Here is a 114,912-nt window from a genome sequence, read left to right on the forward strand (position 1 = left end):
GCGCGGCTCGACACGACCGGGGTGCTCGAGCGCGTGACCGACGGCGACTTCGGCGTCCTGTGGCGTGTCGCCGGCGCGCCGTCCTGGGCGACCCTCGTGGCCGGTGAGGCCCGCACCCCCGTCCCCGCCGCGGACCACGCCGTCGCCGTCCCGCTCGGGAGCCTCGACGTCGCGCCCGGCGGCACGCTCGTGCTCGCCGACGCCCCCGACCCGCGCTGGCGCGCGACGCTCGACGGTGAACGTCTCGCGCCGACGGAGGTGGCGGGAGCGCAAGCGTTCGTGGTGCCCGCCGCGACGGGCGACCTCCGGGTGTGGTTCGCGCCGGCGCCGACCTGGTGGCACGTCCTGGTCCTGGCGACGACGGCGGTCTACGCCCTGCTCGTGATCCCGGTACGACGACGTGGAGGTGGGTGGCGGTGATCGCACGCGTGCTCGCAGGGGCCGTCCTGGTCGGTCTCGCCGGGGGGACGGTGTGGGCGGGATCGACGCTCGACCGCGCCGAGCCCACCGACGCGCCGCCGCTGACCGTGACCACGGCGCCCGAGGAGGTCGCGGCCGTCTGCGCCGCACCCGTGCAGCTCGCCGACCCGGACGTCGCGGGCGACCCCGAGTTCGGCTCCTCCCCGGTGGGCACGACGTCGGGCGTCGTCGCCGACGCGGCACCCGGGGCGGCCGCGCTGCGGACCCTGGACGGTGAGCCCGTCACGACCCCGCCCGGAGACCTCGCCGCCGCCGTCCCCGGACCGACGGCACTGTGGTCGACGCCTGCGGATGGCGTCGTGGCCAGCGCCGGCACCGCGTGGTCGGTGACCACCGACGGCGACCTCCGGGGTCTGGCCGCGGCGCCGTGCCAGACGCCGACGACGGAGCAGTGGCTCGTCGGCGGCGGCACGGAGCTCGGGACCAGCACCCGACTGGTGCTCCAGAACCCGCACGGGACGCCCGCCACCGTCGAGATCGAGGTCTGGGGACCCACCGGCCGGCTGGAGCTTGCCGGCCCCGCGACGTTCTCCGTGCCGGCCGGCGGGCAGACCTCGACTCTGCTCGAAGGACTGGCCGCCGAGCAGCGGCGGCTGACCGTCCGAGTCACCAGCACGGGTGCCATGGTGGCGTCGTACCTGCAGGTGAACAGTCTCGACGGGCTCCGGCCGACCGGCGTCGAGCTGATCCCGGCGGCGTCCGCGCCCGCGACGCGGCAGGTCGTGACCGGTCTCGTCGTCGACGGCTCCGAGCCCGGCGCCGGCGGCGCTTCCGTCCGCGTGCACGTCCCCACGGACGGAGACCCCGCCACGGACGGTGACCCCGCCACGGACGGTGACCCCGCCACGGACGGTGACCCCGCCACGGTCGACGTGTTCCTGCTCGGCCCTCAGGGCAGGGTCGCGCTGCCCGGCGCCGAGACGGTCGACGTCGTGCCGGGGGAGGTGACGGACCTCTCGCTCGCCGGGCTGCCCGCGGGCACGTACACCGCGGTCCTCGAGTCGGCGGTCCCGTTCCTCGCCGCGGGCACCTATCCGCGGACCGACCCGGCGTCGGGTGCGGTCGACGTCGCCCACGTCGCGGCCGCGGCACCTGCCGGCTCCGGCCGGCTCGCGGTCCCGGCGAAGGCAGGGGTGAGCATCGCGCTCACCGCGGTGCCCGACGACGTGGCGGCGCTGCCCGCGACGGTCGTTGGCGTGGGCGGAGGTCCGCAGCCGACGCCGGACGGCTCGGCCGAGCCGGAAGACGCGGCCGAGCCGGAAGACGCGGCCGAGCCGGACGGCCTCCCCCCGACGCAGGTGACCCTGACGTTCCTGGGTGCGGGCGGTGCCACGCTCGAGACCCGCGCGGTCACCGCGTCCGCTGGCACGGTCGTGGTCGCGCCCGGACCCGCCGGGACGACCGCCGTACGGCTCGACTCGCAGCCACCCGCGGGGGTCCTGCTGACGTGGACGGGGAACCTGTCGACCGGGCCTGGCCTCGTCTCCGCGCTGCCCGGGACCGAGTCCGCGGACGTCACCGTCTCGGTGACCGTCGCTGCGCGTCCTGACCTGGGTCTGGGCGTCGACCGCTGAGGGCAGGCCGCCGCTCGGCCGCCGCTCAGCCACCGCTCAGCCGCCGTGGTAACCGGGATCGACCTCGTCGGGGTCGCGGCCCATCATGTGCGCGACCTGCTCGACGAGCACGGTGCGCAGGAGGTCCTGCAGGTCCTCGGCGTCGTGCGCCCGGCCCTCGACCGGGCGGCGGTACACGACGATCCGTGCGGGCATGCCGCTCTCCGCGGGGAAGTAACGCCCCATGGGCACGCCGCGCTCCTCCCACGGCGCGGGGTCCGACGGCGGCACGTCCTCCACCGCGAACTCGGTGCCCTTGAGCTGGCGGGCCCACCGACGCTCCAGGCGCTCCACGGTCGACACGACGAGGTCGTCGAACCTCTCGGCCCGGGTCATGGCCGCGGGCAGGTGCGCGGGGATGAGCGGACCGCGCAGCCCGCGGCCGCGGCGGTCACGCCGGCGTACGCCGGATCCCGGCTGGTCGGTCACGGGGCCATTGAACACCACGGCGGCGGCGTGTGCAGCGTCGGGGCTTGCGCGGGCCACGTAGCATCAGGGACTGTGAGAGCCGTCCGTCAGTGTTCCCGAACCGCATGCGTCCGCCCGTCCGTGGCCACGCTGACGTACGTGTACTCGGACTCGACGGCCGTGCTCGGCCCCCTGGCGACCGCCGCAGAGCCGCACAGCTACGACCTGTGCAGCGAGCACGCCGACCGCCTCACCGCGCCGCGCGGCTGGGAGGTCGTGCGGCTCTCGACCGAGTTCCTGCCCACCGGGCCCAGCGAGGACGACCTGCTCGCGCTCGCCGACGCCGTCCGCGAGGCCGGCCGGCCCGCCCAGCCGGGGGTCCGCGGTCGGCACCGGGCGGAGCCCGCGCCGGTGCAGGTGGGCGAGGTGGCGCGCAAGGGTCACCTGCGCGTGCTGCGCGGGGAGGGCTGAGGACCGTGGCCGAGCCGCAGCGTCGTCGTCGCGCGCCGAAGAAGCCCGACGAGCCGCTGGGCTCGTTGAGCCAGCCCGCGCCCGTCCCCGACCATGCCCGGGCGTGCGTGGCCTGCGCCTCGCGCGAGCTCACGCGGGTCTCCATGACGCTGGGCGACGGCACCCCGGTGATGTTCGTGTCCTGCCAGGGCTGCGAGCACCGCACGTGGGTGGCCGAGGACGGCGAGCACCTCGACGCCGCGGGCGTCCTGCGGCGCGCCGGCAAGCAGTGATCGCTCGCGCGGGAAGCACCCGGGCGTGGCTCGCGAGCCACTAGGCTGGCGCCGTGAGCACCGACATCGTTGACCTGTCCGGCATCATCAAGGCGTACGACGTCCGGGGAGTCGTCCCCGACACGTTCGACGCGACCATCGCCCGCGCCATCGGCGCCGCTTTCGCGACCGTCGTGGTGCTGCCCGAGGCCGCTCCGGGCTCGCGCCCGACCGCCGTCGTCGGGCACGACATGCGCGACACGGGCCCCGAGCTGGTCGCCGCGTTCGCCGCCGGCCTGACCGCGGCCGGCGTCGACGTCGTGTCGATCGGCCTGTGCTCGACCGACGGTCTCTACCACGCGTCCGGCGCCCACGACGTGCCCGGCGCCATGTTCACGGCGAGCCACAACCCGGCCGAGTACAACGGCATCAAGCTGTGCCGCAAGGGCGCCCGCCCCGTCGGGCAGGACTCGGGTCTCGCCGAGGTCCGGGACCTCGCCGGGGCCTACCTCGGCGGAGCGCAGCAGCCCGTCACGGCGACCGCGCCGGGGAGCCTGACCGAGCGGTCGACCCTCAGCGACTACGCCTCGTTCCTGCGCTCGTTGGTCGACCTGCGCGGCATCCGCCCGCTCAAGGTCGTCGTCGACGCCGGCAACGGAATGGGCGGCTACACCGTGCCCGCCGTGCTCGGCTCCGCCGCCGGTCTCGATGCCCTGCCGCTCGACGTCGTCCCCCTGTACTTCGAGCTCGACGGGACGTTCCCCAACCACGAGGCCAACCCGCTCGAGCCGGAGAACCTCCGGGACCTGCAGGCCGCCGTCGTCGAGCACGGTGCGGACCTGGGCCTGGCGTTCGACGGCGACGCGGACCGCTGCTTCGTCATCGACGAGCGCGGGGAGCCCGTGAGCCCGTCGGCCATCACGGCGCTCGTCGGGCTGCGCGAGGTCGCTCGTGAGCGCGCCCTCGACGACAGCCGGACGCCCGTCGTGATCCACAACCTCATCACCTCCCGCGTCGTGCCGGACCTGCTGGGGGCAGCCGGCGCGCGCACGGTGCGCACCCGCGTGGGGCACTCGTTCATCAAGGCGCAGATGGCCGAGCAGGACGCCGTGTTCGGCGGCGAGCACAGCGCGCACTACTACTTCCGCGACTTCTTCTTCGCGGACACCGGCATGCTCGCCGCGATGCACGTGCTGGCAGCCCTCGGGGAGCAGCCGCACCCGCTGTCAGCGCTGGCGGAGATGTACGAGCCGTACTTCGCCTCCGGGGAGATCAACTCGCGCACCGCCGACGTGCCGGCGGCGCGCGCTCGGGTCGTCGAGGCCTACGTGACGCAGCAGGGCGCGGGACCCGTCGTCGTGGACGAGCTCGACGGGCTCACCGTGTCGCACTGGGACGAGACCCCGCAGTGGTGGTTCAACCTGCGGGCCTCGAACACCGAGCCGCTGCTGCGCCTGAACGTCGAGGCCGCGGACGAGGACATCATGGTCAAGGTGCGCGACGACGTGCTCGCGCTGGTGCGAGCGGAGGACGAGGACGCATGAGCCTGCACGACCACCCCAGCCACCCCAGCCAGCTCTCTGTCGAGCCGTGGGTGCGCGACATCCTGCGCTGCCCGGTGACCGGCGCGACGCTGGTCGACGGCACGGGCCCGGACGGCACCCCCGAGCTCTGGTCCACGGACCCCGAGCGACCGCTCGCGTATCCGGTCCGGGACGGCATCCCGGTGCTGCTGGAGGCAGACGCCCGCGCGCTGAGCTGAGCGCGGCGCTGAGCTGAGCGCGCCTGCGGCCGGGTCGCGTCCTACACTGGGCGCTGCCCGGCGGCGGACGCCGGGGCGGACACGACGGCAGGAGTCTCATGGCCAGCAGCGGTGGCACCAAGGCGATCGTCGCGGCACTCGTCGCGAATCTCGGCATCGCGGTGACGAAGTTCGTCGCCTACCTCCTGACGCACTCGTCGTCGATGCTCGCGGAGTCGGTGCACTCGCTCGCCGACTCGGGCAACCAGGCGCTGCTGCTCGTCGGCGGCCGGCGTGCACGGCGCGAGGCGACGCCCGAGCACCCGTTCGGCTACGGCCGCTCCCGCTACATCTACGCGTTCATCGTGTCGATCGTGCTGTTCACGCTCGGCGGCCTGTTCGCCCTGTACGAGGCGTACCACAAATGGCAGGACCCGCACGGGATCGAGTCGTGGCACTGGGTGCCGATCGTCGTGCTGGTCGCCGCGATCGGGATGGAGACGTTCTCCTTCCGCACTGCGATCGTCGAGTCCAACCACGTGCGCGGCTCGCGCAGCTGGAAGGAGTTCGTGCGCACGGAGAAGTCGCCCGAGCTCCCGGTCGTGCTGCTCGAGGACCTCGGCGCGCTCGTCGGTCTGATCCTCGCGCTCGTCGGCGTGTCCCTGACGCTGCTCACGGGCAACGGCCTCTGGGACGCGGCAGGCACTGCCGCGATCGGCGTGCTGCTCGTCGTGATCGCGATCATCCTGGCCATCGAGATCCAGTCGCTGCTCATCGGTGAGGCCGCGCTCCCGGAGCACGTCGCGGCTGTCCAGCAGGCGATCGTCGGCGACGGGGTCGCCTCCCTCATCCACCTGCGCACCATGCACCTGGGGCCGGACGAGATCCTCGTCGCGGCGAAGATCGAGCTCGACGCCGCGACCTCGGCCGCGGACGTCGCGGCCGCCGTCAACGGCGCCGAGGAGCGCATCCGGGCGGCCGTGCCGGTCCGGACGACCATCTACCTCGAGCCGGACCTGCGGCAGTCGCCCGGGGTGCCGGCGCGCTAGCGGGGAGCGCGCGCCCGCGCCTCACCAGTCGATGCGGTAGTACTCCAGGACGTAGTGCTTGGAGCGCTCACGCACGAAGACTCCACGGGTGAGGCTGCCGGTACCGGACGTGGTGTTCCCGTCGAGGACCCGGAGCGTCTTCTTCCCCGCCTTGATGACCATCCCGACGTGGGAGGGCTGCCGGCTGCTGGTGAAGCTGAACAGGGCCAGGTCTCCGGGCCGGGGCTTGGAGACGCGACGAGCCTCCGCGCGCAGCGCCGGGACGAAGTCGGAGAAGCGCGTGCGGAAGGGGACTGCGCCCTCATGGCCCGAGGCCGAGGCCATCCAGCTCTGGAAGATCGCGCACCACGCGGTGGACGCACCCGCCCACGCGTTGAACTTGCTGCCGCGCACGCTCGGCTCTCGGTAGTTGCGCTGGGAGAGGCCGGCCGCGAGCGCCTCGGTGTACTCGCCCGTGCCATAGGCGACCGAGTACCCCGCCGACGGGCTGTAGTAGAGGGTGCCGCCGCGGAACCGCTGCACGCAGCCGTCCTCGAGGAGACCGCAGCGCTGGTCGTGCACGGGAACACCGAGGCGCCCGGTCGGGCCGCCGAGCTTGCGGTACTTCTTGAGGATCTTGCCCTCGACCAGCCATGTGCGGGTGCCCGCGCGCTTGTCGACGCGCACCAGCATGCCGCGCGCGTGGTCGCGGTAGACGGCATCGACGCCGCGGACGGAGCGGACGCCGGTCCGGGCGGCGCCGAGCTGGCCCGCCTGCCAGAGCATGCGCGTGCGCTCGTTCAGGTGGCGGTCGGCGACGCGGCGGCGCACCGTGATCCGCTCGGAGTACGACGCGGCGACGGCGTTCTTGGACGAGACCTTCAGGCGGTACGTGATCGACCGGGTCGGGCGGTCTCGTGCGGTGAACATGCCGTTGGCGTTCGTGGTGACCCGCTCGACCACGGACCAGGACGGGTCGTGGATGGTCTTCTTCATGAGGACGACCTCGACGCCGCGACCGGCGGGGGTGCGTGCCTCACCGAGGTAGACGCGGCCGCGGAAGTGCACGGTCTCGTTCGGGCGGACGACGTCGGTGCTGGGCCAGGCGCGCAGCGACGACGCCGTCGGGGTTGCCGCAGGCAGGACGACCGCGTTCCCGGGTGACGCCGCGGTGGGTGGGGCTCCCGACGCCGGGGCCGTCAGCCCCAGGAGCGCCAGGCTCAGTACTGAGACGATGCCGGTGCGCGTGAGCGCCCCGGCGCGGTGGATCCGGGTCATGCAGTTCCCCTCGTCCTCATCGGCCTGGGTGCTGGGACCTATGCCGTCGTGGTCCCGCGAGCCTAGTTCGACATATCGGATATTGCACGAGCGCAGGTCAGGGGGCTGCGCGCCGGTCCGGGGTTGCCCATCCGTGCGTCGGCGCGCATGCTCGCAACCATGGTTCTCCGGTTCGTCCCGATCGTCCAGGTGCTCGTCACCGCCACGAGCGCCCTGGCGCTCGTGCTCCCCGCTGCGCTGCCTGCCCCGGTCGGTGGCCTGGGCGCCGCACAGCACGCGAGCGCGACGGGCGTGCACGCGGGAGGTGCGCCACGCGGGGGTGCCGTCAGCGCGCGCGGGGACCTTGGCGGCGCGAGCCCGACCGCGTCCGCCCGGCCGCGGCTCTCGATCTCCGTGAGCAGGGCCGATGTCCGCAAGGGGGAGCGCATCTGGATCGCGGGCCGCCTGTCCGCGCCGGGCGCGGTCGCCGGTCGCACCGTCCACGTGGATCGGCGCAAGGTCGGGACGCCGACCTGGAAGCGGTACACCTCCGACCGCGCGAACGGCTCCGGCAAGTACGTGGTGACCGTGCGGCCCACCGCCGTCTACGAGTACCGGGCGCGGGTCACGGCGGCGTCGGGGTCTGCCGCGGCCACGAGCGCGTCCCGCACGGTCCGGTTCTCGACGGGCACGCGCACCCTGGCCGCGCGCGCGGCGCTGCTCGGGTCCAAGGTCGGCCGCGCGACCGGCCGCGCCACCTCTCTCAGCCGGGCCCAGGTGCGGCGCGCGGATCGCGCGGGTCTGCGTTCCGTGACGTCGCGCTCGTACGAGCGCGGCCTGCTGGTCAAGGTGCGGACCTCGAGCGCCACGCGCACGTGGCTCGTGAGCGGGGACATCCGACGGGCCTACGAGGCCGCCGGGGGCCCGGCGGGCCGGTACGGGGTGCCGCTGCACGACGCGAAGTGCGGGCTGCTCGAGAAGGGCTGCGTGCAGCGGTTCTCCCGCGGGACGCTGTACGAGAGCGCGGACCGGAGCCGGGCCACGGCGACGACCGTCACGGGCCGCCGAGGCGAGGTGATCGCAGCGGCACGGTCGCAGGTCGGCTATCGCTACCGGTACGCCGACGCCAGTGCGCAGCGCACGAAGTTCAACACGTGGATGGGCAACCGGAACGCGTGGTGCAGCTTCCTGCAGTCCTGGGCGTCGGCTGCCTCGGGCAACGGGGCGCTCATCCCCAAGGAGCCGCGGTTCAGCTCGTTCGTCTCGACCGTGCGGGCGCAGATGCGGACGGGGAGCCGGCCCAAGGTCGGGGCGCTGGTGTTCTTCAACACCTACGCGCCGGCCGGGCGCATCACCCACGTCGGCCTGGTGACGGCGGTCGGGCGCAGCACGATCACCGTGATCGACGGCAACACCACGGGCAACCTCCCGGCCAGCACGCGCGGCGTGCTGGAACGCGAGTGGCCTCGCTCGCGGGCGCTCCTGTACGCATACCCGGAGTACTGACGCGGGCGTCCGGCGCCGCACCGCGGGCCGCGCCGGACCTGGGCGCCGCCGCGGGACGGCTATCCTGCACGGGTGGCCAGCTCCCCTCGCATCGTCGCCGTCCTCGTCGCGTACAACCGCCGTGACCTCCTCCAGGACGCGTTGGACGCGCTCGCAGACCAGGACCTGCCGCTGGACGGCATCTGCGTCGTCGACAACGCCTCGACGGACGACTCCTCCGACGTCGCCCGCGCCCACCGGTCCGAGCCCGAGCTCGTGCGGCTCGAGCGCAACACCGGGGGAGCGGGCGGGTTCGCCGCGGGGATGGCCCACGCGGCCGAGGTCATGGACGCCGACCTGGTCTGGTTGATGGACGACGACACGATCCCGACGCCGTCCGCGCTCTCCGCGCTGGTCGAGGCCTGTGACCGCTACCCCGGCACGGTGGACGTCGCGGGCAGCAGGGTCGTGTGGGTCGACGGCCGCGACCACCCGATGAACACTCCCCGCCGACGCCCGGGAGCGACCGCGGCCGAGCGCGCGGCGGCGGCCACCGTGGGCGCCGTCCCCGTGCGGTCGTCGTCGTTCGTGTCGATGCTGGTGCGCGTCGACGCGGTGCGCGCCCACGGGTTGCCCGTCGCCGACTACTTCATCTGGAACGACGACTTCGAGTACTCGTGCCGCCTGCTCAAGCACGGTGTCGGTCTGCACGTGACCGCGAGCGTCGTCGAGCACCGCACCAAGGTCTTCGGCGCCACGGACGCCGACCCGGGCGAGCGCTTCTACTACGAGGTGCGCAACAAGCTGTGGATGCTGACCCGGTCGTCGGCGCTGACGTCACTCGAGCGCGTGCTGTACGCGGGCGCCTCGGTACGTCGGTGGGCGCGGACGTTCGCGCGCTCAAGCGCGCGCGGCGTGCTGCTGCGCGCCGGCGCCCGCGGCCTGCGCGACGGCGTCGTCTCCGCTCCCCGCCCGACGCGCCTCGTCCTCGACGACCTGCCGGTGAGCGAGGCCGTGCGCGGGCTCGAGCTGGGGTCGCGCACGTGACGACCGGGTTCTCCGTCCTGCTGCCGGTGTATGCGGGGGACAGCGCGCCGTTCCTGCGCCGTGCGTTCGCCTCGGCGACCGTCGAGCAGGAGCTCCGGCCGTCCGAGGTCGTGATCGTCCAGGACGGCCCCGTCCCGGCCGCGCTCAGCCGCGCCCTCGAGGAGCTGGCGGCCAGCGACGTCTGCGACGTGCGGGTCGTGCGGATCGAGCACAACGGTGGCCTGGCCCGTGCCCTCGACGTCGGTCTCGGTCAGTGCCGGCACGAGATCGTGGCCCGGGCCGACGCCGACGACATCTCGCTGCCGCGCCGCTTCGCCGTCCAGGTCCCCCTGGTCGCGGGGGGCCTCGACCTCGTCGGCTCGGCCCTCGTGGAGTTCGGGGACGACGAGGACGTCACCGGGGAGACCCGCGTGCTGCCGACGACGAGCGACGCGATAGCGCGGTACGCCAGGTTCGCCGACCCGTTCAACCACCCCACGGTCGTCTACCGGCGCAGCGCCGTCGAGCGCGCCGGGGGGTACGAGCCGCTGCACCTGATGGAGGACTATCTCTTGTTCGCGCGGATGATCGCCAGCGGTGCCGCCGTCGCCAACGTGGCCGAACCGCTCGTGAAGTATCGGACCGGTGCGGGGTCCTACAGCCGTCGCGGTGGGCTGACGCTGCTGCGCTCGGAGGTCGCCCTGCAGCGTCGGCTGCGGGCCGACGGCTTCACCACCCGCACGCAGCTCGCGCGCAACCTCGTCGTCCGTGGTGGGTATCGGTTGCTGCCCGTCGCCGTGCGCCGCTGGGGGTACCGGGCTCTGCTGCTCGCGCGCCTGCGGCGCCGCGCTGTCGGGAGCCCGGCGTGAGCGGCGACGTGGACCTCCTCGTCGTCGGCGCCGGCTTCTACGGTCTGACCGTGGCCGAGCGGGCAGCGAACGAGCTCGGCCTCCGGGTGCAGGTCATCGACCGGCGCCCGCACATCGGCGGCAACGCCTACTCGGAGCTCGAGCCGAGCACGGGCATCGAGGTGCACCGCTACGGGGCCCACCTGTTCCACACCTCGAACGAGCGGGTCTGGGAGTACGCGAACCGGTTCACCGCGTTCACGGGCTATGTGCACCACGTGTACACGACGTACCGGGGCGAGGTGTTCCCGATGCCCATCAACCTCGGCACGATCAACCAGTTCTTCCGCTCGGCTCACGGGCCCGCGGCGGCGCGTGCGCTCATCGCCGAGCAGGCGTCCGAGCTCGAGGGGCGGGAGCCCACCAACCTCGACGAGAAGGGCGTGTCCCTGATCGGACGGCCGCTCTACGAGGCGTTCATCCGCGGTTATACCGCCAAGCAGTGGCAGACCGACCCGCGCGAGCTGCCGGCGTCGGTGATCGCGCGCCTGCCGGTGCGCTACACGTACGACAACCGGTACTTCGCCGACACCCACGAGGGCCTGCCCGTCGATGGGTACACGGCGTGGCTGACGCGCATGGCCGACCACCCGCGCATCGACGTGCGGCTCGACACGGACTTCTTCGCCGACCACGACCTGGGGCGCGACCGCGTCGTGGGACAGCTGCCCGTCGTGTACACCGGCCCGGTGGACCGCTACTTCGACTACGCCGAGGGCCCGTTGTCGTGGCGCACGCTCGACTTCGAGGAGGAGGTGCTCGGCGTCGGGGACTTCCAGGGCACCAGCGTGATGAACTACGCCGACGACGACGTCCCCTACACGCGGATCCACGAGTTCCGCCACTTCCACCCCGAGCGGGACTACCCGCGCGACCGCACGGTGATCATGCGCGAGTTCTCCCGGTTCGCCGAGCCCGGTGACGAGCCCTACTACCCGATCGGTACCGCGACCGACCGGGCCCGGCTCCTGGCCTATCGCGACCGCGCGGCCCACGAGCCCGGGGTGCACTTCGGTGGTCGCCTCGGCACCTATCAGTACCTGGACATGCACATGGCGATCGGCTCGGCGCTCGCTGCCGTGGACAACCAGCTTCCCGACCTGCTGGCGGCCGGGCGATGAGCGGACGCACGATCCTCGGCTCGGCGCGCGTCCGCCAGCTGCAGCGGTGGGGGATCAACCGGCTGCGGCGCTCGCGGTTCTTCCCCGTGACCGTCCCGGACAAGCTGGGGGACGACGACCGGCTCGCGGGGACGACCCTCCGGCACTCGGTGCTGGTGTACTTCCCGGACACGCAGGAGAGCCTGTACCAGATCGAGCCCTGGCTGGCGGCGTTCGAGGCGCTCGACGCCCGGCTCCCGGTGGTCGTCGTGTGCCAGGACTCGCGGACCGCCGCGCGGCTGCGCGCGGCCTCGACGCTCGAGGTCCTCACCATCGCGCGGTACGGGCGCCTGGACGACCTCCTGGGGCGCAGCGACGTCAAGCTCGCCCTGTACGTGAGCCACAGCGCACGGAACTTCGAGTGCCTGCGCTTCACGTCGATGGTGCACGTGTACCTGGGGCACGGCGACAGCGACAAGGGCGTGTCGGCGTCCAACCAGGTCAAGGCGTACGACTACTGCTTCGTCGCGGGCCGCGCGGCCGTCGACCGGATCGCACGGAACGTCCACTCGTACGACGCCGCCGCGCGGTGCGTGACGATCGGGCAGCCGCAGCTGGACGTCAGCGGTGTGCTCGGCCTGCCGGCCCCGGGAGCCGCCGACCGTCCGACGATCCTGTACGCCCCGACCTGGGAGGGGGCGCAGCCCTCGGTCGCCTACAGCTCGGTGCTGAGCCACGGCGAGACCATGGTCCGTGCGCTCGTCAAGAGCGGACACTGGCGGGTGCTGTACCGCCCGCACCCGCTGACGGGGGTGACCTCGCCGGACTACGCCCGCGCCGACGAGCGGATCCGCGCGCTGGTGGAGGCGGACCCCGGTGGTGGCCACCGGGTCGACACGGGGACCCTCGCGGAGGCCTTCGCGGAGGCCTCGCTCCTGCTCAGCGACGTCTCGGGGGTCGTCCTCAACTGGCTGCCGACGGGGCGTCCGATCGTGCTGACGCAGCCGCACGGGGACCAGGCGCGGGTGGCCCGCACGCCCCTGACGCTTGTGCTGCCGTCGATCCCGGCCCAGGATGCTGCCGACATCGACGCCGTGGCGCGGGCAGCGCTCACGGACGAGGACGGCCGAGCGCAGCGCGCGGAGCTGATCGAGTACTACCTCACGGACGTGACGCCCGGGGCAGCCACCGCGCGGTTCGTGCGCGCCTGCGAGGACGCGGCTCGCGAGCGCGACGCCGCGATCGCGGCGCTCGACCGCGGTGACCGCCTGCCCTGAGGGCGCGATCCCTAGGAGCCGGCCGCTTCGCGCAGCTCTAGCCGGAGCAGCCCGTCCTGGGCCCGCAGCACGAGCGACCGGTCGCGCTCGTCGATCGTGCGGGGCAGGGACTCGAGCACGTCTGCGGGCACGGTTACCTCGGCCCCGGACGGAGTCACGACCCGCCGTCGGACGACCGAACCCGGATTCCACAGCTCAGCGGGAACGGTGAGCGCGACCTGCCCGTCGTCGGCGGCCGTCGCGGTGAGCCCCGCCCCCAGGTCGCCGCCCTTGCTGGCGGCCACGTGCCAGGGGCCGTCTGGCTCGCCGGGCCCGGTCCGCAGGATCAGCCGGAGAGCGCCGTCGAGCGCCTCGCCGGTAACGAGCTCGGCGCCCGTGCGGGCGAGGTCCACCTGCAGCACGCCGTCCGGTGTCGTCCACACCCGCGGGCCCGGGAGCGCCGCCAGGGCGTCCGGTCCCACGACGACCGGGAGGCACGGACCGTCAGGGTCGATCACGAGCTGCCAGGGCTCGCCGGGCCGCGCGGGGGACGGCAGGTCGAACCGTGCGGAGCGGGCCCCGACCGCGGGCGCGAGGCGCTCGGTGCCGCGCGCGAGGGCGAGCCTGCTCGGCGACCCCGCGGCGACCTCCACCTCGAGCCGTGACGCGTCGAGGCTGACCTGGCCGACCGCCACCGGCGCTGGTGCGGCCTCGACGACGATGCCGTCGGGCGTGGGCACGAGCGCCACCGTGGCCTCGGCACCGAGGGTGCGCGCGGTCCGGTGGCCCGCGGAACCTCCTGGGGACGCGAGCAGGGGTCCTTCGCGCACGAGTCCCCGGGCGCGGGCGACGACCGTGATCGCGCCGGAGCGGAGCGTGGTGGCGTCCGGGACCCGGACGCGGAACGCCAGGGGCGGGCGGACGCCGGTGGTCGCCGGAGCCGCCTCGAGCTCGGCGTGCACGGCGGAAACGCCGGGGAGCTGGACGAGCATGGTGGCGTCGGCCGCGGCGACGTCGATCCCGTGGAAGCGCACCACGCCGGCGATGGCGAGGGACCCGTCTGGTCCCCACGAGACGCGCTGGGCGCGGGCGGCCAGCCGGGACTCGTGCGCGCTGAGCTCGCGCAGGTCGGGGGGGACGAGGCCCGGGGCGCCGAGGATCGGGTCGAGCAGCTCGCCCGGCAGGAGCGCCCGACCGTCCTCGACCCGTCCGAGGAGGGTGCCCGGGACCCGTGCGGCCTGCTGCAGAGCGGCGAGCTCGTTCCAGCGACCCGCCACGACCAGGTGCGCGCTCGCCTTCTTGGCGGCGCGCACGTGGCGCAGGCCCGTGGGGCCGATGAGCGACAGGTAGGTCGCGTAGGCACCGCGCAGCGCCTCGCGGTAGGCGTCGTCGGCCCCCGGGGCGAGCTCGGCGAAGGGGGGGAGGTCGACGTCGAGCACGCGCCCGAGCCATGCCTGCTGCGTCTGCTCCGACGCCTCGGCGGCCAGGATCCGCCAGGCCTCGGCCTTTGCGCGGATCCGGTCGAGGAGGTTGCGCTGACGCCACTTCTGCTGGCCCGTGGAGGTCCCGTCCGGACGCTGGCGCCACCGGTACGTCGTCGTCGTCAGCACGTCGAAGCGAGCGCCGCCGAGGAACGAGCGGAGCATCGGGACGTGGTCCTCGTAGGCCATGCCCTCCGGGAAGCGGCCGACGCGCTCGTCCCAGGAGCTGCGGCGGTACATCCGGTTGCACGCGATGATGTCCTTGATCGCGGCCGGGAAGGCGTCGATCGTCGTGCCGCGGACGGGACGTGCGTGGACCTCGCGGGCCCAGGCGGGGACCCAGGACCGCTCCGCGTCGAAGCGCTCGACCGCGCCCAGGCAGAAGTCGGAGCCGGTCTCCTCGAGCGTGGCGACCATGGTCGCGTACGCGTGGCGGGGGAGCACGTCGTCGGCGTCGAGGAACGTGACGTAGCCGCCGCTCGCGCGTTCCAGCGCGAGGTTGCGGGCGGCGCCCTGGCCGGCGTGCTCCTGGGTCAGCACGTGGACCCGGGCGTCGCGCGCCGCGCGCCGCCGCGCGATCGCCAGGGACTCGTCCGTCGACCCGTCGTCCACCAGCCAGACCTCGAGATCGCGGTACGTCTGCGCGAGCAGGGAGTCGAGCGCCTCGTCGAGGTAGGCCGCGACGTCGAGGAACGGCACGATGACGCTGACGGTCGCCGCACCGGGGCTCGGGGCGGCGGGCCGCGGCGAGCGGACGGAGCGGACCAGGCGGGCGAGCCGCGAGGCGACCGTCAACGTCGTCCCGTCGCGCGCAGGACGCGCGCGGCGGCGGTCCGGAGCGTGGGCTCGACCGCCGAGCGCACCCGCCGCACCGCGCGGCTGGCGATGGTCGGCGCGAGCGTGGGCGCCCCCGGAGCGACGTGGTGCGGCACCGCATGGTGCGGTGTGAAGCGCGCGCGCCACGCGTCGGGCCCCGCGACGTCGCGGAGCAGCGCGACGCGCTCGATCGCCTCGAGGCGCGCCACCGGGTCGTTCGTCATGAGCGTCTCGACGGGTCGGGGGAACGGCGTCGCGGCGAGGCGTTCGTCGTACTCCGGGTTCGCCTTTCCGGGCTCGTGGATGTGCTCGATCCCGTTCTTGACCAGGAATGCCGAGAACCGGTCGACGTTGGCCCGCTGCGCGCGGTTGAAGCCGTCGAAGTCCGCCCACTCGTACAGGTCTGCCGCGTCGACGCTGGCGTCGAGCTCCGGCACCATGCGGTGAGGGATGTCGTGGTAGAGGGCGAGCTCGAGCGTGCGCGCGTCGTGCGCGAGCACGACCGCGGGGGTGCGGGCGCTCAGCGCGGCGATGTTGCCGTGGATACGCGTGCCGAACGAGAAGTCCTGCTGCGCGAGGTAGTCCATCCATGTCGTCGTGTCGACGAAGTAGCGCATGCGGTTGCTCTGGTACAGCGGGTGCTCGAGGTGGTTGGGCAGCGTCCCGCTCCGGCGGACGTTCTCCGGCTCCTTGCCCCACATCATCAGCTCGAGGGTGTCGTCGCCCTGCGGGATGTACACCATGTGCGGGTACTTCTCGGCGTGGCGGACGGAGAGCGGGCCCATCATCTTCACGTAGGGCGAGAGGTTCATCGTGAACCGGGACTCCGGGGTGATCGCCGCCGCGCGCTTGGTGATCTGCAGGTCCGCCCCGTCCCGGTACAGGGACGGGCACCCGACGACGTCGACGTGCTCGTCGCCGAACCCCAGGGTGGCCAGGTACTCGCGGGTGAACTCCCCGCGCACCCCGATCGTCGCGGAATGGTCGAGGACCGCGCGCACGAAGCGCTGCACGGTCGCGGTCTCGCGGTCGGTGAGCTGGGGCAGCGGGCGGTCGAGGCTCCCCACGCCCCCCGCGACGCCGACGCCGACCACGGTGACGGGGATCGACAGGCCCTCGATCACCTGCGTCAGACGGCGGAGGTTGCCCATGAAGGAGGTGCGGAACGCGTTCGCCAGGGGGATGACGAAGTGGTCGAACTCCTCGTCGACCCGCGCGACGTACTCGCGCGTGATGCCGGGACGCTCGCTGAGGAAGGAGTTCGAGACGACCTCGGCGCCGGGGACGCTGACGATCTTGTGCATCGCGTCGGTGAACACGAGGTTCCCGACGTTGCGTCCCCACAGGCCGCGCGGGTAGAGCTCGAGGGCGAGCTCGGGGGGGACGACCTCGAACGGGTCCTTGCCGGAGCGCAGAAGGATACGGCTCATGGTCTCTCTCGGTCGCGACGACGGGGTCGGCCCAGCCTATCCCGGTCCGGCTCGGGCGGGTCGGCGGGGACGACGACGGGCGGGCACCGATCTGGTGCCCGCCCGTCGTGGTTCCTCAGCGTGCAGGCAGGACGAGCGTCGCCATGAGGAAGTTGTGGTCGGACGGGATAGGCGTCTGGATCCGGCCGCCCTTGGTGTCGACGAGCACCTTGAAGTAGGTGGCCGCGACGTCGGCGGAGGTGTAGATGTGATCGACCTTGACGCCGTTCTTGAGCGGCGCCGTGCGCCACTTGTTGGTGCTCGCAATGTGGTCGTTGACCTGACGCGCGGCGAAGAGGTCGGCGCTCACGTAGCCGGCGGCCTCGAGCTTCGACATCGGCGTGACCGAGGTGCGGCCGTAGTAGGAGTTCAGGTCTCCGAGGATGACGACGGGGAGGTTGGCGGTGTTCCGGCGCTTGATCTCAGCGACGACCTGGCTCGCCTGGACGGCCCGGTCCTTGTTGCGGGCGCTCGACCCGCCGTTGGACAGGTGGGTGTTCACGACGAACAGTCGCTGGCCGGTGCTGCGCTCCTGCAGGGTCTGCCAGACCATCCAGCGGTCCTTGGGGTCGGTGGGCCCCGATAGCGTCGCGCGCCCGCCCCAGGAGGTCTTGGACGTGAAGCGGGAGGAGTTGTAGATGATGTGCACGGCGCCACGCAGGTTCATGGTCGTCTGGCCGCTGCGCGCGAGAGTGAACTTCTTGCCGCCGGTCGACAGCAGGTTGGCGAAGTCCTGGGGCTGCGTCGACGAACCGTGGGCGAAGGGTGAGGTGCTCGTGGTCGCCTCCTGGACGCCGACGATGTCGACGCCCGCGCGGGAGAGCTGGCTGGCTGCGGGCTTGCGGCGGACGGACCAGGACTCGCCGGCGCTGCTGACGTTGGCGAGGAAGAGGTTGGCGGTGGCCGCCTTGACGACGATGCCCGAGCGCTTCGTCGACGCGCGGGGAGCCTTCGACTTCGCGCTGAAGGACCCGGTGGTCGTGGCGTTCTTGCCGCGGACGCGCACCCAGTAGGTCGCACCGGGCGTCAGGGACGTCGCGGTGAACCGCTGGCCCGCGTCGACGGGCACGTTGTAGGTCTTGACCCCGGACGTGAAGCTGGCGTTCCGGGCGACCTGGACCTGGTACTTCTGCGCGCCCTTGGAGCGCGACCACTTGACTGACAGCCCCTTGGCGGAGGTGCCCGTCACCTTGACGGTCTTGACGGCCGTCGGGCGGATGTTCGCGCGCACGGGCTTGGAGGTCGTGGACTTGATCTTCTTGTTGTCGGCGGTGACGCGGACCCAGTAGTCCGCGGAGCGAGCCTTGACGCCCTTGACGACGACGGCCGTCCTCGTCGTGCGCTTCGACTTCGCGATGGCGGGGCCCCACTTGGAGGAGTGCACGCTGACCCGGTACGCGGTGGCGCGGGCCGCCTTCTTCCACGACACCCGGATCGAGGTGGACGTCTTCCCCTTGGCCTTGATGCCCGTGGGCGTCGCGGGCTTGATCTTCTTGGCGGCGAGCGGTGCGCTGGGCAGGGGCGCGGCGGCGAGGGTCGTCGACGCCGCAGCGGGTGCCGGGGCCGCGCTGGCGGCGGTGGCCGGGACGACGAGGCTCAGCGTGAGCGCGGCAGCGATGGTCAGGGCAGTCCGGCGCTGGGCAGGAGCGGTCGGGCGTGGTGCAGTGCGCACAGGGACGGGTCCTTTGCGTGAGGAGATGTCTGCCCTCTTATCGGCGAAGTGCGCAAGAACCTGAGCCGTTGCGCCAGCCGGGCTCTCGAGCTGCCAGCCTGGGCTGCGCGGTGAAGAGCGGGCGATCTCGACCAGTTTAGGCGCTCGGGGGGGTTCTGTCCGGCTCTGTCCCGGTCTCGGGGTGTGTTCTCAGCCACGCCACGCTCGGTTCCGTGAGGCGCCGCGTGAGCGCGGTCCAGGGGCCGGACCCGAGCAGCGCTGTGAGCAGCAGGCCGCCGAGGACGGCGACCGCGACCTCGGTCTGCCACGGACGCTCGGCAAGGAGGTCCGACTTGGTCAGCGGGTAGAGCAGGACCGCCTGCCATGCGTACACGTAGAGCGTGCGCGTCCCGACTCGTGTCCACGCCTGCGCCGTCGCCGGGACGACCGCGAGGACGGCCGCGGTGCCGAGCAGCCCGGCCACGAGGGCGAGGACGCGGACGACGGCGCCAGCGACGTCCGTCAGCGACTCGGCGCCGTAGGAGCCGTTCAGGTAGAAGACGGCGACGCTGCTGCGGGGGGCCAGCACCAGCGCGGCACCGAGCGCGAGTGCGAGGCAGGCGGCTCCTGCGGCTCGCGCGCCCGGTCGGCGCAGTGCGGTCAGGTGCTCGGGGCGCAGCTGGAGCCCGAGGACGTAGAAGGGGAGGAACCCGAGGATCCTGGCGGCGCTCAGCTGTTGGTCGAGCCCGGGGTCGAACGGGGTCAGCACCGAGATGGCGACGGCGACGGCCAAGGGGTAGCGCAGGGACCGGAGCAGCGGCGTGAGCAGGCGCCAGGCGGCCAGCGCCAGGAGGAACCACAGCGAGAAGGCGGGGGTCGTCAGGTGCGCGTTGAATGGGGCGTCGAACAGGATCGTCTGGAGGGCGGCGAGGAGCACCTGGAAGAAGACGTACGGCACGAGCAGACCGCGCACGATCGACCAGACCTGGTCCCCGGTGCCCGTGTAGCGCCGCGAGAGGTAGCCGCTCACGACGACGAAGGCGGGCATGTGGAACGAGTAGATCCAGGTGCTCAGCACGTCGGCAGCGCGAGAGTCGCCCTGCTGCGCGATGTGCCCCACGACCACGAGCGCGATCAGCACCGCACGCACGTTGTCGAGATGCGGGTCGCGAGTCCTGGGCATGGCGGTGCTCCGGTCGCTCAGAGGAAGGCGCGCGCCTCGTCGAGGAAGCGCTGCGCGTACGTCGCGGCCGGGATGTCCCCGAGGTAGTAGACCTTGCGCTCGCGTCGCGTGGTGGCCAGCGGGTCGCTCCCGAGCATCTGGTCGAGCACGTCACCGAAGCCCTGCAGGCGTCCCTTGTGCCCGTCCACGACGTACGCCGCCTCGGCGATCGGGAACTCCGCGGCGAACGTCGCGGCCGGGCGTGACACCGCGACCATCGCGAAGGGCTTCTCGGAGAACAGGTAGTCGGGCACGACGCTCGAGACGTCCGCGATCATCGCGTCGGAGGCGTTGAAGCAGTCCACCACGCTCATCTCGCGCTCCGCTCGGGTCCCGAAGAGGTGGTCGCGGCCCGTCGTCTCACGGTCGCGTGCGAGCAGCGCGATGATCTCGTCGCACGCCGCCGCGTAGCGGGCGTGCTTGCGCGCGTACGGGTGCGGACGGAACACCACGCGTGCGCCCCGGTCCAGCAACGTCTGCACCATCGCGACACCGGTGCCGAGCGAGCAGTAGTTGGAGTCTGCGTAGAAGCCGGCCCACGTCGGCGCGTACAGCACGGTGGGCGCGCCGACCGTGCTGATCGGTGCGGTCGCGACGGCGACGTGCTCGACCTGGGGGCGCCCGACGATCGCGAACATCTCCTGCGGCATCGACACGCCGTGCGTCGCGAACCGGTCGATCGCCGCCTGCCCGGCGACGAAGTTCTTGTCGTACATCCGGAACACGGGGTTGAAGCTGGGGGCCTTGTCGCTGTCGCCGTGGTTGAGCTGGATGTGCGTCATCTGGGTGTACCGGACGTAGTGGCAGTTCTTCGTCGCGGTGTTGACGTAGAAGGCGACCTTCATGGACGGCGTCACGACGCTGTCGAGGTCGGTCAGGCCCTTGCGAAGCACCACCGGTGCGTCCGTCAGCCGCACGACCTCGTCGAAGTTGGCGCTCGAGCGCACCAGGACGACGAACCGCTCGCCCAGGCGCTCGAGGTACGGCAGCCACATCGCGACCTGGTAGGCCGTGCCCGCGGGAGCGTCCCAGTGCAGCACGAAGCGGGGACCGTGCTCGCTCAGGGCGCGGTGCAGCCCTGCCTCCACCCGCTGACGGTCGCGCACCCGCAGCACGAGGGCGATGCCCGCGACGACCGTGACGGCCAGGGTGAGCGCGCCGGCTGCCAGGAGGACGGAGTCGGCGCGCCGCTCGGCGAGCGCCGCCGCAGCGGCGAGCGCGAGCACGAGCGTGTTCGCGACGAAACTCGTGCCCGGGCTGACCCAGGTCGGCCGGCGGTGCGCGAGTCCGGGCAGCCGGGACACGACCGGGAAGTCCGACGCCGACAGCGCCCGCAGGGGAGACTCGGCCAGGAGGGCGACGGCCAGCAGGATCAGCGCGAGCCGCGCCGTGGTGTCTTCCGGCGCGACCAGCGCGACACCCGCGAGGACGACGGCGCGCGCCAGCACGAACATGCCGGCCGGCTCTGCGGCAGCCCAGAAGCGCGTGACACCGGGATACGTGAACGCGACGAGCAGGAGCAGACCGACCGGCCAGGCGGCCATCGCGACGCCCGGGTGGCCGAACGCGAGGCCCAGCGTGCCGGACAGGGCCAGCACGTTGAGCACGTAGCTGTGCCCGCTGACGCCGCGGAACAACGTGGCGGCTCGTGCGAGTCGCGCACCGCTCATCGCAGGCGCTCCTGGACCGCGCGCACGACGCGCCGCGCGACCGGCTGGAGGCGGCGCGGCACCTTGGTCAGCGTGGTGCGGGCAGCGGCGGGCGCGGTCTGCAGCTTGTGCATCTCCTTGCGCAGCCGGGTGACCTCCTTCTCGAGGACCGCGATCTGCTTGACCAGGCCGGCACCCGTCGGCGAGGGCTTCTCGTCTAGGAACGGCCGCTCGAACGCGTACTCCGGCCGCATGCTGTCGCCCGCGTGACCCTGGCGGAGCCAGCGCAGACGTGACATGACCTGCTCGCGCCCGACCTCGCCGTCAGCCATGAGCGTGTGCACGGGGCCGGGGAACTTGGCCTTCGCCAGCGCGCGGTCGTACTCGGGGTTCTCGTTGCCGGGCTGGAAGACGTGGGGCAGGTCGTTCTCCTCGAGGAAGCTGACGAAGCGCGCGAACGTCTCCGGCTGGCGCTTGCCGAACTCGTCGAAGTCCGCCTCCTCGTAGAGCGTCGCGGCGTCGACGTCGGGCGGCAGGTCGGAGTACAGGCGCCACGGGATGCCGTGGTACTCGGACATCTCTGCGGTGCGCGAGTCGTGCGCGAGGACCACCGACGGGGTCCCGGCCAGGACTCCCGCGACGTTGCCGTGGATGCGGGTGCCGAAGCAGAAGTCCTGCTCGGCCATGAACTCGACCCAGGTGCGCTGGTCGACGAAGAACCGCATGCGGTCCTCGCGGTAGAGCGGGTGGTCCGTGTGGATCGGCATGTTCTTGTCCGGGACCCGCGCAGGGTTCTCGCCCCACAGCATGAGCGCGAGCCGCGAGTGCTGCTGGGGGACGACGACGCTGTTCGCGTACTTCCCGGTGTTGGCCATGACGAGCTTGGACACGCCCTTGACCTTCGGGGTGTAGTTGATCGCGAGGCGCGAGGACGCCTCCAGGCGGTCGACCTTCTTCACCAGCGGGCCGAGCTGGCCGTTGCCGAACATCGACGGGCAGCCGATGACGCGCACGTGCTCGTCGCCGAAGCCCATGTGGCGCAGCATCTTCGCGGTGTACTCCCCGCGCACGCCGATCGACGCCGAGCGGTCGAGCACGGCGCGCGTGAACCGGGTGACGACCCTGACGTACTCGTCGGGCAGGGTGTCGAAGTCCGTGCCGTAGGGCAGCTGGGCGCCGATCCCGATCACCGTGACCGGGATCTTGAGGTTCTCGATCACCCATGCCTGGCGCTCGAGGTGGGCGAGGAAGGTGTCCCGGTAGGAGTTGGCCATCGGCAGCACGAAGCCGTCGAACTCCTCGTTGATCCGTGCCACGTAGTCGCGGTTCACGGCGGGGCGCTCGGTGACGTACGAGTTGGGCACGAGCTCCGTGCCGGGCACGGAGAGCACCCGGTCCACCGCCGAGTAGAAGAGGATGTTGCCCGAGTTGGACCCGAACACGCCCAGCTGCGACGCGGCGAGGGACTGCTCGTGGGACAGGACGGTCAACGGGCTCTTGCCCGAGCGGATCAGAAGACGGGGCATAGCGGGCTCCGGGTTTCTCGCAGGGCGTGCACGGGACAGGAGGTCAGCGGGGCTGCGTCGCAGGGCTGTCGGGGTTGCCGTCGCCGGCGGCGCTCGGCGCGCTGTCGGACTCGCGACGTACGTCCACGACCAGCCCGGTGACGTCCGACGTGATCACGTCGATGGACGTCATCGCGACGGCTTCGGCAGAGAGCAGCGTACCGGGCGGTTCCTCGCCGAACGCCTGCGTGCGCATGGGCGTCGCGGTGCGCTCGGGGTTGACCACGTTGACCTTGATCCCCTGAGCGGCCCACTCCTCCGACAACGCCTGGGTCAGGTTCACCACGGCGGACTTGGTCGAGGAGTACAGCGCGTAGTTCTCCCGCCCTCGGGTGTACGACGACGACGTGAAGAACAGCAGGTGGCCGCCCGACTCCTTGAGGTGAGGGTAGGCAGCCTTCGCGACGTGCACGGGGGCGAGGTAGTTCACGGCGACGGTCTCGGCGATCTCCTCGGCTGAGGTGTCTGCCAGGCGCCCCATCCGCAGGACGCCCGCGGTCAGCACGACGGCGTCGATGTGCCCGTAGGTGTCCGCCGCGTCCTGCAGGGCGGCGGCGATCTGGTCCGGGTCCTGGACGTGCAGCCCGGTCGTGGAGCGACCGTGCGCGACGACGTTCGCGCCGGCGGCTCGGGCGATCTGCGCGATCTCGGCGCCGATCCCGTACGAGCCGCCGAGGACGATGATCGTCTGACCCGCGAGAGCAGCCAGCCGTTCGGCCTGGTTGGCGTGCGTCGGCGCGGTGCGCGAGGCCAGCTGGAACAGCTTGTCGGCGATGAAGAGGTCGACGGGGTGGGTGACCTTCATGTTCTGCTCGGACCCGGCGACGGTCTTGATGGGGACCTCGGGCAGGTACTTGAGCACCACGCCGCAGTCGTCCGTCGCGGCGAAGTACGGGTCGTCCAGCGCCTTGTCGTACGCGGCGCGCAGCACGCTCAGCCGGAACGCCTGCGGCGTCTGCCCGCGGCGGAGCAGCGAGCGGTCGGGGATCGAGGTGATGATCTCGTCCGGGCCGACCGCCACGATCGTGTCGGCCGAGGGGATCACCACGTCGACGGCACCGTAGCTGTCCAGCGCGCGCACGCAGTCCGCGATGATCCGGTGGTCCACGAGTGGGCGGACGGCGTCGTGCAGGACGATCTTGCAGTCGTCGGCGCCGAGCGCGTCCAGCACCTTGCGCGTGGTCTCGTTCCGGGTCGCCCCGCCCTCGAGGATGCGGGTGAGCTTGTCGTACCGGTTGCCGAGCAGGGTCGCGGTCTGCTCCGACCAGCCCGGCGTGATCATGACGATCAGCTCGTCGATGTCCGTGGCGTCGTTCATGGTCGCGACGGTGTGCTCGAGGATCGTCTTTCCGGCGATCTTCACCATCTGCTTGGGGACGCTGAGGCCGAGCCGAGCGCCCACACCCCCCGCGAGCACTACTCCAACGGTTCGCACCTACGACCATCCTCCTCGGGTTCCACGACGCGCGGCGTGAACGCACGATGCCATCGGACTATCCTACCTAGGTGATTGCGACCCAGGCACGGCCCCGCACCGCAGGCTTGTACGCTGGCGGTCCGCCTTCTTCCTCCCGCTGGCGGCGGCCAGGAGCCCACCGCGACAGGAGTCTCACCACGTGTCACTGACCCCAGCGCGGACGGGTGACGCGTTTGCGACCGACGCCGAGGTGCTCGCCGAGTCGGCGCGCGCGGCGCGCGAGCTCGGGCTGCACCAGATGGGCGTGCGGCCCACGCTGCGCACCTACATCGTGGAGACGTGGCGACGGCGGCAGTTCGTGCACTCGCTGGCGATCTCCAAGGCGTACGCCGAGAACCAGAACAACTACCTCGGCCAGCTCTGGGCGGTCCTGAACCCCGCGCTCAACGCGATCGTCTACGTCATCATCTTCGGGTTCATCCTGAAGGCGGACCGCGGCCTCGAGAACACGGTCGCGTTCATCGTCGTCGGGACCTTCATCTACCGATTTTTCTCCGACTCGGTGACGGCCGGGGCGAAGTCGATCACGGGCAACCTGAACCTGGTCCGCTCGCTGCACTTCCCGCGCGCCGTCCTGCCGCTGTCGGCGGTGCTCTCGCTGCTCGCGAGCCTGCTGCCGGCGCTCGCGGTGATGCTCGCCTTCATCGTGGCGAGCGGCTACTTCCCGAACTCCGAGCCCGTGCCCATCACCGCCCGATGGCTCCTCCTGGTGCCGGCGGTCGGAGTCACCTACGTGTTCAGCACGGGGATCGCCTTCATGACCGCGCGGGCCGTCGCGAACGTCCCGGACCTGATGAACACCATCCCGTTCATCACGCGGATGCTGATGTACGCCTCGGGCGTGCTCTTCCCGATCGGCCACTACGTCTCGAACCCCGTGCTCACGGGAATCCTCGACTACCAGCCGGTCGCGGTCGTCCTCAACCTCGCGCGGCAGGCGGTGACGGACGAGCCGAACATCCCGCTGGACCCGGTGATGTGGGCCGTCGGTGCGGGGTGGGCCATCCTGGCGCTCGTGATCGGGTTCGTGGTGTTCTGGCGGGCAGAGGCGAGGTACGGACGTGAGTGACACCGAGTTCAGCGCGGAGGAGATCGACTTCGAGGTCGACGCCGAGGACCTCCCGGACGCACCGGCCTCTCAGACGCCGCTCGGAGCACCGTCCGTCATCGTCGACGACCTGCACGTGTCGTACCGGGTCTTCGGTTCGCGCGGGCGGCCCGCGCGGGGCGCAGCCCAGCCCAGCCGCGTGCAGCGGCTCATCACCAAGGCGCGCGGGATGGACCCGACCGCCGGCGTGACCGAGGTCAAGGCTGTGCGCGGCGTCTCCTTCGTCGCCCGCCACGGCGAGTCGATCGGCATCGTCGGGACCAACGGGTCCGGCAAGTCGACCCTGCTGCGTGCGCTCGCCGGCCTGATCCCGCCCGCGGCGGGCACCGTCTACGTGTCCGGGACGCCGTCGCTGCTCGGGGTCAACGCGGTGCTGATGAAGCAGCTCACGGGCGAGCGCAACATCATGATCGGCGGCCTCGCGCTCGGCCTGTCCGTCAAGGAGGTGACGGAGCGCTTCGACGAGATCGTGGACTTCGCGGGGATCGGTGACTTCGTGTACCTGCCCATGAAGGCGTACTCGGCGGGCATGTCCGCGCGGCTGCGGTTCGCGATCTCGACCGCGGCGACGCCGGACATCCTGATGATCGACGAGGCGCTCGCGACGGGGGACGCCGCGTTCCGCCAGAAGAGCCGCGAGCGGATCGACGAGATCCGTCAGCAGGCGGGCACGATCTTCCTGGTCAGCCACTCGTTGGCGTCCGTGAAGGCGATGTGCAACCGCGTGATCTGGCTCGACAAGGGGCAGATCCGCATGGACGGCGACGTCGAGACCGTGGCGCGGGCCTACCGGCGCTTCACCCGCAGCGGCGGCGCCGACGACTGACCGGTTCGCCCGTCCGGCGGGGCCGGACGGGCGCGAGCCGCTCAGCGCACGGCAGTCACCGACGCGACCCAGGCCGCCGGCAGACCGAGCCGCGAGCGGAGCACGTCGGCCTTGGCGGTGACCGACGCCTTGACGCCGGTCCCCGACGTCGCCGTGAGCGTCTTCATCTGACCGCTCGAGTAGGTCGCGGTCACGGCGATCGAGACGACGGAGTCGAGACCGAAGATTTCCTTGGCCCGTGCCTGGGAGAGGCCGCGGGTCCAGGTCCGCATGGTGTTCCCCGGGGCCCGGAGGCTGTACCCGTCGTCGACGCTCTTGAGGTGCGTCTGGGCGCTCGCCCAGACGTCCTCGCTGTTGGCCGTGCGGCCGCCGCTCGACGAGTAGTAGTAGGTGGTCACAGGCTTGCCGTCGGCACCGACGAGCAGCTGGCCACGAGCGCTGGACGACTCCGTGGCGTCCACGGCGGCGCGCCAGATCTTGCCGTACTGCTCGTTCGTGCCCTCGCCCGCCTTGACCCAGCCGGTGTAGTTCTGGTCGCGGACGTCGTCGACGAGGTCGCAGTTGCAGGCGGCCTTCCGGTCGGCGCCGATCCGGTCGATCGCGTAGCTGCGTCCCGTGATCGCCTGCGCCTGGAGCGCGGCGGCACCGCCGTTGGAGCCCCAGGAGGAGGGCATCTCCGCGAGGCCGTAGAGGTAGTGCGTGAGGCTGAGCTCCTCGACCACGTTGAGCTTGCCGCCGATGTTGGTCGCGACGAGCTCGCCGTAGCGGTAGGAGGCGCCCATGCGGGAGGAGAGCGACGCCGTGCTGCCCTGGAAGGTGAGCCGGAATCCCGTGCCGCGGACGATCGGGTCCTCGTCCTTGCCGTCCCGCCGCACCGTGGCCTGGACCTTCGACCCCGTCTGCTTCAGCTGGACCGTGTCCTTGGCCGTCCCGGTGCGCAGGGCCTTGCCGTCGGCGTCGCGGAGCGTCCACGCGTCTGAGGCCGAGAACCGCGTCGCGCTCGCCGTGTCCGCGTAGCCGCCGAACTTGTAGGGCTCGGGTCCGAAGACCTGGACGGCGACGGTCGACGGAGTCGCGCGCTCCACGACGGACGTGCCGGAGTAGTAGTGCTGCAGGATCTGCGCCGCGCTCTTGCCCTCGCGCGCCATCTGGAACGCGCCGAACTGGCTCATGCCCACTCCGTGCCCGTAGCCGGAGCCGGTCACGGTGAACGAGGCCGGGATGGCGTTCGGGTCAGCCGTGACCCGCACGGTGATCGTCTTGGAGGCGACCTTGCCGTTCGTCGTGACCAGCCGGTACTGCGTCGTCGAGCTCGGCTTGAGGGAGACCTTGGCACGCCCGTCGACGATGCGCACGGTCTTGGCCGTCTTCCAGGTCTTGCCGCGGAGCTTCTGCAGGCGCAGGGCGCCCTTCGAAGGGAGCTTTCCCAGCTTCATGTACTTGACCGAGATGGGCGTGGCCCACCGACCCTTGACGACCGAACGCTCCGTCGAGCTCAGCTTGACGTAGTAGTTGTCGACCTTGACGGTCTTGGTTGCCGTGGCCGAGCCTCGCGCGATCCGGTACTTCGTGGCCGACGACGGCTTCACGCGGATCTTGACGACGCCGTTCACGACCCGCTCGCGGCGGATGGTCTTCCAGGTGCCGCGGACGAGCTTCTCGAACCGCACCGCGCCGGTCATCCGCTTGCCGTTCTGGAACCACTTGCCGGTGAGCGTCCCCCAGTAGCCCTTGAGCACGGTGGACGTGCCGCCGAGGCGGAGGTCGGTGCCACGCTTCGCGGCGACGAGGCCGCTCGCGGCGGGCGAGGCGGTCGGCTGAGCGGCCAGCACGGCGGTGGCGGTCGAGCCGGTCGGGGCGGCGCTCGCAGGCGCGGCGACCAGGCCTCCCAGGACGAGCGTGAGGACGGTGAACAGGCTGAGGAGGCGACGGTGACGCATGAGGACTAGTCTGCCTCCCCGATGCCCTGGGTGTAACCCCCCTCGGCGAAACGTCCCCCAGGTCACATGTGCCCCACCGAGGATGGTGCTGCGAGAGTGCCAGCGCTCAGCCGGTCAGCGGTCTGCGGGCCAGGGGACGGACGCTCCGTTGGCGTGTCAGGCACCCGCGCTAGCCTGGACGGGCCGTCGCTCGCGCCGGCCCCACCCGCACGTCGATGCCGCCGGAACCGGCGGTCACAGGAGCGCAGATGTCTACGTTCGACGAGGTCCCCGGCCGCTACAAGGTCCGTTCGCTCGCGCTGGCCGAGGCCGGCCGGCACCAGATCCGGCTGGCGGAGCACGAGATGCCGGGCCTCATGGCCCTGCGCGCGGAGTACGGTGCGAGCCAGCCCCTCGCTGGCGCGCGCATCGCTGGTTCCCTGCACATGACCGTGCAGACCGCCGTCCTGATCGAGACGCTCGTGGCGCTCGGTGCCGAGGTCCGCTGGGCGTCGTGCAACATCTTCTCCACCCAGGACGAGGCAGCCGCTGCCGTCGCGGTCGGCCCGCACGGCACGCCCGACGCGCCCGCCGGGGTGCCGGTGTTCGCCTGGAAGGGCGAGTCGCTCCCCGAGTACTGGGACTGCACCGAGCAGATCATGCTGTGGCCGGGTCACGACGGCCCCAACATGATCCTCGACGACGGCGGCGACGCCACGATGCTCGTCCACCTGGGCGTGGAGCACGAGGCCACGGGCGAGGTCCCGGCGGACACCGAGCACGGGGACCCGGACCATGCGGAGGAGATGAACGTGGTGCGCGGCGTGCTCCGGCGTGCGCTCGCGTCGGACCCGCAGCGCTGGACCCGGATGGCACCGGGCATCCTCGGCGTCACCGAGGAGACCACGACCGGCGTGCACCGCCTCTACCACCTGGCCGCCGCCGGCGAGCTGCTGTTCCCCGCGATCAACGTCAACGACTCGGTGACGAAGTCGAAGTTCGACAACAAGTACGGCATCCGCCACTCGCTGCCCGACGGCATCAACCGCGCCACCGACGTCCTCATCGGCGGCAAGGTCGCGTTCATCGCCGGGTACGGCGACGTGGGCAAGGGGGCGGCCGAGGCCATGCGCGGCCAGGGTGCCCGCGTCGTCGTCTCCGAGGTCGACCCGATCTGCGCGCTGCAGGCCGCGATGGACGGCTACCAGGTCGCCCGGATCGAGGACGTCCTGTCCGAGGCCGACTTCTTCATCACCACCACCGGCAACCTCGGAGTCATCACGGCCGAGCACATGGCGGGGATGAAGGACAAGGCGATCGTCGGGAACATCGGCCACTTCGACAACGAGATCGACATGGCCGGTCTCGCACGGATCCCCGGCATCACGCGCACGGAGATCAAGCCGCAGGTGCACGAGTGGACCTTCCCCGCGGTCGGCGACCAGCCGGAGCGCTCCATCATCGTGCTCTCCGAGGGTCGACTGCTCAACCTCGGCAACGCCACCGGCCACCCGTCGTTCGTCATGAGCAACTCGTTCGCCAACCAGGTGATCGGCCAGGTCGAGATCTTCACCAAGGTCGGGACCGCCCAGGCGTACGCCACCGACGTGCACCGACTGCCCAAGGTCCTCGACGAGAAGGTCGCGCGCCTGCACCTCGACGCCCTCGGGGTGCGGCTCACCCGCCTCAGCCCGACGCAGGCGGCGTACATCGACGTTCCGGTCGACGGCCCGTACAAGCCGGAGCACTACCGGTACTGAGCCTCGGCTGCCGAGCCTCGGCTGGTGGGCCTTAGCGCGGCGGGTCCTGGATCGCGTAGGGCAGGCGGTGCAGGGTCGCCGCGCGGGCGCGCTCGTCGGTGCGCTCGCGCTGCGTGCGGGCCCACTCCCGGTCCCGCCGGGCCGCCAGGACCGCCATGATGAAGCTCTCCGGCGGCGTGCCCGGGGGCGGCCCCGGGGCGACGTACTGCTCGATCCGGCCGGCGAGGTCGGTCCCGAGGCGGGCGCGCGAGCCCTGCTCGAGCTTCGCCGCCCGGGCCAGGAACTGCCGCGCGGCGAGAGCGAGCCCGTCGGGCAGCCGGCGCATGTCGGCGTGGGCGGCCCACCCGGCGAGCGGAGGCGGCATGACGATCGGCGCGGAGAAGACCGAGGCACCTCGGGTGCGGATCACGTAGGTGCCAGCGAGCATGTCGCCCAGGCGCTTGCCGCGGTCGTTGGCGAGCGAGGCGAACAGTGCCACGGCGCCACCGGTGAGCCACAGCTCGCCGACCCCGACCATGGAGCGGATGAACGCGTGCCGGAAGCGGACGGGACCGCCGTCGTCGCGCACCACCCGGATCCCGGCCGCCCACTTGCCCAGCGACTTGCCCCGCGTGAGCGTCTCGACGAAGGCGGGCCACGCGACCGTGACGGCCACGAGCGCGACGATCGTCACGACCGGCCGCTCGGTGAAGAGGGTGAGCTCCCAGCCCAGCCAGACGGCGGCGAGGCCGACGAGGAACAGCACGACGAGGTCGAGCGCGATCCCGAGCATCCGGGAGGCGAACGACGCCGGACGCAGGTCGAGCACCACGCCTTCACCCGTGACGATGCCGTCGCGCACGCGGGCCTCCTTCGTGGTCGTGCCAGGGTCTACCTGTGGCAGGGTAGCGCTCGTGGACCTCGACGTATTCACCGACACCCACGAGGCCGAGTGGGCACGGCTCGACGCCCTCGTGCGCCGGCGCTCGCTCAGCGGCGCCGAGGCCGACGAGCTGATCCGCCTCTACCAGGCCGTGGCCACGCACCTGTCGACCGTGCGGTCGGCGGCGCCCGACCCCGCGCTCGTCTCGCGGCTGTCCCTGCTCCTGACCCGTGCCCGCGCGCGCGCCACCGGCAGCCACGACCCTTCGTGGCGCGACGTGAAGCGGTTCGCGCTCGTCGTCGTCCCCGCGGCGCTGTACCGGGTGCGGTGGTGGACGCACGCCGTCACCGCCGCCTGCGTGCTCGTCGCCGCCGTGGTGGCCGTGAACTTGGTGCTCGACCCGGACCTCGTCGGCACCTTCTGGTCCCCGCTCGAGCAGGAGCAGTACGTCAACCGGGCGTTCGAGGAGTACTACGAGCCCGGGGTGGGCTTCGGGGTGCAGGTGTGGACCAACAACGCATGGATCGCCGCGCAGTGCGTGGCGTTCGGCATCACCGGCGCGTGGCCGGTCTACGTGCTGGTGCAGAACGCCGTCAACGTGGGGGCGGTGGCGGGCCTGATGGCCGTGCACGACCGACTCGACGTCTTCTTCGCGCTGATCCTGCCGCACGGGCTGCTCGAGCTCACGGCGATCTTCGTCGCCGGCGGCGCCGGTCTCAAGCTCTTCTGGACGGTGATCGACCCGGGCAACCGGCCGCGCATGCGCGCGGTGGCGGAGGAGGGGCGTGCCCTGATGTCGGTCGCGCTCGGCCTCGTCGCGGTGCTGGGCCTGTCGGGCCTGATCGAGGGGTTCATCACCGGGTCGGACCTGGCGTGGTGGCTCAAGATCGCGATCGGCGTCGTGGCGCTCGCGGCGTTCTGGACCTGGGTGACCGTGTTCGGGCGTCGCGCGGTCGCGGACGGCGAGACCGGCGACCTCACCGAGGACGACGCCGGGGCAGCGGTGCCGCTCGCGGTCTGAGGCGCCGCGGCGGGCCGGTCAGGTCAGGACGATCGCGAGCGCGGGGAGCACGAACGTCGCGACGAGGCTCAGAGCCACGATGATCGCCACCCGGCGGGTGTGTCGCTCACGGGCCTGGGGGTCTCCGACGTATCTGCGCATGGTCTCCAGTGTGCCAGCCGCGGAAGGACCACCACGCCAGGGTCGCAAGCGCGTCAGAGCCGTCCGGCGGCCTTGAGGGCGAGGTACGTGTCGGCGAGGCGCGGCGCGATCGCGTCGGGTGCCGCGTGCACGACCTCCATGCCCCGCTGGCGCAGCAGCGCGGCCACGGCCGTGCGCTCGAGCTCGGCGCGCTCGGCGGCGGCCGCGTCGAACAGTGCCCGCGAGTCCCCGCGATCGGTACGCAGCGTCTCGCTCACCGGGTCCGCGACGGACGCCAGCACGACCTGGTGCGTGCGCGTGAGCTGTGCGGCCACGGGCAGGAGGCCGGTCTCGACGACGCCCGGGTCGGACGTCGTGAGCAGCACCACGAGCGCGCGCTGGGAGAGGCGCTCGTGCACGGCGGCGACGACGCCGGGCCAGTCGGTCTCGACGAGCGCCGGGTCGAGGGGGGCCATCGCGTCGGCGAGGGCCGGCATGAGCCGTGGCCCGCCCGCGCCCGCCACGCGGGCCCGCACGGTGCGGTCGAACGCGATCATCTCGACGCGGTCGCCTGCCCGGGACGCGAGGGCGGCGAGCAGCAGGGCGGCGTCGATCGAGGCGTCGAGGCGGGGCTCGTCGCCGATCCGCGCCGCCGAGGTGCGCGAGGTGTCCAGGACGATCATCACGCGCCGGTCGCGCTCGGGGCGCCAGGTGCGGACGACGACGTCGGCCCGGCGCGCGGTGGCGCGCCAGTCGATCGAGCGCACGTCGTCGCCGATCACGTACTCGCGCAGCGAGTCGAACTCCGTGCCCTCGCCACGGATTTGCACGGCGGCCGCGCCGTCGATCTCCCGCAGCCGCGCGAGGCGCGAGGGCAGGTGGCGGCGGGACGCGAAGGCGGGCAGCACCCGCAGCCGTGCGGGGACGTCCAGGGTGGCCTGCCGGCCCGCGAGCCCCAGCGGGCCGAGGGTCCGGACGGTGATGCCCGCAGCGACCCGGTCACCGCGCCGGGCGGGACGCAGCGCGGTCGTCAGGCGCCGGGCCTCGCCGGGCGGGAGCTGGAGCGGGTGCACAGGCTCGACCGCACCGGCCGACGGCGGCCAGGCGTCGCGCAGCACCCCGCGCAGGCGGCGGCGCCCCAGGTTGGTCGCGGTCACGGTGCAGGACGTCGCCTCGCCCAGGCGCACCGAGTGCGGCACGTCGCGGCTGAGCCCGACCTGCCGGGGCGAGGCGGCCCGCAGCGCGTCGATCACGCACACCACGAGGACGAGTCCCAGCCAGGCGACGACCGTCCACGCGGACGGGCGCCAGAGCGCCGGGACCACGCCGAGCGCCGTGAGGCCCACAGCGCGCCCGGTGAGGATCATCGCGGCACCGGCACGCTCGCCAGCACCGTGGCGAGGACGGACTCCGTCGTGACGCCCTCGAGCTCGGCCTCGGCGCGCAGCTGCACGCGGTGGCGCAGGGTGGCGGGTGCGAGCGCCTTGACGTCGTCGGGGGTCACGAAGTCCCGGCCCGACAGCCACGCCCACGCCCGGGCGGTCGCGAGGAGGGCGGTCGCGCCGCGGGGGGAGACGCCGAGGGACAGTGACGGGGAGAACCGCGTGGCCCGGCACACGTCGACCACGTAGCCCAGGACCTCCGGGGCCACCTGGACGCGGGCGACCGCCTCGCGCGCAGCGTCGAGGACCTCCTGTCCGGCGACCGGCCGGACGCCGGCGGCCGCGAGGTCGCGCGGGCTGAAGCCGGTCGCGTGGCGGTGCAGGATCTCGACCTCCTGCGCGCGCTCGGGCAGCGGGAGCACGACCTTGAGCAGGAACCGGTCGAGCTGTGCCTCGGGCAGCGGATAGGTGCCCTCGTACTCGACGGGGTTCTGGGTCGCGATGACCATGAACGGCGTCGGCAGCGGGCGCGGGGTGCCGTCGACGCTGACCTGGCGCTCCTCCATGGCCTCGAGCAAGGAGGCCTGGGTCTTGGGCGGGGTGCGGTTGATCTCGTCGGCGAGCATCAGGTTGGTGAAGACCGGGCCGGGACGGAACGAGAACTCGGCGCTGCGGGCGTCGTAGACGAGCGAGCCGGTCACGTCGCCGGGCATGAGGTCCGGCGTGAACTGCACGCGGGTCGTCTCGAGCTCGAGCGCGGCGGCGAGCGTGCGCACCAGGAGCGTCTTCGCCACGCCGGGCACGCCCTCGAGCAGCACGTGGCCGCGGCACAGCAGGGCTATTAGGAGCGACGTGACGGCGGCGTCCTGCCCGACGACGGCCTTGGCGACCTCGGTCCGGACCGCCTCGAGTGCCTCGCGCACCGGGTCGGGGCCGGCTCCGGCGGCGGGGGCGGCGGGCGCGGGCGGTGCGCTCGGCACGGGGCCGGGCGCGGGCGGCGGGACGGGGGAGTACGGCTGGTCGGTCACGGGCGGTAAACCTCACTCTCGAGCTGGTCCAGCTGTGCGGTCAGGGTGAGCAGCTGCTGGTCGTCCTGGGGCGGTGGGCCGTAGAGCAGCCCGGAGACGTCGGGGGCCGGGCGACCGGTGGCGCGGGCGACCGCCTCCACGAGGGCGCCGGGCTGGGCGGCGCGGGTGACCCCGAGGCGACCGGCCATGCGTTCGGCGGCGCCGGCACGCAGGGCGGCGCCGGCGTGCCCGTGGGCGCGCCCGCGGCGGTACAGGCGCCCGCGTCCCCGCGTGGCCTCGGCGGCGGGCACGACGACCGGCAGGTCCTCGGCGACCACCGGGCCCAGGCGGCGCCCGCGCCACCACGCGGCCATCACCACGGTGAGCAGGGCGGCGAGCCCGACCGCGCCGGAGGCGGGTGGCAGCAGGCTCAGCACGCCGCCGCGTGGGGCGGGCTCGCCCGGGGTGGCGGTGACCTCGGGGACGGGCAGGTACCAGACGGCGTCCGGGTGCTTGCCCAGGGCGCGCAGCGCGAGGGCGGCGTTGCCGCCGGACGTGATGGCGCCGTTGGTGGTGAACGTCGCGTCGTCGACGATCACCACCCGGACCCCGTCGGCGCGCTCGTGCACGGCGTAGGCGCCTGCGGCCTGGTCGCCGGTGAACGGGAAGCAGACGTCCGGCGCGCGCAGGCCCTCGCCGGAGGAGGTCAGCGAGCCGGCGGCGGTGGCGTCCGGGTCGGTGCACACAGCGGCGCGCGCCACGCCCACGGTCGGCTCGAGGCCGGCGGGCTCGACGGCGCCGTCGGTCGCGCGCTCGAGGAGCGCGGCGTCCGGGGCGAGCAGGACGAGGTCCGCGCCGGTGCCGAGCACCGTGTCGACCGCGCCGGGCGTGAGCCCGTCCGAGGACGCGACCACGAGCGTGGTGCCAGGTCCGGCGTGGTCCGCGACCTCCGTGGCCGAGCGCACGTAGCGGATGTCGACTCCCTGGTCGCCGAGCACGTGTGCGAGCGCGCGCGTGCCGGAGGGGCCGGGGTTGTCGGGCGCGAGCGGCGTGGACGACGTGCGCCCCTGCAGCAGCGGGATGCCGACGGCGGTCAGCAGCACGACGAGCGCGATGAGCACGGGCAGGCGCGCCCCGGTCCAGCGTCGCGAGGCGCGGCTGCGCGCCGTGGTGCCGTCGCCGACGACCTGCGCGCTCACGCGAGCACCGCCGGGCGCTCGTCCGCGAGCGTCGCGTCGAGCGCCGCCATGCGCTCGTAGTCGCCGAGGCTGCCGGGGCGGTCGCCGTAGCAGACCTCGTCGAACACCCGTCCGGCGTCGTGCAGGGCCGGGGCGTGCGCGGGGAAGCGCGGCTCGGCCTCGTGCGCGGCCTCGGCTGCGGTGCGCCCCGGGCGCTCGTCGAGCAGCGCGCGCTCCTCGAGCGATCGGACCAGCGCACGGAACGCGTCGAGCACGGCGGTCGCGTGGTCCTGCGAGCGCGCGGCGGCGGCCGCACGCTCGCGCCACTCCTGGGCGGACAGGGTGGTCTCGCCCAGCACGGCCTCGGCCGTGCGGGCCCGCCGAGCGCGCCGGAGCGGCCCGGCGACGACGAGGGCGATCGCCACCACGACGGCGACGACGAGCGCCCCGATCAGCGTGAGCCAGCCGATGCCGAGGTCGACGCTTCCGCTGCCGCTGAAGAGCTCGGAGATCCATCGCAGGATCCGGGGGATCAGGCCCTCGGTCTCCTGGTAGGCGCTGTCGGCGAGCTCGTCGGTGAGCCAGCGCCGGGCGGTCTCGGCGTCGGGGTCGACCGGGATCTCGAGGCCCAGCACCGCGGCTAGCCCGCCGACGGCCGGGCTGCCGCAGCCGCGAGCTCGACGTCGAGCCCTTCGCGCCGCATCCGGACGTCGATGTAGATCAGGGCGAGGACGCTCCCGGAGAACGCCGCGGTGATCGTGTAGGAGATCACGAAGCCCACCATGACCAGGACGCTGGCGAGCACCTGGGTCTCCATCGCGACCCCGACGATGCCGCCGATGAACGCGAACGGGGTCACGAGGATCGACGCGACGATCTGGACGATGATCTGCATGACGACGTAGACGCCGAGGATCCGCCAGAAGGCGCCACGGGTGAGCCGCCACCCGCGGACGATGGCCTTGCCGAGGGTCAGGCGCTCGAGCACGAGGACCGGGGCGATCAGCAAGGTGCGGACGCTGAACCAGACGACCACGACGATGCCCACGCCCGAGGCGACGATGATCGCCCCCAGGACGTCGGCGAGACTGGTGCCCAACGCGATCGCGAGACCGACGGCAGCGGCGACGACGAGCACGATGAGCGCGGTGACGCCCGCCGACACGAGCACGGCGAGAGCGATCAGCCGGAGCAGTTGGTTCTTGACCTGATCCCAGACCTCGCGGACGCTCACCTTCTCGCCGAGCACGGCGCGGCTGACGGCGAAGATGAGCAGACCGCTCACGGCAGGGAGCGCCACCGACAGCAGGAGCGCGCCGACGGTGGGGCCGAGGTCGACCGTCGCCGAGCCGGTGGCCAGCAGGACCTCCTCCGCCTCGGTCCCCAGGAGCCAGTCGGTCATGGGCAGGGCACCCGAGATGACGACGGCGAGCACGGCGGCGATCGAGGTGATGACGGCCGTGAGGCCGAGCATGACGCGTGGATTCGCGCGCAGCGCGCCGAAAGCGCCGTCGAGGAACTCGCCCAGGCGCAGCGGCCGCAGCGGGATGATTCCTGGCTTGGTCGGTAGTCCCGCCCCGGGGCCACCCCACGGCGAGGGCGCGCCCTGCGGCGCGCCGTACTGCGGTTGGCCGTACTGAGCGCCGCCGTACTGCGGCTGGCCGTACTGGGTGCCGCCGTAGCCCTGGCCGTATGTCGGCTGGCCGTACGCGGGCTGGCCGGCCGGTGGCTGCGGAGCGCCGGGTGGCGGAACCGTGCCGTCGGGGGGCGGGACCGGCGCGTAGTGCCCGTAGCGGGGCGCGGGTGTGGTCGGGCCCCAGCCCTCGTTCTCCGGCGTGCTCATCAGTTCCTCCCCCGGGGGCCGGCGCTCGCCGGCGTGACGCGTCAGGCGACATCGTGCCACGGATGGGCTCGCCCTGGCCCGGCCGCTCCGCCCAGGTGGCAGACTTCAGGCATGAAGGAACGTGTGCTCGTCGTCGACGACGACATGGCCCTGGCCGAGATGATCGGGATCGTGCTGCGCGGAGAGGGCTTCGAGCCGTCGTTCTGCGCGGACGGGGACGGGGCGCTCGGTGCGTTCCGCGAGCACAAGCCCGACCTCGTGCTGCTCGACCTCATGCTCCCGGGCAAGGACGGCAACGAGGTGTGCCGCCAGATCCGCGGGGAGTCCGGGGTGCCGATCATCATGCTCACGGCCAAGTCCGACACGGTCGACGTCGTCGTCGGCCTCGAGTCGGGTGCGGACGACTACATCTCCAAGCCGTTCAAGCCCAAGGAGCTCGTGGCGCGCATCCGTGCACGCCTGCGCCGCACGACAGACCCCGCACCGGAGCGGCTCGCGATCGGCGACCTCGAGATCGACGTCACCGGCCACCGCGTCACCCGCGACGGTCAGCCGATCCTCCTCACGCCCCTCGAGTTCGACCTGCTCGTCGCGCTCGCGCGCAAGCCGTGGCAGGTGTTCAGCCGCGAGGTGCTGCTCGAGAAGGTCTGGGGCTACCGGCACGCCGCCGACACGCGCCTGGTGAACGTCCACGTGCAGCGGCTGCGTTCGAAGATCGAGCACGACCCCGAGCGACCGGAGATCGTCGTCACCGTCCGCGGTGTCGGGTACAAGGCTGGCGCCAGCGCCTCGTGAACGCACGCGCTCGACGCACGCTCGACCGCCTGCGCAGGTTCCCGCGCCGCACGCAGGTGCTCGTGGCACGCCTGGCGCGACGGTGGCGGTCGTCGATGCAGGCCCAGGTCATCACGACGACCCTGGTCGTGGGCACGATCACGATGATCGCGCTCGGCGGCTACCTCACCACCTCGATCCGCGACGGGCTGTTCCGCGAGCGTCTCGACCAGATCCTCCTGGAGAGCGCACGGTCGACCTCCGAGGCGCAGGGCAACTTCGACGCCGCGACCGCGAGCACGGCCACCCAGGTCCAGCAGCTGCTCAACGACATGCTGCCCAAGCTCAGCACCGGTGGCGCTGCGCAGCGCGAGGCGTTCCTGTGGCGGCCCGAGGACTCCACGTCGCCCGTCGCGGTGATCGACCTGAACACCGCACCGTCGCTCGCCGAGGTGATCACGCCGGAGATGCGCGCCCGGACCGTCGCCGCCCGGGACCAGCTGTGGCAGTCCGTCAGCGTCGACCAGGCGGACGGCACGGTCGTCCCGGGCATCGTCGTCGGATCGCTCGTCGAGGTGCCTCTGGCCGGTCCGTTCGAGCTCTACTACCTCTACACGCTCGAGCAGGAGCAGCGCACGCTCGCGTTCATCCAGCGGATCCTGCTCGGGGGGGCGTTCACGCTCGTCGGTCTGATCCTCGCGATCACCTGGCTCGTGACCCGGCAGGCCGTGCACCCCGTGCGCCAGGCCGCCGTGGTCGCCGCGCGGCTCGCGGACGGCCACCTCGACGAGCGCATGGTCGTGCGCGGCCAGGACGAGATGGCGACCCTCGCGGCGTCGTTCAACGAGATGGCCGCGAGCCTCCAGGACCAGATCGAGCAGATGGAGAGCCTGTCCACCCTGCAGCGGCGCTTCGTGTCGGACGTCTCGCACGAGCTGCGGACCCCGCTGACCACCATCCGCATGGCGGCGGAGGTGATCCACGCCTCGAGCGACGAGTTCGAGCCAGCGATCCGGCGCTCGGCGGAGCTGCTGGCGCTCCAGCTCGACCGGTTCGAGGACCTGCTGGCGGACCTGCTCGAGATCTCCCGCTTCGACGCCGGAGCCGCGACGCTCGAGGCGGAGCGGCGTGACATGCGGGACGTCGCGGACCGGGCGCTGGACCAGGCGATGGTGCTTGCGCAGACCAAGGGCGTGTGGATCACGGCGTCGTACCCCGAGGAGCCCGCGGTCGCCGACCTCGACCCGCGCCGGGTGGAGCGGATCCTGCGCAACCTGCTGGTCAACGCCGTCGAGCACGCCGAGGACGGACCGGTGGAGATCACCGTCGGGGCGAGCGCGCACTCGGTGGCCGTGACGGTCCGCGACTACGGGGTCGGGATGTCGCGCGAGGCCACGGCCCACGTGTTCGACCGGTTCTGGCGCGCCGACCCGGCGCGCGCGCGGACGTCCGGCGGCACGGGGCTCGGCCTCGCGATCTCGCTCGAGGACGCGCACCTGCACGGGGGTTGGCTCGAGGCCTGGGGGAGCCCCGGCACGGGTGCCTGCTTCCGCCTCACGGTGCCGCGCCGAGCGGGGATCGTGCTCGAGAGCTCGCCCCTCCCGCTCGAGCCGGAGCGCACGTACTCTGGCCCTGCGGTGAGCACCGGATCGATCCCCGTCGTCCGGGTCGCCGATCACGGTCCCGCCGCGGTCCCGACCATGGACGACGAGTCCCACTCGATCCTCGTCGCCCACGACCGTCCGCAGGAGGGAACCCGATGACCGTGCTCCCGCGTCGCGGCGCCTGCACCGCGCTGGCCGCCGTCCTGGTCCTCGGGGGCTGTGCCTCCATCCCCGTGCGCGGGCCGGTGACCGTCGGCGACGTCGAGGTGCAGGAGTCGAGCGAGCTCTTCCTCCAGGTGTACGGCCCCGGGGAGGACGCGACGCCCGAGCAGGTGGTCCGCGGCTTCCTGTCCGCGCAGGCCGCGGGCGTGAGCGAGGGCTTCGAGACGGCGCGCCTGTTCTTGGCCGAGCCGGCGCGTCAGACCTGGGACCCGACCACCCAGACGGTCGTGTACGCCGGGGACCTCCCGCTGACGCCCGGCGCTGACCCGGTGGACCCGGAGGACCCCGCGACCGACCCGTCGGACGTGCCGGCCGACGACGACGCCGGATCGGGCGACGCCACGTCCGGCGAGGATGGCACGGCCGAGTCCTCAGCCACCGCGACACCGCCCCCCGACGAGGGCGCGGACGGCACCGTCACGCTCGTCAGCACCGTGCAGGTGAGCGCGACGATCGACGACGGCGGCCGCTACACGGAGGCGGCGGCGGGCGCGACCCGGGACGTCACGTACTCGCTCGTCACGGACGGTGCGGGGCAGTGGCGCATCTCCGTCGTGCCGGACGGCGTCGTCGTCTCGCAGCCCAACTTCGCCTCCGTCTACCGCCCCACGCCGCTGTACTTCGTGACGCCCGACCGCGCGTACCTCGTCCCGGACCTGCGGTGGTTCCCGCGGCGCAACACCGCGACCTACGCGACCCAGGCGCTGCTCGAGGGGCCGTCGCCGTGGCTGCGGGACGCCGTCGTGACGGGCGTCCCCGTCGGGACGACCCTGACCGTCGGCGCCGTGTCGGTGGACACCAGCGGCTCCGCGGTCGTCGACCTCACGGCCGGGGCGCTCAGCGCGTCCGACGAGCAGCGAGCGCTCCTCGAGGCCCAGGTCGAGGCCACCCTGCTGCGGGTCCCGGGCGTCAGCGCGGTGGAGGTCCGGGTGTCCGGGAACCCGCTGAGCGTTGCGACGCCGGTGAACCCCGTGCGCGACCCCGGTCCCGTGGGACTGCCCCGAGCGGTCCGGGAGGGCTCGGTCGTGACCGTCGACGGCCGCGAGATCACCCCGGTGACGGGCCTCGCCCCGTTGACCGAGGAGCCGACGGCGCTCGCGGTCTCGCCCGTCGACGCGAGCGTGACCGTCCGGCTGGGCACCCAGGCGTTGGCGCTGCTGCCCACGAACGGCACCGGACCGGTCCCGTTCCTGCAGGGGCGCGACGTCCTGGCACCCTCCGTGGACGCGGACGGATGGGTGTGGTCCGGGTCCGCCGACGCCGGGCTGCGGCTCGCGCGCTACGACGGGACGGAGATTGCGCTCGCCGCCGACTGGCTCGCGGAGCAGGAGCTGGCCGCGGTCCGGGTCTCGCGCGACGGCGCCCGCGTCGCGCTCATCTCTCGGAACGCGGAGGGCGTCCAGATCGACGTCGCCGGGGTCGTGCGTGACGAGACCGGTGCCCCGCGGCAGCTGACCGAACCGATCGCCGTGGGCGCGCGCCTGGTCTCGGCGACGGACCTGGCGTGGGTGGACGAGTCGACGCTCGCCGTGCTGGGCAGCGCCGCGCAGGACACCGCCCTCGCGGTGCACACCGTCAGCGTCGGCGGGCAGTCCGAGGGCGTAGCGGCGGTCGAGGGCGTCGCGTCGATCGCCGCGGGCCGAGGGAGCCGCTCGATCTACGTCGTCACCGGTGCCGGAGAGCTCTTCACCCGGAGCGCGACCGGCACGAACTGGTCGTTGATCTCCACCGACGTGGACCTCTTCGCCTTCCCGGGCTGACGGGCCGGGGCGGGCGGGTCGTGCGGGCCGGGCTGGGCCCGTACCGCCCTCCCCAGGGCGGCGACGAGCGCCTCCGCGTCCCCAGCGCGGCCCGGGGCGAGCCCGGTCGGTGGCCGGCGGGAAGGCTGGCGCCGTGATCGGAGCACATGCGACTGCACGTCCGCCCGGACCGCTGCGCGCGGGGTTGGCGGAGCTGGGTCGGCTCGTGGTCCCGGTGCGCTGCGCGGGGTGCGACGAGCCCGACGTCGCCCTGTGCCCCGCGTGCCGCCGGGAGTTCGCCGCGCCGCGCCGCGTCGAGCACGACGCCCCGCGCCTGGACCGGATGGACGGACGGATCCTGCCCGTGTGGGCGTGTGCGGCGTACGACGGGCCGGTGCGCGACGTCGTCGTCGGCTGGAAGGACCGCGGCCGGGCGGATCTCAGCCCGTTCCTCGAGGGCGTCGCGCACCGAGCGGGGCGAGCAGTCGGGTCGGCGCTCGCCCACGCCCTGGGCGTCGGCGGACCCGTGCTCGTCGTGCCGGTCCCGTCGTCGGCCGCGACCGTGCGCGCCCGGGGTAGCGACCTGGTGCGCACGCTCGCGGGTGCGGTGACGGGCGGGCTCGGACGGCGCGGGCTCGAGCCGGTCCTCGCGCCCCTCCTGCGCCAGGGCGGCCGCGTGCGCGACCAGGTCGGGCTCGCCTCGCGGGCGCGCGCGGTCAACCGAGCCGGTGCCGTGCAGGTGCGGCAGGCCGCGGCGGGTCCGGTGCTGCTCGTCGACGACGTCGTGACGACCGGGGCGACGCTCGCCGCGGCTCAGGCTGCGCTCGAGCGCGCCGGAGCGCTGGTGCTCGGTGGGCTCGTGCTCGCCGCGACACCGGCGCCCGGTGCGCCTTGAGCGCCGCGCCAGGGACGTTCGGGCTGCCCTCCGGGACCAGAAGGGGGATAGTGTGACGACGAGCCAAGACATCGGCGTCGAGGGCAGGTCCTGTCGGACCAGCACGAGCAAGCCCTCGACGACCGGTCGTCCGAGAGGGAGGTGGTAGGTCTCCGAGGCCCCGCGCGGGCCCCACCCCCAGACAGCACCGGGCGGCGATCGTCGCCCCGACCCCCTTGTGGAGGCTCAAGATGGAGATTGCCATTGTCGGACGGAACACGGACGTTCCCGAGAGGTTCCGACGCCATGTCGAAGACAAGCTCGCCAAGGTCCCCCAGCTCGCGCCGACGGCGCAGCGGATCGACGTCGAGGTCGCGCACGAGCCGAACCCGCGCATGTCCGACGTGCGGGAGCGCGTCGAGCTGACCGTGCGGGACAAGGGCCCCGTGATCCGTGCCGAGGCCTCGGCCGACGACAGCTTCGCGGCCCTGGACCTGGCGACCACGAAGCTCCTCGAGCGTCTTCGCCGGGCACGCGACCGCCGCAAGGACCACCGCAACAACATCCCGATCCCCCCGGTCGACGTGCGCCCGTACGAGGCGCCCGCCGAGGAGCCTGCGGAGCCCACCGGCCCGCTCGCGCCCGGGGAGGTCTCCGAGACCACGCTGGGCGACTCGCCCGTCGTGATCCGGCAGAAGGTCCACGCGGCCACCCCCATGTCGATCGACGACGCGCTGTACGAGATGGAGATGGTCGGCCACGACTTCTTCCTCTTCATCAACGCCGAGACGTCTCGTCCGTCCGTCGTCTACCGCCGTCGCGGCTGGAGCTATGGCGTGATCGAGCTCGACGCCAACGGCACCTGACCGCGTCCGCACCGTCGACCCGTGGGCGCTCCGACCGGGGCGCCCACGGGCGTGTCAGGGCCAGGTGGTGGGATGGGCGCATGAGCCTGCGCACCGACACGCTGTCACTGGCCGAGGCGCGCCGGGTCGCCCTTGCGGCGCAGGGCCTGCACCGACCGTCCCCGGACGGGTCGGGCACGGCGCCGACCCTGCGCACCTTCGAGCGCGTCGTCGCGACCACGGGGCTGCTGCAGATCGACTCGGTGAACGTGCTGGCGCGTGCCCACCTCATGCCCGTGTACTCGCGGGTCGGGCCGTACGCGACGTCCCTGCTGGACCGGGCAGCCGGGAGCCCGCCGCGCCGGCTGGTCGAGGCCTGGGCGCACGAGGCCTCGTTCGTGCCGCCGTCCACCTACCCGCTGCTCGAGTGGCGCCGGCGGCGCTACCGCACGCAGGCGTGGGGACGGATCGCGAGCGCCGAGGCCACGCACCCGGGGGTCGTCGCCGAGGTCCGTCGCGTGATCACTGAGCGCGGCGAGACGACCGCGAGCCAGATGCACGAGATCCTGGCGCACCCTCGGGGCCCTCGCGACGCGTGGGGATGGAACTGGACGGCGGCGAAGCTCGCGCTCGAGTTCCTGTTCTTCACCGGTGAGATCAGCGCGGCGCGGCGCAACGCGGCCTTCGAGCGCTGCTACGACCTCACCGAGCGGGTGCTGCCGCCCGCGGTACGGGACGCTCCCGCCGTCGACGACGCCTCGGCGGTGCGTGCGCTGCTCGCGATCGGCGCACGGGCACACGGGGTGGGCACCGCGCGGTGCTTCGCGGACTACTTCCGGCTTCGGGGTCCCGCCGTCACCCAGGCGATGCGCGAGCTGGTCGACGCGGGTGAGGTGCGTCCGGTGCAGGTCGCCGGCTGGTCGCGGCCCACCTTCCTGCACCGGGACGCGGTGCTTCCGCGCGCGGCCCGTGCGGTGACGCTCCTGAGCCCGTTCGACCCGCTCGTGTTCGAGCGGCGACGCCTGGCCGAGCTCTTCGGCTTCCACTACCGCATCGAGATCTACACCCCCGCGGCGCGCCGGCTCCACGGCTACTACGTCCTGCCGCTGCTCGTCGGGGATCGGCTGGTGGCTCGCCTCGACCTGAAGGCCGACCGAACGCGGGGAGCGTTGCGCGTGCTGAACGCGTTCTCGGAGCCTTCGTCCGCGGACGCACCGACCACGGCCGCGCTGGGACCCGTCGTCGAGAGCGCCCGCGCGGAGCTGGCGCGCATGGCGGGCTGGCTCGGTCTAGGCGAGGTCGAGGTCGCCGACGACGGGCGAGGGGACCTCCTGAGCCGGCTCGGGGCGCACGCCGTGTCGTCGCCGAGGTGATCTGCCATACGATGACTTCGTATGTCCTCCGGACGGCTGGCGTCCGGTGCCCTTCGGTTCCTCGGAATCACCACGATTCGGGAGTAGTGCGTGCCTGCGATCCTCGATAGAGTCCTCCGCTTCGGCGAGGGACGCATCCTCAAGAAGCTGTCCGGAATTGCGAAGCAGGTCAATGCCCTGGAGGACAGCTTCCAGGAGTTCAGCGACGAGGAGCTGCGCGAGGAGACCGACCGCTTCCGGGCCCGGCTCGCCGCCGGCGAGACGCTCGACGACCTCCTCCCTGAGGCCTTCGCCGCCGTCCGTGAGGCCGCACGCCGCACCCTGGGGCAGCGGCACTTCGACGTCCAGCTCATGGGCGGTGCCGCGCTGCACCTGGGGAACATCGCGGAGATGAAGACCGGTGAGGGCAAGACGCTCGTCGCCACGCTCCCGGCGTACCTCAACGCCCTCGAGGGCAAGGGCGTGCACGTCGTCACGGTCAACGACTACCTGGCCCAGTACCAGAGCGACCTGATGGGTCGTGTGTTCCGCTTCCTCGGTCTGACCACGGGCTGCATCCTGTCGGCGATGACGCCCGCGGAGCGCCGTGAGCAGTACGCCGCGGACATCACCTACGGCACGAACAACGAGTTCGGGTTCGACTACCTGCGCGACAACATGGCGTGGTCGACCGACGACCTGGTGCAGCGCGGGCACAACTTCGCGGTCGTGGACGAGGTCGACTCGATCCTCATCGACGAGGCGCGCACGCCGCTGATCATCTCGGGTCCCTCGTCGGGCGACACCAACAAGTGGTACGGCGAGTTCGCGAAGGTCGTGCGGCGTCTCGACGCCGGCGTCGACTACGAGGTCGACGAGAAGAAGCGCACCATCGGCGTGCTCGAGCCCGGGATCGAGAAGGTCGAGGACTACCTCGGCATCGACAACCTGTACGAGTCGTTGAACACCCCGCTGATCGGTTTCCTGAACAACGCCATCAAGGCGAAGGAGCTCTTCAAGCGGGACAAGGACTACGTGGTCCTCAAGGGCGAGGTGCTGATCGTCGACGAGCACACCGGCCGCATCCTCGCGGGGCGTCGGTACAACGAGGGCATGCACCAGGCGATCGAGGCGAAGGAGGGCGTGGCGATCAAGGCGGAGAACCAGACGCTCGCCACGATCACGCTGCAGAACTACTTCCGGCTGTACTCGAAGCTCTCGGGCATGACCGGCACGGCCGACACCGAGGCCGCGGAGTTCCAGAGCACGTACAAGCTGGGTGTCGTGCCCATCCCGACCAACCGGGAGATGCAGCGCATCGACCAGCCGGACCTCGTCTACAAGAACGAGGACGCGAAGTTCGACGCCGTCGTCAAGGATATCGTCGAGCGGCACGCTGCGGGGCAGCCGGTCCTGGTCGGGACGACGAGCGTGGAGAAGTCCGAGCTCCTGTCCCAGAAGCTGAAGAAGCAGGGCGTGCCGCACGAGGTGCTCAACGCCAAGCAGCACGAGCGCGAGGCGCGCGTGGTCGCGCTCGCCGGGCGCAAGGGTGCCGTGACGGTCGCGACCAACATGGCTGGCCGTGGCACCGACATCATGCTCGGCGGCAACGCCGAGTTCCTCGCGGTCTCCGCCCTCGCGGACCAGGGCCTCGAGCCCGCCGAGTCGCCGGAGGAGTACGAGGCCGCGTGGCCCGCGGCGCTGGAGAACGCCACGGCCGCGGTCGCTGCCGAGCACGAGGAGGTCGTCGAGCTCGGCGGCCTGTACGTCCTGGGCACCGAGCGTCACGAGTCGCGGCGCATCGACAACCAGCTGCGCGGCCGGTCCGGCCGGCAGGGAGACCCGGGCGAGTCGCGGTTCTACCTGTCCATGCAGGACGACCTCATGCGCCTGTTCAACTCGGGGCTCGCCGAGTCCATGATGAACCGCGCGGGCTTCCCCGACGACATGCCGCTCGAGTCCAAGATCGTCTCGCGCGGCATCGCGAGCGCGCAGGGGCAGGTCGAGAGCCGCAACCTCGAGATCCGCAAGAACGTCCTGAAGTACGACGACGTCCTGTCGCGGCAGCGCGAGGTCATCTACGACGAGCGCCGCCGGGTGCTCGAGGGCGAGGACCTTGCGGACCAGATCCAGCACTTCGTGACTGACGTGCTCACCGGTTACGTCACGAGCGCGACGGCCGTCGGCGCGGGCGACGAGTGGGACCTCGAGACGCTGTGGGCTGCGCTCAAGGGCGTCTTCCCGATCTCGATCACGCCGGAGGAGGTCGCCGAGGAGGCAGGGGGCGTGCAGACCCTCACGCGCGCGATGCTGCTCGAGGAGGTCCTCGGTGACGCGCGGGTCGCGTACCAGGCTCGCGAGGAGCAGCTCGGCGCCGAGAACATGCGCCAGCTCGAGCGTCGCGTCGTGCTGTCGGTCCTGGACCGCAAGTGGCGCGAGCACCTGTATGAGATGGACTACCTCAAGGAGGGCATCGGCCTGCGCGCGATGGCTCAGCGCGACCCGCTGATCGAGTACCAGCGCGAGGGCTTCCAGCTCTTCCAGGCGATGACCGAGTCGATCAAGGAGGAGTCCGTCGGCTATCTGTTCAACCTCGAGGTGACCGTCTCGACCTCGGGCACGGACGACGGCGGGGACGAGCTGGACGCCGACGCGCTCGATGCTGTCGACGCTGCGCCCACGCTCCAGGCGAAGGGGCTCGACGGTCCCGACCGCGCGGTGCCGCTGCAGTACAGCGCGCCGAGCGAGACGGGTGACGGTTCGGCCGAGGTCCGCGCGGAGGACGGTGCCGTGACGGCGGCGACGAACCGCGAGGAGCGCCGCAAGGCCGCCAAGAAGAAGCGCAAGTAGCGCCGGGGCGCGCGCTGTCGTTTCAGCGCGCCGGCCAGGCACGACGACGGCGGGTCCTTCGGGGCCCGCCGTCGGTCGTTCCGGAGCCCCGGTGTCACCCGAGCTCGAGTGCGACGACCCGCCAGCTCCCTCGTCGGTGCTCGAGCCGGAGGGCGGCGGCGCGCACGCGGTCGACGTCGGCGACGACGACGGTCGCCTCGACGGCGCGGTCGTGCACGCGGGTGACGCGTGCGCGGCGGATGCGTGCGGGGCGGGTCGACCGGACCGCGTCGGTCCCGAGGGCGATCTCGCACCGCCGGACGAAGGGTTCGAACACGTCGGGCGTCAGCCAGCGGGCCAGCTGGGCGACCGGCCGGACACCGCGCAGCGCCTCGACCGCAGCCTGCACGATCGCGCAGCACAGGGCAGCAGGGTCGGACGGCGGCGTCGCGGCGCCCGGCCGGCGCAGCGGGATGACCTCGGCGTAGCGTACGGACTCGTGCCGGGCGAGCCCGGCGGGCAGGGCGACAGCGGGCAGGGCGACTGCGGGCTCGGACATGCTCATCCTCCGGTGGTGGGCTGGGCGGCGGGCGGTTCGAGCACCAGCCCGGGAGTGATGTGGTCGGGATCGTCGCCGACCGCAGACAGGTTCGCCTCGTACCACCGGGGCCAGGCTGCGGCGACGTCGCTGGCCGTGGCGTCGGGGCCGAGGTGCGTCGCAGCGATGCTCCACAGCGACTCGCCGCGCGTGACGACGTGCGGGCTCGGTGCCGGAGCGACCTCCGGGTCGCGTCCTGAGCTGCCGGAGGCGACCAGGTCGACGGCATGCGCGACTGGGGCTGGCGCCCGCGCCCCCCGAGCTCGTGCCTCGGCTCCCGCGTCACGCCCCGACGGGTCCTCCGTCGTCGCGACGGTGCGGGCGGCTGCGGCATCCCAGCCGAGGTCGGCGGGCCCGCCGTCGTTCGCGGCCATGGCCGGTACCCCGCCGGCCAGCAGGCTGAGCCCGAGAGCGCCCGTGAGGGCACGCCGGACGACTCGCGGCGTGCCGCGCCGCGCCACGAGGCGGTGCACCGGTGCGGCGGTGCCGCGTATCCCGGCCATGAGCAGCGCGCCGGCGGCGACGGCTGCCCACACGGCGAGCCAGACGGCCCCCGCGCCGCCGGCGGCGAGCACCGCGGCGCCGAGCACCTCGTCCACCGTCCGCACGCCGGGGGCGTGCCAGAGGGCGAGCGCGTTGCCCGCCAGGAGCGGGGCTGCCGCGGCGGCGACCGCTGCGCCGGCGGAGCCGAGCAGTCCGGTGCCGAACCAGCGAGCCGGCCCAGGTCCGCGCGGGGTGTGCAGGTCTGCGCGGCTCGCACCGCCTGGTGCGTCGTGATCGCTGCCCTCGGCTGGTGCCTGCGGGCCAGTGCCCGGCGGCAGCGGCCGTTGATGCCGTTTGATGCGATTTGACATGTCTTGATCAAACTAGACCTGGCCCGGCGTGTCTAGTGGCGTGCCAGGCTGTGGACCACGCCCCTAAGGTGTGGTCCATGAGGTGGCAGCGACTGTTCGCGGACCTGGAGGCGCAGGCGGAGGCCGAGGAGCGGCTCGACGGCGCCGCGCGCACCGCCGACCTGCAGCGTGCCGAGATGGCGGCGATCATGCAGGCCGACCGCCTGCGGGGGGCACGCGGCTCGGTGGTGGCGCTCGCGCTCCAGGACGGCACGCGCCTGGCAGGGGTGCTCGCCGAGGTCGCGGACGAGTGGCTGCTGCTCGACGTGGCGGGACGCGAGGTGGTCGTGCCGGGCGCCGCCGTCGACGCGGTCGACGGGCTGCCAGCCCGTGCGCGCCAGGACAGCGGCGTCGCAGCCCGGCTCGGCCTGGGTCATGTGCTGCGCGGTCTCGCGCGGGACCGCGCGGTGGTCGTCGTCCGGACGCGCGGTGGTGCGTTCAGCGGCCGCATCGCGCGCGTCGGACGCGACCACCTGGACGTGGAGGCGGCGGGGGTGGGCGACGCCCGCGCGCCCGCCGGCTCGAGCTCCGTCCGGTTCGCCGCGGTGCTCTCGGTGTCAGCAGCGACGTTCTGAGAGCGGGGGCCGACGCCGGGGCGGCCCGGGTCCGCGCCAGGCCGACGCCCCGGCGCGGGCTACGGCTGGCGCTGGCGCGCGGACTTCTCTTGGCGCGCGGCCGCGGCCTCCGCGTACTTGCGCTCGATGTAGCGCTCGAGCTCGGCCACCTCGACGCGCCACTGGCCGCGGCCACCGACCTGGATGGCGGGAAGCTCGCCCGAGCGGACCAGTGCGTAGGCCTGGTCCGCCTTGATGCTCAGCTCCTCCGCGACGTCGGCGAGGGTGATGAAACGCGGGCTCATAGGACCCAATCCTGCCACGGGCCTCGGGTCGGGCACGGTTGTCCACATGTGGGGCGGTTCTTGGCGACGTGACCTGTTTTGGGAAGGATGATGGCGGTCGGGCGCGCCGCGCCCCGCCGCCCGAGGAGAGGACACCCGATGGATGCCCCGCTGCCCATGACGCCTGCCCCGCGCCTGCGAAGGCCCGGGTGGCGCGATCCTCGGCTCGTGGTCGGCGTGGTGCTGGTCGCGTGCTCCGTGGCGCTCGGCACCTGGGCGGTCCAGGCGGGGCGCAGCACCGTGGGCGTGTACGCGACCACTCGCGCGATCACGCCCGGCGAGGCCCTCGCCGCGAGCGACCTGACCCTGGTCCAGGCGGCGCTCCCCGGGCACGATGGCGCTTACCTGCTCGAGACCGCGCCGCTGCCTCCCGATGCCGTCGTCGTCCGGGCGGTCGGCGCGGGGGAGCTCGTCCCCGTCTCGGCGCTCGGCGAGGGCGGCGAGCTCGGGGCGCGGCCGGTGGCGGTCCCGACCGGTGCGAGCCTCTCGAGCGACGTCGTCCCTGGCGCTCTCGTCGACCTGTGGTTCGTCCCGGCGGTGCAGAGCGGTCTGGGGGACCCACGGCTGCTCGCCGAGGCGCTCGTCGTGAGCGAGGTGTCGGACTCGGCCGGAGGGCTCGCGCCGGGGGCCTCGCGGGCGGTGCACGTCCTCGTCCCGCAGCCGGTGCTGCCCGACGTCCTCGCCGCCCTGGCGGCCGACGGCGTCACGAGCGTGGTGCCCGTCCCCGGGCTCGGCTCGTGAGCGACCCAGACCTGGACCTTCTCCTGGCGGTCCGGGGACCGGACGAGTCGCGCCTCGTCACAGCGCTCTCGGCCCCCGGCACGGGCGCGCGAGTCGTGCGCCGCTGTGCCGACGTCGAGGAGCTGGTCGCGGTCACGGGTGCGGGGCTCGGTGCTGCCGCGGTCGTGTCGGCGGACCATCCGGGCCTGACGCGCGACGCGGTCGCGGTCCTGCACGACGCAGGCATCCGCCTGCTCGCGCTGGTCGAGGTCGGTTCCGAGTGGCAGCGAGACCGGATGCTGGCGCTCGGTGTCGACGCTGTGCGTTCGCACGACGTGGCGGCGGACGAGCTCGTCCGCGCGCTCCGCGAGGGTGGAGCGGCGGTGCCGGACGAGCCGCTGGCCCCCTCGAGCGTCCCCGCCCGCCCCGGGCGTGCGGGGCGGATCGTGGCAGTCTGGGGGCCGCACGGCGCCCCGGGACGCACGACGGTCGCGGTCAACCTCGCGACGGAGCTGGCCGCGCGCAGCCCGCTGCCCGGCGCCCCCGCGCCCCCGGACGTCCTGCTGGTCGACGCGGACACGACCACGTCGAGCCTCGCGCAGCACCTCGCGCTGCTCGACGACTCCTCGGGCATCGCGCTCGCCGCCCGGGCCGCGGGGCTCGGGCGGCTGGACGGCCTGGCGCTGGCCGAGCTCGCACCGCTGCTCGACAACCACCTGCGCGTGCTGAGCGGGATCGGCCGCCCGTCGCGGTGGCCCGAGCTCACGCCCGCGGCGCTCGATGCCGTCTGGGCCGCGGCGCGGGACATCGTCGATCTCGTCGTCGTCGACTGCGCCGCCTCGATCGAGGAGGACGAGGCGCTCACCTACGACACCCGGGCACCGCAGCGCAACGGCGCGACGCTGGCAACCCTGCGCGCGGCGGACGTCGTGGTGGTGGTCGGCGGGGCGGACCCGGTGAGCCTCACGCGGCTCGTCCGTGCGCTGGGGGACCTGGACGCCGTCGGGACGAGGGGCCGGCGCATCGTCGTCGTCAACCGGTTGCGGGGGACGCGCGGCCGGGCGGCCGACGAGGTGCAGCAGGCGTTGGCGCGGCACGCCGGCCTCACCGACCCGGTGCTGCTGCCCGAAGACGCGGTCGTGGACCAGGCGCTGTTCGCCGGGCGCACCCTCGCCGAGGTCGCGCCGCACACGAGTGTGCGTCGGGCGCTCGCGGACCTCGCCGGCCAGGTACGGGTGCTCGCGACCCATGGGACGGGCTCGGACGCGACGTCTCGGGTGGTTCACTAGGACCATGCGCATCTACCTGCCCGCCACGCCGGCGGACCTGCCCCGCATCGAGACGTCGGCGGCGGGCGTCGTGGTCGCCCTGGAGAGCCGGCGCGCGCACGCCGTCACCGCGGCGCTGCGGGCCGCCCTTCCTGACGAGGACGACGAGGGTCTCGAGTACTCGGCGCACCTCGCAGCGGGTGACGACAGCCTGTCGTTGCTCGCCGAGGACGACGCCGTACCGCGTCAGCGCCTGGTCCTCACCCTCGAGGTGCCCGACGACGCCGTCGTGGAGGTCGCTGCGTCCGAGGCCGTCCTCGCGCCGTCAGCGGTGCAGCTCGCCGCCGGACCCGCGTCGGTGCACTGCCTGCACGTGGACGAGCCCGACGCGGTCGCCGACGTCACGGGCGCGCTGGCGGGCGACGACGCGGCGCTCGAGCGCCTGGTCGAGCGGGACCTGCTCTGGTACGACGCGCTCGAGGTCGCGGACGTGCCGATCGCCTGACCGGCGTGCGCCGCGGTCAGCCGAGGCGTCGGAGCACCTCGTCGTGCAGGTGGCCGTTGGACGCCACGGCGTCCCCGCCGTGCGGCCCGTCCACGCCGGCGAGCGACGTGAAGCGCCCGCCGGCCTCCGTGACGATCGGTACGAGGGCAGCCATGTCGTGCAGCGCGAGCTCGGGCTCGGCGGCGATGTCCACGGCGCCCTCGGCGACGAGCATGTACGACCAGAAGTCGCCGTAGGCGCGCGTGCGCCACACGTCGCGCGTGAGGTCGAGGAACGGGTCGAGCCGGTCCCGGTCCTGCCAGCCGCTCAGGCTCGAGTAGGACAGCGACGCGTCGGCGAGGTCCGTGACGCCCGAGACCTGGAGACGGTTCGCCTGCGACAGGGAGCGGCCCGACCATGCGCCGGTGCCCTGGGACGCCCACCAGCGACGCCCGAGCGCGGGCGCGCTCACCAGGCCGACGACCGGCACGCCCTCGTGCAGGAGGGCGATGAGGGTCGCCCAGACGGGCACGCCGCGCACGAAGTTCTTGGTGCCGTCGATCGGGTCCACGACCCACTGCCGGGGGCCGTGGCCGTGGCTGCCGGACTCCTCGCCCAGGAAGGCGTCGCGTCCGCGGGCACGCCCCAGGTGCTGGCGGATGGTGGCCTCGGCCGCGCGGTCCGCGTCGGTCACCGGGGTGTGGTCGGGCTTGGTCTCGACGTGGAGGTCGAGCGCCCGGAACCGGTCCATGGTGACGGAGTCGACCTGGTCGGCGATCGCGTGGGCCAGGCGGAGGTCGTCGTCGAATGCGGTCATGGCCCCAACGTACTGGCCTCGCAGGGACGCGTCGGGGACGCCGCGGCGGAGCGTCGGCCTAGCCGACGGCCGTGCGCGCCGTGATGAGCCGGCGCAGCGACTCCAGGCGTGCCGCGCGAGCGTCCTTGTCGTCCTCGGGCGCGTGGGCCACCCACGCGTCGAGGGCGCAGTCGGGCGCGGCCTCGGTGTGCACGCAGCCGCGCGGGCACTCGAGCGCGACCTCCGCGAGATCGTCGAACGCGGCCACGACATCGGAGACCTCGACGTGCGCGAGCCCGAACGAGCGGACGCCCGGGGTGTCGATCACCCACCCGGCGCGGCCGGGCAGGCGCAGCGCGACGGCCGACGTCGAGGTGTGCCGGCCACGGCCCGTGACATCGTTCACCACGCCGACCGCACGCAGGGCGTCCGGGACCAGGGCGTTGACGAGCGTCGACTTCCCGACGCCGGAGTGCCCCACCAGCACCGACACCCGACCGGACAGCAGCGCGAGCACCTCGTCCGTGCGCAGCCCGCCGTCGGGCTCCTGCTGGGTGACGACGATCTCCACCCCGAGCGGCCGGTAGAGATCGATCAGCTCGTCGGGCGAGGCGAGGTCCGCCTTGGTGAGGCACAGCAGGACGTCGAGCCCGGCGTCGTACGCCGCGACCACGCATCGGTCGATCATCCGGGTGCGGGGCTCGGGGTCGGCCAGGGCGGTGACGATGACGAGCTGGTCGGCGCCGGCGACGATGATGCGCTCGTAGGGGTCGGTGTCGTCGGCGGTGCGGCGCAGGACCGACCGGCGCTCCTGGATACGGACGATCCGCGCCAGGGAGCCGGGCTCGCCCGTCGCGTCCCCGACGATGTCGACGCGGTCACCGCACACGACACGCTGACGGGTGAGCTCGCGGGCCTTCATCGCGATCACCCGGCGCTCGGTGGGCAGGTCCTCGTCGACCAGGAGCGTGTACCGCCCGCGGTCCACGCCGGTGACGAACCCGGTGACGGCGTCGGCGTGCTCGGGCCGCGTCTTGGTCCGCGGCCGGGTGCCCTTCTTGCTCGGGCGCGAGCGGACGTCGAACTCGTCGCGGATGCGGGTCACCTCAGCGCTGCCCGCCGAGCATGGCGTCCCACATGCCGGTGAAGCCCGGCAGCGTCTTCGCAGTGGTGGCGACGTCCACGACCGCGACGCCGGGCACGCGCAGCCCGATCAGGGCGCCTGCGGTGGCCATGCGGTGGTCGTGGTACGTCTCCCACGTGCCTGCGTGCAGGGGCCGCGGGGTGATCACCAGGCCGTCCGACGTCTGCTCGCACCGTCCGCCGAGCCGGGTGATCTCGGTGGCGAGCGCGTGCAGCCGGTCCGTCTCGTGGCCCCGCAGGTGCGCGATGCCGCGCAGGCGGCTGGGGGAGTCGGCCAGGGCCGCGAGCGCGGCGATGGTCGGGGTGAGCTCGCCGGCCGCGTGGAGGTCGACGTCGATGCCGTGGATCTCGCCCGACCCGGTCACGCTCAGGACGTCGCCGGCGACCGACACGCTCGCGCCCATGCGCTCGAGCAGGCCGGGGACGAGCCGGCCAGGCTGCGTGGTCTGCTCGGGCCAGCCCGGCACGCGGACGGTCCCGCCACCGACGAGGGCTGCGCCCAGGAAGGGTGCTGCGTTGGAGAGGTCGGGCTCGACGCGCACGTCCCGGGCCCGGACGGGCCCGTGCTCGACGCGCCAGATGCCGGGGCGGGAGTCGTCGACGACGACGCCGGCCGCGCGGAGCACCTCGACGGTCATCTCGATGTGCGGCAGGCTCGGCAGGCTCGGGCCGACGTGGCGCAGGGTCAGGCCCTGGTCGAACCGTGCTGCTGCCAGCAGCAGGCCGGAGACGAACTGGCTCGACGCGCTCGCGTCGACGTCCACGGTGCCGCCCCGCACGCTCCCGTGGCCGGTCACGGTGAAGGGCAGCGAGGCGCCGTCGGAGACGCGGACGCCCAGGGCGCGCAGCGCCTCCAGGACGGGGGCCATCGGGCGCAACCGCGCGCCCGGGTCGCCGTCGAAGTGCACCGGGCCGTCGGCCAGGGCGGCGACCGCGGGCACGAACCGCATGACGGTGCCGGCCAGGCCGCACTCGACGCGCGCGGGTCCGCGGAACACCCCGGGTACGACCTCCCAGGTGCTCGGGCGGTCGCCCTCGGTAATCGTGGTGCCGAGCGCGCGCAGAGCGTCCGCCATGAGGTCGGTGTCGCGGCCCCGGAGGGCCCCCCGCAGGGTGCCGGGTGCCTCGGCGAGGGCGGCGAGCACCAGGAACCGGTTGGTGAGCGACTTGGAGCCAGGTACCTCGACCGTCGCGGCAAGAGGCGCAGCGGACGTGGGGGCGGGCCAGGGGGCCGAGTCAGTCATGACACCAGGCTAGGTGACGGCCGCGGTGGTCGGCCGTGGCGCCCACCGACCGGGAAAGGTCGGTGGTCAGGAGTGGGCTGCGCTGCGCTGGGACCGGGCGTGCGAGACGCGCCACCCGAGGCTGGGGCGGCCCTGGCGGTCCAGTGCGACGGTGAGCGCCGCGCCGACCGAGCCGACGAGCGACCAGAACCGCTTGTCGTCTCCGCCGTCGCCGGAGAAGGGCTGCTGGGCGAGCGCCGTCGGGAGCGTGAGGGCGGCGAGCACGAGGGCCGCACGACGCGGAGCCTTGCCCAGGATCAGGGCGATCCCGGCCAGGGCCGTCGCTGCGCCGTGCACGCGGACGACGACCGTGAGCTCGGAGTCCGACAGCGGGCGGGGGAGCCCGACGGAGGAGTCGACCAGGTCGACACCGCGGCGAGCAGCGTCCTCGTGGCTCTCGGGCTGGCGGACGGCCTCGATGCCGTCACGCACGAGCGGGGCGGCGATCATGACCCGGGCCAGACGTCGAACGAGCATCGTGTCTCCTCACTCCAGCAGCCTCGACCGCGGCGCGGTCCTCTCGCCACACGGTAGCGCCCGGGCGCGGGGCGGGCACTCGGAAGAGGTGGGAATGCCGTGGGGGGCGACGACGTTGCCACCAGCGTGACCTGTGCCACCGAACCCACCTGCCCCCCCGACGCCAGCGCGCTCACGGCACCCGCCGTCGCCGCTGCCGCCGCGTCGGCCGCGCAGCGCCGCGCTGCGGACCGGAGCGTGGCGGGACTAGGCTCGTTCGTGATGAGCGACGAGACCACGCGAGCACCCTCAGCCGAGTCGGACGCCGAGCGCCGGGACCGGTTCGAGCGTGATGCCCTCGGGTACCTCGACCCGCTGTACGCCGCCGCGCTCCGGATGACGCGCAACCCGACCGACGCCGAGGACCTGGTCCAGGAGACCTTCACCAAGGCGTTCGCGGCGTTCCACCAGTACCGCCCGGACACGAACCTCAAGGCCTGGCTGTACCGCATCCTCACGAACACCTTCATCAACACGTACCGCAAGAAGCAGCGGGAGCCGCAGAAGTCCGCCACCGAGGACATCGAGGACTGGCAGATCGCGCGCGCCGCGTCGCACACCTCGACGGGGCTGCGCTCGGCGGAGGTCGAGGCGCTGGACGCCCTTCCCGACTCCGACGTCAAGGACGCGCTCGCGGCGCTCCCGGAAGACCGCCGCATCGCCGTCTACCTCGCGGACGTCGAGGGGTTCCCGTACAAGGAGATCGCCGAGATCATGGGCACGCCGATCGGCACCGTGATGTCACGCCTGCACCGCGGCCGTGCGCAGCTGCGCACGCTCCTGAGCGAGTACGCCCAGGAGCGGGGCCTGCTCCCCGCCGGTGCCAAGGAGGGGTCATGAGGGACGAGGAGCGCACGACACCGCCGGTCGAGCAGCCCGACCCTGAGTCGGTCCGGCTCGGCAAGGAGGACTGCGAGCAGGTCATCGGCCACATCGAGAGCTTTCTGTCCTCCGAGCAGACGGCGGCGGACGCGGACGACCTGCGCGACAACGTCTCGGAGCACTCGACGGTGCTGGCGGCGATGAGCGTGGACGACATGATCCGGCTGATCATGCGGCGCTCGTGCTCCGAGCGCGCGCCCGAGACGCTCCGGGTGCGGATCACGACGCAGATCAAGGTCTGGCGCACCGAGAGCTGAGCGACGCCCCGACCTCGCCGGGACGGAGACGACGAAGGGCCCCGTCGCGTGCGACGGGGCCCTTGTCTCGTTGGCCTCAGGCGTTGGGGCGCTTGCCGTGGTTGGCGGCGCTTCCCTTACGGCTGCGACGCTTGCGTCCGCGCTTGCTCATGTGCGACTCCTGTCGATCGGGGCTCGGGGTGGCGCGAGCAGGAGGTGCGCACCCGGCCGTCGCGGTGCTGGACCGTCCCGACCTGGCGCGAGCACAGCCCACGCATCTCGTATGGTCCCACACCGGGGGCCTGCTGCGCGAAACCGGCACCGATCCCTCAAGGTCGGGGGTCGGCGAGCCGATCATCAGGCGTGACCAAACCCCAGTCCGTGATCCCGCTCCTGCACGCCGTCGTCAAGGCGAAGGCGTCCGACCTGCACTGCAAGGTCGGCTCTGCGCCCCGCGTGCGCGTGGACGGGCGGCTGCGCAAGCTGCAGGTCCCGGTGCTCGAGCCGCTCGACACGGACCACATCCTCAGCGAGGTGCTCCCGGACGACCTGGCGGCGGAGTTCGAGCGGACGCACGAGGCCGACTTCGCGTTCTCCCTCGCGGGCGTCGGGCGCTTCCGCGTCAACGCCTACCAGGCGCGCGGCGCGGTCGGGCTGGTCTTCCGCCGGGTGGAGCTGGAGACCCAGTCGTTCGACGACCTGGGCCTGCCGCCGGTGCTCGCCGACTTCGCGTCGCAGCAGCGCGGGCTGGTGCTCGTCACGGGACCGACGGGTGCGGGCAAGACGACGACGCTCGCGTCGATGGTCGACCTCGTGAACGACACCCGCGAGGTCAACATCGTCACGATCGAGGACCCCATCGAGGTCCTGCACGAGGACAAGAAGGCGATCGTCTCCCAGCGCGAGGTGCGCCACGACACCGCCGACTTCAGCACGGCGCTGCGCGCCGCGATGCGCCAGGACCCCGACGTGATCCTGGTCGGCGAGATGCGTGACTCCGAGACCGTCCGGGCGGCGCTCCAGGCTGCGGAGACCGGTCACCTGGTGCTCTCGACCCTGCACACGCTCGATGCTGAGGAGACCGTCAACCGCATCGTCGACTTCTTCCCTCCGCACGAGCAGCTGCAGGTTCGCACGGCGCTCTCGCAGGTGCTGCGCGGCATCGTGTCCCAGCGCCTGGTCCGCGCGCTCGACGGCGGCCGCCGAGCCGTGGTCGAGGTCCTGGTGAACACCGGGCGCACCGCCGAGGCGATCGTCGCGCCGCTCGACAACCCGCCGCTGACGGACCTGATCGCCGAGGGCGGTTTCTACAGCATGCGCACGTTCGACCAGCACCTGCTCACGCTCGTCGAGGAAGGCGTGATCGGCTACGAGGAAGCCATGGACGCGGCGAGCAAGCCGCAGGACCTGGCCCTCGCGCTGCGCGGGGTGGGCATCAAGGGCTGACCCGTTCGCGGCCCTCGGGGACCGCGACGCGGCTCAGGCCGGGGCGTCGACGCCCAGCCAGGCGTGCCACTCCGTGTGCAGCACGAGCCACGCCATCAGGCCGTAGCCTGCCTGGCCGGGGAGGTCGTCGCCCGTGGTCGCGAGGTCCGCGTGCCACTGCTCGTGCGTGACCAGAGGGGTGAACGTGTCCACGAAGGGAACCCTGCGACGGTGCGCGACGTCGGCGAACGCGCGGGAGAGCTCACCGATGCGCTCGTTGTCGGCCTCCAAGCCCGGGGGAGGTCCGACGACGAACACCGGCAGGTGCCGCGCCTGGGCGGTGTCCAGCATGTTGGCGAGGTTCAGGCGGCTGCGCGCCACCGAGAGACCCGCGCGCACGTCGTGGCGACCGAGGCCGATCACGAGGCGGGCGCTGCCCTCAGGGGCACCATGGAACCGACGCGTGGTCTCGCTCTCCCAGCGGTTGCTCAGCTCGGTCGTCGTCTCGCCGGGGACGGCCAGGACGTACGTGTGCGGGCGGTCGGGGGTGCGGGCCGCCACCCGGCCCGCCCAGCCGAGCGCCTTGGAGTCGCCGGCGCCTGCGGTCAGCTCGTCGCCCACCACGCAGATGCGAAGGTCCATGCTCACGTCGTCGTCCCGTCCGCCGGGCCACGGTGGACCGGCGGCCCCATTGTCCGTCGCCGGGCGGGCTGGCCTGGACCGCAACACGCCGGACGCTCGCCTAGGCTGGGGGGATGCAGACGACGACGTGGCGTGACGGACGACAGATCTCTCGGGTGGGCCTGGGGACGTGGCAGCTGGGAGCCGACTGGGGCGAGGTCAGCGAGGACGACGCCCGCGCCGTGCTCGACGCGGCCGTCGAGGCGGGCACCACCCTCCTCGACACCGCTGACGTGTACGGGGACGGGCGCTCGGAGCAGATCATCGGCGCCTACCTGGCCGACCGCCCGGGCCACGAGATCGTCGTGGCGACCAAGATGGGCCGCCGCGTCCCGCAGGAGCACGGGGCCTACACGCTGGACGCGTTCCGGGCGTGGACCGACCGCTCGCGCAAGAACCTGGGTGTCGACCGCCTGGACCTCGTCCAGCTGCACTGCCCGCCGTCGAGCGTGTTCGCGGACCAGCAGGTGTTCGACGCTCTCGAGACGCTCGTGGCCGAGGAGCGGATCGCCGCCTACGGCGTCAGCGTCGAGAAGCGGTCGGAGGCCCTCGCGGCGCTCGAGCAGCCCGGGCTGGCGAGCATCCAGATCATCCTCAACGCCTTCCGGCAGGCACCCTTCGACGACGTCGTCCCGGCCGCTGCGGACCGCGGCGTGGCGATCATCGCGCGCGTCCCGCTCGCGTCCGGGCTGCTGAGCGGTCGGTACCGCGAGGACACGACCTTCGCGCCGGATGACCACCGGACCTACAACCGTCACGGCGAGGCGTTCGACGTCGGCGAGACCTTCGCGGGTGTGGACTTCGCGCAGGGCGTGCGTGCGGCGCAGGAGTTCTCCGCGCTGGTGCCCGCGAACCTGACGCCGGCGCAGGCCGCGATCGCCTGGCTCGCCCAGCACGAGGGTGTCACCACGGTGATCCCGGGTGCGCGCTCGCCCGAGCAGGCGCGGGCCAACGCTGCCGCGGGGGACGCGGCACCGCTCGGCGCGGAGCTGGACGCTGCGGTGCGCGAGCTCTACGACCGCTACTTCCGCGCCGCGGTGCACGAGCGCTGGTGACCGCGCCGCTGGCGGCGCAATAGTCCGAGCACGGCGAAGGGCCGGCACCGGGAGTGCCGGCCCTTCGCCGTACGCTCAGCGGCTGAATGCCTCCGTCAGGAGCTTCTCCTGCTGCGCCGCGTGCTTCTTCGCCGTTCCGGCGGACGGGGACGCCGACGCCTTGCGCGACACCACCCGAACCTGGCGGCCGAGCACGTTCGGGATCTGCGCGGACATGAACGGCCACGGCCCCTGGTTCTCGGGCTCGTCCTGCACCCACACCAGCTCGGCGTCGCCGAACGGTGCGAGGGCCGACTCGAGCTGGTCCGCAGCGAAGGGGTACAGCTGCTCCATGCGGACGATCGCGGTGCGGTCGTCACCGTTCTTGGTCCGCCGGGCGAGCAGGTCGTAGTAGACGCGACCGGAGCACAGGAGCACCCGGTCGACCTGCTTGCCCGCGTGCTCGGCGTCGCCGATCACCGGCTCGAACTTCCCGTGCGTGAAGTCCTCGACGGGCGACGCCGCCGCCTTGAGCCGCAGGAGCTGCTTGGGTGTGAACACCACGAGCGGACGACGGGGACGTGCGTACGCCTGCTGGCGCAGCAGGTGGAAGTGCGACGCCGGCGTGCTCGGCTGCGCGATCGTCATGTTGTCCTCGGCGCCCATCTGCAGGAACCGCTCGATGCGCGCCGACGAGTGGTCCGGCCCCTGGCCCTCGTAGCCGTGGGGGAGCAGCATGACGAGCGACGAGCGCTGGCCCCACTTCTGCTCGGAGGAGGAGATGAACTCGTCGATGACCGTCTGCGCGCCGTTGACGAAGTCGCCGAACTGCGCCTCCCACAGCACGAGGGCGTCGGGACGCTCGACCGAGTAGCCGTACTCGAACGCGAGGGCGGCGTACTCGCTGAGCGACGAGTCGTACACCCAGAACTTCGCCTGGTCGCCCGACAGGTACAGCAGCGGGGTCCACTCTGCGCCGGTCTCGCGGTCGTGCAGCACCGCGTGGCGCTGCACGAAGGTCCCGCGCCGGGAGTCCTGACCAGCCAGGCGGACGGGAGTGCCCTCGATGAGCAGGGAGCCGAACGCGAGGATCTCGCCGAAGCCCCAGTCGATCCCGCCGTCGCGGGACATCTGCTCGCGCTTGGCGAGCATCTGGGCGAGCTTGGGGTGCACGGTGAAGCCGGCCGGGGCGCTCGTGTGCGCCTTGCCGATCCGCTCGAGCACGGAGGCGGGCACGGCGGTCTGCCAGCCGACCATCGTGCCGGCGTCCTCCCGCTGCGACTCGGGCCGCTCGAGGCCGCGCACGGCCTCCGCGTCGGCGGGCGGCAGGAAACCACCCTCCTTGGTCTCGGTGAAGACGCGCTCGAGCTGGTTCTGGTAGTCCTGCAGGACCTGCTCGGCCTCCTCGAGCGTGATGTCCCCGCGGGCCACCAGGTTCTCGGTGTAGAGCTTGCGGGTCGAGCGCTTGGCCTCGATCAGGTTGTACATCAGCGGCTGCGTCATCGAGGGGTCGTCGCCCTCGTTGTGCCCGCGCCGGCGGTAGCAGACCAGGTCGATGACGACGTCGCGGTCGAACTCCTCGCGGAACGCGAAGGCGAGCTCGGCCACCCGGACCACGGCCTCGGGGTCGTCGCCGTTGACGTGGAAGATCGGGACCTGCAGGCCCTTGGCGACGTCGGTCGCGTACAGGGTCGAGCGGGACGACGACGGGCCGGTCGTGAAGCCCACCTGGTTGTTGATGATCACGTGGATGGTGCCACCGGTGCGGTAGCCGCGCAGCTGGGCGAGGTTGAGCGTCTCGGTCACGACGCCCTGGCCCGCGAAGGCGGCGTCGCCGTGGATGAGGATCGGCAGCACGGAGAAGCCGTCGCCGCCCAGGTCGATCCGGTCCTGCTTGGCGCGCACGACGCCCTCGAGCACGCCGTCGACGGCCTCGAGGTGGGACGGGTTGGCGGCGAGGTAGACCTTGGTCTGCTCGCCCGTCTCGGCCGTGAACATGCCCTCGGTGCCGAGGTGGTACTTCACGTCGCCCGAGCCCTGCACGGACTTGGGGTCCATGTTGCCCTCGAACTCCGCGAAGATCTGCGCGTAGCTCTTCCCGGCGATGTTCGCGAGCACGTTGAGGCGCCCCCGGTGGGCCATGCCGATGCAGACCTCGTCGAGGCCGGCACGGGCGGACTGCGTGAGCACGGCGTCGAGCAGCGGGATGACGGACTCGCCACCCTCGAGGGAGAAGCGCTTCTGGCCCACGAACTTGGTCTGGAGGAACGTCTCGAAGGCCTCGGCAGCGTTGAGGCGGCGCAGGATCCGCAGCTGCTCCTCGCGCGGGGTGCGCTCGTAGCCGGCCTCGAGGCGCGCCTGGAGCCACTTGCGCTGGGTGCGGTCGGCCAGGTGCATGTACTCGGCACCGATCGTGCGGCAGTACGAGTCTCGGAGCAGTCCCAGCACGTTGCGCAGGGTGTCCTTCTGCTTCCCGCCGAAGCCTCCGGTCGGGAAGGTCCGGTCCAGGTCCCAGAGCGTGAGCTCGTGCGTCTGCACGTCGAGGTCGGGGTGACGCCGGACGCGGAACGCGAGCGGGTCCGTGTCGGCCATGAGGTGGCCGCGCGAGCGGAAGGAGTGGATGAGCTCGGCGATGCGCGCCGGCTTGTTGGCCTCGACGTCCTCGTTGACCGTGTTGTCCCGCACCCAGCGGACGGGCTCGTAGGGCACGCGCAGGGCCGCGAACACGCGGTCGTAGAAGCCGTCGAGACCGAGCAGCTTGTTGCCCATGATCCGCAGGAAGTCGCCGGAGTGGGCGCCCTGGATGATCCGGTGGTCGTAGGTCGAGGTGATCGTGAGCGTCTTGGAGATGCCCATCTTCGCCAGGCGCTCCTCGGAGGCGCCCTGGAACTCGGCCGGGTAGTCCATCGCGCCGACGCCGATGATCGCGCCCTGGCCCTGCATGAGGCGCGGGACCGAGTGCACGGTGCCGAGGGTGCCGGGGTTCGTCAGCGAGATCGTCGTGCCGGCGAAGTCCTCGACGGTGAGCTTCGCGCCCCGGGCGCGGCGCACGACGTCCTCGTAGGCGGCCCAGAACTGGGCGAAGTCGAGGGTCTGCGCCTTCTTGATGCTCGGCACCAGCAGCTGGCGGGTGCCGTCCGGCTTGGGCAGGTCGATCGCGAGGCCGAGGTTGACGTCGGCGGGGTGGTGGATGGCGGGCTTGCCGTCGAGCTGCGTGTAGCCGGCGTTCATCGCCGGCATCTCCGCGAGGGACTCGACGAGGGCGAAGCCGATCAGGTGGGTGAAGGAGATCTTTCCACCGCGACCGCGGGCGAGGTGGTTGTTGACCACGATCCGGTTGTCGACCATGAGCTTCGCGGGGACGGCGCGGACCGAGGTCGCGGTCGGGACCTGGAGGCTCGCCTCCATGTTCGTGACCACGCGTGCCGCGGGGCCGCGGAGCTTCTCGACGTTGTCCGCGACCTTCTCCGCGGCGGCCGCGGTGCGGGTCGCCGGGCGCTGGGCGTAGGGGGCCGTGGCGGGCTGCGCCGTGGCGACGGGCGGGGGCGCCGGGGCGTCCTGCGCGGCGGACGGCTCCTTGGTCGCCAGAGCCGGCTTGGCCGCCTTGCGCTCGGCGGCCGTCTGCTCCGCGGTGGCCTGCGTGGAGGTGCTCGACGTCGTCGTCGCCGCACGCTCCTGACCGGTGTCGGACGCCTGACCGGTGTCGGACGCGGGAGCGGGCGCGGCGGGCGCGGCGGGCGCGCCGGCGCGCTCCTCCTCCTGGGGCTGGGGCGAGGGCGCGCTGCTCGGGTCGGTCTCGCCGGGCTTGTAGTCCGCGAAGAAGTCCCACCAGGCCGGGTCGACGGCGTTCTTGTCCTTCAGGTACTGCTCGTACAGCTCGTCGACGAGCCATTCGTTGGCGCCAAAGGCGGCGCTGACGGCGCTGATCGGCTTTGATTCAGCATGTGCGGACACTCGGAGATCGCCTCTTCCACGATTCGCTGGGCCGCCTCCCGGGCGGCGTACTTGGGTACAACCCTACGGCCCGAGCGCACGTGTCGGGCTCCAGAACAGGCCTTTTGGCCCCTTGACTTCGCGGGATGCGACACCCGTCTCCAGGGTTGGCAAAATCTGGGCAAGGGTGGCATGAACAGGCCCCAAAGCGAGCGTGCGTTAGGCCATCGTTCGGTAGCGTCCGCGCGCCGACACAGCTCCGCACGAGGGGGGCGGCCCGGTCCGGACGACGGTCCGGGCAGACCGGTCAGGTCAGGTCGCGGCGCAGGGTCCTGAGCCGACCGACGAGGGCCAGGACGATCGCGTAGCCGGCGAGGACGAGCGCGCCCTGCCACCACGTGAGCAGCTCGGCCATGCCGAAGGCGGCGTACACGCTCGCGCCCGTCATGGCCTCCCCGGCGGCGCCGGGCAGGTATGACGCGACGCCGGCGAGCCGTCCGTCGAGGACGAGGCTGAGCGCGCCGCGGAGGATCGGCTCGACGAACTGGGTGAACGCCAGGATGACGACGAGCGCGGCGACCTGGTTGGTGAGCACGGTGCCGAGGCCTACTCCGACCATGGTCCACAGCGTCAGGGCGACCACGGACAGCCCGACGGCGCGCCAGACGGCGGGGGAGCCGAGCAGCGGGTCGACGTCGAGGACCGCGAAGGTCGCTGCGCCCGCACCCAGGCAGGCGAGGCTCCCGACGACGCCGAGCGCCAGCCCCACCGGCACCGCGCCGATCATCTTCGCCGCGACCAGCCTGCCGCGGCTCGGGTCCGCGAGCAGCGTCTGGGCGAGCGTGCGGTGCCGCACCTCGGACGTCACCGACAGCGTCCCGACGATGGCGGGGAACACGTAGCCCAGCGCGGTGGCCAGGGTGTAGACGCCGAGGGCCGTGCTCTCCGCATCCCCGATCGGTGCCTGGGCGCACCGCACCGAGGTGAACGCCATCAGGACGGCGAGGAAGACCATGTACCCGGCCATCACGAGCAGCAGCACCCACCACAGGCGCGTGGACGCGAGCTTGCGCGTCTCCATCGCGATCGCGGCCCTCATGCGGCACCTCCGAGCGGCTGAGCGGTGGCAGGGGTGGGGGTGACCAGTCGCAGGAAGACCTCTTCGAGGCCCGAGCGTTCCTCCGTCAGGCCGTGCAGCTCGACGCCGGCCGCGAACGCGGTGCCCCGACCTCCGCGGCGGCCACCTCGTGCACCACGAGGCTCGTGCCCTCGGTGCTGGCCTGCCAGCCGCGTGCGCGCGCGAGCGCGGCCAGCGCAGCGAGGTCGGGACCGGTCACGCGCGTGCGGCTGGACGTCAGACGGGCGAGGTCGGCGAGCGACGACGCGTGCGCGAGCCGACCCTGGGAGATGACGACGACGTCGTCCACGGACTGCTGGACCTCGGACAGCACGTGGCTCGAGACCATGACGGTCCGGCCCTCGCCGGCAAGGTGCCGCAGGAAGCCGCGCAGCCAGACGATCCCCTCGGGGTCCAGCCCGTTCGCGGGCTCGTCGAGCACGAGGACGCTTGGGTCCCCGAGCAGCGTCGTCGCGAGCGCGAGCCGCTGCCGCATCCCCAGCGAGAAGCCTCCCGCCCGCCGCCCGGCCACGTCCGCGAGGCCGACGACGTCGAGCAGCATCCGGCAGCGCGCCTCGGACGCGCCGGCGGCCGGGGCGTACACGCGCAGGTGGTCGAGCGCGGTGCGGCCCGGGTGGAAGCTCGCGTCGAGCGCGGCACCCACCGCCCGCAGCGGGTCGGGGATGTCCCGGTACGCGCGGCCGCCGATCGTCGCCGTGCCGGCGGTGGGACGCACCAGGCCCAGGAGCATGCGCATCGTCGTCGTCTTGCCGGCTCCGTTGGGACCGAGGAAGCCGGTCAGGCCCCGGGTCGCACCTCGAAGCTCAGGTCGTCGACGGCGTGCACGGCACCGAACCGCTTGGTCAGGCGAGCGACGCGGATGGTGGCGTCATCGGTCAGCATGGTCCTCCTCAGGGTTGGCCTCGTCCGGGGGCCCGGGCGCCCGCTCGAGGACGGGAGCGGGCAGCCGTAGGCGCATGGTCGCGCCGTGGTCGGAGTCAGCGACCTCGATCGTCCCACCGTGCAGCGAGACCGCCCAGCGGACGATCGCGAGCCCGATCCCCGTGCCGCCCGAGGCCCCCGCCGTCGGACTGCCCACGCTCGCGCCGCGGGCGAAGCGCTCGAACACGCGCTCGCGGTCGCTCGGCGCGATCCCCGGCCCGTCGTCCGCCACGTCGATCACGACGTGGTTGTCCGCACGCCGGGCCGTCAGGCGGATCGTCGACCCGAACGGGGAGTGCCGGATCGCGTTCTGCAGCAGGTTGGTGAGGATCTGGCGCAGGCGGTCGCGGTCCGCGGGGACCGTGAGGTCCGCCGGCTGGACGTCGACCTCGAACTCGAGCTGCTTGCCCGCCTCGACCATGGCCACCGATCCCGCAGCGTCAGCCAGGAAGCGCTCGAGCGGGACGTCCGAGACGCTCAGCGCCGAGGCGCCCGCCTCGAGTCGCGACAGGTCGAGGAGGTACGACACGAGCCGGGTCAGGCGCTCGGTCTGCGCGAGCGAGACCTGGAGGGTCGCAGGCGTGGGCTCGGTGACGCCGTCGACCAGGTTCTCGAGCTGGGCGTGCAGCGCGGCGACCGGGGTGCGCAGCTCGTGCGACACGTTCGCGATCAGGTCGCGACGCAGCTGCTCGCCCTGCTCCAGGTCGGTGCTCATCTGGTTGAACGCGTGCGCGAGCTGGCCGACCTCGTCGCGGCTCGTGGCCCGCACCCGGCGGGAGTAGTCGCCGTCGGCCATCGCCCTGGCCGCGGCGGTCATCTCCCGCAGGGGGGAAGTCATGCCGCGTGCCAGCAGGAGGGTCACCACGAGGGCGACGGCGATCGCGAGCGGCAGGGTCCGCGAGGGGCCGAGGTGGTTGCGCAGCCCGAGCCACGTGATCAGCACCGCCAGGGTGTTGGTCGCGATCGTGAGCACGCCGAGCTTCGTCTTGAGCGAGCGTGCGACGTCGAGCGGGCGCAGGTCGGGCAGGTGGGCGTGCCCCCGGACGTGCCGGGGCGTGCCGCGCATCCTCTCCGCCCTCAGCGCTCGTCGGACGTCGGCGGCTCGAACGCATAGCCCACGCCGTGCACCGTGCGGATCAGCTCGGCACCGAGCTTGCGCCGGACCGCCTTGATGTGGGAGTCGACCGTGCGGGTGCCGCTCGCGTCGGCCCAGTCCCAGACCTCCGCGAGCAGGCGCTCGCGGGTGAGCACGGTGCGCGGGCTCGAGGCCAGCATCACGAGGAGGTCGAACTCGGTCGGGGTCAGGTGCACCTCGGCGTCGCCGCGCGTGACCCGACGCTGGGCGCGGTCGATGACGACGTCGCCCGCGGTGATCGGGGGCTCGGCGACCTGGGAGGCGGCGACCTGCGCGGCCCGCTCCACCCGCCGGACCAGCGCCTTGAGCCGCGCGACGAGCTCACGCATGGAGAAGGGCTTGGTCATGTAGTCGTCGGCGCCGACCCCGAGCCCGACCAGCATGTCGGTCTCGTCGTCACGTGCCGTGAGCATGAGCACCGGGACGGGCTGCTCCGCCTGGAGACGACGGCAGACCTCGAGCCCGTCGATGCCCGGGAGCATGACGTCGAGCACCACGACGTCCGGGCGCAGGCGTGCGGCGGCGGTCAGCGCGCTGAGCCCGTCGCGGGCCACCTCGACGTTCCAGCCCTCGGCTGTGAGGCGTTGAGCGACCGCCGTGGCGATCGCCGGCTCGTCCTCGACGACGAGCACCGACACCGGAGCGGGGATCTCGACCATGTCGACAGCGTTCCACACGTACGTGCCCGAGGTCACGCAGCGGGGCCGCCCGAGGCCCAGCACGCACAGCTCGCCCGGTCAAGACCTTCAGGTCGGATGTGATCTTGCCGATGGGATGTTGGTCGGAGAGGCATCGTGTCGTTATGCTTCCGTAACCGAACCCGTCCGGTGGACCGCACCGCGCTCCTGTGCTGTGCGTGCGCCGCGTGTCAGGACGTCGGGTCGGTCCGACCAGAACTGCCCCGGGGTGGCCTCGTGCCGCCCCACGAACTCATCATCGGAGGTGCCGTGGAGACCAGCAACCTGTCGAGCGCACCCGCGCCCCAGGGGTCCCCGGCCTCCACCCTGCCGTCCCGCCGCGCCCTGCGCGAGGCCCAGGAGGGCCCGTCGCGCCAGACGCGCCGCAGCCGCCGCCCGGCTGCGAAGGCCTCGGAGAGCCACCGCTGGCTGGCGCGCTCCGGCGTGCTGGCCTCGCTGGCTGCGGCCACGATCGTCATCCCGATCACCGCGGGCAGCAGCAGCCCGGGGCTCGCGCCCCAGCCCGCCTCCGCCTACGCGCCCGCCGGGCTCAGCACGCTGGACGTGCTGACCTCGGAGCGCAGCGTGCAGACGGAAGCCGTGATCGTGGCCGACGCCGATCTCCTCGCCGCGCGCGACAGCGCCGCGGTCAGCCGCGCCGCCGCCCGCGAGGAGGCGCCCGCGTGCGACATCACGACGCCGGTGACCAGCTCCAACGGTCAGTTGCGCGACGCCGAGCTCTGCGCGTTGTGGCAGGACGGGCACCGGCTGCAGCCGGAGGCGGCGCTCTCGCTCACCGCCCTCAACGACGCGTTCCGCGCGAAGTTCGGCCGAGACATCTGCCTCACCGACTCCTACCGCACCTACGGCTCTCAGCAGCGCGTCGCGTGGACCAAGCCCGGTCTCGCCGCGGTGCCCGGCCGGTCCATGCACGGCTGGGGCCTCGCGATCGACCTGTGCGGCGGCAGCTACGGCTCGAGCGCCGTGTGGAACTGGCTCAAGGCGAACGGTCCGGTCTACGGCTGGGACAACCCCGCGTGGGCGCGGCCCGGCGGCTCCGGTGCCCTGGAGCCCTGGCACTGGGAGTACACGAGCGGCGTCGAGGACTTCTCCTGAGCCTGCGCGCCTGACAGCGCGGCTCGGTGTCGGCCCCGTGCGCGCCTGACGGCGCTCGGGGTCTGCGCACGCGCCACCGGCACAGCACGAGGCCCCGGTCGTCCGTCGACGACCGGGGCCTCGTCGTGCGCCCTCGGTGAGGCGCGGGCGCCCCACCGAGGGGGAGCGCTACTTGGCGGCCCGCTTGCGAGCCTTGGGAGCCGGGGCCTCAGCCTCGGCGCCGGTGGCGACCGCAGCCTGGCCGACCGCCGCGCGCCCGGCACGCACCTGGGCGAACGACGTGCCGTAGTACGCGGCTTCCATGAGCGTCTTCATGTCCTCGAGCATCGGCATGCGCGGGTTCGCGGGCGCGCACTGGTCCTCGTAGGCGCCCATCGCGAGCTCGTCGAGGCGGGCGATGAAGGCCTCCTCGGGGACGCCCTGCGCCTGGAACGACGCCGGGATGCCGACCTGCTCGCGCAGCTCCTCGACGGCGCGGGCGTAGGACTCCACGCCCTCGGCCGGCGTGCTGGCCGGCAGGCCCAGGTGCTTGGCGATCTCCTGGAAGCGCTCGGGGGCGACGTAGTGCTCGTACTTCGGCCAGCTCGTGAGCTTGGTCGGGACGGTGCCGTTGTAGCGGATCACGTGCGGCAGGTACGTCGCGTTCGTGCGCCCGTGCACCAGGTGGAACTTGGAGCCGGTCACGTGGGCCATCGCGTGCACGATCCCCAGGAACGCGTTGCCGAACGCCATGCCGGCGATCGTGGCGGCGTTGTGCATCTTCTCGCGCGCCTTGACCGCGTCGGCCTCCTGCGTGCTCGGCTTGGCCTTCACGGAGGTGGCGATGTTCTCGAAGATGAGCTTGATCGCGTGCAGGCAGAGCCCGTCGGTGAAGTCGTTCGCGTACACCGATACGAACGCCTCGGTCGCGTGCGTCAGGGCGTCGAACCCGGAGTCGGCGGCGAGGAACGACGGCATCTCGGAGGTGAGCACCGGGTCCACGATCGCGACCGTCGGGGTCAGGGCGTAGTCCGCGAGCGGGTACTTCTTGCCCGTCTCCGGGTCGGTGATGACCGCGAACGGCGTCATCTCGGAGCCGGTGCCCGACGTCGTCGGGATGCACACGAGGCTGGCCTTCTCGCCGAGGTCCGGGAACTTGAAGGCGCGCTTGCGGACGTCGAAGAACTTCTCCTTCATGTCCGCGAACTCGATCTCCGGGTGCTCGTAGAGGAGCCACATCACCTTCGCCGCGTCCATGGGCGAGCCGCCGCCGAGCGCGATGATCGTGTCGGGGTTGAAGCTGCGCATCATCTCGGCGCCGGTCTGCACGGACTCGACCGTGGGCTCGGGCTTGATGTCGTCGATGATCTGCAGGGCGACGCGCTCGCCACGGCGGTTGAGGACGTCGAGGATCTTGTCGACGAAGCCCAGGCGGGTCATGGTCGAGTCGGTGACGATCGTGACGCGCGAGACGCCGCGCATGTCCGCGAGGTACCGGATCGCGTTCGGCTCGAAGTACGTCTTGGCGGGAACCTTGAACCACTGCAAGTTGTTGTTCCTCCGACCGATGCGCTTGATGTTGACGAGGTTCACCGCGGACACGTTGTTCGACACGGAGTTGTGACCGTAGGAACCGCAGCCGAGCGTGAGCGAGGGGATGAACGCGTTGTAGATGTCGCCGATCCCGCCGAGCGAGCTGGGGGCGTTGGTGATGATGCGGACGGCCTTCACGCGGGAGCCGAACTCCTCGATGATCGCGGCGTCCTCGGAGTGGATCGAGCCCGAGTGGCCCAGGCCGTCGAACTCGACCATCTGCTCGGACAGGCTGATGCCCTCCTCGGCGCCGTCGGCGCGCAGCACGGCGAGCACGGGGCACAGCTTCTCGCGGGTGAGGGGCTCGTGCGGCCCGACTCCGGAGACCTCCGCGAGGAGGATCGACGTCTCCTCCGGGACGGTGAAGCCGGCCTGCGCGGCGATCCACACGGGGGACTGGCCGACGACGGACGCGTTGAGCTTGGCCTCGCCGCAGTTCTCGGAGCCGGCGTGCACCCCGAAGATGAAGTCCTCGAGCATGACCTTCTCGGCCGGGGTCACGCGGTAGGCGTGCAGGATGTCGAACTCGGCCATGGCCTCGTCGTAGATCGGCGCGTCGAGGATGACGGCCTGCTCGGAGGCGCAGATCATCCCGTTGTCGAAGGCCTTGGAGAGCACGACGTCGTTCACGGCGCGCTTGAGCTTGGCGGAGCGCTCGATGAAGGCGGGCACGTTGCCGGCGCCGACGCCGAGGGCGGGCTTGCCGCACGAGTACGCGGCGCGGACCATCGCGTTACCGCCGGTCGCGAGGATCAGCGCGACACCCGGGTGGTTCATCAGCGTGCTGGTGGCCTCGAGCGAGGGGTGCTCGACCCACTGGATGCAGTCGGCCGGGGCGCCGGCCGCGACGGCGGCGTCCTTGACGGCCTTCGCGGCGGCGACCGAGCAGCCCTGGGCGCTCGGGTGGAAGCCGAACACGATCGGGTTGCGGGTCTTGAGGGCGATGAGGGCCTTGAAGATCGCGGTCGACGTCGGGTTCGTCACGGGGGTGACCCCGCAGATGACGCCGACTGGCTCGGCGATCTCGGTGATGCCCGTGAGCTCGTCGCGGTTGATGATGCCGACGGTGCGCAGGTTCAGCATCGAGTTGGTCACGTGCTCGCACGCGAAGATGTTCTTCACGGCCTTGTCCTCGAACACGCCGCGGCCCGTCTCGCGGACGGCGTGCACGGCGAGCTCGCCGTGCTGGCTGAGGGCGGCGACGGACGCCTTCTTGACGATGTGGTCGACCTGCTCCTGGTCGAGCTCGAGGAACTGACGCAGCGCCCCCTGGGCGCGGGTGACGAGGGCATCGATCTGCTCGGTCACGCTCGTCGGCTCGGGGGCCGTGGTGGCCTGGGTGACGCTCATGAGTGGAACCCCTTCGTGTGCTGTCTGTGATCTCACACACAACGCTAGGAGTCCGAACATGCGGATGTTCGTGTCAAAGGTCCCATCTTTGGATGGGACCTTCGGCGGCAGAGCGGGCGGCCAGCGGCGGTGCTGGAGGCGGCTGGCGGGGGGGCGGACGGGTGCCGGCGGAAGCTGCCAGCGAGCCACGGGTGGTGCCCTCGATAGGATTCGAACCTACGACCTTCTGCTCCGGAGGCAGACGCTCTATCCCCTGAGCTACGAGGGCGGGGGTGCCATCTCGGCACGGTGCACGAGACTACCACTGCGCTCGACGGGAGCGAACTGGTGTCCCGATCAGGTGGGCAGCGTGGCGAGGTACTCCTCGAGGTAGCGCGAGATCTCGAGCGCGGCCCGGTCCTCGTCGCGGTCGGCGATCGCCTCGACCAGGTCGTCGTGCGTGTGGTCGGGGTGGTCCGTCTGCACGTTCGCGCGGATGGAGTCGCCGATCGCATCGACCAGGTTCTCGTAGAGGTCCAGCAGCAGCGGGTTGCGCGCTGCCGCGACGATCGCCCGGTGCAGCGCGAGGTCGGAGACGACCATCGCGTCGACCTTCCCGGCCGCGAACGAGGCCATGCGCCTGTCGTTCAGCGTGCGGAGCATCGTGACGTCCCGGTCCGTGCGGCGACGCGCGGCGAGCCGGGCCGCCTCGACCTCGAGGGAGCGGCGCACCTCGAGGATGTACTGCTGGTGCACGTCGGCCATCTGCCGGCCGAGCGCCACCGTGAGCTCCGACGACGACAGCACGTACGTGCCCGAGCCCTGCCGGCGCGCCAGGAGGCCGGAGTGCACCAGCGACTGCACGGCCTCGCGCACGGTGTTGCGTCCGACGCCGAGGAGCTGGGCGAGGTCGGCCTCGGTGGGGATGCGGCTGCCCACGGGCCACTCGCCGCTCACGATCGAGCCGCGCAGCGCGGTGACGGCCTGGTCGATCAGCCCGGTGCGTGAGGCCATGAGCGCTCCTGATGTCCTGAGGTGGGCCGGACCGCCGGGACGCAGCGCCGGGCGCTCGCGTGCACGGCATCGGCGCCGTGAGGGCAGGTCTCAAGTCCTAGGTCTTGGGGCCGATGGTAGTGGTGAACCCCACACCGGGCCGAACACGCGGCCCAGCATGGACCGGAGGACGCACGTGGCGACGGCGCAGCGGGAGCACGACGACACCCTCGCGGTGGCCGGCGTGCTCGCGGCGGTGCTGTGGCTCGGTCCGGTCGCGGTCGCGTGCGCGCTCCTGGCCTTGCGGGGCGCCGCGCGCGCCGGGCGGTCACGTCCGCGCTATGCCGCGCTCGCCCTCGTGCTGGGGCTCGTGGGCACGGTGGCCTGGGTCGGCTATCTGGTGGCACCGACGGCGCCGCTCGCCGTGCGCTCGGCCTCGGCCTCGGCGGACGTGGTCGCCTACGCCGCGCTCCCCGGCGTCGCGGAGCTGGCCCCCGCCGCCGCGCGCGACGCGGGCACCGCTCGCGGCGACGCCGAGCCCGAGGGGGCGCCGCTCGCGGACCAGTCGTCCGCGCTGCTCGGTGCCCTGCCGACGCAGGCCGGCGGCTATCTGAGCGTGGGGTTCGAGCCTACGCAGATCCCGGGTGCGCTCGAGGCCTACCGCGCGCGCTTCGTCGCGCCGAACGGGGACATCGTCGTCGTGACGGTCGCGCGCTGGGGGACGACGGACGAGGCAGGGGCGCACGTGGCGGTGGCCGGCCGCGAGGCCGCGGACCGCGCAGGCGCGCCGCTCCGTGGCACCCGGGTGGTGGCCGGCGCGAGCCGGGTCGTCGCCGACGGCGCGGCGACCTACCTGTGGGCCGACTTCACGACGACGGTCGAGGTCGTCGGGGACCGCCGAGGCGCGCGGGCGGTCGCGGCGGGCATCGCCCCCGAGCGGTCCTGAGCGCTCCCTCGGTCGCGGCGGCGGAGTCGCTAGGATGAGCCGGTGAATCCCACCCAGCTCTCCCTCGCCCTCAGCGCTGCGCTCGCGGCCGCCGTCACGGACGGCGAGCTCGCCCTCGACGCGGACCAGCTTCCCGACGCCGTCCACGTCGAGCGACCGCGCCAGCGCGAGCACGGGGACTGGGCCACGAACATCGCACTGCAGCTCGCCAAGAAGGCCGGGGTGCCGCCGCGGCAGCTGGCCGAGCTCCTGGCGGCGCGCCTGCGCTCGACCGAGGGCGTCGCGTCCGTCGACATCGCCGGCCCGGGCTTCCTCAACATCCGCCTCGAGGCCGGTGCCGCGGGCGAGCTCGCGCGCACGATCGTGGACGCGGGCGAGGCCTACGGCCGCGGCGACGCGGAGGCCGGCAAGAAGGTCAACCTCGAGTTCGTCTCGGCAAACCCCACCGGACCGATCCACATCGGTGGCGTGCGCTGGGCAGCGGTGGGGGACTCGCTCGCCCGCGTGCTCGAGGCCGCGGGGGCCGAGGTCACCCGCGAGTACTACTTCAACGACCACGGCGCGCAGATCGACCGCTTCGCGCGCTCGCTGCTCGCGCGTGCCAAGGGCGAGCCCGCCCCCGAGGACGGCTACGGCGGCCAGTACATCCAGGAGATCGCCGACGCCGTGCTCGCGGACGTCGCCGCGGCAGGCGACCCGGACCCGCGCACCCTGCCCGACGCCGAGGCCCAGGAGGTCTTTCGGGCGATCGGCGTCGACCGCATGTTCGGCGAGATCAAGGCCGCGCTGCACGGCTTCGGCGTGGACTTCGACGTCTTCTTCCACGAGGACGCCCTGCACGAGTCGGGTGCGGTCGACCGCGCCGTGGCGCGGCTGCGCGAGGCCGGCCACGTGTTCGAGTCCGACGGCGCGACGTGGCTGCGCACCACGGACTTCGGTGACGACAAGGACCGCGTGATCATCAAGTCCGACGGCGATGCCGCGTACATCGCCGGCGACATCGCGTACTACCTCGACAAGCGTGAGCGTGGCTTCGACGAGGTCATCATCATGCTCGGCGCGGACCACCACGGGTACGTGGGTCGCATGATGGCCGTGTGCGCCGCCTTCGGCGACGAGCCGGGCCGGAACCTGCAGATCCTCATCGGCCAGCTGGTCAACCTGCTGCGCGACGGCGAGCCGCTGCGCATGTCCAAGCGGGCCGGCACGGTCGTCACGCTCGAGGACCTCGTCGACGCCGTGGGCGTGGACGCGGCCCGCTACTCGCTCGCGCGCTCGTCCGCCGACTCGTCGATCGACATCGACCTCGACCTGCTCGCCCGGGCGACCAACGAGAACCCCGTGTTCTACGTCCAGTACGCGCACGCCCGGACGGTCAACGTCGGGGTGAACGCGGCCGCGCACGGCGTGGTCCGCGACGCGGCGACGTTCGACCCGTCGACCCTGGCGCACCCGACGGAGTCCGCCTTGCTGGGCGCGCTCACCGAGTTTCCCCGCGTGGTCGCCCAGGCGGCCGCGCTGCGCGAGCCGCACCGCGTCGCGCGCTACCTCGAGGCGCTCGCGGGCAGCTATCACAAGTGGTACGGCGAGTGCCGGGTGACCCCGCTGGGCGACGAGGACGTGGCGCCGGTCCACAGCGCGCGGCTGTGGCTCAACGACGCCACCCGCCAGGTGCTCGCCAACGGCCTGCGTCTGCTGGGTGTGAGCGCCCCGGAGCGGATGTGACGGGCCTCGACGTCGCCGTCTGGCCGTCGGGCGCGGGGCTCGACGACGACGGCGCGCTGCGCCTCGCGGGACATGGGGCCACCGACCTGGCCGCCGAGCACGACACCCCCGTCTTCGTGCTGGACGAAGCGATGTTCCACGAGCGCGCGCGGCTGTTCCGCGACGCGTTCACCGCCGCCTTCGAGGCGATCGGCTCGGGCGTCGACGTCTACTACGCGGGCAAGTCGTTCCTCAGCGTCGCCGTCGCACGCTGGGCCTACGCCGACGGCCTGCGGGTCGACACGTGCACCGGCGGCGAGCTCGCGGTCGCGCTGCGCGCGCAGGTGCCCGGCGAGGCCATCGGTCTGCACGGCAACAACAAGTCCGACTCCGAGATCGCCCGGGCGATCGACGCGCGCGTCGGGCGGATCGTGCTCGACTCGGTCGCGGAGGTCGGTCGCGTCGCCGCCGCGGCGCGTGCAGCCGGCCGTGGCCCGCACGACCGCGTGGGAGTCATGGTCCGCGTGACGACCGGCATCCACGCCGGGGGGCACGAGTTCATCGCGACGGCGCACGAGGACCAGAAGTTCGGCATCTCGGTCACCGGCGGCCAGGCGCTCGCCGCGCTGCGCGAGGTCCTCACGCACCCCGAGCTCGAGCTCCTCGGTGCCCACAGCCACATCGGCAGCCAGATCCAGGACGTCGCGGCCTTCGAGGCCAACGCCCGCGTGATGCTCGCCCTGCGCGCCGACCTCGAGCGCGCGACCGGTGTGCTCATGCCGGAGCTCGACCTCGGCGGCGGCTACGGCATCGCGTACGTCCCGGGCGAGGAGGCCATGGACGTGCCGGCGTTCGCCCGGTCGCTCGCGGCGACGGTCCAGCGCGTGTGCGCCGAGCTCGACACGACCGTGCCGCGCGTCTCGATCGAGCCGGGCCGCGCCGTCGTCGGTCCGACGACGGTCACGCTGTACCGCGTCGGCGTCGTCAAGCCCGTCACGCTCGACGACGGGAGCGTGCGCACGTACGTCGCGGTCGACGGCGGCATGAGCGACAACATCCGCCCGGCGCTGTACGGCGCGCGCTACACGGCGCGCCTCGCCAACCGTGCCGGCAGCCCCGAGACGGTGCGGGCGCGCGTGGTGGGCAAGCACTGCGAGAGCGGCGACATCGTCATCGACGAGGTGGCGCTCCCCGCAGACGTCGCCCCCGGCGACCTCCTGGCCGTCCCCGCGACGGGCGCCTACGGGCGCTCGATGGCGAGCACCTACAACCACGTGCCGCGGCCGCCGGTCGTCGCGGTGGCCGAGGGCACCTCTCGGGTGCTGGTGCGGCGCGAGACCGAGGACGACCTGCTCGCGCTCGACCTGGGCTGAGCGCGGACGCCCGTGGCGCGTGCGCGCGCCACCCGTATCCTGAGACGGCGATCCAGGGCGGTACCGTCGGCGCGAGGATCGGGTATCGCCGCGCACCCGGGTGCGGCGCGAGGAAGGTGGGATGTCGTGGGACCGGTCGCGCTGCGCGTGGCACTGCTGGGCTGTGGAGTCGTGGGCACCCAGGTGGTCCGGCTCCTGACGGACCAGGCCGACGACCTCGCGGCCCGCGTCGGCGCACCCCTCGAGCTCGTCGGGATCGCGGTGCGCGACACCGCCCGCGAGCGGCCGGGCATCGACCCCGCGCTGCTCACCGACGACGCCGCGGGTCTCGTGGCCCGCGCGGACATCGTCGTGGAGGTCATGGGCGGCCTGGAGCCGGCGCGCGAGCTCATCCTCGCGGCGATCGAGGCCGGCGCCAGCGTGGTCACGGCCAACAAGGCGCTGCTCGCCCAGCACGGCCCCACGCTCTACGAGGCGGCCGACCGCGCGGGCGTCGACGTCTACTTCGAGGCCGCCGTCGCGGGCGCCGTGCCGATCATCCGGCCCCTGCGCGAGTCGCTCGCGGGAGACAAGGTGCGCCGCGTCCTCGGGATCGTCAACGGCACCACCAACTACATCCTCGACGAGATGGCGTCCCGCGGGCTGTCGTTCGACGCCGCGCTCGCGCAGGCCCAGGAGCTCGGCTACGCGGAGGCGGACCCGACGGCGGACGTCGAGGGGCACGACGCCGCGGCGAAGGCCGCGATCCTCGCCTCCCTCGCGTTCCACACCCGGGTGGGCCTCGACGACGTCGCGTGCGAGGGCATCACGGGCGTCTCGGCCGACGACATGCGCTGGGCCGCCGAGACCGGCCACGTCATCAAGCTCCTCGCGATCGCGGAGGCGAGCGCCGACGGCGTGCTCGCCCGCGTGCACCCGGCGCTCGTGCCGCTCGACCACCCCCTCGCCGGGGTGCGCGGCGCGTTCAACGCCGTCTTCGTCGAGTCCGAGGCCGCCGGCGCGCTCATGTTCTACGGGCAGGGCGCCGGGGGAGCGCCGACGGCCTCCGCCGTGCTCGGCGACGTCGTCTCGGCCGCCCGGCACCGCGTGCTCGGGGGCAAGGGCCCGGTCGAGTCCTGGTACGCCGACCTCCCGCTCGCGCCCGCGGACTCGGCGGTCACCCGCTACCAGGTGCGCGTCGCGGTCGCGGACCGTCCGGGCGTGCTCGCCCAGGTCGCGCAGGCCGTCGCCGCGCACGGGGTGTCGATCGAGGCGGTGCGCCAGCCGGCGGCCGCCGACGGCGCGACCGAGCTGCTGATCACGACGCACCGAGCGGCCGAGTCCGCGCTCGCGGCCACGGTGCGGGCGATCGCCGACCTCGAGCCGGTCGAGCAAGTCATCTCCGTCCTGAGAGCTGAGGGAGCCTGATGGCCCACGTGTGGCAGGGAATCATCCGCGAGTACGCCGACCACCTCCCGGACCACGTGCGCACGCACGTCGTCACGCTGGGGGAGGGTGGGACGCCGCTCGTCCCCGCCCCCGCCCTGTCGCGGCTCACGGGCGCCGACGTCCTGGTCAAGGTCGAGGGGATGAACCCCACGGGGTCCTTCAAGGACCGGGGCATGACGACGGCGATCTCCGCCGCTGCGGCGCGCGGGGCCGAGGCCGTCGTCTGCGCCTCGACCGGCAACACCTCGGCGTCGGCCGCGGCGTACGCCACGGCCGCCGGGATGGTGTGCGCGGTGCTGGTGCCCGACGGCAAGATCGCGATGGGCAAGCTGAGCCAGGCGATCGCCCACGGCGCACGCCTGCTGCAGGTCGACGGCAACTTCGACGACTGCCTGATCGCGGCCCGCAAGCTCGCCGAGGTCTATCCGGTCGAGCTCGTGAACTCCGTGAACCCCGACCGCATCGAGGGACAGAAGACCGCCTCGTTCGAGGTCGTCGACGTCCTCGGGGACGCCCCGGACATCCATGCGCTGCCCGTCGGCAACGCCGGGAACATCACGGCGTACTGGAAGGGCTACCGGGAGTACGCGGCCGCGGGCCGGGCCACGCACCTGCCGCAGATGTGGGGCTTCCAGGCCGCGGGCGCCGCCCCGATCGTGCTCGGTCACCCGGTGACCGAGCCGGAGACCATCGCGACGGCCATCCGGATCGGCAACCCCGCCTCGTGGGAGCAGGCCGTCGAGGCCCGCGACTCCTCGGGGGGCGTCATCCAGTCCGTCACCGACGAGCAGATCCTCGCCGCGCACCGCCTGCTCTCCGCCGAGGTCGGCGTCTTCGTCGAGCCCGCGTCCGCGGCGGGCGTCGCGGGGCTGCTGCAGCGTGCCGAGCGCGGCGAGGTGCCCGCGGGAGCGCGCATCGTCGTCACCGTCACCGGTCACGGTCTCAAGGACCCGGGTTGGGCTCTGCGCACGGCGGACGGCGACGACGTCGTCCCGCAGCGGGTGAGCGCCGACGTCATGTCGATCGCCGCCGCCCTCGGGCTGGACTGAGCCGTGCGCCTCGGCACCGACCACGTGCGGGTCGCGGTCCCCGCGACGAGCGCGAACCTCGGTCCGGGGTTCGACGCGCTCGGCCTCGCGCTCGGGCGGTACGACACGATCGAGGTGCGCGCGCTGGGGTCTCCCGGGGCTCGCGTCGAGGTCGAGGGCGAGGGCGCCGGGGAGGTTCCCGACGGCGAGGAGCACCTCGTGGTGCGCGCGCTGCGCGCGGCGATCGACGTCGTCGGCGCACCGCAGACCGGGCTGCACCTGCTGTGCGACAACCGGATCCCGCACGGCCGTGGGCTGGGCTCGTCCGCCGGCGCGGTCGTGGCGGGCATCGCGGCCGCGCGCGCGCTGATCGCCGACCCCGAGGCCCTCGACGACGACCTCGTCCTCGCGCTGGCCACCGAGTTCGAGGGGCACCCGGACAACGCCGCACCCGCGGTGCTGGGCGGTGCGACCGTCTCCTGGCTCACGCCCGACGGCGTACGGGCCCGCCGCTTCGCGGTGCACGACGACGTCGAGCCGTGGGTGCTGGTCCCGCACGAGCGGCTCGCCACGTCGCGTGCGCGCGGCGTGCTGCCCAGCCAGGTGCCGCACGCCGACGCCGCCTTCAACGCCGGCCGCGCGGCGCTGCTCGTCGAGGCGCTCTCGCGCGCTCCGGAGCTGCTGTTCGACGCGACCGACGACCGGCTGCACCAGGGGTACCGGTCCGGCGTGATGGCGGCGACGGCCGAGCTCGTCGGCGAGCTGCGCGGTGCGGGCCTGCCGGCCGTGGTCTCGGGCGCCGGGCCCACCGTCCTGGTCCTGGCGCGTGCGAGCGACGGGGACGCCTCGCGGGTCGCGCTGGACGACGCGCTGCGGTCCCGGGGAGACGCCTGGCGCCTGTGGCGACCGGGGATCGACACCTCCGGGGTGCGCACCGAGCGGCTGGGTGTGCGGTGGTAGAGTGTGCGCTGACCTCCCCGCACCATCACGCGTGCAGGCGCTGACGCTTCCGTCGGCGGCCCGGGGAGCGCACCCAGGTCGATCTGGTCCACCCCACACCCCAGCCGTGCGTCGAGCGCGCGCGGCGTGGCGCGGCGACCGGCCTGGTCACGATCCGCTCCATCAGAGCGCGGACGTCAACGACCCGCGTGCGGCGTCACCATCGAGGCCGGGCGCGCACAGAAGAGGAAAGGTCCTCACGTGACTGACACCATCGACGCGTCGGCTGCCCACGGCGGCGCGATCTCCGCGATGCGGCTGCCCGAGCTCCAGCAGCTCGCCGGCTCGCTCGGGGTCAAGGGCACGTCCAAGATGCGCAAGGGGGACCTCGTCGAAGCCATCGCGGCCGCGCGGTCCGCCCAGCGCCCGCAGGGCAACGACGCCCCGGCGCAGGACAGCAGCCCGACCACCAAGCGTGCCCGCACCCGCCAGCGCGCCAGCGCCCAGCCGGAGACAGCGTCCGCCACGTCTGCTCCGGCCGAGCAGGCAGCGCCCGCCGCGCAGACGAACCAGCCCGCCGACGGGCAGGTGAGCAGCGGCGCCGAGGCGCCGGCTGCTCCCCAGGCGGCGCGCTCGGACGAGTCCGATGCGGAGCCCGCACGACGCTCGCAGCGTCGCGCCCAGGCGCCGGCCGGTCGGCCCGCACAGACTGCCGAGGCTGCCGAGCAGGCCGCGCGGGAGCGCGAGGAGGCCGCGCGCCAGCGCGCCGAGGCGCGGCTCGCCGCGCGGGGCGCCCGGACCGAGCGGAGCCAGCGGGACGCGGGCCAGGCGGAACCGGACGCCAGCGACGCCCGGGGCGGCGCCGACCGTCGCGCCGCCGTCGCCGCCGACCTCGCGTCGATCGAGCGCGGGCTCGACCGCAGCGAGCGCACCGACCGTGCCGAGCGCACCGACCGAGCCGAGCGCACCGAACGCACGGACCGCGCGGGTCGTCGGCGCCCGGTCAGCCAGGACGAGTCCCGCGCGCAGCGCGAGGACGGGGACGACGACCGCAGCGACAGCCGCCGCCAGCGCGACGAGCCCCGCCGCGGTGAGTCCAGCCGTGGCGATGAGCGGGACGACGCCGGTCGCGACGACGGCCCCGACACGGGTGACGACGACGAGCGCGGCGGTCGGCGACGTCGCGGCCGCGACCGCTACCGCGACCGCGGCACCAAGCGCGGGCGCGGCCGTTCCGCCGACGCCTACGACGACCTCGAGGTCACCGAGGACGACGTCCTGGTCCCCGTGGCGGGCATCCTCGACCTGCACGACAGCTACGCGTTCGTGCGGACCACGGGCTACCTGCCGGGCCCGAGCGACGTGTACGTCTCGATGAACCAGGTCAAGAAGTACCACCTGCGCCGCGGCGACGCCGTCGCCGGCGCAGTCAAGGCGCCGCGCGACGGGGAGCCGCAGGGTGGCCGGCCGCGCGACAAGTACAACGCGCTGGTGCGCCTCGACTCGATCAACGGCATGGAGCCGTCGGAGGCCGCGAGCCGGCCGGAGTTCTCGAAGCTGACGCCGCTGTACCCGCAGGACCGGCTGCGCCTGGAGAACCCCGCGGCCACCAAGCTCACGCCCCGCGTGATCGACATCGTCGCGCCCATCGGCAAGGGCCAGCGCGGCCTGATCGTCGCGCCCCCCAAGGCCGGCAAGACGATCATCATGCAGCAGATCGCCAACTCGATCGCCGTGAACAACCCCGAGGTGCACCTGATGGTCGTCCTCGTGGACGAGCGTCCCGAGGAGGTCACCGACATGGAGCGGACGGTGCAGGGCGAGGTCATCGCCTCGACCTTCGACCGCCCCGCGTCCGACCACACGATCGTCGCCGAGCTCGCGATCGAGCGCGCCAAGCGCCTGGTCGAGATGGGCCAGGACGTCGTCGTGCTCCTGGACTCCCTCACGCGGCTGTCGCGCGCCTACAACCTGGCCGCTCCGGCGTCGGGCCGCATCCTGTCCGGGGGCGTGGACGCCTCGGCGCTGTACCCGCCCAAGAAGTTCTTCGGAGCCGCGCGCAACATAGAGGACGGCGGTTCGCTGACGATCCTGGCCTCCGCGCTCGTGGAGACCGGGTCCAAGATGGACGAGGTCATCTTCGAGGAGTTCAAGGGCACGGGGAACATGGAGCTGCGGCTGTCGCGCTCCCTCGCGGACAAGCGGATCTTCCCGGCGGTGGACGTCAACGCCTCGGGCACCCGCCGCGAGGAGATCCTCATGGGCGGCGACGAGCTCAAGATCGTGTGGAAGCTGCGCCGCGTCCTGAGCGGGCTCGACCAGCACCAGGCGATCGAGCTGCTGCTCGGCAAGATCAAGGCGACCAAGTCGAACGTCGAGTTCCTGCTCCAGGTGCAGAAGACCACCCCGACGAACTCCCCCGAGGACGAGAGCGTCGGCAAGACGGTCTGAGCGTCGGCCGAGTCGCTCACGTCACAGCCGCAGCACGTGCCCGCGTGTTAAAGTTTCGGGCTGGCATGCGGTTCACGGGCGCCCGACCGCGCTCGACCCGGATGCAGAACCCCAAGGAGATCCCATGAAGAAGGACATCCACCCGGAGTACGTGACCACCACGGTCGTGTGCACCTGTGGCAACACGTTCGAGACCCGCTCCACCCAGACGTCCGGCGAGATCCGGGCCGACGTGTGCAGCGCGTGCCACCCGTTCTACACGGGCAAGCAGAAGATCCTCGACACCGGTGGCCGTGTGGCCCGCTTCGAGGCCCGCTACGGCAAGAAGGCCGCCAACTAGCGACCCCGCAGCGCCGGTGGTCCCACGACCGACAACCTCTCCAGGGGCAGTCGGCACCGGGGACCACCGGCGCTGTTGCTTTGTCCCGAGCACCTCTCCCGCGGGCCGTGCGCCCGCACCACCGACCGGAGACCCGATGAGCGACGCCTTCGCAGCCGTCGAGCCGATGCTCGCCGAGCACGCCGAGATCGAGGCCCAGCTGGCCGACCCCGGCATCCATGCCGACGCGGGCCGTGCCCGCACGCTGGGACGGCGGTATGCAGAGCTCGGGCAGGTCGTCGCGGCCTACCGTGCCTGGCGCACGGCGGCGGACGACGCGCAGGCCGCGGCCGAGATGGCTGCCGAGGACGCCGCCTTCGCCGCCGAGCTGCCGTCGCTGCAAGCGGCGGCGGACGCGGCTCACGAGAAGCTGCGCCGCGTCCTCGTGCCGCGTGACCCTGACGACGGCCGCGACGCGATCCTCGAGATCAAGGCCGGTGAGGGCGGTGCGGAGTCAGCCCTGTTCGCGGGCGACCTGCTGCGCATGTACCTGCGCTACGCCGAGCGTCAGGGCTGGCGGACCGAGATCATCGAGGCGACCGAGTCCGACCTCGGCGGCTACAAGGACGTGCAGGTGGCGGTCAAGGCCCGGGGCACCGTGGCACCCGAGGACGGTGTGTGGGCGCACCTCAAGTACGAGGGGGGCGTGCATCGCGTGCAGCGTGTGCCCGTCACCGAGTCCCAGGGCCGGATCCACACCTCCGCAGCCGGGGTGCTGGTGTTCCCCGAGGTCGAGGACCCGGGGGAGGTCGCGATCGAGGCCAACGACCTGCGCATCGACGTGTACCGGTCGTCGGGGCCGGGCGGGCAGTCCGTCAACACCACGGACTCAGCCGTGCGCATCACGCACCTGCCCACCGGCATCGTCGTGTCGATGCAGAACGAGAAGTCCCAGCTGCAGAACCGCGAGCAGGCCATGCGCGTGCTGCGGGCGCGGATACTCGCCCAGCAGGCCGAGCAGCAGGCGGCTGCGGCCAACGACCTGCGTCGTTCCCAGGTGCGCACCGTCGACCGTTCCGAGCGCATCCGCACCTACAACTTCCCCGAGAACCGGATCGCCGACCACCGCACCGGGTACAAGGCCTACAACCTCGACACCGTGCTGGACGGCGACCTCGGGCCGGTCGTCGCTTCGGCGATCGAGGCGGACGAGGCCGCCCGGCTCCTGGCCGCCGGCTCGTGAGCTCGGCCGCCACGCCCCGCACGTTCCGCACGCCCCAGCCGGGCGAGGACGTCCGCTCGGTCCTTCACGACGTCGCTGGGCACCTGCGCGCCGCCGGGGTGCCCAGCCCGCAGGTCGACGCGGAGCTCCTCGTCTGCCACGCCTACGGCGTCACCCGGGCCGAGCTCCTGCAGGCGTCGATCCTGCGCCGGCCGCTCGGCGCGCTGGGCGACGACGCGGGCCTCGCCTCGCTCGTGACCCGGCGTGCGGCCCGGGAGCCGCTGCAGCACCTGACCGGGCGCGCCCCCTTCCGCACGGTCGAGCTCGCCGTCGGCCCCGGGGTCTTCGTGCCTCGGCCCGAGACCGAGCAGGTCGCTCAGGTCGCGATCGACGAGGTGCTGGCGCGCGTGCGTGCGGCCGGGACCGCCCGCGTGGTGGACCTCTGCACGGGATCGGGAGCGATCGCGCTCGCCGTGGCGACGGAGGTCCCCGGCGCCGAGGTCTGGGCGGTCGAGCTCGACGGCGCGGCCCACGCGTGGGCGGAGCGCAACCTTGACGGCACCGGCGTCCACCTCGTGCGCGGGGACGCGCGGACCGCCCTGAGTGAGCTCGACGGCACCTGTGACGTCGTCGTCTCCAACCCGCCCTACGTCCCGCCGGGTGCGGTGCCCCGCGAGCCGGAGGTCGCGGACCACGATCCCGCGGTCGCCCTGTACGGCCTGGGCGCGGACGGTCTCGAGGTGCCGCGTGGCATCAGCGACGCCGCCGCACGCCTGCTCCGGCCCGGCGGGCTGCTCGTCCTCGAGCACGCCGAGGTCCAGTCGGCGGCGGCGCGCGCGATGGTGCTCGACACCGGGGTGCTCGTCGGGCCCCGGACCCTCCCGGACCTCGCGGGCCGCGACCGGATGGTCGTGGCGCGCCGGGACGCCCCGGTCGACGTGGCAGACTCGCCGTCGTGACCCAGATCCTCCACGACGTCACCGACCCGCTCACCTGGGGGCCCGCCCTCGACGAGGCCGTCTCGGCCGTCGGGCGCGGCGCCCTGGTCGTGCTGCCGACCGACACCGTGTACGGGATCGGTGCGGACGCCTTCGCGCCGGCCGCCGTGGCCGCGCTCCTCGCAGCGAAGGGGCGGGGGCGACAGATGCCTCCGCCGGTGCTCGTGCCGGACCTGCGCACGCTGGACGGCCTGGCCACGGACGTGCCGGACGGCGCGCGCCGGCTCGCCGAGGCCTTCTGGCCTGGTGGGCTGACCCTGATCTGCCGCGCGCAGCCGTCGCTGATGTGGGACCTCGGCGAGACGCGCGGCACCGTCGCGCTGCGGATGCCCGACCACCCCGCGGCGCTCGCGCTGCTGCGGCGCACCGGGCCCATGGCGGTCTCGAGCGCCAACAAGACCGGCAGGCCCGCCGCGACGACCGCGGCCGAGGCGAGCGACCAGCTCGGGGTCGCGGTGCAGGTGTACCTCGACGGCGGTGCGGCGCCCGGCGGCGTCGCCTCGACGATCGTCGACGCGACGGGGGACACGCTGCGCGTCGTCCGGGACGGTGCCGCGACGCTCGCGATGCTCCGCGAGGTCACCGACGTGCTCGGGCGGGAGGCCGACCCGACGTGAGGGTGTACCTCCTGGTCATGCTCGTCGCCGCCGTCGTCACCTACCTGACGACACCGCTGGCGCGCTGGGTCGCGATCCGCACCGGGGCCGTCACCGCCCTGCGGGCCAGGGACGTGCACGCGGTGCCCACGCCCCGCCTCGGCGGGCTCGCGATGCTTGCCGGCATCGCCGTGGCGCTGCTGTTCGCCTCCCGGATCCCGTTCCTGGCCGGGGTGTTCACGGCGTCGAACGAGGCGTGGGCGATCCTCACGGGGGCGACCCTGGTGTGCCTCCTCGGGATCGCGGACGACATCTGGGACCTGGACTGGATGACGAAGCTGGTGGGGCAGGTCCTCGCCGCCGGGCTCATGGCCTGGCAGGGCGTCCAGCTGATCACCGTCCCGATCGCCGGCGTCACCATCGGCTCGAGCCGGCTGTCGCTCGTGGCGACCGTCCTCGTCGTCGTCGTCGCGATGAACGCGGTCAACTTCGTCGACGGGCTCGACGGCCTGGCCGCCGGGCTCATCGCGATCGGTGGGGCCGCGTTCTTCGGCTACACCTACCTCCTGACGCAGGACGCGAGCCCGTCCGACTACTCCGACCTCGCGAGCCTCGTCACCGTGGTCCTGGTCGGGGCGTGCCTGGGCTTCCTGCCGCACAACTTCCACCCGTCGCGGATCTTCATGGGGGACTCGGGATCGATGCTGATCGGGCTCACCATCGCCGCGGCAGCGATCGTCGTCACGGGCAGGATCGACCCCGAGCGCGTGTCCGAGGGCCAGTCGATCCCCGCCTTCCTGCCGATCCTCATCCCGCTGGCCGTCCTCGTGCTCCCGCTGCTCGACATGATCCTGGCGGTCGTCCGCCGGCTGCTGGCCGGCAAGTCGCCGTTCCACCCCGACCGCATGCACCTGCACCACCGGCTGCTCGCGCTCGGCCACACCCATCGCCGCGCCGTGCTGATCATGTACCTGTGGACCGCGGTGTTCGCGTTCGGGTGCGCCGCGCTCATCCTCTTCACCCCGGCGCAGGTCGTGGCGGGCCTCGTCGTCGCCTTCCTGGCCGCCCTGGCGCTGACGCTGGGACCCCTGCGCGGCTCGGGTAAGGTCCCAGAGCATGAGCGCACCCACTGACCCGTCCGACGCCCGCCGCACCTACGGGGGAGTGCTCCGCGACGTCACCGTGTTCGTCGTCGTCCTCACCGTGCTCGGCGTAGCCGGAGGCGCCCTGGTGGGCGGCACGGCCGGAGTCTGGGGCGCCCTCGTCGGTGCCGGGATCGCTGCGGTCTTCTCGCTCTCGACCGCGTACATCATGTGGGCGACCGCGGCGAAGCCGATGCACGTGATGAACGCGTGGCTCGTCGGAGCCTGGCTGGGCAAGATGGCGCTGCTCCTCGTCGCCCTCGTCCTGCTGCGCGGCGCCGAGTTCTACCACCCGGGAGTCCTGTTCGTGGTGCTCACGCTCGCGATCCTCGGCTCGCTGGCCGTCGAGTACCGCGCGTTGGCGTCCGCGCGCATCCCGCATGTCGATCCGGAGTCTCGCGATACGTTAGGCTGACCTCCAGATCCGACAATGCCGTCCGACGACCCGCGCCCAGCGCCACGTTGGCCTACGACACGTTTGGGAGTCCGCCCTGTTCGCAGTATCTCTTGCTGGTGCCCTCGCGGCGGCCAGCGAATCTGAAGGCTTCCACGGGCCGTCGTTGACCGACTTCTACCCCCCGGCGATCTTCTTCGAGGGGACGATCTTCGAGTTCAACCGGATCACGCTGGTCCGGCTGATCGCCGCCGCCGTGCTGGTGACGCTCTTCGTCCTCGCGGCGCGGCGGGCCAAGCTCGTCCCGGGCCGTGGTCAGGGCGTCGCCGAGATGGCCCTGGACTTCGTCCGGGTGCAGATCGCGGAGGACATCCTCGGCAAGGAGAACGCGCGCCGGCACCTCACGCTGCTGACGATCATGTTCTTCACGATCTTCGCGATGAACATCACCGGCATCGTCCCGTTCCTGAACATCGCGGGGTCGTCGCTGATCGGCTTCCCCCTGGTGATGGCGATCGTCGCGTACGTGGCGTTCATCGCGGCCGGTGTGCGCAAGCACGGCGGGCTCGGCTACCTCAAGACGTCGCTCTTCCCGTCGGGCGTGCCGTGGCCGATCTACATCATCCTCACGCCGATCGAGCTGATCTCGACCTTCGTGCTGCGGCCCGCGACGCTGACGGTGCGTCTGCTCGTCAACATGGTCGCGGGGCACCTGCTCCTCGTGCTCTGCTTCGGTGCGACGCACTACCTCTTCCTCGAGGCCGCGCCGGCCTTCAAGGCCTTCGGCGCCATCACGTTCGCCGGCGGGTTCGCCTTTACGCTCTTCGAGATCTTCGTCGCGGCGCTTCAGGCGTACATCTTCACGCTGCTCACCGCTGTCTACATCAACCTGTCTGAGGAAGCCCACTAAGGGACTGCTCAGCTCGACCGGATCCCGGTCGACAGCCCCCCACGCGGCCGGGTACTCCTCGGTCCACCATGGAAGGAACATCTGCTGTGGAAATCACGAACCTCGCCGAGGTCACTGGCAACATCGCGACCGTCGGCTACGGCATCGCCGCGCTCGGCCCGGGCCTCGGCCTCGGCATCATGGTCGCCAAGACCCAGGAGGCCACCGCGCGCCAGCCTGAGGTCGCCGGCGCCCTGCGCACCAACATGTTCATCGGTCTTGCGGCCATCGAGGCGCTCGGCCTGATCGGCTTCGCGGCCGGGTTCGTCTTCGGGGCCTGAGTCCGTGAAGACGTCCATGATCCTGGCGGCGGAGGGGGAGCAGAACCTCCTCCTGCCCGCGGCGTACGACATCATCTGGTCGCTCGTCGTCCTCGCCATCATCGCGGTCGCGTTCCTCAAGGTTCTGCCGGTCTTCACCCGAATCCTCGACGAGCGCACCGCGCGGATCGAGGAGGGCCTCGCGGCCAGCGAGCGCGCCAAGGAGCTCGCGGCCACGTCGGCCGCCGAGCAGGAGCAGATCCTGCTCGAGGCACGCTCCGAGGCCGCCAAGCTCCGTGAGGACGCCCGCGGCGAGGCTGCGGCGATCGTCGCGGAGGCTCGCACCAAGGCCACGGCCGAGGCGGCGCGCATCGCGGAGACCGCCCAGCGACAGATCGAGTCCGAGCGCCAGGCGGCCGCCGTGTCGCTGCGTGCGGACGTCGGCTCTCTGGCCACGCAGCTCGCGTCGAAGATCGTCGGTGAGTCCCTCGAGGACGCCGCACGGCAGTCGCGCGTGGTCGACCGCTTCCTCGACGAGCTCGAGGCGCAGACGCTCGCCGGTTCGGGTTCGCCCGCCAAGGAGAAGTGATGCGCGGTACCAGTCAGCGTTCGCTCGACGCAGTCCTCGACCAGGTGCGCCCGGTCCTGGACGCGGCCGGGGCGGAGACGGTCGCGCTCGGCGAGCAGCTGTTCGCCGTGCTCGACGCCGTCGACGCGTCGTCGTCGCTGCGTCGTGGCCTCGCGGACCCGTCCCGGGACGCGGCCGACAAGGCCGGTCTCGTGCGGGGCCTGCTGGGCGAGCGGTTCGATGCCCGCGTGGTGGACGCCGTCGTGGCGCTCGTCACGCAGCGCTGGACGGCCGACGCCGACCTCGCGACCGCGGTCGAGGCGCTGGCGGTCGAGGCGACCCTGACCGACGCCGAGCGGCGCGAGCAGCTCGCGACGGTCGAGGACGAGCTGTTCACGATCACCCGGTCGTTGATCGGCTCGCGGGAGGCCCGGGCCGCGCTGACGGAGCCGGGCATCACCCCGGAGCGTCGCGTGGGGCTGCTGCGCGCGGTGCTCGACGGCCGCGGCGACGCGGTCACCCAGGCGCTCGCCGAGCGGGCGACGCTGCGACCGCGAGGTCGCCGCTTCGTCGCGACGCTCGACTGGTACGGCCAGATCGCCGCCACGATGCGCAGCCGCCTCATCGCGACCGTGCACTCGGGCACCTCGCTCGACGCGGCCCAGGTCGCACGGCTCGAGTCGCTGCTCGCCCAGGCGTACGGCCGCTCCATCCAGCTCAACCTGGTGCACGACCCCTCGCTGCTCGCAGGCCTGCGCATCCAGGTCGGCGACGAGGTCGTCGACGCGACCGTCCTGACCCGGCTCGCGGACGCGCGCCGACGTCTTGCCGGCTGACCGGCGCCCACCAGCACACCCCGCGGAGCCCCAGGCCCGCACCGGAAGACTTACGACCGCATCCCATGCAGTCATGACAGGAGAAGAGCAATGGCTGAGCTGACGATCCGCCCGGAGGAGATCAGGGCCGCGCTGGACAGCTTCGTGAAGTCCTACGAGCCCAAGCAGGCCGTGTCCGAGGAAGTCGGTCGCGTCACCCTCGCGGGCGACGGCATCGCCCAGGTCGAGGGCCTGCCCGGCGCGATGGCGAACGAGCTGCTGCGCTTCGAGGACGGCACCCTCGGTCTCGCCCTCAACCTGGACGTGCGGGAGATCGGCGTCGTCGTGCTCGGTGAGTTCACCGGCATCGAAGAGGGCCAGATCGTCCACCGCACGGGCGAGGTCCTGTCGGTCGCCGTCGGCGACGGCTACCTCGGTCGCGTGGTCGACCCCCTCGGGAACCCGATCGACGGCCTGGGCGACGTGGAGACCGACGCGCGCCGCGCCCTCGAGCTCCAGGCCCCCGGCGTCATGGCCCGCAAGTCGGTGCACGAGCCGCTGCAGACCGGGCTCAAGGCGATCGACGCGATGATCCCGATCGGCCGCGGCCAGCGTCAGCTGATCATCGGTGACCGCCAGACCGGCAAGACGGCGATCGCGATCGACACGATCATCAACCAGAAGGCGAACTGGGAGACCGGCGACCCGAGCAAGCAGGTCCGCTGCATCTACGTCGCGATCGGCCAGAAGGGCTCCACGATCGCCGCCGTGCGCGGCGCCCTCGAGGAGGCCGGTGCGCTCGAGTACACGACGATCGTCGCGGCTCCCGCCTCCGACCCCGCGGGCTTCAAGTACCTCGCGCCGTACACCGGCTCGGCCATCGGCCAGCACTGGATGTACCAGGGCAAGCACGTCCTGATCGTGTTCGACGACCTCTCGAAGCAGGCCGAGGCGTACCGCGCCGTGTCGCTGCTGCTGCGTCGTCCGCCGGGCCGCGAGGCCTACCCGGGTGACGTCTTCTACCTGCACTCCCGTCTGCTCGAGCGTTGTGCCAAGCTCTCGGACGAGCTCGGTGCCGGCTCGATGACCGGCCTACCGCTCATCGAGACCAAGGCGAACGACGTGTCGGCGTACATCCCGACCAACGTCATCTCGATCACCGACGGTCAGATCTTCCTGCAGTCGGACCTCTTCAACGCTGACCAGCGCCCCGCAGTCGACGTCGGCATCTCGGTGTCCCGCGTCGGTGGCTCGGCCCAGGTCAAGGCGATGAAGAAGGTCTCGGGCACGCTGAAGCTCGACCTCGCGCAGTTCCGGTCTCTCGAGGCCTTCGCGATGTTCGCCTCGGACCTCGACGCCGCGTCGAAGGCCCAGCTCACCCGCGGCGCGCGTCTGATGGAGCTGCTCAAGCAGCCCCAGTACACGCCGTACCCGGTCGAGGACCAGGTCGCGTCCATCTGGGCGGGCACCAAGGGCAAGCTCGACGACGTCCCGCTCGAGGACGTCCGCCGCTTCGAGACCGAGCTGCTCGACCACCTGCGCCGCAACACCGAGGTGCTCAGCACCATCGGTTCCACGGGCAAGCTCGAGAGCGACACCGAGCAGGCGCTCGAGTCGGCCATCGAGACGTTCCGTCAGGGCTTCCTCAAGGCTGACGGCACCCCCCTCGTGGGCGGCGCCGACGACGAGGCGGACGGCGTTCCTGTCGAGCAGGAGCAGATCGTCCGGCAGAAGAAGGCCTGACGCGTGGCGGGTCAGCAGCGCGTCTACCGGCAGCGGATCCGGTCGACCCAGTCGCTCAAGAAGATCTTCCGTGCGATGGAGCTCATCGCTGCGTCGCGCATCGGCAAGGCGCGCGCGAAGGTGACGGCGGCGACGCCGTACTCCCACGCGCTCACCCGGGCGGTCTCGGCGGCGGCGACGCACGGCCGGACCGACCACCCGCTCACCTCCGAGCGCAAGGACACCAACCGCGTCGCGGTGCTGCTCGTGACCTCGGACCGCGGTATGGCGGGTGCCTACTCGGCGAGCGTCATCCGTGAGGCCGAGCGGCTCATCGAGCGGCTGACGGACGAGGGCCACGAGATCGACCTCTACGTGACGGGGCGACGCGGGCTGTCGTACTTCGCGTTCCGGGGGCGCGAGGTCGTGCAGGAGTGGACGGGCGACTCGGACGCTCCGACCGTGGAGCTCGCCAACGAGATCGCGGACCGGCTGCTCGCGTCGTTCCTGGCTCCGGCCGACGACGGCGGGGTCAAGGCGCTGCACGTCGTCTACACGCAGTTCGTGAACATGGTGACCCAGCGTCCGCGCGTGATCCGGCTGCTGCCGCTCGAGGTCGTCGACGGCGTGAGCGAGCCGGGCGAGCACGACGCCCTGCCGCTCTACGAGTTCGAGCCCTCGGCCGAGGCCGTGCTCGACGCGCTGCTGCCGCGCTACGTGCGCAGCCGCGTGTACGCGTGCCTCCTGCAGTCCGCTGCCTCGGAGCTCGCGGCTCGCCAGAGCGCCATGCACACCGCGACGGACAACGCTCAGGACCTCATCCGCATGTACACGCGGCTCGCGAACTCCGCCCGTCAGGCGGAGATCACCCAGGAGATCAGCGAGATCGTCTCGGGTGCCGACGCACTGGCGGCGTCATGACGCCGCCCACCACACACGTAGCAAGCACCGTCCCCGCCGGATCACTCTCCGGCCCTGCGAAGCGAGGCCAGTCATGACCGCCACCACCACCGAGACCTCTACCAACGCGCACGCGCCGGCCGTCGGCCGCGTCGCGCGCGTCATCGGTCCCGTCGTCGACATCGAGTTCCCGGCGGACCAGCTGCCCGAGATGTACAACGCGCTGCAGGTCGACATCGACCTCTCGGCGCAGGGCGAGGGCGAGACGAGCTTCACGCTGAACCTCGAGGTCGCCCAGCACCTCGGTGACTCGATGGTGCGTGCGATCGCGCTCAAGCCGACCGACGGCCTGGTCCGCGGCGCGCAGGTGCGCGACACGGGCGCACCGATCTCGGTGCCCGTCGGTGACGTCACCAAGGGCCACGTCTTCGACGTGACCGGTGAGGTCCTCAACGCGAAGCCGGGCGAGCAGATCGAGGTCACCGAGCGGTGGCCCATCCACCGCAAGCCGCCGGCATTCGACCAGCTCGAGTCCAAGACGACGATGTTCGAGACGGGCATCAAGTCGATCGACCTGCTCACCCCGTACGTCCAGGGCGGGAAGATCGGGCTCTTCGGTGGTGCCGGCGTCGGCAAGACGGTCCTGATCCAGGAGATGATCTACCGCGTCGCGAACAACCACAACGGCGTGTCCGTGTTCGCCGGGGTGGGTGAGCGCACCCGTGAAGGCAACGACCTCATCGAGGAGATGACCGAGTCGGGCGTCATCAAGCAGACGGCGCTCGTGTTCGGCCAGATGGACGAGCCGCCGGGCACGCGTCTGCGCGTCGCGCTGTCCGCTCTGACGATGGCGGAGTACTTCCGTGACGTGCAGAAGCAGGACGTGCTGCTGTTCATCGACAACATCTTCCGCTTCACGCAGGCCGGCTCCGAGGTCTCCACGCTGCTCGGTCGCATGCCGTCCGCGGTCGGCTACCAGCCGAACCTCGCCGACGAGATGGGCCAGCTGCAGGAGCGCATCACCTCGACGCGCGGACACTCGATCACCTCGCTGCAGGCGATCTACGTCCCGGCCGACGACTACACCGACCCGGCGCCGGCGACCACGTTCGCGCACCTCGACGCGACCACGGAGCTCAGCCGCGAGATCGCCTCGCGCGGTCTGTACCCCGCGATCGACCCGCTCGCCTCGACCTCGCGCATCCTCGACCCGCGCTACGTGGGTCAGGAGCACTACGACGTCGCGACGCGCGTGAAGTCGATCCTGCAGCGCAACAAGGAGCTCCAGGACATCATCGCGATCCTCGGCGTCGACGAGCTCTCGGAGGAGGACAAGACGGTCGTCTCGCGCGCCCGCCGCATCCAGCAGTTCCTCTCGCAGAACACCTACATGGCGGAGCAGTTCACCGGTGTCGCCGGATCGACGGTCCCCATGACGGAGACCATCGAGGCGTTCAAGAAGATCGCCGACGGAGAGTTCGACCACATCTCCGAGCAGGCGTTCTTCAACATCGGTGGCCTCGAGGACCTCGAGCGCAACTGGGCCCGCATCCAGAAGGAGTACGGCGTCTGACCGACGTCGTCTCCCTTCATCGCGTCGATAGACAGGAGTCACCCGTGGCAGAGCTTGACGTCGAACTGGTCGCCGCCGACCGCAGCGTGTGGTCGGGCGCGGCCCGCGCGGTCAACGCGCCGGCGTCCGAGGGACAGGTGGGTATCCTCCCCGGGCACACGCCGCTCCTCGCGCTGCTCAAGGGCGGGGTCGTGCACGTGACCCCGACGTCGGGCGCGGCGCTCGACTTCACTGTCACGGGTGGCTTCCTGTCCGTCGACGCCGACCGCGTCACGATCGTCGCGGACTCGGTCGAGACCGGGCGCACGCCCGCCTGACGCCATGGACACGGTCGGGTGGGTGCTGCTGGGCGTGGTGCTCCTCGGGGTGCTGCTCGCAGCGCTCGCCACGTCCCGCACCCGAACGCTGACCGGCCGCGTGGGATCCTTCGACTGTGCTGTCAGGCACCCAGGTCGCACCAGCGGTGCGCTCACTCCGGGCGTCGCGCACTACGGTGTCGGGCGCCTGGACTGGTGGCGGGTGCGCTCGCTCAGCCCGCGCCCCGCGAGCACCTGGCAGCGCTCGGAGCTCCGGGTCGTGGACCGTGAGCCGGTCGGCCCGCACAGCGAGCACCTGCTCGTGCACTGCTGGTACTCGGGCGAGCCGCTCGAGCTGGAGATGTCCTCTGCCGCGTACGCCGGCCTGACGTCGTGGCTCGAGGCGGCACCGCCCCGCGAGCACGGCATCGTCGCGTGACGGACGAGGAGGACTTCGGATGAGACTCGTGGTCGCGCGCTGCTCTGCGCACTACACGGGCCGGCTCTCGGCCCACCTGCCGCTGGCGACGCGGCTGATCGTCGTCAAGGCCGACGGCAGCGTGCTGCTGCACTCCGACGGCGGCTCGTACAAGCCGCTGAACTGGATGAGCCCTCCGTGCGCCATGGCCGTCCGTGAGCCCGATGCGCAAGCCGCCGAGCGTGGCGTGAGCGCGGTCTGGACCGTGCAGCACGCCAAGTCCGACGACCGCCTCGAGATCGAGCTGCACGACGTGCTGCACGACTCGGCGCACGACCTCGGCGTCGACCCGGGTCTCATCAAGGACGGCGTCGAGGCGCACCTGCAGACCATGCTCGCCGCGCAGATCGAGCTCCTGGGTGCGGGCCACAGCCTGGTCCGCCGGGAGTTCCCGACGGCGATCGGGCCGGTCGACATCCTCGCGCGCGACGCCGCCGGCGGGACCGTCGCCGTCGAGATCAAGCGGCGCGGCGAGATCGACGGCGTCGAGCAGCTGACCCGCTACCTCGAGCTGCTCAACCGCGACCCGCACCTGGCGCCCGTACGCGGAGTCTTCGCGGCTCAGGAGATCAAGCCGCAGGCTCGGATCCTCGCAAAGGACCGCGGGATCGACTGCCTCGTGCTCGACTACGACGCGATGCGCGGCGTCGACGACGTGGACTCGCGGCTCTTCTAGGCGCGGTGCGGTCGCCCGCGTCGGTCTCCCGCGCGGGTGACCACGTGCGGGTAACGTCGTCGTCAACGGCTGAGACGAGAGCAGGGACGAGAGACGATGACGACGACGCGACGCACCTTCCCGCGTGACTTCACCTGGGGCTCGGCCACGGCCGCGTACCAGATCGAGGGCGGTGCGCGGGAGGGCGGCCGCGGTCCGTCCATCTGGGACACGTTCTCCCGGACGCCGGGCAAGGTGGACGGCGGCGACACCGGCGACGTGGCGTGCGACCACTACCACCGCTGGCAGGAGGACGTCGACCACATCAGCGAGCTCGGGCTCGGCGCCTACCGGCTGTCGATCTCCTGGCCGCGGGTGCAGCCGGGTGGCTCGGGCGAGCTCAACGCCGACGGCGTGGCGTTCTACCGCGAGCTCCTCGCCGAGCTGCACCGGGCCGGGGTGTCGCCCGTGGTCACGCTCTACCACTGGGACCTGCCGCAGGAGCTCGAGGACGCCGGTGGTTGGGCGAACCGCGAGACGGCGTTCCGGTTCGCGGAGTACGCCCGCCTCATGGCGCGCGAGCTCGGCGAGGCCGTGACGGTGTGGACCACGCTCAACGAGCCGTGGTGCTCGGCGTACCTCGGGTACGCCTCGGGCGTGCACGCGCCGGGACGAACCGAGCCTGCGGCCGCGCTCGCCGCCGTCCACCACCTGAACCTCGCGCACGGGCTCGCCGTCCAGGCGATCCGCGAGGAGCTGCCCGGCGCGAAGGTCTCGATCACGCTCAACCTGCACGTCGTGCGGCCCGAGGACCCGTCGTCGGAGGCCGACCTCGACGCGGTGCGCCAGGTGGACGCCGTCGGCAACCGCGTCTTCCTCGGCCCCCTCCTGGAGGGCCGGTACCCAGAAGACCTGCTGGCGGACACGGCCGCGATCACCGACTGGGCGTTCGTGCACGACGGCGACCTCGGCCACATCCAGCAGCCGCTCGACGTGCTGGGCGTGAACTACTACTCGACCACGCTCGTGCGGCGGTACGCGGGCACGGGCGAGCGGGTGCTCGCGGACAGCCACAAGAGCACGACGCACAGCCCCTGGGTGGGCTGCGAGGACGTCGAGTTCCTGCCGCTGCCCGGGCCGTACACGGCCATGGGGTGGAACATCGACCCCGACGGGCTGGTCGAGCTGCTGACCTCGCTCGGGACCACCTACCCCGACGTGCCGATGATGGTCACGGAGAACGGCGCGGCGTTCGACGACGTGGTCTCGGGCGACGGCCGCGTCCACGACGTGGAGCGGGTCGAGTACCTGCACGACCACGTCCACGCCGTGGCGCGGGCGCGCGAGCTCGGCGCCGACGTGCGCGGCTACTTCGCGTGGTCGCTGATGGACAACTTCGAGTGGTCCTACGGATACAGCAAGCGGTTCGGCATCATCCGGGTCAACTACGACACCCTGGAGCGGTGCTGGAAGGACTCGGCGTTCTGGTACCGCGCGGTGGTGCAGACCGGGCAGATCCCGGACGTCGACGACATCGAGTACGCGTTTGAGGCGTGAGCGTGTCGTGAGCCTCGGTCAGGGACGGTCGAGCAGACCGTCCCTGACCGCGACAGCCATCGCCGGAGCGAGCGGGAGCCGCGGCACGAGCACCGCGCCCATCGCGTGGTAGAGGTCGGGCTTGCCCGGCCACACGCCGGCGTCCGGGCGGCCGTGGTCGTCCACCTCGTGGTGCCACGAGCCGTGCGCGTGGTCGATCAGCACCGTCGCGGCGTGGTCCCACCAGCGGGCGTAGTCCTGGGCGTATGCGGGGTCACCGGTGGCGCGCAGGAGGGCGGCGGCGGCGCCGATCGCCTCCGCCGCGACCCAGTGCATGCGCGCACGGACGACCGGAGCGCCCTCCCAGTCGGTGGTGTAGACGAACCCGGGGGTCGGGGCGCCGGCGTCCCAGCCGTCGGCGACGGCCCGCGCGTACAGGTGGCGCGCCGCGTCCACCAGGTCGGCGCGCGCGCCGAGCGCGGCCGCGAGGTGGAGGGCGAGGCGAGCCCACTCGAGGCCGTGGCCCACCGTCGCCCCGAACGGCTTGAACGGGTCCTCGGGCGCGTCGACGTTGAGCATGAGCTGCGGTCGCCAGCCGGCGTCGAAGTGCTCGGGGATGCGCCAGTCGTGCGCGCTCGCCCAGGCCAGGACGCGCTCCGTGATGCCCAGGGCGCGTTCCCGCCAGCGCGCCTCGCCCGTGACGTCCGCGGCGGCGAGGAGCGCCTCGACGGCATGCATGTTGGCGTTGACGCCGCGGTACGGGTCGCAGCGTGTCCAGGCGACGTCCCACTCGTCGGTATGCATCCCGTGCTCGGGCTCGAAGAAGCGTGCGTCGAGGGTCGCGAGGGCCTCGTCCAGCAGCGCCCGAGCGCCGTCCAGCCCGGCGGCGCAGGCGCTGCTCGCGGCGAGGACGACGAACGCGTGCGCGTACGCGCTCTTGGTGCCGTCGACCTCGCCGTCGCCGGGGCCGACGCTCGTGTACCAGCCGCCGTGCTCGTCGTCGTGCAGGGCCCCCGCGAGCGCGTCGAGCGACGCCTGGGCGACCGGGCGTGCTCCTGGGACGCCGAGCATGGCGCCGAGGGCGTAGACGTGGGCGGTGCGGCACGTGATCCACGTCAGGACGGGACGTGCGGGGTCGGGCGCGCCGGTCTCGTCGAGCCACTGGGCTCCGCGCGGGCCCGGCGTGCGCCGGCCGAACTCCAGCAGACCCAGGGTGTGCTCGGTGAGCCAGGCCCGGTGGACGGGGGAGTCGATGGTCATCGGATCGCCTCCGCGACGGGCGCGGCAGCCGCCATGTTCTGGTGCAGCCACGGGAGCTGGCGGGCCAGCTGGTGGCCTCCGCCGCCCTCGTGGTTGTTGAACTCGTACACCTCGAGGGTCTTGTCCGGCGTCGTGCCGGCGCGGGTGCCGTAGTGCTTGAACGCCGCGTAGACGGTCGAGGGCGGGCAGATCGTGTCCATCAGCGCGACGGACGAGAGCAGCGGCGCGGTGGCGCGACGCCCGAGGTTCACGCCGTCGACGTAGGACAGGGTCCGGAACGTCTGCTCGGCGCGGTCGCGGTGCACCGCCAGGTACTTGGTGACCTCGGCGTAGGGCGTGGTGTCCGTGATCTCGACCGCGCGGGCGAAGTGGCACCCGAACGGGACGTCGGCCATGACGCCGACGAGGTCGGGGACGAGCCCGGCGACGGCGAGGGCGATGAGCCCGCCCTGGGAGGCTCCCGCGACCGCGACCCGCGCCGGGTCGACGAGATCGAGCGCGCGCACGGCCTCGACGGCGCGGACGGCGTCGGTGAAAACCCGGCGGTAGTAGTGGTCCTCGGGGCGCTCGAGGCCACGGGTGAGGAAGCCGGGGTGCGCCGGGCCCGAGCCGGCGAGGTCCGGCGTCCCGCCGCCGTCGCCCCACTGGCTGCCCTGCCCACGCGTGTCCATGAAGAGCGACGCGTAGCCAGCGGCGGCGAACGCCAGGTGGCCCTGGGGCAGGCCGCGTCCGCCCCCGTACCCGTTGTACTCGACGACGGCGGGCAGCGGCCCCGAACGGTGGGCGGGCACCGTGAGCCAGGCCTTGATGGGCTGGCCGCCGAACCCGGCGAAGCTGACGTCGAACACCTCCACCAGCCGCAGGCCGGTGTCGACCGGTTCGACGCGGAGCGCGAGGTCGTGGGTGCGCGCCTCCTGCAACGTCCGGGCCCAGAAGGCGTCGAGGTCGGCGGGCTCCGCCACGTCGGGCAGGTAGCGCTCAAGCTCGGCGCGGGGGAGGTCGAACAGGGCCATGCGGTGCTCCTCGGGGGATGGTGGCCGTCGCGGGACGGCGGACTGGCGGCGGCGGCGGCGCGAGCCTCCGCCCACCCTACTGAGCGGGCGCGGGCGGTCGCCCGGTGGCACGGCGGTGGGGCGAGGCGCGCCACGGCACGTGCCCGAGACGGCGCGCGACACGCGCGGACGCTGCGACGCGCGCACCTTCTCGCAGACATCCGTCCACCGGGTGTGGACAAGCGCAGGGGCCGTCCTCCACAGGAGGTTCGCGCCCCACCGGGCGGGGAGGCAGGGGCAGGAACGAGCCGTGTCAGAGGCTCGTGGCAGCCTGGATCGTGCAGGCCAGCAGCACGCCGGGGCGGTCGTCCACAGGCGGTCCGCAGCCGGGCGGCCGTTGTGCACAGGCGTGACCAGGTGACGCTGGTCGCACTACATCTAGGGCACGGAGGATCGCCGGGCACTAGGTGTAGTGTTGGAGGCCGTCGAGGGGGTACTCTCGTCACCAACGCTTCCGCGAAGCACACGGGTGTAGTTATCCCGGTGTCCTTCGCCATCACCACCACAGAACAAGGGGACTGGCCCGATGAGCATCACGGTCTACAGCAAGCCGGCGTGCGTGCAGTGCGACGCCACCTACCGCGCGCTCGACAAGCGCGGAATCGAGTACACCGTCGTGGACATCAGCCAGGACGCCGAGGCCCTCGAGATGGTCCGCGGCCTCGGCTACCTGCAGGCACCCGTCGTCGTCGCTGGCGACACCCACTGGTCGGGCTTCCGCCCGGACCAGATCGCGAGCCTCGCGCAGCAGGTCGCCACCGCCGTCGCCTGAGCGGCACCGCACGGTCGAGGAGGAGGACGGTCGATGACCTCGCTGGTCTACTTCTCGAGCACGTCCGAGAACACCCGTCGCTTCGTCGACAAGCTCGGAATCGCTGCGGCGCGCATCCCGCTGCGCCGCAGCGAGGACATGCTCCGGGTCACGGAGCCCTATGTCCTGATGGTCCCCACGTACGGCGGTGGCAACGAGGGCGGCGCCGTACCCCGCCAGGTCGTCAGGTTCCTGAACGATCCGGACAACCGGTCGTTGCTGCGCGGCGTCATCGCGGCCGGCAACACCAACTTCGGCACGGCGTACTGCATCGCCGGGCCCATCATCGCCGCCAAGTGCGACGTTCCCTACCTGTACGGGTTCGAGCTCCTTGGCACCACAGAGGACGTCACGCGCGTCCGTGAAGGATTGAGGCAGTTTTGGCAACGACAGTCACCGATCTCGGCATGACGGCGGCCCCCGCCGCTACGGAGCCGGAGCTCGACTACCACTCGCTGAACGCGATGCTCAACCTCTACGGCCCCAACGGCGAGATCCAGTTCGATAAGGATCGTGAGGCGGCGCGGCAGTTCTTCCTGCAGCACGTCAACCAGAACACCGTGTTCTTCCACGACCTGCGCGAGCGGCTCGACTACCTCGTGGAGCACGAGTACTACGAGAAGGCCGTCCTCGACCGCTACTCGTTCGAGTTCATCTCCGAGCTCAACACCTTCGCGTACTCCAAGAAGTTCCGCTTCGAGACGTTCCTCGGCGCCTTCAAGTACTACACGTCGTACACGCTCAAGACGTTCGACGGGAAGCGTTACCTCGAGCGCTTCGAGGACCGCGTCGTGATGACGGCCCTCGCGCTCGCCGACGGTGACGAGGCCACGGCGACGAACCTCGTCGACGAGATCCTCGCGGGCCGGTTCCAGCCGGCGACCCCGACGTTCCTCAACGCCGGCAAGGCCCAGCGTGGCGAGCTCGTCAGCTGCTTCCTGCTGCGCATCGAGGACAACATGGAGTCCATCGCGCGCGGCATCAACTCCGCCCTCCAGCTGTCCAAGCGCGGCGGGGGTGTCGCGCTGCTGCTCAGCAACATCCGCGAGTCGGGCGCCCCGATCAAGCAGATCCAGAACCAGTCGTCCGGCATCATCCCCGTGATGAAGCTGCTCGAGGACTCGTTCAGCTACGCGAACCAGCTCGGCGCCCGCCAGGGTGCCGGTGCGGTGTACCTGCACGCGCACCACCCGGACATCATGCGGTTCCTCGACACCAAGCGCGAGAACGCGGACGAGAAGATCCGCATCAAGACCCTCTCGCTCGGCGTCGTCATCCCGAACGTCACGTTCGAGCTGGCCCGCAAGAACGAGGACATGTACCTCTTCTCCCCGTACGACGTCGAGCGCGTCTACGGCGTGCCCTTCGGGGACATCTCGGTGTCCGAGAAGTACCACGAGATGGTCGAGGACAGCCGGATCCACAAGACCAAGATCAACGCCCGGGAGTTCTTCCAGACCCTCGCGGAGATCCAGTTCGAGTCCGGCTACCCGTACATCGTCTTCGAGGACACGGTCAACGACGCGAACCCGATCAAGGGCCGCATCAACATGTCCAACCTGTGCTCGGAGATCCTCCAGGTCAACACGCCGACGACGTACCACGAGGACCTCTCGTACGACCAGATCGGCAAGGACATCTCCTGCAACCTCGGGTCGCTGAACATCGCGCTCGCGATGGACTCGCCGGACTTCGCCCGCACGGTGGAGACCTCGATCCGTGCCCTGACCGCGGTCTCGGACCAGAGCCACATCGCCTCCGTGCGCTCGATCGAGGACGGGAACGACCAGTCGCACGCGATCGGCCTCGGCCAGATGAACCTGCACGGCTACCTCGCCCGCGAGCGCATCTTCTACGGTTCCGACGAGGGCATCGACTTCACCAACATGTACTTCTACGCGGTGGCGTTCTACGCGATCAAGGCGTCGAACCAGCTCGCGATCGAGCGCGGCACGAGCTTCGGCGGCTTCGCGGACTCCAAGTACGCGTCGGGGGAGTTCTTCGACAAGTACACCGACCAGGCCTGGGTCCCGGCCACCGACCGCGTGCGGGAGATCTTCGCGTCCTCGAGCGTCCACCTGCCGACGCAGGAGGACTGGCGCGCCCTCAAGGCGTCGGTGCAGGCGCACGGCATGTACAACCAGAACCTGCAGGCGGTGCCGCCCACCGGGTCGATCTCCTACATCAACAACTCGACGTCGTCGATCCACCCGGTGGCCTCGAAGATCGAGATCCGCAAGGAGGGCAAGATCGGGCGCGTGTACTACCCGGCGCCGTTCCTGACGAACGACAACCTAGAGTACTACCAGGACGCGTACGAGATCGGCTACGAGAAGATCATCGACACGTACGCGGCGGCCACCCAGCACGTGGACCAGGGCCTGTCGCTGACGCTCTTCTTCAAGGACACCGCCACCACGCGTGACCTGAACCGCGCGCAGATCTACGCGTGGCGCAAGGGCATCAAGACGATCTACTACATCCGCCTGCGCCAGCTGGCGCTCGAGGGCACCGAGGTCGAGGGCTGCGTCTCCTGCATGCTCTGACCGCCCCCGCCCTGCTCCACGCGGCTCCGCCGCACCCCGCGTTCCTCGTCAAGGAGATCGAATGTCCACCGGCAAGCTGAAGCTCATCGATCGCGTCAGCGCGATCAACTGGAACCGCATCCAGGACGACAAGGACCTCGAGGTCTGGGACCGCCTGGTCGGGAACTTCTGGCTGCCCGAGAAGGTCCCGCTGTCCAACGACATCCAGTCGTGGAACACGCTCACGGCAGACGAGAAGCAGCTCACCACGCGGGTCTTCACCGGCCTGACGCTGCTGGACACCATCCAGGGCACCGTGGGCGCCGTCAGCCTGATCCCCGACGCGCTCACCCCGCACGAGGAAGCCGTCTACACGAACATCGCGTTCATGGAGTCGGTGCACGCCAAGAGCTACTCGTCGATCTTCTCGACGCTCATCTCCACGCAGGAGATCGACGACGCCTTCCGCTGGTCGGAGGAGAACGTCAACCTGCAGCGCAAGGCCGAGATCGTGCTGTCGTACTACCACGGCGACTCGCCGCTCAAGCGCAAGGTCGCGTCGACCCTGCTCGAGTCGTTCCTGTTCTACTCCGGCTTCTACCTGCCGATGTACTGGTCGAGCCGCGCCAAGCTCACCAACACAGCCGACCTCATCCGCCTGATCATCCGCGACGAGGCCGTGCACGGGTACTACATCGGGTACAAGTTCCAGAAGGGCCTGGAGAAGCTCACCGCCGCCGAGCGCGACGAGATGAAGGCCTACACCTTCGAGCTCCTCTTCGAGCTGTACGAGAACGAGGTCCAGTACACCCAGGACCTCTACGACGGCGTCGGCCTGACCGAGGACGTCAAGAAGTTCCTGCGCTACAACGCGAACAAGGCGCTGATGAACCTCGGCTACGAGGGGCTCTTCCCCAAGGACGAGACGAACGTCAACCCGGCGATCCTCTCGGCCCTGAGCCCCAACGCGGACGAGAACCACGACTTCTTCTCCGGCTCGGGCTCCTCGTACGTGATCGGCAAGGCCGTGAACACCGAGGACGACGACTGGGAGTTCTAGGAAGCGCTGGATCGCAGCGACCCTGATGTGACGAAGCCCCCGCACCGACGAACGGTGCGGGGGCTTCGCCGTGCGGCGCGCCGGGGCGCGTGGCTCAGTACGCGTCGAGGATGTCGACCACGAAGACGAGCGTCGAGTTCGCAGGGATCGACTCCGAGGCCTGGTCGCCGTAGCCCTTGTCCGCGGGGATGACGAGCAGCACCTGGCTGCCGACCTTCTGACCGGCCAGACCCTCGGTCCAGCCGGGGATCACGCCGGAGAGCGGGAAGTCGGCGGGGGTGCCGCGGTCCCAGGACGAGTCGAAGACCGTGCCGTCGAGCAGCATCCCGGTGTAGTGCGCGGTGACGGACTGGTCCGCGGTCACCTCGGGGCCGTCGCCCTCGATGAGCGGCTGGACGACGAGCTCCGTCGGGGCCTCGTAACCCTCGGGGATGTCCACGGACGGCTTGCCCGTGTCGTCGAGCGTCACGGTGGGCAGGCCGGCCTCGGGCTCGACCGCGGTGCCCTCGGCGCGCGTGGGGACGGTGCGAGCGCCGGTGATCTCGAGGGCCATGACCTCGGTGGTCGTCGCGCCCTCGGCGCCCTCGACGGGGCTGAGGAAGACGATCCGGCTGCCGATCGTGGCACCCGTCAGCGCCTGGGTCAGCGCGGGGAACACGGTCGTGTCACCCAGGACGATCTCCTCCGGAGTGGCGCCGTACGTCGTCGACAGGACGCTCGCGTCCGCGCCGCTCGTGCGGACCAGCTGGATGGAGAGCTTCTGGCCGTCCTCGACGACCTCGCCGTCTCCCTCGCTGTACACCTTCGCCACGGGAGCCGTCACGCTGACCTCGGGCTCGAAGGTGACGGTGGGCTCGGCGCCCGCGGCCAGCTCGGCACCGTCGGGACCCTCGAGCGTGATAGACGCGAGGGCGGCGAGGTCCTCGGCCGTGGGCTCGGCGGGAGCCTCGGTGGTCGGGGAGGCTGTGGGCGTCCCGGTCGTCGTCGACGCGCTCGGCGTGGCCTCGTCGTCGGACGAGCACCCGGTCAGGGCGAGGGCCGCAGCCAGGCCGAGGACGACGGCGCGGCGCTTCATGGTCGTGTTCACTCAGGTTCCTTCGGGGTGCGTATGGGGCAGATACCTCGCGCCACGATACGGGGTCGGTCTGGGTATTCGCTGGGCGGCTGGCCCCGCAGGCACAATGGGGACGTGCCATCCTCCCGTCGATCACGCCGTCACCAGCCCTACCGGGAGCTGGACCTCGAGCGTGCGACCGGGGGCCGCACCACCCAGCGCCGCGGAAGCGAGGAGTGGACCGTGCAGCGCGTCCGGGGCGCCGAGAAGTCTTACGTGTGCCCCGGCTGTCACCAGGCGGTGGCGCCCGGGACCGGGCACGTGGTCGCCTGGGCGAACGACTCGATCTTCGGGCCCGAGGCAGCGCTGGCCGAGCGTCGTCACTGGCACACGGCCTGCTGGGAGCGCGCCCGGTGAGCACCGGTGGTCCCGCGTCGCGCGCCTGGCTAGGCTCGTGGCGATGAGCGACCACACGAGCGTCCCGACCCCCCGCACACCGCCGACCAGCGAGCACGAGATCCGCGCGACCAGCGTCCTGCCCGCGCGTCGCGAGGACATCGAGCTGCACACGGCGGACGGACTCACGCTCGTCGGCGAGCTTGCCCTGCCGCAGGACCGCCCGCCCGTGGCGACGCTCGTGACGCTGCACCCGCTGCCCACCCACGGCGGCTACATGGACTCGCACGTCCTGCGCAAGGCTTCGTGGCGGCTCCCGGCACTGGCCGACCTCGCGGTGCTGCGCTTCAACACGCGCGGGACCCGGTCGCCCCGGGGGACGAGCGAGGGTGCGTTCGACGGCGGCGCGGACGAGCGGCACGACGTCGCCGCAGCGATCGAGTACGCCGAGTTCCACGACCTGCCGCGCCGTTGGCTCGTCGGCTGGTCGTTCGGGACCGAGCTGGCGCTGATGCACGGCGCGGACCCGGCAGTCGAGGGCGCGATCCTGCTGTCGCCGCCGCTGCACCGCGCCACCGACGCGGACCTCGACACCTGGGCGGCGTCGGGCAAGCCGCTCGTCGTGCTCGTCCCCGAGCTCGACGACTACCTGCGTCCCGACGAGGCGCGCCAGCGCTTCGCGCGCGTGCCGCAGGCGACGGTGATCGGCGTTGACGGCGCCAAGCACCTGTGGGTGGGGGAGCCGTCGGTGCGCCGGGTGCTCGACGAGATCGTCGCGCACGTGCTGCCGGAGCACGGGCCGCTCCCCACGACCTGGTCCGGTGACGAGACCACCGGTGACGACGACGAGGACGCCGGCCCCGAGGGCCGGACCCTAGAAGGAGAGTACTGATGCTGCGCGACGGTCTGCTCGCTGTCCGAGAGCTGCGCCAGGGGCACGGGACGCCCCTCGTGCTCCTGCACGGCTTCCCCCTCGACTCCCGGATGTGGGCCGACGTCGTCGACCTCATGCCGGGTGAGCCCCACGTGCTCGGGATCGACTTCCCGGGCGCGGGCCGGTCCCCGGTCGGCGCCGACGTCGCCGAGCGGCTCGGCACGTCGGGCGACCCCTCGATCGAGCTGGCCGCCGACGCGGTCGCTGCGACCCTGCGGGCCCGGGGCATCGACCGTGCCGTCGTCGCGGGGCTGTCGATGGGCGGGTACGTCGCGCTCGCCCTCGTGGAGCGGCACCCCGAGCTGGTCGCCGGGCTCGGTCTGCTCGACACGAAGACGACCGCGGACCCGGACGACGCGCGCGCGAACCGCCTGCGGATCGCCGACCAGCTGGAGGCCGAGCACCGGGTGGACGCGGTCCTCGGGATGCGCACGAGCCTCCTCGGCGCCACGAGCCGCGGCGCGCGCCCGGACCTCGCCGCGCGGCTCGAGACGTGGATCCGCGACCAGGGGCCGCTCGGCGTGGCCTGGGCCCAGCGCGCGATGGCCGCCCGGCCGGACCGCAGCGCCGTGCTGCGCGGCTTCGCCGGTCCCGTCGTCGTCGTCGTCGGCGACGAGGACGAGCTATCGCCCCCTGCGGGGGCGCGAGAGATGGCCCAGCTGGCCGCCGACACCCAGCTGGTCGAGGTGCCCCGTGCCGGGCACATGACGGCGATCGAGAGCCCCGAGCCGGTGGCGAGCGCGCTCGCGACCCTGCTGCGCCGGGCCTAGCGCGGTTCCTCGGGCGCGACGCGGGCGAGCGCGTCGCGCAGGTCGATCGACTCGCCGTCGCGGCCGCCCGCCCCGAGCACGAGCGGCGGCTCCGACGGGCGCAGCCGTGCGCCTCTGAGCCGGGCGCGCAGGCCGCCGTCGACGACGAGCACGTAGAACTCGCCGTCCTCGCCCACCGCCGCCGACTGGTTGGTCCGGACGTACCAGCCGCGCCGGTCCGTCCGGAACGGCCCGCGCCCGCCGTAGTCGCGGGCCGTGAGCGGCTCGGGCTCGATCCCTTGGCTCTGGGCGCGCGCGACGAATGCCGCGATCAGCGCGCGCGCCTGGCGCGTCTGCTGCTCACGCTGGGCACGCAGCCGTTCCTCGTGCGCGAACGCAGCCTCGCGCCGCTCGGCAGCCCACTCGCTCACGCAGGCGCCTCAGCGCTTGCCGGGCTTGCGGTCGTCGGGCTCCACGTCCGGCACGTCGAACGCCTCGGCGTCGGTCGCGACGTCGGTCTCCTCGGCTGCGGTCTGCGCGTCGTCTGCCCCCTCCGCGCTGAGGACGTCCGGTGTCCCGGGCTCGGCCGGAAGATCGGCCTCCTCGAGCACCTCAGCGTCGACCGTACCTGCGTCGACGACCTCGGCAGGCGCCACGACGTCGTCGTCCAGGAGCGGCACCTGCATGGCCTGGAACGACTCCTCGGCCTGCGACGCCCGCTCGAGCGTCGCGCGGCTCGGGATCGGGTCCCCGCCGAGCAGGGCGCGCAGCTCGTCGAGGTAGGTCGTGATCGCCTCGCGCTGCTTGTTGAGGTCCTCGACCTGGCGCTGCGCGGTGGTGCGCTCGCGGTCGGCCTCGATCACGGCGTCGGACAGGGTCTTCTCGGCGTGCTCGCGGGCCTCGGCCAGCACGCGGTCGGCGTTGCGGCGCGCGCCGGCGAGCAGCTCCTTCGCGTGCTCGTCCGAGTCGCGGCGGATCTTCTCGGCCTGCTCGACCGCGCGGGCCACCCGGTTCTCGGCGTCGGCGGCGTGCGCCTCGGCGTCGCGGACCATCCGCTCGGTCTCCGCACGAGCGGCGTCGTGCCGCTCGCTGTCGGCGCGCTCGGCCGCCTCATGGCGCGAGGCGATCTCGAGGTCCGCGTCCGCGAGGGCCTGTCGTGCCTGCTCGAGCAGCGCCGCGGCCTCGGCACGGGCGGCACCCAGGACGTCGTCGGCCTCACGCTGGTTCTCGGTGCGGGTGCGCTCGACCTCGAGCCGCGTGGCCTCGCGCAGCTGCGCGGCCTCGCGCTCGCTCCTCTCACGCAGGTCCGCTGCGGCGCGCTCGGTGGCCTCGCGGAGCTCGGTGGTCTCCCGGGCGGCCCGCTCCCGCAGCGTGGCGGCCTCGAGCTCGGTGGTCGTCCGCAGCTCGGTGGTCTCCCGCTCGGCCGTCGCGCGAAGGTCGGCGGCGTAGCGCTCGGCGTCCGCGCGCTGCTCCTCGACCTCGCTCTGGGCGTCGGCGCGCAGCTGCGCGACCTCGTCGGCGACCCGGTCGCGCAGCTCCGTGGTCTCCCGCTCGGCGGTCGTCCGGGTGAGCGCTGCGTACTGGTCCGCCTCCTTCTTCAGGGCGCTGGTCTCGGCCGCGGTGCGCCGGCGCAGCTCGGTGGTCTCCTTCTCGGCCGTCGTGCGCAGCGTGTCCGCGTACTCCTGGGCGCTCGCGCGGACCTGGGCCGCGGCGCTCTCGGCCTCCTCGCGCAGCGTGGCGGCGTCCCTGGCGGTGCTCGTGCGCAGCGTCGTGGTCTCGGTCTCGACCTCGGCGCGCAGGGCCGCCACGTCCTGCTCGGTCTGGCGACGCAGCTGGCTGGTCTCGACGTCCGCCGTCTGGCGCAGGTCCTGCGCGTAGCGCTCGGCCTCCTCGCGCAGCGCGCTCGTCTCAGCCTCGGTGCGCGACCGGAGCTCGACGGCGTCGCGCTCCGTCGTGACGCGGAGCTCGGTGGTCTCGCGCTCAGCCGTGGCGCGCGCGGTGGCGATCTCGCGCTCGAGCGTGGCACGGCGCTCGCTCACCTCGGTCTGGGAGACGCCCTGGATCCGTGCGGCCTCGCGCTCGGCGGAGCTCACCATCTCCTCGGCGCGACGCTGCGCGGACGTCACCGTGCTCTCGGCCTCCGTGGCCGCCGCGGCGCGGGTCTCCTCGGCCTCCCGCCGGGCCGTGGCGACGATCTCCGCGACCTCGTTCTCGGCGCGCGCGCGGACCTGGCCGGCGGCGAGCTTCGCGCGAGCCAGGGTGTCGGACGCCTGGGCGTTGGCCTGCGCGACGACGTCGGAGGACTGCTCCTCGGCGGAGCGCATCAGCTGCTCGATGCGCGAGCCGAGCCCGGAGTAGGTAGGACGCTCGGCTTCGCGGAGCTGGCGCTGGGCCTCCGAGAGCTCACCACCGATCTGCATCGCGCGCTCGTCCAGCGCGGAGACCTGGGAGCGCGCGGTCTCGAGCTGTGCGGTGAGGCGGGCGAGCTCACCGTCGACCTGAGCGCGGTCGTAGCCGCGCATGACGACGGGGAAGAGAGGACGATCTTCAGACACTGCTCTGGCCTCTTCAATCGGTGGTCAGGGGTCACGGTCGACGCGATGGCTCTGCTGGTACACACTATCGGGCTGGACTCGTGCGCACGCGCGCGGCGACGGCGCAGGGGCGAGCGCCGTAGGCTGGTCGGACCGACAGGAAGGTTGTGACGGTGCTCAGACGCGTCGTAGGCGTGCTGCTCGTAGTGCTCGGACTGGCCGCGATCGCGGTGGCGACTGCCTCCGCGACCATCTGGCGACCCTCGGACGTCGTCACGGCCCGCGCCGCGGCGAGCGACGTGGCCATGATGACGACCGCACCCGGGGTCCTCGACCTCGTGGGCGACGAGGTCACGCTGACGGCACGCGCTCGGGACGGCGCCCCGGTCGCGCTCGTGCTGGGCGACGAGCGCGACGTCGCGGGCTGGGTCGGTGCCGACCCCGTCGTGGAGATCACCGGCCTCGAGTCGTGGACGACGCTCGCCACGCAGGCGGGTGACGCAGGCGACGGTGATCCGACGCCGGCAGAGGAAGGCCTCCCGGACCCGACGGCGTCGGACATGTGGATCGCCAGCGCCCGCGGCGAGGGCACCGCCTCCCTCACGTGGGACGCCCCGGCCGGTCGAGTGCAGGCGCTCGTCGTGGTGCCGGGCGCGGACGGTGTGAGCCCGGAGCTCGAGCTCTCCTGGCCTCGCGAGGTCTCGACCCCGCTGCTGGTTCCCGGTGTCGTGGCGGGAGCGATCCTGCTCCTCGTCGGCGCGGCGGTCCTGGTGCGAGAGTTGCTGCGCGCACGCCGGCGGCGGACCGCGGTCGAGCCGGATTCGGCCGCCGCAACGACACCGCCCGCGGGTGTACCGAGCCGGGACACCGCGCCCGCCGGGAGCCCGGCGCCGGGCATCGCGGTCCCGGGCGACGACAGCGCACTCGCGGCCGGGCCCGCAGCCGCCGGCACGGTCTCGGCTGCCGCCCGCAGCGCCATGACGCGCCGCGAGCTGCGCGAGCTCGCCGAGCGGGAGGCCGCCGAGCGCGAGGCCGCGGAGAAGGCCGCCCGCGCCGCGGAACGGCGCGCGCGGCCACGCACCGGCATGCTTCCCGCCGTACGGCGCGCCACGTCCACGGGTCCCACGCCTCAGGTGCCCGAGCCGCAGGAGACCCCGACGGCGCCGGAGACTGCTGCCCAGCCGAGCTCACCGGAAGCCACGCGGGCCGACGCGTGGCGTCAGGCTTGGGGCTTCGGAGAGACGAGCTGGGCGCCCTACCAGCCGGACCGCGACACCGAGTCCGCCGGCACCAGCAAGCCTGCTGCGGACGAAGCGCCCGCCGCGGACGAGACCGGCGGCACGACCGCCCCGCCGACGAGCACCGGAGGTGCCCGATGACCCGCTCCGCCCAGCGCACCCGGACGAGGACCGGCGCCGCCGCGCTGGTCCTGGCGCTCGGCCTCACGGCGTGCGCGCCGGAGATCCCGACCCCCGACCCCGAGGCGCCGCCCGTCGCCGCGCGTCCCGTCCTCGCCCCCGAGCAGGTGAAGGCGGTGCTGGCCGACGTCGGGACCGCGCTCGAGCAGGCCTCCACCGAGCTCGACCGCGACGCCGTCGACGCGCGCCTGACGGGACCCGCGCGCAAGATCCGTCGCACCGAGCTGTTGGTCGCCGAGGTGCTCGAGACCACGGAGTACGTGACTCAGCTCCCCACCGCGACCAAGAGCGTCATGGTCTCGACCGCCGAGACGTGGCCGCGGGTGGTCCTGGCCGTCTCGGAGCAGCCCGAGCTGCAGACCGAGCGCCTGCTCGTGCTCGAGCAGCCGTCCGCCCGAGCGCAGTACCAGCTCTGGGCGTGGGTGCGGCTCTTCCCGAACGTCGAGCTGCCGGCGTTCGCCGCCGCGGCCACCGGGTCCGCCCAGGCGGCGGCCGACGCCGAGGGCTACGTGATGACCCCGGACGCCGCCGTCGCCGCCTACGCCGACGTGCTGAGCAAGGGAAGCAAGTCCGAGCACGCGGAGCTCTTCGCGGACGACCCGTTCCGACAGCAGATCGCGCAGATCAAGAAGCTCCAGAACGAGGCGCTCGAGGCAGCGGACGGCAAGCAGACCCTGACCTTCTCGGCCGTGCCCGGCTCGGTTCGGGCCCTCGAGACGGTCGACGGCGGCGTCGTCGTGGTGGGGGAGATGACCGCGCTCGAGGACCGCGTCGCCGAGAAGGGCGCGACGATCGCTCCGGGGTCGCAGATCGAGAAGGCGCTCGCGCGCAAGCTCGACGTGGAGAACGAGATGTCGATCTCCTACACCTCGACCGTCGCCCTCTACCTGCCGGCGGAGGGAACCGACGAGGCGCCCGTGGTGCTGGGCGTCGAGCACGTCGCGACCGCCGCCGACATCCCGTCCTGACCGCACCCGACCCTGCCCGCCGAGGCCGCGCCTCGACGCGGCTCAGACCCAGGAGTGACTCATGACCCAGCCGATCCCCGACCCGCGCCTGGACGTCCGCGGCGCCGTCGACCTCGCGTCCTTCGGGCGTCCGTCCGCTCCGCCGCCCGGCGCCCCCGGAGGCGCGCCGGCCGCCGGCGGCGTCGTCGAGGACGTCACGACCCAGACCTTCCCAGCGCTCGTCGACCGGTCCCGCGAGGTCCCGGTCGTCGCCCTGCTGTGGATCGCGACAGACGAGGCCATCGCGCGCTTCGGCGCCCTGCTCGGGACGGTCGTCGAGTCCTACGGCGGGCGGCTGCTGCTCGCCAGGATCGACGTGCAGGAGCACCCGACCATCGGCCAGGCCTTCCAGGTCCAGGGTGTCCCGACGGTCGTCGCGATCCTCGGCGGCCAGCCGGTGCCGCTCTTCCAGGGCGCGGCCGACGAGGCCCAGGTCCGTGAGGTCCTCGACCAGGTCCTCACCGCGGCCGAGTCGAACGGCATCACGGGTCGGGTGGACGGGACGAGCGACCCCGAGCAGGCTGACGCCCCGGCCGCCGACCCGGAGCCCGAGCTCCCCCCGCTGCACGCGGCCGCCTACGAGGCCATCGAGGAGGGGGACCTGGACAGCGCGATCGCGGCGTACACCCAGGCCCTGAAGGAGGACCCGCGAGACGCGCAGGCGGCCGCGGGCCTGGCGAACGTGCAGCTGCTGGCGCGGACGGCGACGGCGAACCTGGCTGCGGTGCGCGAGGCCGCCGCACAGCAGCCCGACGACGTGGCTGCCCAGCTGGCCGCGGCCGACCTCGACCTGGTCGGTGGGCACGTCGAGGATGCGCTCGGGCGCCTGCTGGAGCTCGTCGCGCGCGTCGGCGGCGACGAGCGCGAGCCGCTGCGCGTGCGGCTCCTCGACTACTTCGCGATCCTCGGTCCGCAGGACCCCCGGGTGGCTCCGGCAAGGCGTCGGCTGGCGACCGCGCTGTACTGAGGCGCCGGCGCGGGCCGGCGCACTGCTGTTGAGCACGGAGGCGGCCGGGGTGACCCGGCCGCCTCCGCTGCGTCAGCCCTCGTGCACGAGGTACAAGGCGGCGAGCGGCGGCACCCGGACGCCTGCGGAGAAGGGCTGGCCCATGCGGGGGACCTCCTCGGCCTGGACGGCTCCCAGGTTGCCGACGCCGGAGCCTCCGTAGACCTCGGCGTCGGTGTTGAGCGCCTCGCGCCACACGCCGCCGGCGGGCAGCGGCAGGCGCCAGCCCTCGTGGGTGGTGTCCGCGAAGTTGATGACGACCGCCACCATCCGTCCGCCGACGCTCCGGCGGACGAAGGCGAGGATGTTCTCGTCGGCCGCCTGGGCGTCGAGCCACGCGAAGCCGTCGGGCGTGTGGTCGAGCTCCCACAGGGCGGGCTCGTCCCGGTAGAACCGGTTGAGGTCCCGGACGGTGCGCTGCACGCCGCGGTGCGGCTCGTGGTCCAGCAGGTACCAGTCCAGGCCGGCGTTCTCGTTCCACTCGGTGCCCTGCGCGAGCTCGATGCCCATGAACGTCAGCTGCTTGCCCGGGTGCGCCCACTGGTAGGCGAGGAGCGCGCGCGTGCCAGCGAGCTGCTGCCAGTCGCCGCCGGGCATCTTGCGGGGGATCGAGCCCTTGCCGTGCACGACCTCGTCGTGGCTGAGCGGGAGCACGAACTGCTCGGAGTAGGCATACACGAGCGAGAAGGTGATCTCGCTGTGGTGGTACCGCCGGTTGATGGGCTCCTCCGCCAGGTAGCGCAGGGTGTCGTTCATCCAGCCCATGTTCCACTTGAGGCCGAACCCGAGCCCGCCCGCGTCGGTCGGAGCCGTGACGCCCGGCCAGGCGGTGGACTCCTCGGCGATCATCATGATGCCGGGGCTGCGACGGTACGCGGTCGCGTTGGTTTCCTGGAGGAACGCGATCGCCTCGAGGTTCTCGCGGCCGCCGTGCGCGTTCGGACGCCACTGGCCCGCCGTGCGCGAGTAGTCGAGGTAGAGCATCGAGGCGACGGCGTCCACGCGCAGCGCGTCGATGTGGAACTCCTCGAGCCAGTAGGTCGCGTTCGCGACGAGGAAGTTGCGGACCTCGTTGCGGCCGAAGTCGAACACGTAGGTGCCCCAGTCGGGCTGCTCGCCGCGCAGGGGGTCGGCGTGCTCGTACAGCGCGGTGCCGTCGAAGCGCGCGAGCGCCCACTCGTCCTTGGGGAAGTGCGCCGGCACCCAGTCGAGGATCACGCCGATGCCGGCACGGTGCAGCGAGTCGACCAGGTGGCGGAAGTCGTCCGGACTGCCGAACCGCGACGTCGGGGCGTAGTAGGAGGTGACCTGGTATCCCCAGGAGCCACCGAACGGGTGTTCCGCGACGGGCATCAGCTCGACGTGGGTGAAGCCCATCTCGACGACGTAGTCGGTCAGCTGCTCGGCGAGCTCCCGGTAGCTCAGGCCCGGTCGCCACGAGCCCAGGTGCACCTCGTAGATGGACAGGGGAGCGCTGTGCGGGTCGGTCGCCGCGCGCTGGGCGAGCCAGGCCTCGTCCGACCA

105 protein-coding genes and 1 tRNA gene (2 of these 106 only partly in view) are annotated in these 114,912 nt (G+C 72.6%); 66 read left to right on the forward strand and 40 right to left on the reverse strand.

The window, feature by feature from the left end; genetic code table 11:
* Positions 1-420: the 3' portion of a glycosyltransferase gene (locus BMZ30_RS11515; protein ID WP_093378911.1), read on the forward strand. Its footprint begins 2,682 nt before the window's first position; 420 of the gene's 3,102 nt are visible here — the last part of the coding sequence; its start codon lies beyond the left edge, outside the window; it ends in the stop codon at positions 418-420.
* Complete coding sequence (locus BMZ30_RS11520) at positions 417-2,054, forward strand: DUF5719 family protein (protein ID WP_143073195.1); 1,638 nt, start codon at positions 417-419, stop codon at positions 2,052-2,054. Before BMZ30_RS11515 ends, BMZ30_RS11520 begins: the two co-directional genes overlap by 4 nt.
* 36 nt (positions 2,055-2,090) lie before the next feature.
* On the opposite strand, the gene BMZ30_RS11525 is transcribed toward BMZ30_RS11520, so the two are convergent.
* A complete protein-coding gene (locus BMZ30_RS11525; protein ID WP_308430775.1) occupies positions 2,091-2,522 on the reverse strand; it encodes a metallopeptidase family protein in 432 nt (143 codons plus the stop codon).
* Positions 2,523-2,594: 72 nt separating this feature from the next.
* Here BMZ30_RS11525 and BMZ30_RS11530 point away from each other — a divergent pair, with 72 nt between their 5' ends.
* From BMZ30_RS11530 to BMZ30_RS11550, 5 genes are all read left to right on the forward strand, one after another.
* A complete protein-coding gene (locus tag BMZ30_RS11530; protein ID WP_093378916.1) occupies positions 2,595-2,972 on the forward strand; it encodes a DUF3499 domain-containing protein in 378 nt (125 codons plus the stop codon).
* A 5-nt stretch (positions 2,973-2,977) separates the two neighbouring features.
* On the forward strand, positions 2,978-3,244 hold the full coding sequence (locus BMZ30_RS11535) for a hypothetical protein (RefSeq protein ID WP_093378919.1): 267 nt from the start codon (positions 2,978-2,980) through the stop codon (positions 3,242-3,244).
* 53 nt (positions 3,245-3,297) lie between these two features.
* Positions 3,298-4,767: a phosphomannomutase/phosphoglucomutase gene (locus tag BMZ30_RS11540; protein ID WP_093378921.1), complete on the forward strand. Its 1,470-nt coding sequence runs from the start codon at positions 3,298-3,300 to the stop codon at positions 4,765-4,767.
* The gene (locus BMZ30_RS11545) at positions 4,764-4,985 is read left to right on the forward strand and encodes a Trm112 family protein (protein ID WP_093378924.1); all 222 of its coding nucleotides are present in this window, start codon (positions 4,764-4,766) and stop codon (positions 4,983-4,985) included. Before BMZ30_RS11540 ends, BMZ30_RS11545 begins: the two co-directional genes overlap by 4 nt.
* A 98-nt stretch (positions 4,986-5,083) precedes the next feature.
* Entirely contained in the window at positions 5,084-6,013 is a 930-nt protein-coding gene (locus tag BMZ30_RS11550) for a cation diffusion facilitator family transporter (RefSeq protein ID WP_093378926.1), read from the forward strand.
* A 21-nt stretch (positions 6,014-6,034) separates the two neighbouring features.
* Here BMZ30_RS11550 and BMZ30_RS11555 read toward each other — a convergent pair whose 3' ends face one another.
* Positions 6,035-7,270 carry a hypothetical protein gene (locus BMZ30_RS11555; protein ID WP_093378929.1) on the reverse strand — a complete coding sequence of 412 codons (1,236 nt, stop codon included), beginning with the start codon at positions 7,268-7,270 and terminating at the stop codon, positions 6,035-6,037.
* A 159-nt stretch (positions 7,271-7,429) separates the two neighbouring features.
* Here BMZ30_RS11555 and BMZ30_RS11560 point away from each other — a divergent pair, with 159 nt between their 5' ends.
* From BMZ30_RS11560 to BMZ30_RS11580, 5 genes are all read left to right on the forward strand, one after another.
* Positions 7,430-8,755 (forward strand): CHAP domain-containing protein, encoded by a 1,326-nt coding sequence (locus tag BMZ30_RS11560; protein WP_177191362.1) that lies wholly within the window; start codon positions 7,430-7,432, stop codon positions 8,753-8,755.
* Positions 8,756-8,827: 72 nt separating this feature from the next.
* On the forward strand, positions 8,828-9,781 hold the full coding sequence (locus BMZ30_RS11565; protein WP_219810223.1) for a glycosyltransferase: 954 nt from the start codon (positions 8,828-8,830) through the stop codon (positions 9,779-9,781).
* A complete protein-coding gene (locus BMZ30_RS11570) occupies positions 9,778-10,629 on the forward strand; it encodes a glycosyltransferase (RefSeq protein ID WP_093378934.1) in 852 nt (283 codons plus the stop codon). Before BMZ30_RS11565 ends, BMZ30_RS11570 begins: the two co-directional genes overlap by 4 nt.
* Positions 10,626-11,789, forward strand: a complete 1,164-nt coding sequence (gene glf / locus BMZ30_RS11575) for a UDP-galactopyranose mutase (RefSeq protein ID WP_093378937.1) — start codon at positions 10,626-10,628, stop codon at positions 11,787-11,789. Before BMZ30_RS11570 ends, glf begins: the two co-directional genes overlap by 4 nt.
* Complete coding sequence (locus BMZ30_RS11580) at positions 11,786-13,045, forward strand: CDP-glycerol glycerophosphotransferase family protein (RefSeq protein WP_093378939.1); 1,260 nt, start codon at positions 11,786-11,788, stop codon at positions 13,043-13,045. The genes glf and BMZ30_RS11580 overlap by 4 nt, the downstream gene beginning before the upstream one ends.
* Before the next feature lie 11 nt (positions 13,046-13,056).
* Here BMZ30_RS11580 and BMZ30_RS11585 read toward each other — a convergent pair whose 3' ends face one another.
* The 7 genes from BMZ30_RS11585 to BMZ30_RS11615 form a co-directional block, all read right to left on the reverse strand.
* Positions 13,057-15,300 (reverse strand): glycosyltransferase family 2 protein, encoded by a 2,244-nt coding sequence (locus tag BMZ30_RS11585; RefSeq protein ID WP_177191363.1) that lies wholly within the window; start codon positions 15,298-15,300, stop codon positions 13,057-13,059.
* Positions 15,297-16,751: a polysaccharide pyruvyl transferase family protein gene (locus BMZ30_RS11590; RefSeq protein ID WP_093378945.1), complete on the reverse strand. Its 1,455-nt coding sequence runs from the start codon at positions 16,749-16,751 to the stop codon at positions 15,297-15,299. Before BMZ30_RS11590 ends, BMZ30_RS11585 begins: the two co-directional genes overlap by 4 nt.
* Before the next feature lie 115 nt (positions 16,752-16,866).
* Entirely contained in the window at positions 16,867-18,462 is a 1,596-nt protein-coding gene (locus tag BMZ30_RS11595; protein ID WP_093378948.1) for a fibronectin type III domain-containing protein, read from the reverse strand.
* Between the two features lie 136 nt (positions 18,463-18,598).
* Positions 18,599-19,624 (reverse strand): acyltransferase family protein, encoded by a 1,026-nt coding sequence (locus BMZ30_RS11600; protein WP_143073197.1) that lies wholly within the window; start codon positions 19,622-19,624, stop codon positions 18,599-18,601.
* A 17-nt stretch (positions 19,625-19,641) separates the two neighbouring features.
* Positions 19,642-21,333 (reverse strand): CDP-glycerol glycerophosphotransferase family protein, encoded by a 1,692-nt coding sequence (locus BMZ30_RS11605; protein ID WP_093378954.1) that lies wholly within the window; start codon positions 21,331-21,333, stop codon positions 19,642-19,644.
* Complete coding sequence (locus tag BMZ30_RS11610; protein WP_093378957.1) at positions 21,330-22,838, reverse strand: polysaccharide pyruvyl transferase family protein; 1,509 nt, start codon at positions 22,836-22,838, stop codon at positions 21,330-21,332. The genes BMZ30_RS11605 and BMZ30_RS11610 overlap by 4 nt, the downstream gene beginning before the upstream one ends.
* A 43-nt stretch (positions 22,839-22,881) precedes the next feature.
* Positions 22,882-24,312: a bifunctional cytidylyltransferase/SDR family oxidoreductase gene (locus BMZ30_RS11615; protein WP_093378960.1), complete on the reverse strand. Its 1,431-nt coding sequence runs from the start codon at positions 24,310-24,312 to the stop codon at positions 22,882-22,884.
* 181 nt (positions 24,313-24,493) lie between these two features.
* On the opposite strand from BMZ30_RS11615, the gene BMZ30_RS11620 reads away from it, so the two are divergent.
* Both BMZ30_RS11620 and BMZ30_RS11625 read left to right on the forward strand, forming a co-directional pair.
* On the forward strand, positions 24,494-25,423 hold the full coding sequence (locus BMZ30_RS11620; RefSeq protein WP_229828841.1) for an ABC transporter permease: 930 nt from the start codon (positions 24,494-24,496) through the stop codon (positions 25,421-25,423).
* Complete coding sequence (locus BMZ30_RS11625; protein ID WP_093378963.1) at positions 25,416-26,288, forward strand: ABC transporter ATP-binding protein; 873 nt, start codon at positions 25,416-25,418, stop codon at positions 26,286-26,288. Before BMZ30_RS11620 ends, BMZ30_RS11625 begins: the two co-directional genes overlap by 8 nt.
* 41 nt (positions 26,289-26,329) lie before the next feature.
* Here the strand turns inward: BMZ30_RS11625 and BMZ30_RS11630 are convergent, their stop codons facing one another.
* On the reverse strand, positions 26,330-28,228 hold the full coding sequence (locus tag BMZ30_RS11630) for a SpoIID/LytB domain-containing protein (protein WP_093378966.1): 1,899 nt from the start codon (positions 28,226-28,228) through the stop codon (positions 26,330-26,332).
* Positions 28,229-28,476: 248 nt separating this feature from the next.
* Between BMZ30_RS11630 and ahcY the strand changes: the two genes are divergently transcribed.
* A complete protein-coding gene (gene ahcY / locus BMZ30_RS11635; protein ID WP_093378969.1) occupies positions 28,477-29,967 on the forward strand; it encodes an adenosylhomocysteinase in 1,491 nt (496 codons plus the stop codon).
* A gap of 31 nt (positions 29,968-29,998) precedes the next feature.
* Here the strand turns inward: ahcY and BMZ30_RS11640 are convergent, their stop codons facing one another.
* The gene (locus BMZ30_RS11640; protein ID WP_093378972.1) at positions 29,999-30,808 is read right to left on the reverse strand and encodes an RDD family protein; all 810 of its coding nucleotides are present in this window, start codon (positions 30,806-30,808) and stop codon (positions 29,999-30,001) included.
* Between the two features lie 52 nt (positions 30,809-30,860).
* Here BMZ30_RS11640 and BMZ30_RS11645 point away from each other — a divergent pair, with 52 nt between their 5' ends.
* Positions 30,861-31,850, forward strand: coding sequence for a stage II sporulation protein M (locus BMZ30_RS11645; protein WP_093378975.1), 990 nt, complete (start codon positions 30,861-30,863; stop codon positions 31,848-31,850).
* A gap of 18 nt (positions 31,851-31,868) precedes the next feature.
* Here BMZ30_RS11645 and BMZ30_RS13950 read toward each other — a convergent pair whose 3' ends face one another.
* From BMZ30_RS13950 to BMZ30_RS11665, 6 genes are read right to left on the reverse strand one after another with little or no spacing between them, the layout of a single operon-like run.
* Positions 31,869-31,991: a hypothetical protein gene (locus BMZ30_RS13950; RefSeq protein ID WP_268248177.1), complete on the reverse strand. Its 123-nt coding sequence runs from the start codon at positions 31,989-31,991 to the stop codon at positions 31,869-31,871.
* A 53-nt stretch (positions 31,992-32,044) separates the two neighbouring features.
* Entirely contained in the window at positions 32,045-33,337 is a 1,293-nt protein-coding gene (locus tag BMZ30_RS11650; RefSeq protein WP_093378978.1) for a DUF58 domain-containing protein, read from the reverse strand.
* Positions 33,334-34,380 (reverse strand): AAA family ATPase, encoded by a 1,047-nt coding sequence (locus BMZ30_RS11655; protein WP_093378981.1) that lies wholly within the window; start codon positions 34,378-34,380, stop codon positions 33,334-33,336. Before BMZ30_RS11655 ends, BMZ30_RS11650 begins: the two co-directional genes overlap by 4 nt.
* Positions 34,377-35,558, reverse strand: coding sequence for a DUF4350 domain-containing protein (locus tag BMZ30_RS11660; RefSeq protein ID WP_143073198.1), 1,182 nt, complete (start codon positions 35,556-35,558; stop codon positions 34,377-34,379). The genes BMZ30_RS11655 and BMZ30_RS11660 overlap by 4 nt, the downstream gene beginning before the upstream one ends.
* The gene (locus tag BMZ30_RS13610) at positions 35,555-36,172 is read right to left on the reverse strand and encodes a DUF4129 domain-containing protein (RefSeq protein ID WP_143073199.1); all 618 of its coding nucleotides are present in this window, start codon (positions 36,170-36,172) and stop codon (positions 35,555-35,557) included. Before BMZ30_RS13610 ends, BMZ30_RS11660 begins: the two co-directional genes overlap by 4 nt.
* 5 nt (positions 36,173-36,177) lie before the next feature.
* Positions 36,178-37,380, reverse strand: a complete 1,203-nt coding sequence (locus BMZ30_RS11665) for a DUF7847 domain-containing protein (protein WP_093378987.1) — start codon at positions 37,378-37,380, stop codon at positions 36,178-36,180.
* Between the two features lie 111 nt (positions 37,381-37,491).
* Between BMZ30_RS11665 and mtrA the strand changes: the two genes are divergently transcribed.
* The 7 genes from mtrA to secA all read left to right on the forward strand — a co-directional run bounded on the left by mtrA (position 37,492) and on the right by secA (position 47,640).
* On the forward strand, positions 37,492-38,175 hold the full coding sequence (mtrA, locus tag BMZ30_RS11670) for an MtrAB system response regulator MtrA (RefSeq protein WP_093378990.1): 684 nt from the start codon (positions 37,492-37,494) through the stop codon (positions 38,173-38,175).
* Entirely contained in the window at positions 38,172-39,917 is a 1,746-nt protein-coding gene (gene mtrB, locus BMZ30_RS11675) for an MtrAB system histidine kinase MtrB (protein ID WP_229828840.1), read from the forward strand. The genes mtrA and mtrB overlap by 4 nt, the downstream gene beginning before the upstream one ends.
* On the forward strand, positions 39,914-41,740 hold the full coding sequence (locus BMZ30_RS11680) for an LpqB family beta-propeller domain-containing protein (protein ID WP_093378992.1): 1,827 nt from the start codon (positions 39,914-39,916) through the stop codon (positions 41,738-41,740). Before mtrB ends, BMZ30_RS11680 begins: the two co-directional genes overlap by 4 nt.
* Before the next feature lie 133 nt (positions 41,741-41,873).
* Positions 41,874-42,614 carry a ComF family protein gene (locus BMZ30_RS11685; RefSeq protein ID WP_143073200.1) on the forward strand — a complete coding sequence of 247 codons (741 nt, stop codon included), beginning with the start codon at positions 41,874-41,876 and terminating at the stop codon, positions 42,612-42,614.
* Positions 42,615-42,844: 230 nt separating this feature from the next.
* Complete coding sequence (gene hpf / locus BMZ30_RS11690; protein ID WP_093378998.1) at positions 42,845-43,459, forward strand: ribosome hibernation-promoting factor, HPF/YfiA family; 615 nt, start codon at positions 42,845-42,847, stop codon at positions 43,457-43,459.
* Between the two features lie 80 nt (positions 43,460-43,539).
* Positions 43,540-44,811 (forward strand): winged helix-turn-helix domain-containing protein, encoded by a 1,272-nt coding sequence (locus BMZ30_RS11695; RefSeq protein WP_093379001.1) that lies wholly within the window; start codon positions 43,540-43,542, stop codon positions 44,809-44,811.
* Between the two features lie 90 nt (positions 44,812-44,901).
* Positions 44,902-47,640, forward strand: coding sequence for a preprotein translocase subunit SecA (gene secA, locus BMZ30_RS11700; RefSeq protein ID WP_093379004.1), 2,739 nt, complete (start codon positions 44,902-44,904; stop codon positions 47,638-47,640).
* 94 nt (positions 47,641-47,734) lie between these two features.
* Here the strand turns inward: secA and BMZ30_RS13790 are convergent, their stop codons facing one another.
* Positions 47,735-48,178: an Rv3235 family protein gene (locus tag BMZ30_RS13790; RefSeq protein WP_093379007.1), complete on the reverse strand. Its 444-nt coding sequence runs from the start codon at positions 48,176-48,178 to the stop codon at positions 47,735-47,737.
* Between the two features lie 2 nt (positions 48,179-48,180).
* Positions 48,181-49,071, reverse strand: coding sequence for a LysM peptidoglycan-binding domain-containing protein (locus tag BMZ30_RS11710; protein WP_093379010.1), 891 nt, complete (start codon positions 49,069-49,071; stop codon positions 48,181-48,183).
* Between the two features lie 77 nt (positions 49,072-49,148).
* On the opposite strand from BMZ30_RS11710, the gene BMZ30_RS11715 reads away from it, so the two are divergent.
* Positions 49,149-49,685 carry a hypothetical protein gene (locus BMZ30_RS11715; RefSeq protein WP_093379013.1) on the forward strand — a complete coding sequence of 179 codons (537 nt, stop codon included), beginning with the start codon at positions 49,149-49,151 and terminating at the stop codon, positions 49,683-49,685.
* Positions 49,686-49,744: 59 nt separating this feature from the next.
* Here BMZ30_RS11715 and BMZ30_RS11720 read toward each other — a convergent pair whose 3' ends face one another.
* On the reverse strand, positions 49,745-49,969 hold the full coding sequence (locus BMZ30_RS11720) for a helix-turn-helix domain-containing protein (protein ID WP_093379016.1): 225 nt from the start codon (positions 49,967-49,969) through the stop codon (positions 49,745-49,747).
* A gap of 138 nt (positions 49,970-50,107) precedes the next feature.
* Here BMZ30_RS11720 and BMZ30_RS11725 point away from each other — a divergent pair, with 138 nt between their 5' ends.
* The 3 genes from BMZ30_RS11725 to BMZ30_RS11735 are packed head-to-tail and all read left to right on the forward strand — an operon-like array spanning position 50,108 to position 52,501.
* A complete protein-coding gene (locus tag BMZ30_RS11725; RefSeq protein WP_093379019.1) occupies positions 50,108-50,749 on the forward strand; it encodes a hypothetical protein in 642 nt (213 codons plus the stop codon).
* Complete coding sequence (locus BMZ30_RS11730) at positions 50,746-52,017, forward strand: CpaE/TadZ family protein (RefSeq protein ID WP_229828837.1); 1,272 nt, start codon at positions 50,746-50,748, stop codon at positions 52,015-52,017. Before BMZ30_RS11725 ends, BMZ30_RS11730 begins: the two co-directional genes overlap by 4 nt.
* A gap of 4 nt (positions 52,018-52,021) precedes the next feature.
* Complete coding sequence (locus BMZ30_RS11735; RefSeq protein ID WP_093379022.1) at positions 52,022-52,501, forward strand: DUF6912 family protein; 480 nt, start codon at positions 52,022-52,024, stop codon at positions 52,499-52,501.
* Between the two features lie 16 nt (positions 52,502-52,517).
* Here BMZ30_RS11735 and hisN read toward each other — a convergent pair whose 3' ends face one another.
* The 4 genes from hisN to BMZ30_RS11755 form a co-directional block, all read right to left on the reverse strand.
* Entirely contained in the window at positions 52,518-53,297 is a 780-nt protein-coding gene (gene hisN / locus BMZ30_RS11740; RefSeq protein WP_093379025.1) for a histidinol-phosphatase, read from the reverse strand.
* A gap of 58 nt (positions 53,298-53,355) precedes the next feature.
* Positions 53,356-54,381 carry a ribosome small subunit-dependent GTPase A gene (rsgA, locus tag BMZ30_RS11745; protein ID WP_093379028.1) on the reverse strand — a complete coding sequence of 342 codons (1,026 nt, stop codon included), beginning with the start codon at positions 54,379-54,381 and terminating at the stop codon, positions 53,356-53,358.
* Position 54,382: 1 nt separating this feature from the next.
* A complete protein-coding gene (gene aroA / locus BMZ30_RS11750; RefSeq protein WP_093379031.1) occupies positions 54,383-55,663 on the reverse strand; it encodes a 3-phosphoshikimate 1-carboxyvinyltransferase in 1,281 nt (426 codons plus the stop codon).
* A gap of 66 nt (positions 55,664-55,729) precedes the next feature.
* Positions 55,730-56,179 (reverse strand): DoxX family membrane protein, encoded by a 450-nt coding sequence (locus BMZ30_RS11755; RefSeq protein WP_093379034.1) that lies wholly within the window; start codon positions 56,177-56,179, stop codon positions 55,730-55,732.
* A gap of 126 nt (positions 56,180-56,305) precedes the next feature.
* Here BMZ30_RS11755 and BMZ30_RS11760 point away from each other — a divergent pair, with 126 nt between their 5' ends.
* Both BMZ30_RS11760 and BMZ30_RS11765 read left to right on the forward strand, forming a co-directional pair.
* Complete coding sequence (locus BMZ30_RS11760) at positions 56,306-57,058, forward strand: sigma-70 family RNA polymerase sigma factor (protein WP_280513586.1); 753 nt, start codon at positions 56,306-56,308, stop codon at positions 57,056-57,058.
* On the forward strand, positions 57,055-57,357 hold the full coding sequence (locus BMZ30_RS11765) for a hypothetical protein (protein ID WP_093379037.1): 303 nt from the start codon (positions 57,055-57,057) through the stop codon (positions 57,355-57,357). Before BMZ30_RS11760 ends, BMZ30_RS11765 begins: the two co-directional genes overlap by 4 nt.
* A 76-nt stretch (positions 57,358-57,433) precedes the next feature.
* Here the strand turns inward: BMZ30_RS11765 and BMZ30_RS14050 are convergent, their stop codons facing one another.
* A complete protein-coding gene (locus BMZ30_RS14050; protein WP_156968370.1) occupies positions 57,434-57,508 on the reverse strand; it encodes a 50S ribosomal protein bL37 in 75 nt (24 codons plus the stop codon).
* 191 nt (positions 57,509-57,699) lie between these two features.
* Here BMZ30_RS14050 and BMZ30_RS11770 point away from each other — a divergent pair, with 191 nt between their 5' ends.
* Positions 57,700-58,782, forward strand: coding sequence for a type IV pilus twitching motility protein PilT (locus tag BMZ30_RS11770; protein ID WP_093379040.1), 1,083 nt, complete (start codon positions 57,700-57,702; stop codon positions 58,780-58,782).
* Positions 58,783-58,815: 33 nt separating this feature from the next.
* On the opposite strand, the gene BMZ30_RS11775 is transcribed toward BMZ30_RS11770, so the two are convergent.
* Positions 58,816-59,403, reverse strand: a complete 588-nt coding sequence (locus tag BMZ30_RS11775) for a GDSL-type esterase/lipase family protein (protein ID WP_093379043.1) — start codon at positions 59,401-59,403, stop codon at positions 58,816-58,818.
* A 113-nt stretch (positions 59,404-59,516) separates the two neighbouring features.
* On the opposite strand from BMZ30_RS11775, the gene BMZ30_RS11780 reads away from it, so the two are divergent.
* Positions 59,517-60,497 (forward strand): aldo/keto reductase, encoded by a 981-nt coding sequence (locus tag BMZ30_RS11780; protein WP_093379046.1) that lies wholly within the window; start codon positions 59,517-59,519, stop codon positions 60,495-60,497.
* 75 nt (positions 60,498-60,572) lie between these two features.
* Here the strand turns inward: BMZ30_RS11780 and BMZ30_RS11785 are convergent, their stop codons facing one another.
* From BMZ30_RS11785 to BMZ30_RS11805, 5 genes are all read right to left on the reverse strand, one after another.
* Positions 60,573-64,430 carry a multifunctional oxoglutarate decarboxylase/oxoglutarate dehydrogenase thiamine pyrophosphate-binding subunit/dihydrolipoyllysine-residue succinyltransferase subunit gene (locus tag BMZ30_RS11785; RefSeq protein ID WP_093379048.1) on the reverse strand — a complete coding sequence of 1,286 codons (3,858 nt, stop codon included), beginning with the start codon at positions 64,428-64,430 and terminating at the stop codon, positions 60,573-60,575.
* Positions 64,431-64,716: 286 nt separating this feature from the next.
* Positions 64,717-65,508, reverse strand: coding sequence for an ABC transporter permease (locus tag BMZ30_RS11790; RefSeq protein ID WP_093379051.1), 792 nt, complete (start codon positions 65,506-65,508; stop codon positions 64,717-64,719).
* 85 nt (positions 65,509-65,593) lie between these two features.
* Positions 65,594-66,283: an ATP-binding cassette domain-containing protein gene (locus tag BMZ30_RS11795; RefSeq protein ID WP_229828834.1), complete on the reverse strand. Its 690-nt coding sequence runs from the start codon at positions 66,281-66,283 to the stop codon at positions 65,594-65,596.
* Between the two features lie 132 nt (positions 66,284-66,415).
* On the reverse strand, positions 66,416-67,534 hold the full coding sequence (locus BMZ30_RS11800; RefSeq protein WP_093379054.1) for a sensor histidine kinase: 1,119 nt from the start codon (positions 67,532-67,534) through the stop codon (positions 66,416-66,418).
* Between the two features lie 11 nt (positions 67,535-67,545).
* Entirely contained in the window at positions 67,546-68,262 is a 717-nt protein-coding gene (locus BMZ30_RS11805; RefSeq protein ID WP_093379235.1) for a response regulator transcription factor, read from the reverse strand.
* A 255-nt stretch (positions 68,263-68,517) separates the two neighbouring features.
* On the opposite strand from BMZ30_RS11805, the gene BMZ30_RS11810 reads away from it, so the two are divergent.
* A complete protein-coding gene (locus BMZ30_RS11810) occupies positions 68,518-69,396 on the forward strand; it encodes a M15 family metallopeptidase (RefSeq protein ID WP_244887042.1) in 879 nt (292 codons plus the stop codon).
* A gap of 168 nt (positions 69,397-69,564) precedes the next feature.
* Here the strand turns inward: BMZ30_RS11810 and adhE are convergent, their stop codons facing one another.
* The 3 genes from adhE to BMZ30_RS11825 form a co-directional block, all read right to left on the reverse strand.
* Positions 69,565-72,318 (reverse strand): bifunctional acetaldehyde-CoA/alcohol dehydrogenase, encoded by a 2,754-nt coding sequence (adhE, locus tag BMZ30_RS11815; RefSeq protein WP_093379057.1) that lies wholly within the window; start codon positions 72,316-72,318, stop codon positions 69,565-69,567.
* A 192-nt stretch (positions 72,319-72,510) separates the two neighbouring features.
* Positions 72,511-72,586, reverse strand: a tRNA-Arg gene (locus tag BMZ30_RS11820).
* Between the two features lie 68 nt (positions 72,587-72,654).
* Positions 72,655-73,311, reverse strand: a complete 657-nt coding sequence (locus tag BMZ30_RS11825; protein ID WP_093379060.1) for a FadR/GntR family transcriptional regulator — start codon at positions 73,309-73,311, stop codon at positions 72,655-72,657.
* A gap of 175 nt (positions 73,312-73,486) precedes the next feature.
* Here BMZ30_RS11825 and BMZ30_RS11830 point away from each other — a divergent pair, with 175 nt between their 5' ends.
* From BMZ30_RS11830 to BMZ30_RS11945, 24 genes are all read left to right on the forward strand, one after another.
* Positions 73,487-74,236: a hypothetical protein gene (locus tag BMZ30_RS11830; protein WP_093379063.1), complete on the forward strand. Its 750-nt coding sequence runs from the start codon at positions 73,487-73,489 to the stop codon at positions 74,234-74,236.
* 42 nt (positions 74,237-74,278) lie between these two features.
* Positions 74,279-75,961, forward strand: coding sequence for an arginine--tRNA ligase (argS, locus tag BMZ30_RS11835; RefSeq protein ID WP_093379066.1), 1,683 nt, complete (start codon positions 74,279-74,281; stop codon positions 75,959-75,961).
* Positions 75,958-77,313, forward strand: coding sequence for a diaminopimelate decarboxylase (gene lysA / locus BMZ30_RS11840; RefSeq protein WP_093379069.1), 1,356 nt, complete (start codon positions 75,958-75,960; stop codon positions 77,311-77,313). Before argS ends, lysA begins: the two co-directional genes overlap by 4 nt.
* Before the next feature lie 126 nt (positions 77,314-77,439).
* Entirely contained in the window at positions 77,440-78,720 is a 1,281-nt protein-coding gene (locus BMZ30_RS11845; protein ID WP_093379072.1) for a homoserine dehydrogenase, read from the forward strand.
* Positions 78,720-79,790 carry a threonine synthase gene (gene thrC / locus BMZ30_RS11850; RefSeq protein WP_093379075.1) on the forward strand — a complete coding sequence of 357 codons (1,071 nt, stop codon included), beginning with the start codon at positions 78,720-78,722 and terminating at the stop codon, positions 79,788-79,790. The genes BMZ30_RS11845 and thrC overlap by 1 nt, the downstream gene beginning before the upstream one ends.
* A gap of 3 nt (positions 79,791-79,793) precedes the next feature.
* Complete coding sequence (gene thrB, locus BMZ30_RS11855; protein WP_093379078.1) at positions 79,794-80,729, forward strand: homoserine kinase; 936 nt, start codon at positions 79,794-79,796, stop codon at positions 80,727-80,729.
* Positions 80,730-80,969: 240 nt separating this feature from the next.
* Entirely contained in the window at positions 80,970-83,159 is a 2,190-nt protein-coding gene (gene rho, locus BMZ30_RS11860; protein ID WP_093379081.1) for a transcription termination factor Rho, read from the forward strand.
* Between the two features lie 124 nt (positions 83,160-83,283).
* On the forward strand, positions 83,284-83,499 hold the full coding sequence (gene rpmE, locus BMZ30_RS11865; RefSeq protein ID WP_093379084.1) for a 50S ribosomal protein L31: 216 nt from the start codon (positions 83,284-83,286) through the stop codon (positions 83,497-83,499).
* Between the two features lie 136 nt (positions 83,500-83,635).
* Positions 83,636-84,721 (forward strand): peptide chain release factor 1, encoded by a 1,086-nt coding sequence (prfA, locus tag BMZ30_RS11870; RefSeq protein ID WP_093379087.1) that lies wholly within the window; start codon positions 83,636-83,638, stop codon positions 84,719-84,721.
* Positions 84,718-85,659, forward strand: a complete 942-nt coding sequence (prmC, locus tag BMZ30_RS11875) for a peptide chain release factor N(5)-glutamine methyltransferase (RefSeq protein ID WP_177191365.1) — start codon at positions 84,718-84,720, stop codon at positions 85,657-85,659. Before prfA ends, prmC begins: the two co-directional genes overlap by 4 nt.
* Positions 85,656-86,315: an L-threonylcarbamoyladenylate synthase gene (locus tag BMZ30_RS11880; RefSeq protein WP_093379090.1), complete on the forward strand. Its 660-nt coding sequence runs from the start codon at positions 85,656-85,658 to the stop codon at positions 86,313-86,315. Before prmC ends, BMZ30_RS11880 begins: the two co-directional genes overlap by 4 nt.
* On the forward strand, positions 86,312-87,427 hold the full coding sequence (locus BMZ30_RS11885; RefSeq protein ID WP_093379093.1) for an MraY family glycosyltransferase: 1,116 nt from the start codon (positions 86,312-86,314) through the stop codon (positions 87,425-87,427). The genes BMZ30_RS11880 and BMZ30_RS11885 overlap by 4 nt, the downstream gene beginning before the upstream one ends.
* A complete protein-coding gene (locus BMZ30_RS11890) occupies positions 87,411-87,851 on the forward strand; it encodes a Cg1360 family ATP-synthase-associated protein (RefSeq protein ID WP_093379096.1) in 441 nt (146 codons plus the stop codon). Before BMZ30_RS11885 ends, BMZ30_RS11890 begins: the two co-directional genes overlap by 17 nt.
* A gap of 145 nt (positions 87,852-87,996) precedes the next feature.
* Positions 87,997-88,740 carry a F0F1 ATP synthase subunit A gene (atpB, locus tag BMZ30_RS11895; protein WP_308430774.1) on the forward strand — a complete coding sequence of 248 codons (744 nt, stop codon included), beginning with the start codon at positions 87,997-87,999 and terminating at the stop codon, positions 88,738-88,740.
* Positions 88,741-88,808: 68 nt separating this feature from the next.
* A complete protein-coding gene (atpE, locus tag BMZ30_RS11900; RefSeq protein WP_093379101.1) occupies positions 88,809-89,060 on the forward strand; it encodes an ATP synthase F0 subunit C in 252 nt (83 codons plus the stop codon).
* A gap of 16 nt (positions 89,061-89,076) precedes the next feature.
* Entirely contained in the window at positions 89,077-89,628 is a 552-nt protein-coding gene (locus BMZ30_RS11905) for a F0F1 ATP synthase subunit B (protein WP_093379104.1), read from the forward strand.
* A complete protein-coding gene (locus tag BMZ30_RS11910) occupies positions 89,628-90,443 on the forward strand; it encodes a F0F1 ATP synthase subunit delta (protein ID WP_093379106.1) in 816 nt (271 codons plus the stop codon). Before BMZ30_RS11905 ends, BMZ30_RS11910 begins: the two co-directional genes overlap by 1 nt.
* Before the next feature lie 90 nt (positions 90,444-90,533).
* Positions 90,534-92,165 (forward strand): F0F1 ATP synthase subunit alpha, encoded by a 1,632-nt coding sequence (gene atpA / locus BMZ30_RS11915; RefSeq protein WP_093379109.1) that lies wholly within the window; start codon positions 90,534-90,536, stop codon positions 92,163-92,165.
* A 3-nt stretch (positions 92,166-92,168) separates the two neighbouring features.
* Entirely contained in the window at positions 92,169-93,065 is an 897-nt protein-coding gene (locus tag BMZ30_RS11920; protein WP_093379111.1) for a F0F1 ATP synthase subunit gamma, read from the forward strand.
* A 73-nt stretch (positions 93,066-93,138) separates the two neighbouring features.
* Positions 93,139-94,617, forward strand: a complete 1,479-nt coding sequence (gene atpD, locus BMZ30_RS11925) for a F0F1 ATP synthase subunit beta (RefSeq protein WP_093379114.1) — start codon at positions 93,139-93,141, stop codon at positions 94,615-94,617.
* Between the two features lie 44 nt (positions 94,618-94,661).
* Entirely contained in the window at positions 94,662-94,934 is a 273-nt protein-coding gene (locus BMZ30_RS11930; RefSeq protein ID WP_093379116.1) for a F0F1 ATP synthase subunit epsilon, read from the forward strand.
* A 4-nt stretch (positions 94,935-94,938) separates the two neighbouring features.
* Positions 94,939-95,352, forward strand: a complete 414-nt coding sequence (locus tag BMZ30_RS11935; RefSeq protein WP_093379119.1) for a DUF2550 domain-containing protein — start codon at positions 94,939-94,941, stop codon at positions 95,350-95,352.
* Positions 95,353-95,371: 19 nt separating this feature from the next.
* Positions 95,372-96,067: an endonuclease NucS gene (gene nucS / locus BMZ30_RS11940; RefSeq protein ID WP_093379121.1), complete on the forward strand. Its 696-nt coding sequence runs from the start codon at positions 95,372-95,374 to the stop codon at positions 96,065-96,067.
* Between the two features lie 96 nt (positions 96,068-96,163).
* The gene (locus BMZ30_RS11945; RefSeq protein ID WP_093379124.1) at positions 96,164-97,603 is read left to right on the forward strand and encodes a GH1 family beta-glucosidase; all 1,440 of its coding nucleotides are present in this window, start codon (positions 96,164-96,166) and stop codon (positions 97,601-97,603) included.
* A gap of 18 nt (positions 97,604-97,621) precedes the next feature.
* Here BMZ30_RS11945 and BMZ30_RS11950 read toward each other — a convergent pair whose 3' ends face one another.
* Both BMZ30_RS11950 and BMZ30_RS11955 read right to left on the reverse strand, forming a co-directional pair.
* On the reverse strand, positions 97,622-98,842 hold the full coding sequence (locus BMZ30_RS11950) for an AGE family epimerase/isomerase (protein ID WP_093379125.1): 1,221 nt from the start codon (positions 98,840-98,842) through the stop codon (positions 97,622-97,624).
* Positions 98,839-99,855: an acetylxylan esterase gene (locus BMZ30_RS11955; RefSeq protein ID WP_093379127.1), complete on the reverse strand. Its 1,017-nt coding sequence runs from the start codon at positions 99,853-99,855 to the stop codon at positions 98,839-98,841. Before BMZ30_RS11955 ends, BMZ30_RS11950 begins: the two co-directional genes overlap by 4 nt.
* A 565-nt stretch (positions 99,856-100,420) precedes the next feature.
* Here BMZ30_RS11955 and nrdH point away from each other — a divergent pair.
* The 4 genes from nrdH to nrdF all read left to right on the forward strand — a co-directional run bounded on the left by nrdH (position 100,421) and on the right by nrdF (position 104,290).
* Positions 100,421-100,666, forward strand: a complete 246-nt coding sequence (gene nrdH / locus BMZ30_RS11960) for a glutaredoxin-like protein NrdH (RefSeq protein ID WP_093379128.1) — start codon at positions 100,421-100,423, stop codon at positions 100,664-100,666.
* Between the two features lie 33 nt (positions 100,667-100,699).
* Positions 100,700-101,116, forward strand: coding sequence for a class Ib ribonucleoside-diphosphate reductase assembly flavoprotein NrdI (gene nrdI, locus BMZ30_RS11965; RefSeq protein ID WP_093379130.1), 417 nt, complete (start codon positions 100,700-100,702; stop codon positions 101,114-101,116).
* Positions 101,113-103,251 carry a class 1b ribonucleoside-diphosphate reductase subunit alpha gene (gene nrdE, locus BMZ30_RS11970; RefSeq protein ID WP_093379131.1) on the forward strand — a complete coding sequence of 713 codons (2,139 nt, stop codon included), beginning with the start codon at positions 101,113-101,115 and terminating at the stop codon, positions 103,249-103,251. The genes nrdI and nrdE overlap by 4 nt, the downstream gene beginning before the upstream one ends.
* Before the next feature lie 61 nt (positions 103,252-103,312).
* A complete protein-coding gene (gene nrdF, locus BMZ30_RS11975) occupies positions 103,313-104,290 on the forward strand; it encodes a class 1b ribonucleoside-diphosphate reductase subunit beta (RefSeq protein WP_093379133.1) in 978 nt (325 codons plus the stop codon).
* Positions 104,291-104,384: 94 nt separating this feature from the next.
* Here the strand turns inward: nrdF and BMZ30_RS11980 are convergent, their stop codons facing one another.
* Positions 104,385-105,377, reverse strand: coding sequence for an FKBP-type peptidyl-prolyl cis-trans isomerase (locus BMZ30_RS11980; protein ID WP_229828826.1), 993 nt, complete (start codon positions 105,375-105,377; stop codon positions 104,385-104,387).
* A gap of 102 nt (positions 105,378-105,479) precedes the next feature.
* Here BMZ30_RS11980 and BMZ30_RS11985 point away from each other — a divergent pair, with 102 nt between their 5' ends.
* Genes BMZ30_RS11985 through BMZ30_RS11995 form a run of 3 tightly spaced genes read left to right on the forward strand, consistent with a single transcriptional unit; the run spans position 105,480 to position 107,444 of the window.
* Positions 105,480-105,761, forward strand: coding sequence for a hypothetical protein (locus BMZ30_RS11985; protein WP_093379134.1), 282 nt, complete (start codon positions 105,480-105,482; stop codon positions 105,759-105,761).
* Positions 105,762-105,804: 43 nt separating this feature from the next.
* Positions 105,805-106,632, forward strand: a complete 828-nt coding sequence (locus BMZ30_RS11990; RefSeq protein WP_093379248.1) for an alpha/beta hydrolase — start codon at positions 105,805-105,807, stop codon at positions 106,630-106,632.
* A complete protein-coding gene (locus BMZ30_RS11995; RefSeq protein WP_093379136.1) occupies positions 106,632-107,444 on the forward strand; it encodes an alpha/beta fold hydrolase in 813 nt (270 codons plus the stop codon). Before BMZ30_RS11990 ends, BMZ30_RS11995 begins: the two co-directional genes overlap by 1 nt.
* Here the strand turns inward: BMZ30_RS11995 and BMZ30_RS12000 are convergent.
* Together BMZ30_RS12000 and BMZ30_RS12005 are read right to left on the reverse strand one after the other, a co-directional pair.
* Positions 107,441-107,854, reverse strand: coding sequence for a hypothetical protein (locus tag BMZ30_RS12000; protein WP_093379138.1), 414 nt, complete (start codon positions 107,852-107,854; stop codon positions 107,441-107,443). The two genes, BMZ30_RS11995 and BMZ30_RS12000, sit on opposite strands and share 4 nt — an antisense overlap.
* Before the next feature lie 9 nt (positions 107,855-107,863).
* On the reverse strand, positions 107,864-109,945 hold the full coding sequence (locus BMZ30_RS12005) for a coiled-coil domain-containing protein (RefSeq protein WP_093379140.1): 2,082 nt from the start codon (positions 109,943-109,945) through the stop codon (positions 107,864-107,866).
* 185 nt (positions 109,946-110,130) lie between these two features.
* Here BMZ30_RS12005 and BMZ30_RS12010 point away from each other — a divergent pair, with 185 nt between their 5' ends.
* The 3 genes from BMZ30_RS12010 to BMZ30_RS12020 all read left to right on the forward strand — a co-directional run bounded on the left by BMZ30_RS12010 (position 110,131) and on the right by BMZ30_RS12020 (position 113,349).
* A complete protein-coding gene (locus BMZ30_RS12010; RefSeq protein ID WP_143073202.1) occupies positions 110,131-111,336 on the forward strand; it encodes a hypothetical protein in 1,206 nt (401 codons plus the stop codon).
* Positions 111,333-112,343 carry a DUF8094 domain-containing protein gene (locus BMZ30_RS12015; RefSeq protein WP_093379144.1) on the forward strand — a complete coding sequence of 337 codons (1,011 nt, stop codon included), beginning with the start codon at positions 111,333-111,335 and terminating at the stop codon, positions 112,341-112,343. Before BMZ30_RS12010 ends, BMZ30_RS12015 begins: the two co-directional genes overlap by 4 nt.
* Before the next feature lie 61 nt (positions 112,344-112,404).
* On the forward strand, positions 112,405-113,349 hold the full coding sequence (locus tag BMZ30_RS12020) for a tetratricopeptide repeat protein (protein WP_093379145.1): 945 nt from the start codon (positions 112,405-112,407) through the stop codon (positions 113,347-113,349).
* 72 nt (positions 113,350-113,421) lie between these two features.
* Here the strand turns inward: BMZ30_RS12020 and glgB are convergent, their stop codons facing one another.
* A protein-coding gene (gene glgB, locus BMZ30_RS12025; RefSeq protein WP_093379148.1) for a 1,4-alpha-glucan branching protein GlgB crosses the window boundary here: on the reverse strand, positions 113,422-114,912 show its 3' portion. It continues 693 nt past the right edge of the window; the window shows 1,491 of its 2,184 coding nt (coding positions 694-2,184); its start codon lies beyond the right edge, outside the window — the gene reads right to left on this strand; its stop codon occupies positions 113,422-113,424.

It is taken from the genome of Flavimobilis marinus (assembly GCF_900113055.1).
In the GTDB taxonomy this organism is placed as follows: Bacteria; Actinomycetota; Actinomycetes; order Actinomycetales; family Cellulomonadaceae; genus Flavimobilis; species Flavimobilis marinus.

Coding starts and splice junctions, on each gene's coding strand:
- BMZ30_RS11545 (WP_093378924.1), top strand. CDS start 4,764: ATGAGCCTGCACGACCACCCCAGCCACCCCAGCCAGCTCTCTGTCGAG.
- BMZ30_RS11550 (WP_093378926.1), top strand. CDS start 5,084: ATGGCCAGCAGCGGTGGCACCAAGGCGATCGTCGCGGCACTCGTCGCG.
- BMZ30_RS11555 (WP_093378929.1), bottom strand. CDS start 7,270: ATGACCCGGATCCACCGCGCCGGGGCGCTCACGCGCACCGGCATCGTC.
- BMZ30_RS11560 (WP_177191362.1), top strand. CDS start 7,430: ATGGTTCTCCGGTTCGTCCCGATCGTCCAGGTGCTCGTCACCGCCACG.
- BMZ30_RS11580 (WP_093378939.1), top strand. CDS start 11,786: ATGAGCGGACGCACGATCCTCGGCTCGGCGCGCGTCCGCCAGCTGCAG.
- BMZ30_RS11590 (WP_093378945.1), bottom strand. CDS start 16,751: ATGAGCCGTATCCTTCTGCGCTCCGGCAAGGACCCGTTCGAGGTCGTC.
- BMZ30_RS11600 (WP_143073197.1), bottom strand. CDS start 19,624: ATGCCCAGGACTCGCGACCCGCATCTCGACAACGTGCGTGCGGTGCTG.
- BMZ30_RS11605 (WP_093378954.1), bottom strand. CDS start 21,333: ATGAGCGGTGCGCGACTCGCACGAGCCGCCACGTTGTTCCGCGGCGTC.
- BMZ30_RS11610 (WP_093378957.1), bottom strand. CDS start 22,838: ATGCCCCGTCTTCTGATCCGCTCGGGCAAGAGCCCGTTGACCGTCCTG.
- BMZ30_RS11630 (WP_093378966.1), bottom strand. CDS start 28,228: ATGCGTCACCGTCGCCTCCTCAGCCTGTTCACCGTCCTCACGCTCGTC.
- ahcY (WP_093378969.1), top strand. CDS start 28,477: ATGTCTACGTTCGACGAGGTCCCCGGCCGCTACAAGGTCCGTTCGCTC.
- BMZ30_RS13950 (WP_268248177.1), bottom strand. CDS start 31,991: ATGCGCAGATACGTCGGAGACCCCCAGGCCCGTGAGCGACACACCCGC.
- BMZ30_RS11650 (WP_093378978.1), bottom strand. CDS start 33,337: ATGATCCTCACCGGGCGCGCTGTGGGCCTCACGGCGCTCGGCGTGGTC.
- BMZ30_RS11665 (WP_093378987.1), bottom strand. CDS start 37,380: ATGAGCACGCCGGAGAACGAGGGCTGGGGCCCGACCACACCCGCGCCC.
- mtrA (WP_093378990.1), top strand. CDS start 37,492: ATGAAGGAACGTGTGCTCGTCGTCGACGACGACATGGCCCTGGCCGAG.
- BMZ30_RS11680 (WP_093378992.1), top strand. CDS start 39,914: ATGACCGTGCTCCCGCGTCGCGGCGCCTGCACCGCGCTGGCCGCCGTC.
- hpf (WP_093378998.1), top strand. CDS start 42,845: ATGGAGATTGCCATTGTCGGACGGAACACGGACGTTCCCGAGAGGTTC.
- BMZ30_RS11695 (WP_093379001.1), top strand. CDS start 43,540: ATGAGCCTGCGCACCGACACGCTGTCACTGGCCGAGGCGCGCCGGGTC.
- BMZ30_RS13790 (WP_093379007.1), bottom strand. CDS start 48,178: ATGTCCGAGCCCGCAGTCGCCCTGCCCGCTGTCGCCCTGCCCGCCGGG.
- BMZ30_RS11710 (WP_093379010.1), bottom strand. CDS start 49,071: ATGTCAAATCGCATCAAACGGCATCAACGGCCGCTGCCGCCGGGCACT.
- BMZ30_RS11715 (WP_093379013.1), top strand. CDS start 49,149: ATGAGGTGGCAGCGACTGTTCGCGGACCTGGAGGCGCAGGCGGAGGCC.
- BMZ30_RS11720 (WP_093379016.1), bottom strand. CDS start 49,969: ATGAGCCCGCGTTTCATCACCCTCGCCGACGTCGCGGAGGAGCTGAGC.
- BMZ30_RS11725 (WP_093379019.1), top strand. CDS start 50,108: ATGGATGCCCCGCTGCCCATGACGCCTGCCCCGCGCCTGCGAAGGCCC.
- BMZ30_RS11735 (WP_093379022.1), top strand. CDS start 52,022: ATGCGCATCTACCTGCCCGCCACGCCGGCGGACCTGCCCCGCATCGAG.
- hisN (WP_093379025.1), bottom strand. CDS start 53,297: ATGACCGCATTCGACGACGACCTCCGCCTGGCCCACGCGATCGCCGAC.
- aroA (WP_093379031.1), bottom strand. CDS start 55,663: ATGACTGACTCGGCCCCCTGGCCCGCCCCCACGTCCGCTGCGCCTCTT.
- BMZ30_RS11755 (WP_093379034.1), bottom strand. CDS start 56,179: ATGCTCGTTCGACGTCTGGCCCGGGTCATGATCGCCGCCCCGCTCGTG.
- BMZ30_RS11765 (WP_093379037.1), top strand. CDS start 57,055: ATGAGGGACGAGGAGCGCACGACACCGCCGGTCGAGCAGCCCGACCCT.
- BMZ30_RS11775 (WP_093379043.1), bottom strand. CDS start 59,403: ATGGACCTTCGCATCTGCGTGGTGGGCGACGAGCTGACCGCAGGCGCC.
- BMZ30_RS11780 (WP_093379046.1), top strand. CDS start 59,517: ATGCAGACGACGACGTGGCGTGACGGACGACAGATCTCTCGGGTGGGC.
- BMZ30_RS11790 (WP_093379051.1), bottom strand. CDS start 65,508: ATGAGGGCCGCGATCGCGATGGAGACGCGCAAGCTCGCGTCCACGCGC.
- BMZ30_RS11795 (WP_229828834.1), bottom strand. CDS start 66,283: ATGCGCATGCTCCTGGGCCTGGTGCGTCCCACCGCCGGCACGGCGACG.
- BMZ30_RS11800 (WP_093379054.1), bottom strand. CDS start 67,534: ATGCGCGGCACGCCCCGGCACGTCCGGGGGCACGCCCACCTGCCCGAC.
- BMZ30_RS11805 (WP_093379235.1), bottom strand. CDS start 68,262: ATGGTCGAGATCCCCGCTCCGGTGTCGGTGCTCGTCGTCGAGGACGAG.
- adhE (WP_093379057.1), bottom strand. CDS start 72,318: ATGAGCGTCACCCAGGCCACCACGGCCCCCGAGCCGACGAGCGTGACC.
- BMZ30_RS11825 (WP_093379060.1), bottom strand. CDS start 73,311: ATGGCCTCACGCACCGGGCTGATCGACCAGGCCGTCACCGCGCTGCGC.
- thrC (WP_093379075.1), top strand. CDS start 78,720: ATGGCCCACGTGTGGCAGGGAATCATCCGCGAGTACGCCGACCACCTC.
- rpmE (WP_093379084.1), top strand. CDS start 83,284: ATGAAGAAGGACATCCACCCGGAGTACGTGACCACCACGGTCGTGTGC.
- prfA (WP_093379087.1), top strand. CDS start 83,636: ATGAGCGACGCCTTCGCAGCCGTCGAGCCGATGCTCGCCGAGCACGCC.
- BMZ30_RS11890 (WP_093379096.1), top strand. CDS start 87,411: ATGAGCGCACCCACTGACCCGTCCGACGCCCGCCGCACCTACGGGGGA.
- atpE (WP_093379101.1), top strand. CDS start 88,809: ATGGAAGGAACATCTGCTGTGGAAATCACGAACCTCGCCGAGGTCACT.
- BMZ30_RS11905 (WP_093379104.1), top strand. CDS start 89,077: ATGATCCTGGCGGCGGAGGGGGAGCAGAACCTCCTCCTGCCCGCGGCG.
- BMZ30_RS11910 (WP_093379106.1), top strand. CDS start 89,628: ATGCGCGGTACCAGTCAGCGTTCGCTCGACGCAGTCCTCGACCAGGTG.
- atpA (WP_093379109.1), top strand. CDS start 90,534: ATGGCTGAGCTGACGATCCGCCCGGAGGAGATCAGGGCCGCGCTGGAC.
- atpD (WP_093379114.1), top strand. CDS start 93,139: ATGACCGCCACCACCACCGAGACCTCTACCAACGCGCACGCGCCGGCC.
- BMZ30_RS11935 (WP_093379119.1), top strand. CDS start 94,939: ATGGACACGGTCGGGTGGGTGCTGCTGGGCGTGGTGCTCCTCGGGGTG.
- nucS (WP_093379121.1), top strand. CDS start 95,372: ATGAGACTCGTGGTCGCGCGCTGCTCTGCGCACTACACGGGCCGGCTC.
- BMZ30_RS11945 (WP_093379124.1), top strand. CDS start 96,164: ATGACGACGACGCGACGCACCTTCCCGCGTGACTTCACCTGGGGCTCG.
- BMZ30_RS11950 (WP_093379125.1), bottom strand. CDS start 98,842: ATGACCATCGACTCCCCCGTCCACCGGGCCTGGCTCACCGAGCACACC.
- BMZ30_RS11955 (WP_093379127.1), bottom strand. CDS start 99,855: ATGGCCCTGTTCGACCTCCCCCGCGCCGAGCTTGAGCGCTACCTGCCC.
- nrdH (WP_093379128.1), top strand. CDS start 100,421: ATGAGCATCACGGTCTACAGCAAGCCGGCGTGCGTGCAGTGCGACGCC.
- nrdI (WP_093379130.1), top strand. CDS start 100,700: ATGACCTCGCTGGTCTACTTCTCGAGCACGTCCGAGAACACCCGTCGC.
- nrdE (WP_093379131.1), top strand. CDS start 101,113: ATGACGGCGGCCCCCGCCGCTACGGAGCCGGAGCTCGACTACCACTCG.
- nrdF (WP_093379133.1), top strand. CDS start 103,313: ATGTCCACCGGCAAGCTGAAGCTCATCGATCGCGTCAGCGCGATCAAC.
- BMZ30_RS11990 (WP_093379248.1), top strand. CDS start 105,805: ATGAGCGACCACACGAGCGTCCCGACCCCCCGCACACCGCCGACCAGC.
- BMZ30_RS11995 (WP_093379136.1), top strand. CDS start 106,632: ATGCTGCGCGACGGTCTGCTCGCTGTCCGAGAGCTGCGCCAGGGGCAC.
- BMZ30_RS12005 (WP_093379140.1), bottom strand. CDS start 109,945: ATGCGCGGCTACGACCGCGCTCAGGTCGACGGTGAGCTCGCCCGCCTC.
- BMZ30_RS12015 (WP_093379144.1), top strand. CDS start 111,333: ATGACCCGCTCCGCCCAGCGCACCCGGACGAGGACCGGCGCCGCCGCG.
- BMZ30_RS12020 (WP_093379145.1), top strand. CDS start 112,405: ATGACCCAGCCGATCCCCGACCCGCGCCTGGACGTCCGCGGCGCCGTC.